At 34.3% G+C, this 115,343-nt stretch carries 98 protein-coding genes, 6 tRNA genes and 2 pseudogenes (1 of these 106 running past the window's edge); 64 read left to right on the forward strand and 42 right to left on the reverse strand.

The window, feature by feature from the left end:
• Positions 1-87 precede the first annotated feature (87 nt).
• From AC061C_RS00005 to AC061C_RS00020, 4 genes are all read right to left on the reverse strand, one after another.
• Positions 88-2,229, reverse strand: a complete 2,142-nt coding sequence (locus AC061C_RS00005; protein WP_478289515.1) for a polyribonucleotide nucleotidyltransferase — start codon at positions 2,227-2,229, stop codon at positions 88-90.
• 236 nt (positions 2,230-2,465) lie between these two features.
• Positions 2,466-2,732, reverse strand: a complete 267-nt coding sequence (gene rpsO / locus AC061C_RS00010; RefSeq protein ID WP_121924099.1) for a 30S ribosomal protein S15 — start codon at positions 2,730-2,732, stop codon at positions 2,466-2,468.
• Between the two features lie 134 nt (positions 2,733-2,866).
• Positions 2,867-3,835, reverse strand: coding sequence for an energy transducer TonB (locus AC061C_RS00015; RefSeq protein ID WP_478289516.1), 969 nt, complete (start codon positions 3,833-3,835; stop codon positions 2,867-2,869).
• A gap of 33 nt (positions 3,836-3,868) precedes the next feature.
• Positions 3,869-4,324: an XrtF-associated fRMsr-like GAF protein gene (locus AC061C_RS00020; protein ID WP_417943585.1), complete on the reverse strand. Its 456-nt coding sequence runs from the start codon at positions 4,322-4,324 to the stop codon at positions 3,869-3,871.
• Between the two features lie 76 nt (positions 4,325-4,400).
• Between AC061C_RS00020 and xrtF the strand changes: the two genes are divergently transcribed.
• The 6 genes from xrtF to AC061C_RS00050 all read left to right on the forward strand — a co-directional run bounded on the left by xrtF (position 4,401) and on the right by AC061C_RS00050 (position 9,326).
• Positions 4,401-4,949, forward strand: a complete 549-nt coding sequence (gene xrtF / locus AC061C_RS00025) for an exosortase family protein XrtF (protein ID WP_478289517.1) — start codon at positions 4,401-4,403, stop codon at positions 4,947-4,949.
• Positions 4,927-5,370: an exosortase F system-associated membrane protein gene (locus AC061C_RS00030; RefSeq protein WP_478289518.1), complete on the forward strand. Its 444-nt coding sequence runs from the start codon at positions 4,927-4,929 to the stop codon at positions 5,368-5,370. Before xrtF ends, AC061C_RS00030 begins: the two co-directional genes overlap by 23 nt.
• Positions 5,371-5,525: 155 nt before the next feature.
• Positions 5,526-5,927, forward strand: coding sequence for an HYC_CC_PP family protein (locus AC061C_RS00035; protein ID WP_478289519.1), 402 nt, complete (start codon positions 5,526-5,528; stop codon positions 5,925-5,927).
• Positions 5,928-5,999: 72 nt separating this feature from the next.
• Positions 6,000-8,012: a TonB-dependent receptor plug domain-containing protein gene (locus AC061C_RS00040; protein WP_478289520.1), complete on the forward strand. Its 2,013-nt coding sequence runs from the start codon at positions 6,000-6,002 to the stop codon at positions 8,010-8,012.
• An 18-nt stretch (positions 8,013-8,030) separates the two neighbouring features.
• Positions 8,031-8,372, forward strand: a complete 342-nt coding sequence (locus AC061C_RS00045; RefSeq protein WP_478289521.1) for a heavy-metal-associated domain-containing protein — start codon at positions 8,031-8,033, stop codon at positions 8,370-8,372.
• 273 nt (positions 8,373-8,645) lie between these two features.
• On the forward strand, positions 8,646-9,326 hold the full coding sequence (locus tag AC061C_RS00050) for a DedA family protein (protein ID WP_309759995.1): 681 nt from the start codon (positions 8,646-8,648) through the stop codon (positions 9,324-9,326).
• A 73-nt stretch (positions 9,327-9,399) separates the two neighbouring features.
• On the opposite strand, the gene groL is transcribed toward AC061C_RS00050, so the two are convergent.
• The 8 genes from groL to miaB form a co-directional block, all read right to left on the reverse strand.
• Entirely contained in the window at positions 9,400-11,028 is a 1,629-nt protein-coding gene (gene groL / locus AC061C_RS00055) for a chaperonin GroEL (RefSeq protein ID WP_478289522.1), read from the reverse strand.
• A gap of 75 nt (positions 11,029-11,103) precedes the next feature.
• The gene (locus AC061C_RS00060; RefSeq protein WP_417950478.1) at positions 11,104-11,463 is read right to left on the reverse strand and encodes a four helix bundle protein; all 360 of its coding nucleotides are present in this window, start codon (positions 11,461-11,463) and stop codon (positions 11,104-11,106) included.
• A gap of 31 nt (positions 11,464-11,494) precedes the next feature.
• Positions 11,495-11,770, reverse strand: coding sequence for a co-chaperone GroES (locus tag AC061C_RS00065; protein WP_007137725.1), 276 nt, complete (start codon positions 11,768-11,770; stop codon positions 11,495-11,497).
• A 141-nt stretch (positions 11,771-11,911) separates the two neighbouring features.
• On the reverse strand, positions 11,912-12,256 hold the full coding sequence (gene secG, locus AC061C_RS00070) for a preprotein translocase subunit SecG (RefSeq protein ID WP_417970010.1): 345 nt from the start codon (positions 12,254-12,256) through the stop codon (positions 11,912-11,914).
• A gap of 3 nt (positions 12,257-12,259) precedes the next feature.
• Entirely contained in the window at positions 12,260-13,129 is an 870-nt protein-coding gene (locus tag AC061C_RS00075) for a tetratricopeptide repeat protein (RefSeq protein ID WP_478289523.1), read from the reverse strand.
• A gap of 50 nt (positions 13,130-13,179) precedes the next feature.
• Complete coding sequence (locus AC061C_RS00080; RefSeq protein WP_309760014.1) at positions 13,180-13,683, reverse strand: LptE family protein; 504 nt, start codon at positions 13,681-13,683, stop codon at positions 13,180-13,182.
• A gap of 91 nt (positions 13,684-13,774) precedes the next feature.
• Complete coding sequence (locus tag AC061C_RS00085; RefSeq protein ID WP_478289524.1) at positions 13,775-15,034, reverse strand: sigma-54 interaction domain-containing protein; 1,260 nt, start codon at positions 15,032-15,034, stop codon at positions 13,775-13,777.
• Between the two features lie 83 nt (positions 15,035-15,117).
• Entirely contained in the window at positions 15,118-16,563 is a 1,446-nt protein-coding gene (gene miaB, locus AC061C_RS00090) for a tRNA (N6-isopentenyl adenosine(37)-C2)-methylthiotransferase MiaB (protein ID WP_478289525.1), read from the reverse strand.
• A gap of 368 nt (positions 16,564-16,931) precedes the next feature.
• Here miaB and topA point away from each other — a divergent pair, with 368 nt between their 5' ends.
• The 7 genes from topA (at position 16,932) to AC061C_RS00125 (ending at position 26,745) form a co-directional block, all read left to right on the forward strand.
• A complete protein-coding gene (gene topA, locus AC061C_RS00095; RefSeq protein ID WP_478289526.1) occupies positions 16,932-19,463 on the forward strand; it encodes a type I DNA topoisomerase in 2,532 nt (843 codons plus the stop codon).
• An 82-nt stretch (positions 19,464-19,545) separates the two neighbouring features.
• Positions 19,546-20,697, forward strand: a complete 1,152-nt coding sequence (locus AC061C_RS00100) for a formimidoylglutamase (protein WP_478289527.1) — start codon at positions 19,546-19,548, stop codon at positions 20,695-20,697.
• A gap of 260 nt (positions 20,698-20,957) precedes the next feature.
• Complete coding sequence (porK, locus tag AC061C_RS00105; RefSeq protein WP_478289528.1) at positions 20,958-22,364, forward strand: T9SS ring complex lipoprotein PorK/GldK; 1,407 nt, start codon at positions 20,958-20,960, stop codon at positions 22,362-22,364.
• A 45-nt stretch (positions 22,365-22,409) separates the two neighbouring features.
• Complete coding sequence (gene porL / locus AC061C_RS00110; protein WP_417943600.1) at positions 22,410-23,060, forward strand: type IX secretion system motor protein PorL/GldL; 651 nt, start codon at positions 22,410-22,412, stop codon at positions 23,058-23,060.
• A 54-nt stretch (positions 23,061-23,114) separates the two neighbouring features.
• Positions 23,115-24,653, forward strand: coding sequence for a type IX secretion system motor protein PorM/GldM (porM, locus tag AC061C_RS00115; protein WP_478289529.1), 1,539 nt, complete (start codon positions 23,115-23,117; stop codon positions 24,651-24,653).
• Positions 24,654-24,705: 52 nt separating this feature from the next.
• Positions 24,706-25,596: a type IX secretion system ring subunit PorN/GldN gene (gene porN, locus AC061C_RS00120; RefSeq protein WP_417970048.1), complete on the forward strand. Its 891-nt coding sequence runs from the start codon at positions 24,706-24,708 to the stop codon at positions 25,594-25,596.
• Positions 25,597-25,692: 96 nt separating this feature from the next.
• A complete protein-coding gene (locus AC061C_RS00125; protein ID WP_478289530.1) occupies positions 25,693-26,745 on the forward strand; it encodes an NAD(P)/FAD-dependent oxidoreductase in 1,053 nt (350 codons plus the stop codon).
• 2 nt (positions 26,746-26,747) lie between these two features.
• Here the strand turns inward: AC061C_RS00125 and AC061C_RS00130 are convergent, their stop codons facing one another.
• Entirely contained in the window at positions 26,748-27,125 is a 378-nt protein-coding gene (locus AC061C_RS00130) for a DUF983 domain-containing protein (RefSeq protein ID WP_417976912.1), read from the reverse strand.
• An 84-nt stretch (positions 27,126-27,209) separates the two neighbouring features.
• On the opposite strand from AC061C_RS00130, the gene AC061C_RS00135 reads away from it, so the two are divergent.
• On the forward strand, positions 27,210-29,117 hold the full coding sequence (locus tag AC061C_RS00135; RefSeq protein WP_309756159.1) for an ABC transporter ATP-binding protein: 1,908 nt from the start codon (positions 27,210-27,212) through the stop codon (positions 29,115-29,117).
• Positions 29,118-29,282: 165 nt separating this feature from the next.
• Here AC061C_RS00135 and AC061C_RS00140 read toward each other — a convergent pair whose 3' ends face one another.
• The gene (locus AC061C_RS00140) at positions 29,283-30,248 is read right to left on the reverse strand and encodes an App1 family protein phosphatidate phosphatase (protein WP_417976910.1); all 966 of its coding nucleotides are present in this window, start codon (positions 30,246-30,248) and stop codon (positions 29,283-29,285) included.
• A 64-nt stretch (positions 30,249-30,312) separates the two neighbouring features.
• Here AC061C_RS00140 and AC061C_RS00145 point away from each other — a divergent pair, with 64 nt between their 5' ends.
• Positions 30,313-31,203 (forward strand): diacylglycerol/lipid kinase family protein, encoded by an 891-nt coding sequence (locus tag AC061C_RS00145; RefSeq protein ID WP_417984936.1) that lies wholly within the window; start codon positions 30,313-30,315, stop codon positions 31,201-31,203.
• Here AC061C_RS00145 and AC061C_RS00150 read toward each other — a convergent pair.
• Positions 31,196-32,344 (reverse strand): 8-amino-7-oxononanoate synthase, encoded by a 1,149-nt coding sequence (locus tag AC061C_RS00150; RefSeq protein ID WP_478289531.1) that lies wholly within the window; start codon positions 32,342-32,344, stop codon positions 31,196-31,198. The genes AC061C_RS00145 and AC061C_RS00150 overlap by 8 nt on opposite strands.
• A gap of 97 nt (positions 32,345-32,441) precedes the next feature.
• On the opposite strand from AC061C_RS00150, the gene AC061C_RS00155 reads away from it, so the two are divergent.
• On the forward strand, positions 32,442-32,717 hold the full coding sequence (locus tag AC061C_RS00155; protein WP_417946639.1) for a 4a-hydroxytetrahydrobiopterin dehydratase: 276 nt from the start codon (positions 32,442-32,444) through the stop codon (positions 32,715-32,717).
• Between the two features lie 53 nt (positions 32,718-32,770).
• On the opposite strand, the gene AC061C_RS00160 is transcribed toward AC061C_RS00155, so the two are convergent.
• Positions 32,771-33,253, reverse strand: coding sequence for a DUF1761 domain-containing protein (locus AC061C_RS00160; protein ID WP_478289532.1), 483 nt, complete (start codon positions 33,251-33,253; stop codon positions 32,771-32,773).
• A gap of 179 nt (positions 33,254-33,432) precedes the next feature.
• On the opposite strand from AC061C_RS00160, the gene AC061C_RS00165 reads away from it, so the two are divergent.
• Complete coding sequence (locus tag AC061C_RS00165; protein ID WP_478289533.1) at positions 33,433-34,287, forward strand: leucine-rich repeat domain-containing protein; 855 nt, start codon at positions 33,433-33,435, stop codon at positions 34,285-34,287.
• Positions 34,288-34,772: 485 nt separating this feature from the next.
• Here AC061C_RS00165 and AC061C_RS00170 read toward each other — a convergent pair whose 3' ends face one another.
• The 6 genes and pseudogenes from AC061C_RS00170 to AC061C_RS00195 form a co-directional block, all read right to left on the reverse strand.
• Positions 34,773-35,342, reverse strand: a complete 570-nt coding sequence (locus tag AC061C_RS00170) for a hypothetical protein (RefSeq protein WP_478289534.1) — start codon at positions 35,340-35,342, stop codon at positions 34,773-34,775.
• Positions 35,329-35,823, reverse strand: a complete 495-nt coding sequence (locus tag AC061C_RS00175) for an RNA polymerase sigma factor (protein WP_417976898.1) — start codon at positions 35,821-35,823, stop codon at positions 35,329-35,331. The genes AC061C_RS00170 and AC061C_RS00175 overlap by 14 nt, the downstream gene beginning before the upstream one ends.
• Position 35,824: 1 nt before the next feature.
• Positions 35,825-36,661 carry an alpha/beta fold hydrolase gene (locus AC061C_RS00180; RefSeq protein WP_478289535.1) on the reverse strand — a complete coding sequence of 279 codons (837 nt, stop codon included), beginning with the start codon at positions 36,659-36,661 and terminating at the stop codon, positions 35,825-35,827.
• Positions 36,662-37,334: 673 nt separating this feature from the next.
• Positions 37,335-37,535, reverse strand: a pseudogene (locus AC061C_RS00185) (GIY-YIG nuclease family protein); the annotation flags it as partial.
• A 247-nt stretch (positions 37,536-37,782) separates the two neighbouring features.
• Positions 37,783-37,855 (reverse strand) — tRNA-Met (locus AC061C_RS00190).
• Positions 37,856-37,889: 34 nt separating this feature from the next.
• Positions 37,890-37,962: transfer RNA gene (locus AC061C_RS00195), tRNA-Met, on the reverse strand.
• A 117-nt stretch (positions 37,963-38,079) separates the two neighbouring features.
• On the opposite strand from AC061C_RS00195, the gene era reads away from it, so the two are divergent.
• Entirely contained in the window at positions 38,080-38,961 is an 882-nt protein-coding gene (era, locus tag AC061C_RS00200) for a GTPase Era (protein ID WP_417946648.1), read from the forward strand.
• A 462-nt stretch (positions 38,962-39,423) separates the two neighbouring features.
• The gene (gene der / locus AC061C_RS00205) at positions 39,424-40,734 is read left to right on the forward strand and encodes a ribosome biogenesis GTPase Der (RefSeq protein ID WP_478289536.1); all 1,311 of its coding nucleotides are present in this window, start codon (positions 39,424-39,426) and stop codon (positions 40,732-40,734) included.
• A gap of 39 nt (positions 40,735-40,773) precedes the next feature.
• On the opposite strand, the gene AC061C_RS00210 is transcribed toward der, so the two are convergent.
• The 6 genes from AC061C_RS00210 to AC061C_RS00235 all read right to left on the reverse strand — a co-directional run bounded on the left by AC061C_RS00210 (position 40,774) and on the right by AC061C_RS00235 (position 45,004).
• Positions 40,774-41,445 (reverse strand): DUF2490 domain-containing protein, encoded by a 672-nt coding sequence (locus AC061C_RS00210; RefSeq protein ID WP_478289537.1) that lies wholly within the window; start codon positions 41,443-41,445, stop codon positions 40,774-40,776.
• Between the two features lie 150 nt (positions 41,446-41,595).
• Complete coding sequence (locus AC061C_RS00215; protein ID WP_478289538.1) at positions 41,596-42,408, reverse strand: TPM domain-containing protein; 813 nt, start codon at positions 42,406-42,408, stop codon at positions 41,596-41,598.
• Positions 42,408-42,845, reverse strand: a complete 438-nt coding sequence (locus AC061C_RS00220) for a TPM domain-containing protein (RefSeq protein ID WP_309756195.1) — start codon at positions 42,843-42,845, stop codon at positions 42,408-42,410. Before AC061C_RS00220 ends, AC061C_RS00215 begins: the two co-directional genes overlap by 1 nt.
• Before the next feature lie 119 nt (positions 42,846-42,964).
• Entirely contained in the window at positions 42,965-43,552 is a 588-nt protein-coding gene (locus AC061C_RS00225; RefSeq protein ID WP_417976861.1) for a LemA family protein, read from the reverse strand.
• Positions 43,553-43,620: 68 nt separating this feature from the next.
• Entirely contained in the window at positions 43,621-43,953 is a 333-nt protein-coding gene (locus tag AC061C_RS00230; RefSeq protein ID WP_091165014.1) for a MerR family transcriptional regulator, read from the reverse strand.
• A gap of 73 nt (positions 43,954-44,026) precedes the next feature.
• Positions 44,027-45,004: a M23 family metallopeptidase gene (locus AC061C_RS00235; protein ID WP_478289539.1), complete on the reverse strand. Its 978-nt coding sequence runs from the start codon at positions 45,002-45,004 to the stop codon at positions 44,027-44,029.
• A 339-nt stretch (positions 45,005-45,343) separates the two neighbouring features.
• On the opposite strand from AC061C_RS00235, the gene alaS reads away from it, so the two are divergent.
• The 6 genes and pseudogenes from alaS to AC061C_RS00265 all read left to right on the forward strand — a co-directional run bounded on the left by alaS (position 45,344) and on the right by AC061C_RS00265 (position 52,166).
• Positions 45,344-47,992 (forward strand): alanine--tRNA ligase, encoded by a 2,649-nt coding sequence (alaS, locus tag AC061C_RS00240; RefSeq protein ID WP_478289540.1) that lies wholly within the window; start codon positions 45,344-45,346, stop codon positions 47,990-47,992.
• A 148-nt stretch (positions 47,993-48,140) separates the two neighbouring features.
• Positions 48,141-48,878: a hypothetical protein gene (locus tag AC061C_RS00245; protein WP_478289541.1), complete on the forward strand. Its 738-nt coding sequence runs from the start codon at positions 48,141-48,143 to the stop codon at positions 48,876-48,878.
• 237 nt (positions 48,879-49,115) lie between these two features.
• Positions 49,116-49,445, forward strand: a pseudogene (locus AC061C_RS00250) (DHHA1 domain-containing protein); the annotation flags it as partial.
• Positions 49,446-49,710: 265 nt separating this feature from the next.
• Complete coding sequence (locus tag AC061C_RS00255) at positions 49,711-50,466, forward strand: hypothetical protein (protein WP_478289542.1); 756 nt, start codon at positions 49,711-49,713, stop codon at positions 50,464-50,466.
• 126 nt (positions 50,467-50,592) lie between these two features.
• Positions 50,593-51,543 carry a GSCFA domain-containing protein gene (locus tag AC061C_RS00260; RefSeq protein ID WP_478289606.1) on the forward strand — a complete coding sequence of 317 codons (951 nt, stop codon included), beginning with the start codon at positions 50,593-50,595 and terminating at the stop codon, positions 51,541-51,543.
• 2 nt (positions 51,544-51,545) lie between these two features.
• On the forward strand, positions 51,546-52,166 hold the full coding sequence (locus AC061C_RS00265; RefSeq protein WP_478289543.1) for a DUF4230 domain-containing protein: 621 nt from the start codon (positions 51,546-51,548) through the stop codon (positions 52,164-52,166).
• Positions 52,167-52,236: 70 nt separating this feature from the next.
• Here AC061C_RS00265 and AC061C_RS00270 read toward each other — a convergent pair whose 3' ends face one another.
• The 6 genes from AC061C_RS00270 to AC061C_RS00295 form a co-directional block, all read right to left on the reverse strand.
• Positions 52,237-53,994, reverse strand: a complete 1,758-nt coding sequence (locus tag AC061C_RS00270; protein ID WP_478289544.1) for an aromatic amino acid hydroxylase — start codon at positions 53,992-53,994, stop codon at positions 52,237-52,239.
• 224 nt (positions 53,995-54,218) lie between these two features.
• The gene (locus AC061C_RS00275; protein ID WP_478289545.1) at positions 54,219-55,250 is read right to left on the reverse strand and encodes an esterase-like activity of phytase family protein; all 1,032 of its coding nucleotides are present in this window, start codon (positions 55,248-55,250) and stop codon (positions 54,219-54,221) included.
• Between the two features lie 153 nt (positions 55,251-55,403).
• Complete coding sequence (locus tag AC061C_RS00280; protein ID WP_478289546.1) at positions 55,404-55,805, reverse strand: group III truncated hemoglobin; 402 nt, start codon at positions 55,803-55,805, stop codon at positions 55,404-55,406.
• A gap of 59 nt (positions 55,806-55,864) precedes the next feature.
• A complete protein-coding gene (locus tag AC061C_RS00285; RefSeq protein ID WP_417976839.1) occupies positions 55,865-56,401 on the reverse strand; it encodes a DUF4136 domain-containing protein in 537 nt (178 codons plus the stop codon).
• Between the two features lie 39 nt (positions 56,402-56,440).
• A complete protein-coding gene (gene hutU / locus AC061C_RS00290) occupies positions 56,441-58,423 on the reverse strand; it encodes a urocanate hydratase (protein WP_478289547.1) in 1,983 nt (660 codons plus the stop codon).
• A gap of 76 nt (positions 58,424-58,499) precedes the next feature.
• Positions 58,500-58,676: a C1orf53 family protein gene (locus tag AC061C_RS00295; protein ID WP_309756217.1), complete on the reverse strand. Its 177-nt coding sequence runs from the start codon at positions 58,674-58,676 to the stop codon at positions 58,500-58,502.
• Between the two features lie 890 nt (positions 58,677-59,566).
• Here AC061C_RS00295 and AC061C_RS00300 point away from each other — a divergent pair.
• From AC061C_RS00300 to hemL, 4 genes are all read left to right on the forward strand, one after another.
• Entirely contained in the window at positions 59,567-61,399 is a 1,833-nt protein-coding gene (locus AC061C_RS00300) for a DUF8693 domain-containing protein (protein ID WP_478289548.1), read from the forward strand.
• 89 nt (positions 61,400-61,488) lie between these two features.
• Complete coding sequence (locus AC061C_RS00305) at positions 61,489-62,385, forward strand: 1-aminocyclopropane-1-carboxylate deaminase/D-cysteine desulfhydrase (RefSeq protein ID WP_478289549.1); 897 nt, start codon at positions 61,489-61,491, stop codon at positions 62,383-62,385.
• A complete protein-coding gene (locus AC061C_RS00310; protein ID WP_478289550.1) occupies positions 62,378-63,286 on the forward strand; it encodes a glucosaminidase domain-containing protein in 909 nt (302 codons plus the stop codon). The genes AC061C_RS00305 and AC061C_RS00310 overlap by 8 nt, the downstream gene beginning before the upstream one ends.
• A gap of 29 nt (positions 63,287-63,315) precedes the next feature.
• Positions 63,316-64,602, forward strand: coding sequence for a glutamate-1-semialdehyde 2,1-aminomutase (gene hemL / locus AC061C_RS00315; RefSeq protein ID WP_478289551.1), 1,287 nt, complete (start codon positions 63,316-63,318; stop codon positions 64,600-64,602).
• Between the two features lie 86 nt (positions 64,603-64,688).
• Here the strand turns inward: hemL and AC061C_RS00320 are convergent, their stop codons facing one another.
• Positions 64,689-65,129, reverse strand: a complete 441-nt coding sequence (locus tag AC061C_RS00320; protein ID WP_478289552.1) for a hypothetical protein — start codon at positions 65,127-65,129, stop codon at positions 64,689-64,691.
• Positions 65,130-65,397: 268 nt separating this feature from the next.
• Here AC061C_RS00320 and AC061C_RS00325 point away from each other — a divergent pair, with 268 nt between their 5' ends.
• Positions 65,398-66,921 carry a DUF4394 domain-containing protein gene (locus tag AC061C_RS00325; protein ID WP_478289553.1) on the forward strand — a complete coding sequence of 508 codons (1,524 nt, stop codon included), beginning with the start codon at positions 65,398-65,400 and terminating at the stop codon, positions 66,919-66,921.
• Positions 66,922-67,052: 131 nt separating this feature from the next.
• Here the strand turns inward: AC061C_RS00325 and lysS are convergent, their stop codons facing one another.
• Positions 67,053-68,762, reverse strand: a complete 1,710-nt coding sequence (gene lysS / locus AC061C_RS00330; protein ID WP_478289554.1) for a lysine--tRNA ligase — start codon at positions 68,760-68,762, stop codon at positions 67,053-67,055.
• Positions 68,763-69,074: 312 nt separating this feature from the next.
• Between lysS and AC061C_RS00335 the strand changes: the two genes are divergently transcribed.
• A complete protein-coding gene (locus AC061C_RS00335; RefSeq protein WP_478289555.1) occupies positions 69,075-69,800 on the forward strand; it encodes a hypothetical protein in 726 nt (241 codons plus the stop codon).
• A 117-nt stretch (positions 69,801-69,917) separates the two neighbouring features.
• Complete coding sequence (gene lipB / locus AC061C_RS00340) at positions 69,918-70,622, forward strand: lipoyl(octanoyl) transferase LipB (protein ID WP_478289556.1); 705 nt, start codon at positions 69,918-69,920, stop codon at positions 70,620-70,622.
• A 22-nt stretch (positions 70,623-70,644) separates the two neighbouring features.
• Here lipB and rnhB read toward each other — a convergent pair whose 3' ends face one another.
• On the reverse strand, positions 70,645-71,304 hold the full coding sequence (gene rnhB / locus AC061C_RS00345; protein WP_478289557.1) for a ribonuclease HII: 660 nt from the start codon (positions 71,302-71,304) through the stop codon (positions 70,645-70,647).
• A 196-nt stretch (positions 71,305-71,500) separates the two neighbouring features.
• Here rnhB and AC061C_RS00350 point away from each other — a divergent pair, with 196 nt between their 5' ends.
• The 4 genes from AC061C_RS00350 (at position 71,501) to AC061C_RS00365 (ending at position 78,901) form a co-directional block, all read left to right on the forward strand.
• A complete protein-coding gene (locus tag AC061C_RS00350) occupies positions 71,501-74,560 on the forward strand; it encodes a SusC/RagA family TonB-linked outer membrane protein (RefSeq protein ID WP_478289558.1) in 3,060 nt (1,019 codons plus the stop codon).
• 9 nt (positions 74,561-74,569) lie between these two features.
• A complete protein-coding gene (locus AC061C_RS00355; RefSeq protein WP_478289559.1) occupies positions 74,570-76,018 on the forward strand; it encodes a RagB/SusD family nutrient uptake outer membrane protein in 1,449 nt (482 codons plus the stop codon).
• Positions 76,019-76,036: 18 nt separating this feature from the next.
• Positions 76,037-76,834: a putative periplasmic lipoprotein gene (locus tag AC061C_RS00360; protein WP_478289560.1), complete on the forward strand. Its 798-nt coding sequence runs from the start codon at positions 76,037-76,039 to the stop codon at positions 76,832-76,834.
• 183 nt (positions 76,835-77,017) lie between these two features.
• Positions 77,018-78,901 (forward strand): S8 family serine peptidase, encoded by a 1,884-nt coding sequence (locus AC061C_RS00365; RefSeq protein ID WP_478289561.1) that lies wholly within the window; start codon positions 77,018-77,020, stop codon positions 78,899-78,901.
• 237 nt (positions 78,902-79,138) lie between these two features.
• Here the strand turns inward: AC061C_RS00365 and AC061C_RS00370 are convergent, their stop codons facing one another.
• Together AC061C_RS00370 and AC061C_RS00375 are read right to left on the reverse strand one after the other, a co-directional pair.
• The gene (locus tag AC061C_RS00370; protein ID WP_478289562.1) at positions 79,139-79,873 is read right to left on the reverse strand and encodes an IS3 family transposase; all 735 of its coding nucleotides are present in this window, start codon (positions 79,871-79,873) and stop codon (positions 79,139-79,141) included.
• Positions 79,874-79,887: 14 nt separating this feature from the next.
• Entirely contained in the window at positions 79,888-80,112 is a 225-nt protein-coding gene (locus AC061C_RS00375) for a hypothetical protein (protein ID WP_478289563.1), read from the reverse strand.
• A gap of 384 nt (positions 80,113-80,496) precedes the next feature.
• Here AC061C_RS00375 and AC061C_RS00380 point away from each other — a divergent pair, with 384 nt between their 5' ends.
• The 5 genes from AC061C_RS00380 to AC061C_RS00400 all read left to right on the forward strand — a co-directional run bounded on the left by AC061C_RS00380 (position 80,497) and on the right by AC061C_RS00400 (position 86,307).
• Complete coding sequence (locus AC061C_RS00380; RefSeq protein WP_478289564.1) at positions 80,497-82,449, forward strand: putative porin; 1,953 nt, start codon at positions 80,497-80,499, stop codon at positions 82,447-82,449.
• A gap of 206 nt (positions 82,450-82,655) precedes the next feature.
• Positions 82,656-84,017, forward strand: coding sequence for a pyridoxal-phosphate dependent enzyme (locus AC061C_RS00385; RefSeq protein WP_478289565.1), 1,362 nt, complete (start codon positions 82,656-82,658; stop codon positions 84,015-84,017).
• Between the two features lie 125 nt (positions 84,018-84,142).
• Positions 84,143-84,625 carry a 3'-5' exonuclease gene (locus AC061C_RS00390; protein WP_478289566.1) on the forward strand — a complete coding sequence of 161 codons (483 nt, stop codon included), beginning with the start codon at positions 84,143-84,145 and terminating at the stop codon, positions 84,623-84,625.
• Between the two features lie 117 nt (positions 84,626-84,742).
• Entirely contained in the window at positions 84,743-86,023 is a 1,281-nt protein-coding gene (locus AC061C_RS00395) for a DUF2851 family protein (protein ID WP_478289567.1), read from the forward strand.
• Positions 86,024-86,079: 56 nt separating this feature from the next.
• Positions 86,080-86,307 (forward strand): PspC domain-containing protein, encoded by a 228-nt coding sequence (locus tag AC061C_RS00400; protein ID WP_309757950.1) that lies wholly within the window; start codon positions 86,080-86,082, stop codon positions 86,305-86,307.
• A 40-nt stretch (positions 86,308-86,347) separates the two neighbouring features.
• Here AC061C_RS00400 and AC061C_RS00405 read toward each other — a convergent pair whose 3' ends face one another.
• Positions 86,348-87,811: an APC family permease gene (locus AC061C_RS00405; protein ID WP_478289568.1), complete on the reverse strand. Its 1,464-nt coding sequence runs from the start codon at positions 87,809-87,811 to the stop codon at positions 86,348-86,350.
• A 248-nt stretch (positions 87,812-88,059) separates the two neighbouring features.
• On the opposite strand from AC061C_RS00405, the gene AC061C_RS00410 reads away from it, so the two are divergent.
• Positions 88,060-88,947 carry a ComEA family DNA-binding protein gene (locus AC061C_RS00410; RefSeq protein ID WP_478289569.1) on the forward strand — a complete coding sequence of 296 codons (888 nt, stop codon included), beginning with the start codon at positions 88,060-88,062 and terminating at the stop codon, positions 88,945-88,947.
• Between the two features lie 178 nt (positions 88,948-89,125).
• Positions 89,126-90,295, forward strand: coding sequence for an acyl-CoA dehydrogenase family protein (locus tag AC061C_RS00415; protein WP_417969363.1), 1,170 nt, complete (start codon positions 89,126-89,128; stop codon positions 90,293-90,295).
• A gap of 85 nt (positions 90,296-90,380) precedes the next feature.
• Here AC061C_RS00415 and AC061C_RS00420 read toward each other — a convergent pair whose 3' ends face one another.
• On the reverse strand, positions 90,381-91,448 hold the full coding sequence (locus AC061C_RS00420) for an endonuclease/exonuclease/phosphatase family protein (RefSeq protein ID WP_478289570.1): 1,068 nt from the start codon (positions 91,446-91,448) through the stop codon (positions 90,381-90,383).
• Positions 91,449-91,550: 102 nt separating this feature from the next.
• On the opposite strand from AC061C_RS00420, the gene rpsU reads away from it, so the two are divergent.
• The 18 genes from rpsU (at position 91,551) to AC061C_RS00510 (ending at position 107,717) form a co-directional block, all read left to right on the forward strand.
• A complete protein-coding gene (gene rpsU / locus AC061C_RS00425) occupies positions 91,551-91,745 on the forward strand; it encodes a 30S ribosomal protein S21 (protein ID WP_035670421.1) in 195 nt (64 codons plus the stop codon).
• Positions 91,746-91,816: 71 nt separating this feature from the next.
• Positions 91,817-92,713, forward strand: a complete 897-nt coding sequence (locus AC061C_RS00430; RefSeq protein ID WP_478289571.1) for a tyrosine-type recombinase/integrase — start codon at positions 91,817-91,819, stop codon at positions 92,711-92,713.
• 34 nt (positions 92,714-92,747) lie between these two features.
• Entirely contained in the window at positions 92,748-93,050 is a 303-nt protein-coding gene (gene hpf, locus AC061C_RS00435; RefSeq protein WP_478289572.1) for a ribosome hibernation-promoting factor, HPF/YfiA family, read from the forward strand.
• 90 nt (positions 93,051-93,140) lie between these two features.
• Positions 93,141-93,214: transfer RNA gene (locus AC061C_RS00440), tRNA-Thr, on the forward strand.
• A gap of 32 nt (positions 93,215-93,246) precedes the next feature.
• Positions 93,247-93,327: transfer RNA gene (locus AC061C_RS00445), tRNA-Tyr, on the forward strand.
• A gap of 74 nt (positions 93,328-93,401) precedes the next feature.
• Positions 93,402-93,473: transfer RNA gene (locus tag AC061C_RS00450), tRNA-Thr, on the forward strand.
• A 54-nt stretch (positions 93,474-93,527) separates the two neighbouring features.
• Positions 93,528-94,715: an elongation factor Tu gene (gene tuf / locus AC061C_RS00455; protein WP_417985258.1), complete on the forward strand. Its 1,188-nt coding sequence runs from the start codon at positions 93,528-93,530 to the stop codon at positions 94,713-94,715.
• A 58-nt stretch (positions 94,716-94,773) separates the two neighbouring features.
• A tRNA-Trp gene (locus tag AC061C_RS00460) sits at positions 94,774-94,844 on the forward strand.
• A gap of 17 nt (positions 94,845-94,861) precedes the next feature.
• Positions 94,862-95,059 carry a preprotein translocase subunit SecE gene (gene secE, locus AC061C_RS00465; protein WP_417946898.1) on the forward strand — a complete coding sequence of 66 codons (198 nt, stop codon included), beginning with the start codon at positions 94,862-94,864 and terminating at the stop codon, positions 95,057-95,059.
• Between the two features lie 10 nt (positions 95,060-95,069).
• Entirely contained in the window at positions 95,070-95,621 is a 552-nt protein-coding gene (gene nusG / locus AC061C_RS00470) for a transcription termination/antitermination protein NusG (protein ID WP_417946899.1), read from the forward strand.
• A gap of 68 nt (positions 95,622-95,689) precedes the next feature.
• Positions 95,690-96,127: a 50S ribosomal protein L11 gene (rplK, locus tag AC061C_RS00475; RefSeq protein WP_035639405.1), complete on the forward strand. Its 438-nt coding sequence runs from the start codon at positions 95,690-95,692 to the stop codon at positions 96,125-96,127.
• A gap of 13 nt (positions 96,128-96,140) precedes the next feature.
• The gene (gene rplA / locus AC061C_RS00480; protein ID WP_039111376.1) at positions 96,141-96,830 is read left to right on the forward strand and encodes a 50S ribosomal protein L1; all 690 of its coding nucleotides are present in this window, start codon (positions 96,141-96,143) and stop codon (positions 96,828-96,830) included.
• A 22-nt stretch (positions 96,831-96,852) separates the two neighbouring features.
• Positions 96,853-97,365 (forward strand): 50S ribosomal protein L10, encoded by a 513-nt coding sequence (gene rplJ / locus AC061C_RS00485; RefSeq protein ID WP_417946902.1) that lies wholly within the window; start codon positions 96,853-96,855, stop codon positions 97,363-97,365.
• A 90-nt stretch (positions 97,366-97,455) separates the two neighbouring features.
• Positions 97,456-97,824: a 50S ribosomal protein L7/L12 gene (gene rplL, locus AC061C_RS00490; protein ID WP_035670434.1), complete on the forward strand. Its 369-nt coding sequence runs from the start codon at positions 97,456-97,458 to the stop codon at positions 97,822-97,824.
• Between the two features lie 274 nt (positions 97,825-98,098).
• Positions 98,099-101,911 carry a DNA-directed RNA polymerase subunit beta gene (gene rpoB / locus AC061C_RS00495; protein ID WP_417946904.1) on the forward strand — a complete coding sequence of 1,271 codons (3,813 nt, stop codon included), beginning with the start codon at positions 98,099-98,101 and terminating at the stop codon, positions 101,909-101,911.
• Between the two features lie 323 nt (positions 101,912-102,234).
• A complete protein-coding gene (rpoC, locus tag AC061C_RS00500) occupies positions 102,235-106,548 on the forward strand; it encodes a DNA-directed RNA polymerase subunit beta' (protein ID WP_417985259.1) in 4,314 nt (1,437 codons plus the stop codon).
• Between the two features lie 57 nt (positions 106,549-106,605).
• On the forward strand, positions 106,606-106,917 hold the full coding sequence (locus tag AC061C_RS00505; RefSeq protein ID WP_073354716.1) for a DUF3467 domain-containing protein: 312 nt from the start codon (positions 106,606-106,608) through the stop codon (positions 106,915-106,917).
• A 437-nt stretch (positions 106,918-107,354) separates the two neighbouring features.
• A complete protein-coding gene (locus AC061C_RS00510; protein WP_478289573.1) occupies positions 107,355-107,717 on the forward strand; it encodes a hypothetical protein in 363 nt (120 codons plus the stop codon).
• An 85-nt stretch (positions 107,718-107,802) separates the two neighbouring features.
• On the opposite strand, the gene AC061C_RS00515 is transcribed toward AC061C_RS00510, so the two are convergent.
• Positions 107,803-109,392, reverse strand: coding sequence for a peptide chain release factor 3 (locus AC061C_RS00515; protein ID WP_478289607.1), 1,590 nt, complete (start codon positions 109,390-109,392; stop codon positions 107,803-107,805).
• A 582-nt stretch (positions 109,393-109,974) separates the two neighbouring features.
• Between AC061C_RS00515 and AC061C_RS00520 the strand changes: the two genes are divergently transcribed.
• The 3 genes from AC061C_RS00520 to AC061C_RS00530 all read left to right on the forward strand — a co-directional run.
• Entirely contained in the window at positions 109,975-111,384 is a 1,410-nt protein-coding gene (locus AC061C_RS00520) for a peptidylprolyl isomerase (protein WP_478289574.1), read from the forward strand.
• Between the two features lie 119 nt (positions 111,385-111,503).
• Positions 111,504-112,457, forward strand: a complete 954-nt coding sequence (locus tag AC061C_RS00525) for an AAA family ATPase (protein ID WP_309759348.1) — start codon at positions 111,504-111,506, stop codon at positions 112,455-112,457.
• A 338-nt stretch (positions 112,458-112,795) separates the two neighbouring features.
• A protein-coding gene (locus AC061C_RS00530) for a bifunctional aconitate hydratase 2/2-methylisocitrate dehydratase (protein ID WP_478289575.1) crosses the window boundary here: on the forward strand, positions 112,796-115,343 show its 5' portion. Its footprint extends 224 nt past the window's final position; the window shows 2,548 of its 2,772 coding nt (coding positions 1-2,548); the start codon lies at positions 112,796-112,798; its stop codon lies off the right edge, out of view.

The following is a 115,343-nucleotide window of genomic DNA, read 5'->3' on the forward strand; positions in this document are numbered from 1 at the left end:
TTTTTTTTTTTTTTTTTTTTTTTTTTTTTTTTTTTTTTTTTTTTTTTTTATTTTCTATAAATAAACCTTTAGTAAACTAAGATCTGATTACTCTTTTCTTTCCTCACGTGGAGGTCTTGGCAAAAGTGCTTTTCTAGATACTTTCTCTTTACGAGTTTTAGGATCCATTCCTAGGTATTTAATTTGGAAAGTATCTCCCATATTAACTACATCAGCAACATTTTCTGTACGTTCCCATGCTAGTTCCGATACGTGAAGTAAAACTTCATTTCCTGGCGCATCTAGGTATTCAACTACTGCACCAAAATCTAGCATTTTGATAACTTTCACATCATATGACTCATTCATTTGAGGCTTGAAAGTGATCGATTTAATTTTAGCCAATACTGCTTCAATTCCAGCAGGATCTGTTCCTAAAATTTCGATTACTCCTTCTTCTGTAATTGGATCTTCATTGATAACAATCGTTGTTCCAGTAGCTTTTTGTAATTCTTGAATTACTTTTCCACCAGGTCCGATTAAGGCACCAATGAATGCATTTGGAATTCTTCTTGTTATGATTTTTGGAGCGTATGCTTTAACATCTTCTTTTGGAGCAGCAAGAGTTTCGATTAATTTTCCAAGGATATGCAAACGTCCATCACGAGCTTGCGCTAATGCTGCCTCCATAATCTCATACTTCAATCCGTCAATCTTGATATCCATTTGGCAAGCTGTAATTCCTACTGAAGTTCCAGTTACTTTAAAGTCCATGTCTCCTAAATGATCTTCATCACCAAGAATATCAGACAATACAGCAAAACGTTCACCATCAGTAATTAATCCCATTGCAATTCCAGAAACGGGACGAATCATTTGAATACCAGCATCCATTAAGGATAATGTTCCAGCACAAACGGTTGCCATAGAAGATGAACCATTCGATTCTAATACTTCAGATACCACACGAATTGTATAAGGACAATCAGCAGGAATCATGTTCTTTAATGCTCTTTGCGCTAAGTTTCCGTGACCTACTTCTCTTCTTGAAGTACCTCTTAAAGGACGTGCTTCACCGGTTGAGAAAGGAGGGAAGTTATAATGTAAGTAGAATTTTTCTTCACCTTGTTCTGATGGAGAGTCAATTTGGTTTGCTTCTCTAGAAGTTCCTAAAGTTGCCGTTGCCAATGCTTGAGTTTCTCCACGTGTAAACAATGCTGATCCGTGTACAGATGGTAAATAATCTACTTCACACCAGATTGGTCTGATTTCTGTAGTTTTTCTTCCGTCTAAACGTGTTCCTAAATCTAAGGTTACGTTACGAACTGCTTCTTTGTTTGTTTTCTTGAAGTATTTAGAAACTAAATCTCCGTTTTCTGCCAATTCTTCTTCAGTAAATAAAGCTTTCACCTCTTCTTTTACCTCTTCAAATGCTGCTGTACGTTCTTGTTTTGCTGAACCTTTGCTAGCAATAGCATAAATTTTATCGTAAGATGCCGCTTTTACTTTTGCATAAATAGCTTCGTCTTCTCTTTCTCCTTCGTAAGTACGAACTTCTTTTTTGCCAAAAGCAGCTTGCAAACGCAATTGAGCTGAGATTTGGTTTTTAATGTGTTCGTGTGCAAATTTAATGGCTTCAAGCATTTCTGCTTCTGAGATCTCTTTCATCTCTCCTTCTACCATCGCAATTGAATCCATAGAAGCTCCAATCATCATATCTATATCAGATAATGCTAATTGTGCACGACTTGGATTGATGATGAATTTACCATCAATTCTTCCAACTCTAGCTTCAGAAATTAAAGTTTCAAAAGGAATGTCAGATAAAGCTAATGCTGCTGATGCTGCTAAACCTGCTAATGCGTCTGGCATTACATCTTCATCATAAGACATTAATTGAATCATCACTTGAACTTCAGCATGGTAATCTGATGGGAAAAGTGGACGCAATACACGGTCTACTAAACGCATGGTTAGTACTTCGTTATCACTTGGACGCGCTTCTCTTTTGAAAAAACCACCAGGAAAACGTCCTGCCGCTGCAAATTTTTCACGATAATCTACCGTAAGCGGCAAAAAGTCGATACCTGGACTTGCTTTTCTTGAGGATACTACTGTTCCTAAAATAACAGTTTTCCCTATTCTTACTACTACAGATCCATCTGCTTGTTTGGCTAGACGACCCGTCTCGATTGTGATGTTTCTGCCATCACCTAAATCGATACTTTCTACAAATAATTGTGGAATCATAAATTTAATTTATTAGTTAAACATGGGTTCTAGTTGTGTTGTAGTTGTTGTTTTGCGTAGTTAATGCCTAAAACCCAATGAAAAACCAAACTTTTTTTATTCATCATCACAAAATCATGATGACTTTTCGGTGTAGTCTTGATTCTAATCCCTTTTGTGTCAGGACTGCAATAAAATCATTTGACTGTAAATTATAAAATAAAAAAAGAGGCACTTTCGCACCTCTTTTCTATTGATTATTTTCTGATATTCAATACTTTGATAATTTCACGGTATCTGTTGATTTCTGTTTTCTTCAAATAATCCAACAAAGATCTTCTTTTACCTACTAGCAATACTAATGAGCGCTCTGTGTTATAATCATGACGATTTTTTTTCAAGTGCTCAGTCAAATGGCTAATTCTGTAAGTGAACAAAGCAATTTGAGCTTCGGATTTTCCAGTGTTTGTTTTTTCTCCGTGTTTAGCGAAGATTTCTTCTTTAATCTCTTTAGTTAAATACATTCCAATATTTGTTTAATGATTTTTATGTATGTCTTACATCTATTATAAGACGAGTGCAAAAGTACTATTTATTTTTTAAAACTAAAATTAAACTTTTAAAAGTTTTTAAAAACTTTATATTCAGGTGTTTAATACTAAGGCACTTTAACCGTTATGGGCAATGCATAGAAAAATCGAATAGGAATTCCTCTTATTTTACCGGGAATCCAATTTTTGGCCCCCTTTATAATTCGTAGCGCTTCTGCACCGGTTCCAAATCCTATATCACGAATTATCTTAGTTTCTACTAATTTTCCTTCTAGATCTACAATAAACGTTAAATATATTTTGCCACTTAGACCTTGTATATTTGGTGTTTTAAAGTTTCTACCTACGTATTTATAAAAATCATTAATACCCGTTTTAGGAGTTGGTTTTTGTCTAACTTCAGTGTAAGTATATTGAATATTATTATCATCAGTACTGGTGCCTGTTATCAATTTACCATTTTCGTACTCCTCTTGAAATGTAATTTTTGGATGGGATGAATTTCCGGTCCAAACGCCATGTTTATATCCATTCTTGATTTCACCTTTTTCATAAACGGAATTCTTGTGTTCAATGCCTTCACTGTCATTTTCAATTAATGCATCGTACATTCCATTGCCATCTATAATTTGATGTAAGTTATTGGAATCCCAATATTGCACTAGTTTTTCAACACTTTCGTTTTTGATTTTATCAAAAGTAATGTCCTTCTCAAATTGTAAAACTCCATTGTCGTACCATTGAAATTGTTTTCCTTCTAAATGGGAATCATTATAATTCGAAATCTGTTTTTTGGTACCATTCTCGTAAAATGTCACTGCAGTACCATCCAATCGTATTCTGTCTCTATCTTTTGTGGTCCCTGTTAATGCTACTTGACCAGATTTGTAATACTCTGAAAATTGGTACTCTTTTTTTTCTACATAGTATTCCTTCACGGTTCTTATGAATTTGTAATTAACTTCTTCGCTAATATTGCCTAAGGAATCAATGTAGAATGCTGCGTCTTTATTTTCTTGGCCAAATGAAGGTGTTAAAATAAATAAAAGGAGCAAATTAATAAAGTGATATTTCATAGTTGGATGCTTGTACTAATTTTGTCAGTCAGTTTAATACAATTTTGATATTTCTGCACAAACAAACTCTAAAAATCGTTCGTCTTCAGCAGTAAAAGGATCTAAGACGTGGCTGTCAATGTCTATTTGACCAATATTTTTACCGTCTACAAATAATGGGACAACAATTTCTGATTTCACGGTAAAACTACACGCGATATAGTTGTCTTGAGCTGCAACGTCGGGAACTACAAAGTTTTCATTAGAAACTGCTACTTGTCCGCAAATTCCTTTTCCAAAAGGGATAACGGTATGATCGGTTTCAGCACCCACATAAGGCCCTAAATGCAATGTTTTGGTATCGTGATTTGCAAAATAAAATCCAACCCAATTGTAATAGTCAATAGAGTTGCTTAATAGCTCACAAATAGAGAGTAGTTTTTCGTCTCTTGAAAGTGTTGTATTTAATGTGATTTCGGTTACTTTTGGTTGTAATTCTTGAAATGTCATATTTTTAAATTTTTATTTATGCAAAAGTATTTAAAGCCAGTTTCAAAAATTACATAAATTTGTTAAAAAATAGATCTTGAAAAAATATTTTATTCTCTACAAACCCTTTTTGCTTTTTCTGGCATCCTTTTTTTTAACGTATATAGTCCTGACTGTTTGCTATCAGCAGTATCTCAATAGTTTTGAAGAGAATAAAGTTGATGGTATTACCAGATTGGTTAGTGAGAATACAGAACAACTATTGCTACTCTTCGATGAAGGTTCCTCAATAGTAGAAAGTGATTCGCACCCTTACATTAAACTATTTTTCAATCAAAAATATGTTGCGAGAATCGTAGAAGGTTGTAATGCAACTAGCGTAATTATTTTATTCATCTCATTTGTAATTGCTTTTTCTGGAAAATTAAAAACGACACTGTTTTTTATTTTTGGCGGTAGCCTTCTTATTTATGTTTTGAATGTAATGAGAATAGCAGCTCTGAGTGCGCTTATTTTTTATTTTCCAAAACAAGAGCCATTTCTGCACGGAGTTCTGTTCCCTTTGTATATTTATGGTGTAGTTTTTATTTTGTGGTTAATTTGGGTTCGTAAATTTTCAAGATATGCTTCAAAAGATACTAAATAACAAACTGAGGTTCGTGAAATTTCTTTTTTTGGTTGTATTATTAGTGCTTGTTCGCGCTTTTGAAAATCAGTTGTTCTATGATCCTTTTCTTGATTTTTTCAAAAAAGATTTTACGATGTTAAGGTTACCATATTTTGATTCAACACAATTATTTTCAGGTCTATTGTTTCGTTATACATTGAATACAACTGTTTCATTAGGAATTATTTATGTCCTTTTCAAAGATGTAACGATGGTCAAATTTGCCTTCATACTGTATTATTTTTTCTTCTTGATTTTAATAGTTACTCTTTTTTGTGTTATCAATCTAGATAGAGAAAGCAATAATTTGCTTTTATTTTATGTTCGTAGATTCTTGATTCAGCCTATTTTTGTTTTATTATTTATTCCCGGATTTTATTATCAAAAACAAAAAAATTGACTCCTTTTTTCTTTAGAATAAGCCAATTTAAATTGTTTTGGATGATACTTTTTTTTAAAATCTTAAATAGTAAAGTATTCATTCCATGCAATTTTAAGGTTGTGAATTTTCATAAAAATTATTTTTTTTAAGGTATTAATTGCTAATTTTGCAACGTGAAACAAACCAAACAGATCTGTATTTTTCTCGCTTTTTTCATATTGTTTTCCAATATGGGATTCGCATTTAATATTCGTTATTGCGGTAACGATATTACTTCGGTTACCCTGAAAACGCCTGCTCACGATCAGAATTTAGAAAAAGATTGTTGTGGAGTTGTTGAAAAAAAATCACATTGTTGCAAAGATAAAGAGGTTAAATTTCAAAAGAAAACAGATGATTTAATTCAAAAAATAGTCTCTTTTCATTTGGATTTTATATTTCTAACGAATGAATGGAATCCTTCAATGTTTTCATTTGTTTCAAATTTTAAAAAAGAACCATTTACTTCGTATTACTGCGATGCAAATGCGCCTCCTTTTTTTAAGTTATACCACCAATATATTTTCTACGCGTAGTTTCAATGTTTCTACAAAAGTTAAATCACGTTTTTTGTGATTCTATATTTTTTAAAACATTAAAAATCAATAATGAAAAAACAAATTTCAATACTTTTATTGTTCTTATTTTGTAGTTTTAATTCGTTTTCGCAAGATACTTTGCAAGAGATTAAAGTGCAGAATGACCGTAAAAGTTTAAAAAAATCATATAGCCTTACGGCAAATACGACTACTCTCACAAGCAAAGAATTGCTCAAAGCTGCTTGTTGTAATCTGGCAGAAAGTTTCGAAACCAATCCTTCAATTGATGTCAATTTTTCGGACGCATTGACGGGAACGAAACAAATAAAAATGCTAGGATTAACGAGTCCTTATCTAATGATTACGGAGGAGAATATTCCTTCGGTACGTGGTGCTTCTCAAGCCTACGGATTGTCCTTTACCCCGGGAACTTGGGTAGAAAGCATTCAAATTACCAAAGGTGCTGGAAGTGTTGTTAATGGGTACGAAAGTATTTCGGGACAAATTAATACTGAATTAATAAAGCCAATCAGTGATATTCCATTTTTTTTGAATTTCTACGGTGCGACAGATTCTCGTTTTGAATTAAATACTCATTTCAACAAAAAGATTTCTGAGAAGTGGAGTAGTAGTTTGTTCCTGCATGGAAACACAAGAGTTTCAAAAAATGATATGAACGACGATGGTTTTCTTGATAATCCGTTGGCCAAACAAATTAATGTTCTAAACCGTTGGCAATACACCAATGCCGAAAAAGGATGGGTAAGTTTCATCAATTTCCGGTATATGAATGATCAAAAACAAACGGGAGAATTAAATTTTGATCCAGATAAAGATAAGGGAACAACTAATTATTGGGGCTCCGAAATCAATACTGAACGTATGGATGTTTCCACTAAAGTAGGATATGTTTTTCCGGATATGCCCTATCAGAGTATTGGTTTTCAGAATGCTTTCAATAGTCATGATCAAAAGTCGTATTTTGGTTTAAACCAATATAATATTAAACAAAAAAGTTATTACTCGAACCTAATTTTTAATTCGATTATCAATAATACGAAGAATAAATTCTCAACGGGTTTGAACTTTACGTATGATAAATACGGGGAATTTGTCAATGTGAATGATTACAGCAGAATTGATAACTCGGTGGGTGCTTTTTTTGAATATACATATGATAATACGGATAATTTTAGCGTAGTTCTTGGCGGTAGAATAGACAATCATAATCGTTTGGGGATTTTTGCTACGCCAAGATTACATGTGCGATACAATCCTTGGGAGAAAGGAGTTTTGCGATTTTCAGCAGGAAGAGGGAAACGAAGCGCTAATGTTTTTGCCGAAAATCAACAGCTTTTAGCAAGTTCAAGAACCTTTGATTTTTTAGATACCAAAGGTAAAATATACGGTTTAAATCCTGAAATTGCATGGAATTACGGGTTGAGTTTTATGCAGGGTTTTTTACTTTTTGGCAAAAGTGCTGATGTTGGTTTTGATTTCTACAGAACCGATTTTCAAAATCAAGCGGTTGTTGATGTGCTACAAAGTCCGCAACAGGTTTTGTTTTATAACTTAAAAGGAAAGTCGTATGCGAATAGTTTGCAAGTAGAATTTAATTATGAGTTGAAAAAGCGTTTTAATTTGCGAACAGCCTATAAATTCTATGACATTCAAACTGATTATTTGTCAGGAACCTATCAAAGGCCGTTGCAGGCAAAACATCGTTTCTTTGGGAATTTAGGATATGAAACTCCTGTTTTAGATAAGGGAAAACAATGGAAGTTTGATTACACGTTGAATTGGCTAGGAAAACAGCAATTGCCTACTACTATAACCAATCCAGATGTAGACAGGTTGCCTGAATTTTCGCCGTCATTTTCTGTGATGAATATACAGGTGACTAGAACTTTTTCTTCTACTTTTGAAATGTATATTGGTGGAGAAAATATTGGAAATTACAAACAGGAAAATGTTATACTGGGTAATGAAAACCCATTTGGACCTACTTTTGATGCGTCAATAGTTTATGGTCCAGTTTTTGGACAAATGTATTACACGGGTTTGCGATTTAAAATTAAATAATCTTAAAAAAAATAAAGGATGAAAAATATTATAGTTGGAGTTTTATTGGTATTTGCCGTATTTACAAGCAGTGCACAAGAAGTAAAAAATAAGAATGCAAAGATTGAATTTCATGTGAGTGGAAACTGTGAAATGTGTAAAAAAAGGATCGAAAAAGCGGCATTGAGTGTTTCGGGAGTAAAGTCCTCAGATTGGCATATGGACTGCGGTACGCTTTATTTAATTGTAAACGAGCAGAAAACAGATGTAACAACAATTCAAAAAGCGATTGCAGCTGTAGGCCACGACACTAGAGAATTTAAAGCCTCGAAGGAGGTTTATGATGGTTTGCATTCCTGCTGTCAATATGATCGGAAATAATGTGGTAAACCAAAGTGAAAGCTTTGGTTTTTTTATGGGTGTTTTGTAGTGACTTTTTTAGCGTCGCTACCCTTAGATGAAAGTGAAAGGAACTTATATAGTTTGGAGTGCTATTAATTTTTTGTGAGCAGTAATTTTAGACTTTAAAAAATGTAGCGTTATTATAGTTCATTTAAATAGTTAATAAAACTTTAAAATAGTTTCATAAATTGTGGTTAAGATATATTATCCGTACTTTCACGAACGAATAATTGTAGCATAAAACCCCCTAGAATGAGCGATTTTGATTGGAAGAATTTGATTGACCCACTTTTTTATATTCATTTTGATATTAATGGAATTAAATTGGGAATTTATATAGTTTTATTTATTGTCTTTGCCGAAACTGGTCTTTTTGCAGGTTTCTTTTTGCCAGGTGATAGTTTGTTGTTTTTGGCAGGAATCTACAATAGAGATTTAATTGAAAATATTTTATTCATCGAAAATGATTTTATTAATGTCGCTCTTTTAGCAACATTTGTAGCATTATCAGGTATTTTAGGTAATGTTGTTGGTTATTGGTTTGGTTCAAAAAGTGGCTATTATTTGTACAACAAGCAAGATAGTTTTTGGTTCAAAAGAAAATATTTGGTTCAGTCCAAAGATTTTTTCGAAAAATATGGTGGTAAAGCCATTATTTTCGCTCGTTTTCTTCCAATATTTCGAACTTTTGCGCCTATAGTTGCTGGAATCGTTTCTATGGATAAACAGAAGTTTATGTTTTACAATATCTTAAGTTCCTTTATTTGGTCATTTACACTGATTTTCGCAGGGCATTATTTATATGGCTTTTTACTAGAAAATTATCAAATCGATTTAAAAGAACACATCGAACTTATTGTTATTGCACTTGTCGCCATAACAGTTTTACCAGTAATTTACAAGTTTAGTAAAAGATCTAAGGTTCAAGAATAGAGTAAATTCAAAGCGTAAAAAAACCGTCTCAATATTATTGAGACGGTTTTTTTAGGACTAAAAGAAAATGGAATTACATCATTCCTGGCATACCACCACCCATTGGGTGTCCACCGCCATTATCTTCTTTAATATCAATCAAAGCACATTCAGTAGTCAATATCATTCCAGCAACCGAAGCTGCGTTTTCTAATGCTACACGAGTAACTTTTTTAGGATCAATGATACCCGCTGCAAGCATATCAACATACTCGTCTGTTTTGGCATTGTATCCAAAATCACCTGAACCTTCAGCAACTTTAGCAACAACTACAGAACCTTCAAGACCTGCATTTTCAACAATAGTTCTCAATGGAGACTCTACCGCACGAGATACAATTTGAATTCCTGTTGCTTCATCAGCATTGTCAGCTTTAATACTGCTTAAAACATTTTTAGCTCTTAGTAAAGCAACACCACCTCCTGCAACAATTCCTTCTTCAACTGCAGCACGAGTAGCGTGAAGTGCATCATCAACTCTGTCTTTTTTCTCTTTCATTTCTACTTCAGAAGCAGCACCAACATAAAGTACAGCAACACCACCGGCTAATTTAGCCAAACGCTCCTGCAATTTTTCTTTGTCATAATCAGAAGTAGTCGCTTCCATTTGACCTTTAATTTGGTTCACACGATTTTTAATCATTTCCGCTTCACCAGCACCACTCACAATAGTAGTATTGTCTTTATCAATAGTTACTTTTTTAGAAGTACCTAACATTTCGATCGTGGTATTCTCTAAAGTGTACCCTCTCTCTTCTGAAATTACAGTTCCTCCAGTCAAGATAGCGATATCTTCTAACATAGCTTTTCTTCTGTCTCCAAAACCAGGTGCTTTTACAGCAGCAATTTTCAAGGCTCCACGCAATTTGTTTACCACCAATGTAGATAATGCTTCACCATCAACATCTTCAGCAATAATTAATAATGGTTTTCCAGATTGAGCTATTGGTTCAAGAACTGGTAATAACTCTTTTAAGGAAGAAACTTTTTTGTCATATAAAAGGATGTAAGGATTCTCCAATTCTACCTCCATTTTTTCTGAATTAGTCACAAAATAAGGAGAAAGATATCCTCTATCAAACTGCATTCCTTCTACAACATCAACATAAGTATCTGTTCCTTTTGCTTCTTCAACTGTAATTACACCTTCTTTTCCAACTTTTGCGAAAGCAGTAGCAATTAACTCACCAATTACTTCGTCATTGTTAGCAGAAATTGAAGCAATTTGTTTGATTTTTTCAGAATCACTTCCTACTACTTTTGCTTGTTTTGCTAAGTCAGCTACAATAGCTTCAACTGCTTTATCAATACCGCGTTTCAAATCCATTGGATTTGCCCCAGCAGCAACGTTTTTCAAACCTTCTTTTACGATAGCTTGCGCCAAAACAGTTGCAGTTGTAGTTCCGTCTCCTGCTAAGTCATTAGTTTTAGAAGCTACTTCTTTTACCATTTGAGCGCCCATGTTTTCCAATGGATCTTTCAATTCTATTTCTTTTGCAACTGTTACACCATCTTTAGTAACGTTTGGTCCACCAAAAGCTTTTCCAATAATTACATTACGACCTTTTGGTCCAAGAGTTACTTTTACTGCATTTGCTAATGCATCAACACCACGTTTTAATCCGTCACGTGCTTCAATATCAAATTTTATATCTTTTGCCATTATTTTTAGCTTTAGGCAGAAGGCTTTGGGCAATATGCTTGGCCAACCTGCAGTTATTTTTTTTATTTTTTTTGTTTAAAGCTTATCGCTTAATGCCTTTTTTAAATTGTAGATTTTACTTTTTATAATATTAACCTCTTTTTCAAGATGTTCAAATAATTCGATGTCAATATATTTTAGATCTTTTGAAAGAATCAATAAATATTCTGTTTCACAAGCCGAGCCTAAGGCAATATTAAGAAATTGATTAAACTCTTTGTCACTGTTTCTGCCACATCCTTCACTAATGTTTGTTGGTATTGATGAAGATGCTCTACGAATTTGACTAGTTAAACCATATAATTCTTCTTTAGAAAAAACAGAAGTGATTTTATAGATTTCCAATGTAAAAGCGTGACTTTGTTGCCAAACCTCATATTTTTTGAAGTCTCTCATTTGCTTAAAGCGTATTGCCTATAGCTTAAAGCTATATTATTGCTAAAATATCGTCTTCACGCATGATCAAATAATCTTTTCCTTCCAGTTTTAATTCAGTACCAGCATATTTTCCGTAAAGAACAGAATCGCCAATTTTCACAGTCATTGTGTGTTCTTTTGTTCCGTTTCCAACAGCAACGACAGTTCCTTTTTGTGGTTTTTCTTTTGCTGTATCTGGAATAAAAATCCCTGAAGCAGTTTTTGTCTCTGCAGCAACAGGTTCGATTAGAACTCTGTCTGAAAGTGGTTTAATGTTTAAAGCCATGATTTTATATTTTTTTTAGTATTTATTTTTATTACAACAATATTTATTTCAGAAATTATGCCATCCTAATCAAACTGACATAATTTCTTATAAAAAATGCCAGCTTTGACAGGCTGGCATTTTAGAATATATTGTAATAATTTATTTTGTTGGATTTGCGGCTGCAGGTGTGTTTGTAGCAGGAGTAGCAGGCGTGTTTGTAGCTGGTGCTGCACTTCCTGTGTTTTCAATGATTTTAGAATCAGTATCACTTAATGTTCCTGTAAAGCTAAAGCTAGAAAGTAAAATAAGTGCTATTAATATAGTAGCTAATGTCCAAGTACTTTTATCTAAAAAGTCTGTTGTTTTTTGTACCCCACCTAACATTTGAGATCCACCTATAGTAGAGGATAATCCACCACCTTTAGGATTTTGAACCATGATAACCACGATTAATAGAAAACAAACTATAGTTATTAAAACTAAAAAAATTGAAAATGTGCTCATTGTTTAATTGTTATTATTATTTTGTAAAATCTTAATATCCGATATGCGGTCTGCAAAGAAACTACTTTTTTCTGGATATTTCAAAATTAATATTTCATATGCTTGAATCGCTTTTTGATATTTTTTTTGTTCTAAATACACTCTTGCTAAAGTCTCTGTCATCAAGAACGAAGTGTCTGTCGCATGTGATTCAAAAGTAATAGTGGAGGCAACGCCATGCTTAATTGGTGAGATCTTTGGACTTGCTTGAATGAATTTATCGATCAGTTTTAATTTCTTTCTTTTATCTTCATCATGTAAAGGGTATTCTGAAGGAGTTTGGATCTCTTTTTCTCTTTGAATAGGTTGTTTTCTCGAGAGTTGAAGCCATTCCTGAAAAGAATGTTGTTCACTTTTAGAGAAGTCTAACGGCTGACCAATGGACAATTTCTCTTCCGTGGATTTAGTTTGCTCATCGACTTGTATTGGAGTAGCCTCTTTTATCGAGGTAAGTATTGAACGTTCTATTGCGTTGATTTTTGTTTCCTGTTTAACTTCAGTAGCAATAATCTCGCTATCGACTACTTGTATATCGAGTATTTCTAATGCTTTTTTATCATATAGTCCCTTTTGAATAGAAGTAAACGTATCAGAAGTAATGAATTCAAATAGAACACTTCTATCGGTACTATATGCAGCAGTAGTTTTTAATGCTTCGTTGTATTTGTAGCTGTTTTGGTTGTAAAGCCCTTTTAATTGTATGGCTCTGGCACTTTGAAAATAAGGAAACTCATCGAGTACTTTTTCCAAAGCCTCCGTTTGCTTTTCTTGAGTAGCATCAGGTTTATTAATCAAATAGGTATAATCAGTTACATTCATAAAAGCTAGTAGCATTTTTAGTTATTCGTTAATTTGTTATTTTATTAAACGAATCAATATTTTATTTACCATTTTGCAAGCGACTCATTAAAGATATCTTGCGTTATTCTTTCAAAAATATCTTTCAAAGCACTATTCAAAGTAGCGCCCGTCAATTGTTGTTCTGCAGGATAATCGTAGAAAAAGGTAAATGGTTTTTCAAAGTCATCTGTTTCTTTTTTCTTATTTGTAAAACGAACATTAACCCGAATAGTCAAACGATTTTGAGCTGCTTGTTGATCAGCAGTTGCTGTCATTGGACTTATTCTATAATCCACAATCTCACCTTCATATGTTAAATCTGCACCATTTTTGACTAAGTTTAAATTAGTTTGGTTTTGAATTAAATCTTGGAGTTCTAATGTAAATGTTCTGTCGATTCCGGGTTCAATTAGCTCAGCATTATTCTGAAAAAAACCAACTTGAAATGTGTCAGCGTCAATTTTGCCTGTCCCTGTAAAATTGTATACAGAACAACTGTTTATACCAAATATAATTATGGAAAAAAGAATAAATTTTATAAGCTTCATTTTCTGTTTTAATTTACTTCTCCAACGTGCTACTACTTTTGTCAAAGATATTCATTTTGTGTTTAAGCCTCTTGCTATTTTTTTGAAAAGGCTACAAATCGAATTGTTTGATTTTGCGATACAAGGTTCGTTCAGAAATACCCAATTCATCTGCGGCAGCTTTTCGTTTACCTTTGTTTTTTTCTAATGATTTTTTAATCATTTCGATTTCTTTTTGTTCTAAACGTAACGTTTCTTCTTCCTCGATGGTTTCTGCAAAAAGATAATTATCCTCATGTTCTTGATAACGCTCTTTATTATTCTGTTTTGTTGAGATTAACGATGAACCAGGTTCTTCCTCAAAATCGATCTCGCTATCGTTTTCTTTGGAACCATATATTTTTTTTATCAAATTTTGATTGGTCTCTTGCACTTTCGAGCTTCCGTTTTGAATTAATTCCAGCGTTAATTTTTTTAGATCATTCAAATCACTTTTCATGTCAAAAAGCACTTTGTATAGAATTTCTCTTTCTGTTGAGAAATCATTTTTACTTTTCTTGTCTTTAATGACTGACGGAAGGTTGCTGCCTTGCTCTGGTAAGTAAGACTGAAGTGTGGTTGTAGTTATGTCACGATTCGTTTCTAAAACAGAGATTTGCTCGGCTACATTACGCAATTGTCTAATATTTCCGCTCCAACGGAATTTTTGCAGCAGCTCAATCGCATTTTCATCCAGTTTCAATGGAGGCATTTTATATTTATGCGCAAAATCAGCAACAAATTTCCTGAATAACAAATGAATATCTTCTTTGCGATCCCGCAAAGGAGGTAAAGTAATATCCACAGTACTCAAACGATAATATAAATCCTCACGGAATTTTCCTTTTTCTATGGCATCGAATAAATTAACATTGGTTGCCGCTACAATGCGAACGTCAGTTTTTTGAACCTGTGAAGAACCTACTTTTATAAATTCGCCATTTTCAAGAACACGTAATAAGCGCACTTGTGTGGTTAATGGTAATTCGCCCACTTCATCTAGAAAAATTGTTCCGCCGTCAGCCACTTCAAAATAACCTTCACGAGTGCCTGTTGCTCCAGTAAAAGCTCCTTTTTCATGTCCGAAGAGTTCACTGTCAATCGTGCCTTCTGGAATGGCTCCACAGTTTACAGCAATGTACTTCCCATGTTTTCTATGTGAAAGGGAATGAATAATTCTGGGAATATTCTCTTTTCCAACTCCGCTTTCTCCAGCTACCAATACAGTGATATCAGTAGGAGCGACCTGAATGGCTTTTTCTATCGCACGATTAAGCTTCGGGTCATTCCCGATAATCTCAAATCGTTGTTTTATGTTTTGAACTGATTCCATTTTGTTTTGTTTAAAGTTTTCTTTGTTTCAAGTTTCAAGTTATCGAGAGAACTTAAAACCTGAAACTTGAAACAAACTTTTTCTTAATTCATCTCACTCAACCCAACGGCTTCTCCTTTTAAAGTTCCGCTGGTGCAAGAAGTGATTCTCACATTTACAAAATCCCCAATTTTATAATTCTCCTTTGGAAAAACCACCGTAATACTTTGCGAATTTCTTCCTGAAAATTCCTCAGTTGATTTTTTTGAAACTTTTTCTACCAAAACTTCTACCGTTTGTCCAATGAATTCTTCACTACGAAACCAAGCATGTTTTTGTTGTAAATCGACAATTTCCTGCAATCTTCTTGCTTTGGTTTCTTCAGGCACGTCATCATCCATTTTTCTTCCTGCCAATGTTCCAGGACGTTCTGAGTATGAATACATATAACCAAAATTATATTTCACATATTCCATTAAACTCAACGTATCTTGATGGTCTTCCTCTGTTTCTGTAGGGAAACCGGTAATCATATCTTGCGAAATAGAGCAATTTGGAATAATAGTTCTAATTTTATAAATCAAAGTCATGTACTCCTCGCGCGAATGCAAACGGTTCATTTCTTTTAGAATTCTATTACTTCCAGATTGAACTGGCAAGTGAATGTGTTTGCAAATATTAGGATGTTTCGCAATTACGTGTAAAACACTTTCGTGCATGTCTTGTGGGTTTGAAGTCGAGAATCGGATGCGCATTTTGGGGAAACCAACCGCAACCATTTCGAGTAATTGATCAAAATCTACTGCCGTTGCTTTTTGCATTTCGGACGCATTTTCAAAATCCTTCTTCAATCCGCCACCATACCACAAATAACTATCTACGTTTTGTCCCAAAAGCGTAATTTCCTTAAAACCTTTGTCCCACAAATCCTGAATTTCGGACATGATACTTTGCGGTTCGCGGCTGCGTTCACGTCCGCGTGTAAAAGGCACCACGCAAAACGTACACATATTATCACAACCACGCGTGATTGAAACCAAAGCGGTAATGCCATTACTCATCAATCGAACGGGAGAAATGTCACCATAGGTTTCGTCTTTAGACAAAATCACGTTAATCGCATCGCGACCTTCTTCGACTTCTTGCAAAAGGTTTGGTAAATCTTTGTAGGCATCGGGCCCTACAACAAGGTCTACTATTTTTTCTTCTTCTAGGAATTTGTCTTTCAAACGTTCTGCCATGCAACCCAAAACACCCACTTTCATCTTGGGATTAATACGTTTTACAGCATTGTATTTTTCTAAACGTTTGCGTATCGTTTGCTCCGCTTTATCGCGAATGGAACACGTATTTACTAAGACCAAATCGGCTTCTTCTAAAATTTGAGTGGTATTATAACCACCATTTGATAAAATGGAGGCTACAATCTCGCTATCCGAAAAGTTCATTGCGCAGCCGTAACTCTCGATAAAGAGCTTTTTAGTATTTTCAGGTTTATTCTCTAGAACAAGGCTCTCACCTTGTTTACTTTCTTCAATGATCTTTTCCATTATGTATTTTCAAAGGACAAAGATAACGCAATTCAAATAAATATGACAAGATGTCAGATTAAGAATTAACACTATTTTAAGGCATTTTTTCTAGGGAGCTATTTACTTCGTCGGTACGATTCGCTAGTGTCCCACTTTTCGTTGCAATCTTTTTATTTGCCGAAAAGGTAAATAAAAAAGGATTTTCACTGCAAATGAAATTCACTGAACTCCAACTAGAATAAATGTATTGTGAAGTAATCGGGGCTAAAAAAACTTCCCTTGACCGAATCATTTCTTTATAAATCGAAGCGTAATAGTTTTATAATTGAATTCAAAATCTCAATATTTAAAAAAAATAGATACTTTTGTCCCAGAAAAATAGAGCAATGGCAAAGAATTTAGTTATAGTTGAGTCCCCTGCAAAGGCAAAAACAATCGAGAAATTTCTAGGAAGTGATTTTCAAGTGGAGTCTAGTTACGGGCACATTGCCGACTTGCCATCCAAAGAAATTGGTGTAGATGTGGAAAATGGTTTCAAACCTAAATATGAAGTTTCAGCCGATAAAAAAGCATTGGTTACCAAATTAAAAGGTTTAGCAAAAAAAGCGGAGATGGTTTGGTTAGCAAGTGATGAGGATCGCGAGGGAGAAGCTATTTCTTGGCATTTAGCGGAAGAATTAAATTTAAATCCAGCTAAAACTAAACGAATTGTTTTTCATGAAATAACTAAAACAGCAATTTTAAAAGCGATTGATAATCCACGTGAAATTGATTATAATTTAGTCAATGCGCAACAAGCGCGACGTGTTTTAGATCGATTGGTTGGTTATGAATTATCGCCTGTACTTTGGAGAAAAATCAAAGGCGGACTTTCAGCAGGACGGGTACAATCTGTTTCCGTTCGTTTAATTGTGGAGCGTGAAAGAGAGATTCAGAACTTTAAAGCTATCGCAACATATTCTGTGGTGGCAGAGTTTACTAACGAAGCTGGAAAGTCATTCAAAGCCAAACTGCCTAAAAATTTCAATACCAAAAAAGAAGCTGAAGATTTTTTAAATAAAAATGTAGGTTCTACATATAAGGTAGCCGACCTAGAAACGAAGCCGACAAAAAAATCACCAACGGGTCCATTTACAACTTCGACTTTACAACAAGAAGCGGCGAGAAAATTGTATTTGCCTGTTGGAATTACCATGCAACTCGCACAGCGTTTGTATGAAGCCGGTCTTATTACCTATATGAGAACGGATAGTGTAAATTTATCTAAAGATGCGATGGAGGCTGCTCAGGCTGAAATTATCAAATCGTACGGAAAAGAGTTCTCTAAACCGCGAACATTTGTCAATAAAAGTAAAGGCGCACAAGAAGCACACGAGGCGATTCGTCCCACGGATATGTCCCGTCATACAGTAGATATCGACAGAGACCAAGCGCGTTTGTATGATTTGATTTGGAAAAGAACGCTTGCGTCACAAATGAGTGATGCGCAATTAGAACGTACTAACGTAAAAATTCAAGCAAATAATCACGACGAGATTTTCACGGCATCTGGAGAAGTGTTGCTTTTTGAAGGTTTCTTGAAAGTATATTTGGAAGGTCATGATGACGATGAAGAAGAGCAAGAAGGAATGTTGCCTGCAATGAAAGTCAACGAAAAATTACAAAATAATTACATTACTGCAACAGAGAGATATTCTCGTGCTGCTGCAAGATATACTGAAGCTTCTTTGGTAAAAAAATTAGAAGAATTGGGCATCGGTCGTCCTTCTACTTATGCGCCAACAATTTCTACTATTATCAACAGAAATTATGTTGAGAAAGGAAATTTAGATGGACAAGAGCGCAACTACACACAATTGATTTTGCAATCCGGAAAAGTAGGGGAGAAGTTATTGAAAGAAAATACGGGTTCTGATAAAGGAAAATTAGTTCCTACCGATATTGGAACGATTGTTACGGATTTCTTGGTAAAGAATTTCGGAAATATTTTAGACTATAATTTTACAGCAAAAGTAGAACAGGATTTTGATGAAATTGCAGAGGGGAATCTAGTTTGGTCAAAAATGATGCAGGAATTCTACGATCAATTTCACCCAAATGTAAAGGATGTCGAAGCCAATGCAGAACGAGAAAGTGGGGAGAGAATCTTGGGGACAGATCCTAAAACTGGAAAACCGGTTTCGGTACGTTTAGGGAAATTTGGCCCAATGGCACAAATCGGAGCTGCTGATGATGAGGAAAAAAAGTTTGCTAGTTTAATGAATGATCAGAACATAGGAAACATTACTTTAGAAGAAACTTTGAATCTATTTTTATTACCCAAAAATCTTGGGAATTACAAAGACGAAGAAGTTGAGGTAAGTAATGGGCGTTATGGGCCTTATATTCGCCATGGAGCTGCATTCGTTTCTTTACCAAAAGGCGAAAATCCACTAGATGTAGATTTTGATAGAGCAAAAGAATTAATTGATGAAAAAGCACTCGCTGATGCGCCGATAGCTGTTTACAAAGGCGAAGGAGTTCAGAAAGGAACTGGTCGTTTTGGTCCTTTTATTAAATGGAATGGTACTTTTATTAATGTAAGTAAAAAATATAATTTTGATAATTTGTCTCAAAGCGATATCGAAGCATTGATAGAAGATAAATTGCAAAAGAATATTGATAAGGTCTTACATAATTGGGAAGAGGAAGGGATTTTGGTTGAAAAAGCCCGTTGGGGACGTTCGGTTATAACCAAAGGAAAAATTAAAATCGAGTTAAGCAAAGATGTTGATGCTACTAAATTAACTTTGGACGAAGTTCAGGAAATGATCGCTAAGAAAACGCCTGCTAAAAAAGTAGTTGCTAAAAAAACACCTGCAAAGAAATCTGCAGCGAAGAAAGCTCCAGTAAAAAAAGCAGTGGCCAAAAAGAAATAAGAGAATCATAAATTGTAACAGCTCGACCTCCTTTTTTTAGAGATCTGAAAATTGGTAAGCGAGAGGTAAAAAAGAAGTAAAAATGGAATTTGATTTTCTAAAACCCGTAGACGATGAAATCCTTCATTATATTGATGGATTGACCTCTCAGCAATTAGGGCGTAAAATAGTATTGCATACAGAAAAGCAATTTCCAGATTTAAACAAAATTACAATTGCTTTCATTGGTGTATTAGAAAATAGAGGAGACAATAAAGCTTTGTCAGATGTTGATTTGCTGTCTTTTAGAAAAGAATTGTATAGTTTGTTTCCCGGAAATTGGGACGCATCGATTGCTGATTTAGGAGATATCCTAGCAGGTAATTCTGCTGAAGACACCTATTTTGCTGTAAAGAAAGTTGTTGCAAGTCTCATTAAGAAAAAAATTATCCCGATTGTAATTGGTGGTTCTCAAGATTTAACGTACGCTATTTATAGAGCGTACGATGATTTAGAACAAATGGTAAATTTAGTTGCTATAGATAATAAGTTTGATTTTGGTAAAGAGGAAGAGGAAGTTTCAGCATCTTCCTACTTGACAAAAATAATTGTAGAGGAGCCTAATAATCTTTTCAATTATTGCAATATTGGGTATCAAACGTATTTTAACTCGCAGGAAGAAATAGATTTGATTGAGAAATTATTTTTTGATGCCTACAGGTTGGGTGAGGTTTCCAATACAATTTCTATTTCGGAGCCTGTTTTTAGAGACGCTGATCTGGTGAGTATCGATTTAAATTCGGTTAAATCTTCGGATTCTGGTAATTTTAATTCGTTTGCACCAAATGGTTTCAATGGTAAAGAAATTTGTTCGCTTTCGCGGTATGCAGGGATAAGCGATAAAGTATCTTCGTTTGGTGTATTTAATCATAACAACTCAGTACAGGAATCTGTTCTTATTGCTCAGATCATTTGGTATTTTATAGAAGGGTTTCATTATCGTTCTAATGAGTATCCTTTTGGTAGTAAGGAAAATTACTTGAAATATATTGTTCCACTAGAGGATGAAGAGCTAATTTTTTATAAAAGTGATAAAACAGACCGTTGGTGGATAGAAATTCCATTTATTTCGAATGGTAGTAATAAATTGAAAAGAAATACGTTATTACCATGTTCCTATGAAGAATATTTATTAGCATGTAACCAAGAGTTGCCTGAAAGATGGTGGAAAGCACAACGAAAAAATACTTTGTAGGTGTTTTTTAAAATACAATTCATAAAAATTGTTAAAATACAATAAGGTTTTATAAACTAAATTGTATAAAATATATAAAAAATTAATTTTTGTGTTTTTTAGCGATTATTTTGTCATTTTGTCGAACAAATATTTCTTTTGTATTTTAATTAACATTAATTTTGAATTCAAAATAATTTCATTCCAAAAAATATTGTTTTATTAATAAATAATAAATAGGTTTACACACTTAAAAATAATGAATAGATAACCAAATTTATATGAAGAAGTTCATTGCATATACATCACTTTTAGCCGTTTTAATTGGCTGTGGTAAATCAGGCGACAAGGGAGAGTTAGTTGGTATTAACGGCGGGAAATGGCATCCTGAAAAGCCTTATGGGATGGCGTTAGTTCCAGGTGGATCCTTTATTTTGGGTAAGTCAGACAGTGATTTAGCTAATGTAGAAGATGCTCCAACAAAAACGGTTACTGTTCGTTCTTTCTACATGGATGAAACAGAAATCACCAATAGTGAGTACCGAGAATTTGTAGAATGGGTTAAAGATTCTACAATTAGAGTACGTTTGGCAATATTAGCTGATGAGAGTGGACAAACAGCCACTGATCCGAAAGCAAAAGGCAAAAATGCTGGAAGTATCGCTGATTTTGCATTCAACGATTCTGATCCTGAAAAAATGACCGCGTATGACAAATACATGTATGACAATTATTACAGTGTAGGAACTGCCGATGATCAATATGCTGGTAGAAAACTAAACAAAAAAGTAAAACTTATAAAAGATACTAAAAAATATCCTGATGCTGCTTACGCGGAAGTGATGGATTCCATGTATTTGCCTATTGAGGCATCGTACAACGGTTTAAGAACTGTTGATGTTAATAAATTAAAATTCCGTTATTCTTGGATGGATATTCAAGCTGCAGCCAAATCTAAGTCATCAAACCGTAAAGATTTCATCAGAACTGAAGAGGTTAAAGTATATCCAGATACTACTGTTTGGATCAAGGATTACGCTTATTCTTACAATGAGCCTATGCACAACGATTATTTTTGGCACAAAGCGTATGGCGATTATCCAGTGGTAGGTGTAAAGTGGACACAAGCACAAGCTTTTTGTCAATGGAGAACTTTGAAAAAAAATTCATATATTAAATCAAAAAAGAAGGGACGTGACTTTGTAAATGTTTTCAGATTACCAACCGAAGCAGAATGGGAATATTCAGCAAGAGGTGGTTTAGAATCTGCAACATATCCTTGGGGTGGTCCGTATACTAAAAACGATAGAGGGTGCTTTTTGGCTAACTTTAAACCTAACAGAGGTGATTATGCAGCTGATGATGCGTTGTATACCGTAGAAGCAAAATCTTATGAGCCAAATGGTTATAACTTGTATAATATGGCAGGGAATGTTGCTGAATGGACTAACTCATCGTATGATCCAAACGCTTATGAATACGTTTCATCAATGAATCCAAATGTACAGGATTATAAAAATCAAAGAAAAGTAGTTCGTGGCGGATCATGGAAAGATGTTGCTTATTTTTTACAAGTAAGTACACGTGATCATGAATATGCTGATTCTGCTAGGAGTTACATTGGTTTTAGAACCGTACAAGATTACATGGGATTACAAACTACTGGTAACAATAAAAAGAAAAAATAATAAACCCCTTTAATAATAAACCTACATTAAAAAAAAACTAAGATTATGGCATTACTAGGAAAAAAAGCAATGAATTTTGCATACGGTATGGGAGCAGCAATTGTTATTGTTGGAGCTCTTTTTAAAATAACACACTTCGAATTGGGTCCGTTAACAGGAACAGTTATGCTTTCTGTAGGATTGTTAACTGAAGCTTTTATTTTCGCACTTTCTGCTTTTGAACCAGTTGATGATGAATTAGATTGGACTTTAGTATATCCTGAACTTGCTAACGGTAAATCTGAAGGCACCAAGAAAGCTAAAGTTGAAACTCCTGCTGACACACAAGGTTTATTATCTCAGAAATTAGACGCAATGCTTAAGGAGGCTAAAATTGACGGCGAATTAATGTCAAGTTTAGGAAACAGTATAAAAAATTTCGAAGGAGCTGCAAAAGCAATTTCACCTACAGTAGATTCGATTTCAGCTACTAAAAAATACAGCGAAGAATTGTCTATGGCAGCTGCACAGATGGAGTCTTTGAATAGTTTATACAAAGTACAATTAGAAAGTGCTTCAAGAAATGCTGAAGCAAATAAAGAAATTGCTGAGAATGCAGGAAAATTGAAAGAACAAATGCAATCAATGACTGCAAACATCGCTTCATTGAACAATGTATATGGTGGTATGCTTTCTGCAATGGGTAACAAAGGATAATCAAATAATTAGTTTCGAACTATAAAATAATTAACAAACTAATTAGTAGAAAATATGGCAGGAGGAAAACTAACCCCTAGACAGAAGATGATTAACCTGATGTATCTGGTTTTTATCGCTATGTTGGCAATGAATGTTTCAAAAGAGGTAATATCAGGTTTTGGATTAATGAATGAAAAATTTGAAAGTTCAAATGTAAATTCAAAACAAAGCAATGATCAAATGCTTGCAGCCTTAGATACTAAAGCAGCTGAAGCTAAAGGAGAATTTGCAATAGCTGCTCAAACAGCGCATAAAGTTAAAGTAATCACTGATAATTTCTTTAATTATATAGCATCTTTAAAAGAGCAAGCAAGTAAAGGCTTTGTTGTCAATCCAGAAACTGGTAAACTTCCATACGAAGACATGGATAAAGGTGACAATATAGATGATTGGTTTACTGGAGAAGGTTACGGTAAAAAAGGAAACGAAATTATAGCAGCTATTAATCAGTACAAGGCTGATATGAAAACTGCTTTAGGAACTGATAAAAAGTATGCTTCAATTATTAGTGAAGTTGAAAGTAAATTTGACGTTTCGGATGTGAAAAATTCTGAAGGTTTAAAAGACAAGTATTTGTCTTACCACTTCAAAGGATTTCCAGCAATTGCATCGGTAGCAAAATTATCTACTTGGCAAAATGATATCAACAAAGCAGAGTCTGATGTGTACAGTATCGCTTTAGGAAAGGCGGCTGTAGCTGCTGCTTCTTACAGCAATTACCAAGCTATTGTTGTGTTAGATAAAAATGCCTATTTTCAAGGTGAAGCTGTAAAAGGTAAAGTTGTTTTGGGGCGTTATGATGAAAATACGAAACCAACTTCATTTTCAGGACCAGGGAAAATTGTTAATGGTCAAGCTGTTATAGCTTTGACTGCTGGTGGTGTAGGAGAACAAACTATAGGCGGACAATTTACTTTTGTTGAAGATGGTAAAACAGTTCCATTAAAGTTTGAAGGCAAGTATGTGGTTGTTCCAAGACCGAACTCTGCTACTATATCTGCGGATAAAATGAATGTGGTGTATAGAGGCGTTGTGAATCCAATCTCTATATCATTTGCAGGAATTGCTGATAAAGATGTTAATGCATCCGCTCCAGGTTTGACAAAAGTTGGAAATGGAAAATTTAGTATGAGTCCTCAAAGTGGAAACGAAGTAGTAATTAATGTTTCTGGTAAAATGGCTGATGGAAAGGTTGCTTCCGATAAAAAAGTGTTTAGAATCAAAGGTATTCCAGGTCCTACAGGAACTATTAGAGGTGAAACAGGAGTTGTTAAAGGTCCTAAATCAAATCTTGAAATAGCAACTATTGGTGCCAAACTGGAGGATTTTGATTTTGAAGTTGGCTTAAATGTTATCGGATTTAATCTTAAAGTTACTGGACAAGCTACAGTAGTAGTTCAAGGAAACAGATTAAATGCACAATGTAAGGCTGCATTATCTAAAGCTGGAAGAGGTGATCAAGTTACCATTTCTGAAATAAAAACTAAATTGGTAGGTGCTGGTAGTTATTTATTACCGAGAACTGCTCCAGTTATTTTTGAAATACAATAAATAAAAGTACGTTAATATTTTACCTACTTCAATAACTTATTATGATACCATGATGAATGTAAGAAATTTTTTAATCGCAATTGTCACTATTACGGGTAGTTTTGCTTCGTTTGGACAGTCTAATTTGCTTAATGCAAAAACTCCAGACCAAATTGGACTTAAGACAGCAGCCCAACTCATTTCTGACAACGATAAACCGTTAGCATATGGTTATGTTCACGATAGAGATGTTTTAATGGGTAAGACAACATGGGAAATTATTGATTTAAGTGAGAAAATTAATTTTGCTTTGTATTTCCCTATTGATACTGCTAACATTGGTTCTGACAGAAGATCGTTGTACGATGTGCTTACTAGAGCAATGAAAAATGGTAAAATTACTGAAGTGTATACTGATAGTTATTTTAACACCAAAAAGTCTACTCAAGATATTCAGACTTCATTGACTCGTATTGACACTACGGATGCAGGTAGAGAGCAAATTAATGCTGGAAACAAGATTTCTGATGAGTATATTTTAAGACAAGATTTGTCTGCTCAAGACGTAACGCAATACAAAATTAAAGGATATTGGTATTTTGATAAGCGTCAAAGTGAATTGAAGTATCGTTTATTAGGTATTTGTCCGGTTACTCCTGATGTTTACACAATGAATAGCGAAGAAAAAGATTATATTGAGTTGTTCTGGGTGTTTTTTCCAGCTGCTCGTGAAGTATTGCATGAAGCTAAAGCATTCAATGATAAGAATTCGGCGATGCCAGTTTCATTTGATCAAATTCTAAATTCTAGGCGATTCAATGCTGTTATCTATAAAGAGGAGAATGTATACGGCGATAGAACTATTGAAGAATACATGAAAGATAATGCTCAAAATCAACTTTTAGAGTCAGAAAGAGTCAAAGAAAAAATTCGTAATTTCGAACAAGATATGTGGAATTATTAATTTTAATTTTATAAAATTATTAAAACTCTCACCGTATTGGTGAGAGTTTTTTTGTTTAAAGTGTTTTCTTTGTAGCTATTTTAAAAATTATTTTTAATGATAGATTATTTAATTGTTGGTTCTGGTTTAGCAGGAATTTCCTTTGCTGAAGTTGCATTGGGTAACGGTAAGTCTATTTTTGTAGTAGACGATGATTCTCAGACTTCCTCAAAAATTGCTGGAGGTTTGTATAATCCTGTTATTTTAAAGCGATTTAGTGAGGTTTGGCAAGCGCAAGAGCAATTGTTGTTGATGAATGATTTTTATACTTTGCTAGAAGAAAAACTAAAAACTAAATTTGATTTCAAAAGTCCAATTTTGAGAAAATTTTTTTCGATTGAAGAACAAAATAATTGGTTTGCTGCTTCTGATAAAAAGGCATTAGCTCCTTTTTTGTCTTTGGACTTAATTTCCAAGCAATATCCTGGAATTGATTCTCCTTACGGTTATGGTGAAGTTTTACAAACGGGCTATGTGGATACAGCCTTACTTCTGAAAGAATATAGAGCGTATTTGAAAAATAATAATTGGTTTTTAAATGAAACCTTTGATTATGATGAATTGCAAATTAATGCTGATGGTATTCAGTATAAAGATATTCATGCAAGACACATCGTTTTTGCGGAAGGTTTTGGTTTGCATGCCAATTTTTATTTTAATCAATTGCCTTTAGATGGTACAAAAGGAGAGCTTTTTATCATAAAAGCTGCTGGGTTGATCCTTGATGTAATTGTTAATACAAGTGTATTTATCTTACCATTAGGGAATAATTGTTTTAAGGTAGGCGCAACTTATAATTGGAAAGATAAAACAGATTTGCCTACTGAGGAAGGTAAAACCGAATTAATAGATAGAATAAAAGAAATCATCACGTGTGATTTTGAAATTGTTCAGCATTTTGCGGGTGTTCGGCCTACTGTTAAAGATAGAAGACCATTGGTTGGAACCCATCAAAAATATAATTCTGTACATATTTTGAATGGCTTAGGAACTAGAGGCGTTATGCTAGGACCTGCAATGGCCAAAGCATTATATGAGAATATTGAATATCAAGTTCCGTTAAATACTGAAATTGACATTAAAAGATTTTTGCCCAAAGAAAAACTATAGAGTTATTTTGTATTTGGGTCATAGGAAACAAACATGTTGATGTAAATATTTCTAGACCAACGCAAAACAAATGGAAACAAGAGCATAAGTATGATAATTATTGTAATAAAAGCTACTTTTAGGCTGTAGCCAAAGATTATAAATGAAATGATAAAGGCTGCTATTCCAACTGCCACATTTAAACCATAACTAACATACATAGCGCCATAAAAAAAGGAAGGTTCGATTTGATACTTTAAACCACAATGACTACAATTATCATGCATTTTCAATATTTTGTTGAGATGTAACGGATTTTTATCCAAATACATACTTTCATTCTGACATTTAGGACAAGTTCCTGTTAAAATGCTATATAATTTGGATCCTTTTTTTAACATTTGCAAAAAATTTAATTTTTCCTTTTTAATAACTACACAGTAAGTTACAAAATTACAATTTCAAAAGGAATAAAATAACAATACATGCTTAATATACACAATTTATCTGTTTCGTTTGGTGGTACTTATTTATTTGAGGAAGTTACCTTTCGTTTGGGTGCTGGAGACCGCGTAGGTCTTGTTGGAAAGAACGGAGCTGGGAAATCTACTATGCTTAAAATGTTAGCTAAAGATTTCGCTCCTGACTCAGGTGTTATATCTCAAGAGAAAGATCTTCGAATGGGATTCTTGCGCCAGGATATCGATTTTGAGCAGGGTAGAACTGTTCTTGAAGAAGCCTATGAAGCTTTTACAGAGATTAAAATTGTCGAGAAAAAGCTGGAAGAAATCAATCACTTGTTAGTTACAAGAACGGACTATGAAAGTGATGAATACAGTCAAATCATTGAAGACTTATCAGATTATACTCATCGTTTTGAATTACTAGGAGGTTATAATTATGTAGGTGATACAGAGAAAATTTTATTAGGTTTAGGTTTTAAAAGAGACGTATTCGACAATCAAACCGAAACTTTTTCTGGAGGATGGAGAATGCGTATTGAATTAGCCAAATTATTATTACAAGCCAATGATGTTTTGTTACTCGATGAGCCAACGAATCACTTGGATATTGAAAGTATTATTTGGTTAGAAAGTTTCTTGCGTAATTATCCTGGTGTGGTGGTTATTGTGTCGCACGATAAAATGTTTTTGGATAATGTGACCAATAGAACGATCGAAATTTCCCTTGGTAAAGCGTATGATTTTAATAAACCGTATTCTCAATATTTAGAATTACGTCATGAAATTCGGGAGAAACAATTGGCAACACAAAAAAATCAAGCCAAAAAAATTGAAGAAACAGAAAAGTTAATTGAAAAATTTCGTGCCAAAGCTTCTAAAGCGTCTATGGCGCAGTCTTTAATTAAAAAATTAGATAAAGTAGAACGTATTGAAGTAGATGAAGATGATAATTCGGTAATGAATATTACTTTTCCAGTTTCTAAGGAGCCAGGAAGAGTGGTTATTGAAGCCGAAAACGTAACTAAAAGCTACGGGGATAAGACGATTTTGAAGGATATCAACTTATTAGTAGAGCGTGGAAGTAAAATTGCTTTTGTGGGGCAAAACGGACAAGGGAAATCGACTTTCATCAAAGCTATTGTTGATGAATTTGAATACAAGGGAAATATCAAGTTAGGCCATAACGTTCAACTAGGATATTTTGCCCAGAATCAAGCTGAATATTTAGATGGCGAAATCACTTTGTTGCAAACCATGGAGGATGCAGCTGCAGATACGAACCGAATGAAAGTGCGCGATATGCTTGGTTCATTTCTATTTCGTGGGGATGATGTGGAGAAAAAGGTAAAAGTGCTTTCTGGAGGCGAAAGAAACCGTCTGGCATTGTGTAAGTTGTTGTTGCAGCCCATTAACGTTTTATTGATGGATGAGCCTACCAATCACTTGGATATAAAATCTAAGAATGTTCTGAAAGCAGCATTACAAAAATTTGGTGGAACTTTGTTGCTGGTTTCTCACGATAGAGATTTCTTGCAAGGAATGTCAAATTTAGTATACGAATTTAAAGACCAAAAAATAAAAGAATATTTGGGCGATATTAACTATTTCTTGGAACAACGCAACATGGAGAACATGCGTGAAGTCGAGAAAAAAGATGCCGAAAAAGCAGCAGTGCCTAAAGAGAGCAACAAAGCTTCCTACGAAGATCAAAAAAAGGGGAAAGCATTACAGAATAAATTGAGCAAAGTAGAGAGCCAAATCAAGCAATTAGAAAAAGACATTCAGCAAGACGATAAAATGCTCGCTTCTAATTATGACAAGCACATCGAAGACGCTAAATTTTTTACAGCTTACAACAAGAAAAAAACCGAGTTAGACAAGCTATTGTTAGATTGGGAGGTTGTTCAAGAAGAAATTGATAATTTGTAGCCAATCCAGCTTTACGTTTCAATCTTTCTAGAAAAAATCTTTTTTTACAAGACATTGTAGGAGCTTCCTGCGGTCGCTTTACAAAATCAGTAAAAAATAGTTTTTTTCTAGAAAGGATTTTCACTTCAATCTGGGCTAAAAAACAATGGCAATACAAAAATTTTATTAAATTAATCCCATCGCTTTAGAATGGGCAATCGCTTCACTACTGTTTTTAAAATAGCATACAGATACGTTAAGAGTTTCTAAATTATTTAAAACCGAAATGACTTTTTCTTTTTTGCTAGTTCCAGTTTGTCTTATATAAACAGCTTTTACTGTAACTGGAAAAATTTTGCAAATTGCCTCGTATAAATAAGGATCGTGCTGAGAATCATCTCCCAATAATACATATTCAAGGTTAGGGTAAAACTCTAAAATGTGTTTTATTTTTTCAAATTTATGATTGTGGTTTCCTCTGCCAGTCAAGAAAAAATCAGTCAAACTTGTTTTAATATCTTTCAATAATAAAACGGCCTTGGGTAGTTTATGAATTTCAGTAAATTTTGTAATAAAACGGTACAGGTTCCATTCGCTGCTAGATACATAGAAAAAAGCATTGAATTCCTCTTTATTTTCCCTTCCGGCGGTGCTTAAAGCTTGATAATGAGTAACAACATCTTCGTATATTTTTCTTTTATTGATGTTTTTAAACAATAAAACATATAATTTTTTTAGAGGATTCAATGTGTGCGAAACTAAGAAAGTATCATCAATATCCGATATGATTCCTAAATTTCCTTTGTGCGGCCTAATGTAGCTGTCTCGGGTTGTTATACTCTCATTATTGTACGTAATACTCACTTCGTAATCAATCCAACCGTAAGTTGTGTATTGATCTAATGGAACGCAGAATTTAAAATAACCATCGTTGAGTGTTTTAGTGTGAATTTTAACATTATTGTGATCCAAATATACATCGGCATTTGCCTGTGTTTTTATTTGAAACATTTTAATTACTGAGGTCGCATTTTTGAGATTCTTTTTCTGAAAATTATATTCTTCAATTGTAGTGGGTTTAAACACATGCCCCATAACAATTAATTCTTGTTCATTAGCATAACCGCGATATAATTTTAAAATTGGTTTCATTTATTGTAGTACTTTTGAATAGATATGAAAGTAATTGTTTTTAACCAATAAATGAAGTAAAATTTTGAAAAAGAATATCATATTGGTGGTAAATCCAATTTCTGGAGATGTGGATAAATCAGAGTTAATAGAGGCAGTAACACTTTTTGCGGCTAATGTAAATTTAAATCTTATTATTTTCAATACTTCCGGAGCTTCAGATTTGGAGAACATACAAGTACTCTATGAAACCTATCATCCGGAAAGAATTATTGTGGCTGGTGGTGATGGAACTATAAAAATGGTTGCTGAGGCCATGGAAAATTACGATGTAATAATTGGTATTTTACCAGCAGGTTCGGCTAATGGTTTAGCTGTAGACTTAAATTTACCAACTACAATAGAAGAAAATTTAGAAATCGTTTTTCATAATGATTACATGGAAATCGACATGATTGCAATCAACGGAAAAAAAAGCATTCATTTAAGTGATTTAGGAGTCAATGCAGAAATGATTAAAAACTATGAAAATAGCACTATTCGGGGTAAACTGGGTTATGCAATACAAACATTTACTACTTTGATAGATTTAGACGATCCTTTTACTGCAACAATAACAGGCGATTTTAAAACTATCGAATGTACTGCCAGAATGATTGTTATAGCAAATTCTCAAAAGTATGGAACTGGTGTTACCATAAATCCAAATGGCGCTATGGATGACGGAAAGTTTGAACTGGTGATATTGAAAAATTTAGATCTGGTTGTACTTGGAAAAATTATTTCAGGAAATATGCCATTAGATTCGGTAGATGTCGAGATTATTTCTACAGATAAAGCAACAGTTTCAACAAATGTTCCTGTTAGTTTTCAAATCGATGGGGAATATTGCGGCAGTGAAACCAATTTAAATATTGAGATTTTGCCCAAACAATTAAAGGTTGCTATTTCAAATACAAACAGTGGTGTTATTTAAATGGATTGCGCTCTTGCCATGGCGTTTCAGGCTCTAGATAACGAAATATTTTCGGCATAAAAACATTAACTACTGGATTGGTATGTCCTATATACCCATACATTTGAATTGGTCTTGCACCAACAGAACTTTTGATTTCCAATGCTGTTCTAGCAAATATAATTTCCTTAAACCCTTTATTGATAGAATAAGCGATCATGTCATAAAGCATATTTAAATACAACATTTTTTCGCGTTGAATACTATCATCATAACCCAGAAAATAAGTGTCCATGACGGACCCATTTTTTATTAAAGTGTTGAAGCCAATTAATTTCTCGTCAACAAAATAACCATAAAAAAGAAATTTGTCTTTAAAAATTTCTTTGAAAGTTCTAAAGTGGTTTTTAGGCAAGAAAAAAGTATTAAAAGGAGCGTTTTTAGCAACATGAAGATACAAATCATAAATAGTATCCTCTAAAGCTATTATTTCTTGCAAATGCAATTTTCTTTTTTCAATACCAGCAGCTTTTTTTCGAGTTCTTTTGTACTGATCTCGGTATTTTTTTGAAAGGGAATCGATGTAATCTTGTTCTGATTTCCAGTTTTCATTAATTGCAAAAACCATATTAGGTTGTGTCGAAAACTGATACTCATTTTTGAATTCGGGGATGTTAAAATTTTTGATTTCCTCTTTACAAAAATCTTTGTAAGTAGTGATATGCACTTTTTTTCCTTCGGATTGAAACTTTTTTTTCAATGCTTTCGTTGCATTGACTAAAGTTTGCATTACTTCTTTTTTATTGACAGATTCAGCTATTGCAAAAGAATTTTGACCGGTCAACATATTATTACCAATGACAAGAACACGAGAACCAAATTTTTTAAAAACCAAATTCCGAATTGTAGTTTTAATACACTGATCACGATTACCAAAAGATTCCATTTTATTTAAATCTAAAAATTGCGATAGTGCTACACCAACTAAAGTTTCATGATTGAACAATCCTATAAAATGGCAGATCATATTGTCTGGTGCTGACTTCTCTAGAATCTCCAAATATTTTTTGGATAAAAAAATAGTAGAAACTGTTAAATCATTCCAATTTGAAGGAAGTTGTGCAGTAGAATTATAAATTTTAAAAGAATAATCAGTGTTCAAATCGAAGAATAATTTTTTTCAAAATTAGTTAATAAAGTTAAAGTATTCGGCAATAGTATAAAATTAACTAACTTTAAACCAATTAAAAAAGTAAATCATGAAAACCTATTCAGAAGAGACGATTCAACCCGAGTTAAAAGGATTAAAAGGTTGGGAATTTACCGCGAATGGAATTGAGAAAAAGTTTGTTTTCTCAGATTTTACGCAAGCATTAGGTTTTATAGTGCAAGTAGGCGTCATGGCAGAAAAAAGAAACCACCACCCAGAATTATTTAATGTGTACAATAAAGTAACCATTACGTTGACAACGCATGATGCAAAAGGAGTTACCGATAAGGATTTGGATTTAGCTAAAGCTATCGAAGAAATTTAATAAAAAAAGTTCGTCTCGCTAAAGTACAAGACGAACTTTTTTATATGGGTTGTTTATTGCCAAGCGCAAATTATTCCTCCCATAATTGTACAACATACGATCCAAAAACCACCTGTTACCAGAGTATATTTAAACCTTCTTTTTTCGAATAACGCATTAGTACCAATAATGGGAAGTACTAAAAATAATCCGCTCAAAAAACCATGCAAGGCGCCATGCTTGAAAGTTCTAAATTCGGTGCCATAATCGGCCATGAAAGCAACATAAGAAGGCTTTGCAATGCTTGGATCGCCACCAATCATACCTAATGCGCCAAATTGATGTACCGTAAGTATTTGAATAATAAAACTTATGAAAAAGGCATACACAAATGATACTCCAAGTACAACGAGCATATTTCGTCCTAGCATTTTTTCATTGGTCATACCAGATTCGTTCATCCAAATGGTGCCAAAAACTTTTGGATTATACCATACAAAACCGACTACAAGAGTAGAAAAAGCAGCTGTTAAAAGTGCTAAAAAATTGATTTCCATAGAATTGGTAATTAAGGTTAGTAAATCAAACTTACAAATTAATTTCTTAAACGTAAAAGCGTAAATTTGTAAGGTATAACTTTATAAAAATATAAATACAATGTATTTCATCGATTTTATTTGTTGATTAGCCTTAAAGTTAGTACTTTTAAGTGTTCTTAATAATTAAATTAAGTGTTATGAAAAAGATAGCTGCTCTATTTTTAACTTTATTGTTTTCATTTTCAATGTATGCTGTTGTATCACAAAATGAAAAAGATGCATTAATAAAATTGTATCATGCTACCAATGGTAGTCAGTGGAAAGTAAAATGGGATTTAGCAGCGCCGATCGCAACTTGGCACGGTGTTTCCCTTCAAGACGACAAAGTAATCGCTATTGTATTAAAAAATAACAATCTAATTGGTGAACTTCCTCAAGAAATATTAAAACTTGTACACTTACAAGAATTAGATTTACATAAAAATCAATTAACTGGTACAATTCCTTCTTCTATCGGAAAGTTAAAAGAACTAAAAGTTTTAAATCTTTCTTTCAATAGATTAACTGGAACAATTCCGTCCTCAATTTGTGATATTAGTAAATTGAAAGATTTACAATTGTATATGAATGCTATTACTGGTGAATTGCCAATGCATATAGGGGATTTAAAGCTATTAGAAACACTTTCGTTATACAATAATGAGTTAGTTGGACAAATTCCAGTTTCTTTGTATGATATTAAAACATTAAAAACACTACTATTAAATAGCAATAAACTTTCTGGAGTATTGAGCACTGAAGTAGAGAATATGGCTTCACTCGAAAATCTTAGTTTATTTGATAACAAGATGAATGGTCAAGTACCTCTAGAGCTTGAAAAGTTAGATAACTTGAAAGAAATGAATATATCTTATAATATGTTTAATGGTTTAATATCTAGAAATTTAGCGATTTTAGATACCTTAAACATGACGATGTTAAATGATAAAGGAGTAGCGGTTTTATTAGAGGTTAGTACTAGTAAAAACACAGCTATAGCTTCAGAGGATTAGTTTAGTTGATACAAAGAGTTTGCACTACTCTTTAATTTTGCATATTTAGTTGTTTAATAAATTAGTTTTCTAAACCTGTGATCTATTCACGGGTTTTTTATTATAAAAAAAACGAGTATTTAATAGTTGTTGATTAGTTGTTATTTTTAAAGTAACTGATAGCGAATCCAGTAAATGTGGATTGATACAGCTTAATGATTTTGGATTTTTAAAGATATAGTGAAAGTGTTTAGTTTAAAATAGAAATGAGAAGCTTTTTAACGCATAATTTATTTCATACGAATTCACGGAACGAATTTATAGCAATACAGTTAACTCCCCTCACCTCGAAGATTATCTTATCAAAAGCTGCGAATGTCTCCGACTTCGCACCCTCATTCTGAATCAAGCTTTATTAAATATCAGATAAACGAAAAAAGCTCCAGATTTCTCTGAAGCTTGTCTAGTAGTGGTAAACGGTACAATAGCTACCAATTGACTTTTTTTTACGAAATGTTTTTCAGGAAGTGTAAAAGTTTTATTTCCTTTTGAATGAATCGTATCATAAAAAATGCAAATAGAAATAAAAAAATATATCCACTTAATAGAATGTAAAGATAAAATCCTCTTGAGAAAATGGATTTAAAAACAGGTAAAAGCAATGTAAACCCAGCAGTATACGTGAGGTAAATGATAGGAGTAAGGATGTAATGTATTTTTTTTCTCCAAGTATAAAACTGATGTGCTAGTTTACTATATTCTATTAATGTGAGATCAGTATTTAAATTGGCTAGCTTTTTTACACTGATCCATTCTAAGGCTACGCGACTCACAAGCATTACAATCATAATGCACAATCCAATACTAAACTGTGTATTTTTATAAGCACCTGACCAGATATAATAGAAGATTAATATTATAGAAGTCAAGCTTAAAATTACTTTGGTCCACAAATGACTGCGTTTAATTTTTTTAGTATGTGACTCCGCTTTTTTTATGATTTCAGCAGCAGTTGGTTGTGATTCAGATGCTGTCTGCTGATCCCAGATATTTTGTAATTCTTCAAATGTTTTCATTTTGTACACATTGAGTTAAACTTTTTTTGATTCTATGAATTCTAACACGAAGGGTTTCTTCGGTTATCCCTATTACTTCGGATATTTCCTGATATTCTAAACCGTCTAAAGTCATCAGGATGATCATCTTATTCGTTTCTTCTAGTTTTTGTATGCATTGATACATTTGTCTAAGTTGCTCATCTTTTTCGCTCGAATAGGTTTCTGCAATAACCTGAGGCAGAATATCGGTCCTGATTTCTTTCTTTGTAGATGATTTTCTTAAATAGAGAAGGCAAGTATTTACTGCAATTCTGTAAATCCAAGTGCTGATACTTGATTCATTTCTAAAAGTATCTAATTTCTCCCAGACTTTGATGAAGATTTCCTGAGTTGCATCAGAGGCCAATGCGGTATCGCCACAAAAATAACCTTTGCACAATCGAAATACTTTATTGTAATGCTGGTAATAGATCTGGTCGAATTGTTCTTTTTTAGCCACCTTATTTTAATTCAAGTTTTACTTTACCCATAAACCATTCTGGTTGATCGTACATGACAAAATGAGCTGAGTTTGCTGCATACTCAATTTTAACAGAAGGTAGGTTTTCATACTGGGCTTTATAGGTGTTTTGTACTGTATTAAGATCTGGATTTGAAGCAGCTAAAATTACAACAGGAATTTTAATTTTAGAAATTTCTTTTCGCAGGTCTAAATTTAGCATGTCGATATAACCGTGAACGTAAGTTTTTCGATCTACAAGACGCATCCATTCATTGATTGTTTTTTGTTTTTCTTTGTTCAAGCACATAAAAGAAGTTGACTGCGAATTCATTCCATCAAAAGCTTTTTGGTCCATGTTAAGCATCATTTTACTTTGCGGATTATCATAAGGAATAATTTCTCCTTTGTATTTAGGTATCATTAAAGCGGCAGTTGCAGGTAAAGCGTCAACGATTATTAATTTTTTGAACAAATTGGTTTCCTGAGAAGCTAACCACAAACTTAAAGTACCTCCTAAACTATGACCAATTAATGTAGCATTCTTAATTTTTTTAGTTTTTACATAGGTTATGATCTGATCTTTGATGGTAGCCAACCAAGGAGTCTCAATTGGAGGGACATTCCCAAATCCAGCAAAAGTAAAAATATGACATTCGTGATTTTTAGAAAGCTCAGCTACTGATTCATTCCAAACTTCACCGGTACAGCCAAAACCAGGAAACAACAATATAGGAGTTCCTTTTCCTATTACCTCTACTTTGAAGGCAGTTTGAGCAAAAACAGATTTTGAGATCAAAAGGATAAATACAATGATTAAGATAGATTTCGTTTTCATAAGATTTAATTTTTTAAAGTATACCTTTTGATACAGTACTAGATTAATTGTTACCTCAAAAAAGCATTTTTTTTTCGAAAATCAAATTTCGGGTTTAAAGTTCAGTAAATCAGAGTGATTGTGAATTTTTTAAAATCGAAAAACACAAGTTTTTTCAAGTGGTGTTTTATTAGTCGTCCATGCTCTCACAGAAAAGTGTCTTATCAAACGCTGTGCATGGTTCTTAACTACGAATGTCTAAAGTTCACCTCTGCTTTCCTTTGAATAAATTTAGTCATTTTTTATCTAATGCAAAGTAAAGTCGAATGTCTCTGACTTCGCGCCCGTAATCTAAACAAGCTTTAATGAATCTAAAATAACCGCAGATTCGCAGATTAAATAATACCATAATCTGCGAATCTCCGATGCAACACAATATAAAATTACGCGAAGTCAAAGACATTCGCGCAGCAGCCCGCAGCCTTTAAGTACGTTTTTTTTGAATACTTCGAGCAGCTGGGGTCTTGTCAAAAGCTATGCGAATGTCCCCAACTTCGCACCCGTAAACTGAATCAAGCTTTATTAAATCTAAGATAAATAAAAAAAGCTTCAGATTTCTCTGAAGCTTTTCTAGTAGTCCGCCGTGGCGGTGACTCGAACCTGTGTCCGCTGCAGCGGATAAGAGCCTGACGAGTTATAATGTGAGATTTATATTTTGAATAAACTCTCTTCCAATTCCCGACTTTAGATATTTTTCTCTTTTCATGGCTTCGGCTTTAAAAGAGAAAAATTCAAAATGAATTACAGTCCACGGTCTAAATTTCAAAGTGTGTCCTTTGGTACCAAAAACGTTATGTGATTTGAAACGTTCTATGAGGTTAGATGTAAACCCAGTGTGGTTTTTATTGAATTTTTCAGAATATTAAATGTAAACCACAAATTCATCCATAATAGAAAGTTTTTAAAAGCAAAAAACACCCGCTTTCTCTGAAGCTTTTCTAGTAGTCCGCCGTGGCGGAGACTCGAACCTTTGTCCGCCGCGGCGGATAAGGGCCCTCCTAATTCGTGTCTACAATCTGAATAAAGCTTCATAAAAGCTAAGATAAACAAAAAAGCTCCAGATTTCTCTGAAGCTTTTCTAGTAGCGGGAACAGGACTCGAACCTGTGACCTTCGGGTTATGAGCCCGACGAGCTGCCTACTGCTCTATCCCGCGATGTGCGTTTTGTAATCTCAATAAGGCTACTTAGTAGCGGGAACAGGACTCGAACCTGTGACCTTCGGGTTATGAGCCCGACGAGCTGCCTACTGCTCTATCCCGCGTTGTTTCGGGTGCAAATGTACGACGAATTTCTGTATTTCCAATTAAATTTTTAAAAAATGTTTTATTTCATCTATTAACTTGATATGACTACCTTTGTGCCATAAATTATAGTAGAAATGTCACATAAAGCAGGTTTTGTAAACATCATCGGGAATCCAAATGTTGGGAAATCAACATTAATGAATGCCTTTGTTGGAGAAAGATTATCAATTATTACTTCAAAAGCACAAACAACACGTCATAGAATTCTAGGAATTGTAAACGGTGAAGATTTTCAAATGATCTTATCGGATACGCCAGGAATCATCAAGCCGGCATATGAAATGCAGGAATCCATGATGAATTTTGTTAAGTCTGCTTTTGAGGATGCTGATGTGCTGATTTACATGGTCGAAATAGGGGAACAAGAGTTGAAAGACGAAGCGTTCTTCAATAAAATTATTCATGCTAAAATTCCTGTTTTATTGCTGTTGAATAAAATTGACAATTCAAATCAGGCGCAACTAGAAGAACAAGTGGCTTTTTGGACAGCCAAAGTGCCTAATGCCGAAATTTTTCCAATATCTGCCTTGCAAAACTTTAATGTGCCAGAAGTTTTTGGTAGAATTATTGAGTTATTGCCAGAATCGCCAGCGTATTATCCAAAAGATCAATTGACAGACAAGCCAGAACGTTTCTTTGTTAATGAAACGATTCGTGAAAAAATATTATTGAATTACAGCAAAGAGATCCCGTACGCTGTAGAGATTGTAACCGAAGAATTTTTTGAAGATGAAAACATTATCCGTATTCGTTCTTTGATTATGGTGGAGCGTGAAACTCAAAAAGGAATCGTTATTGGTCATAAAGGTGCTGCTTTGAAAAAAGTAGGAGTAGATGCTCGTCTTGATTTAGAGAAATTCTTTGGGAAACAAATTCATATTGAATTGGTGGTGAAAGTGAATAAAAACTGGAGAAGCAATACAAATATGTTAAGACGATTTGGATATAATCAATAGTGAATAGTTGAGAGTGAGAGGTGAATAGTGAATTGATTGTAATCTTTTATTTTTCACTTGACTACAATATTTAAAATCAGTACTAGAGTTAGTCTCTTGTACTGATTTTTTTTTTTAGCCCAGATCGAAATGAAAACCCCGCAGTGAAAAAGGGATGTTGTTCCTGTGGTGGCAGAACGACCAGAGGAAGTTCCTGCAAGCACATTGGAACTACTCCTTTTTGAGCGAGGAGTTGTAATGTAGTGCTGGATTGGCTTCTAAAAATTTCTATGTCCTAATTGAAGTGTGTTCTTGGGTAAAAGTTAGTGTCGAATTAGCGATTGATTATTAAATAGTTAAGTAATTTGAACGTCAATAAATCAGGTGGTTTAAAAATCTAATAATTCATTTTTTAACACTACCTTTGCAACCCGAAACTGCAGAGCGGTTGGACGGACGAAGTAAATATTTGAATAAATTATTATGAATAACATTGTTGCGATAGTAGGAAGACCTAATGTAGGGAAATCGACCCTTTTTAATAGGCTGATACAAAGAAGAGAAGCTATTGTAGATTCAGTATCTGGGGTGACCCGCGATAGGAACTATGGTAAAAGCGAGTGGAACGGAAAAGAGTTTTCTGTAATAGATACGGGCGGTTATGTGCGCGGATCGGATGATGTTTTTGAAGGAGAGATTCGCAAGCAGGTAGAACTTGCAATAGACGAAGCCGATGTTATCATATTTGTTGTTGATGTTGAAGAGGGAATTACCCCAATGGATGATATTGTTGCCCGCTTGTTGCGTAAAGTGACTAAGCCGGTTTTATTGGCTGTTAACAAGGTAGATAACGCGATGCGTGAGAAAGATGCTATAGAGTTTTACAACCTTGGTTTAGGTGAATACTATACCTTTGCCAGTATTTCTGGAAGTGGAACAGGAGATTTGTTGGATGCATTAATTGATGCGTTTCCGGTAAAACCAGAACCAGTTCAAGAAGAAGTTGTTTTGCCTCGTTTTGCAGTAGTTGGACGTCCTAATGCTGGGAAATCTAGTTTTATCAATGCTTTGATTGGTAAGGAACGTTTCATGGTTACAGACATTGCTGGAACAACTCGTGATGCTATAGACACTAAGTTTGACCGTTTTGGTTTCGAATTTAACTTGGTCGATACTGCGGGAATCCGCCGTAAAGCTAAAGTAAAAGAGGATTTAGAATTTTACTCTGTAATGCGTTCTGTGCGTGCTATTGAGCATGCTGACATTTGTATTTTGATTATTGACGCCACACGTGGATTTGAAGGTCAGGATCAAAGTATTTTTTGGTTAGCAGAAAAGAATAGAAAAGGAGTTGTGATTCTGGTTAATAAATGGGATTTGGTGGAAAAAGAAACCATGTCAACCCGTGATTACGAAGAGAAAATCAAGCAAGAATTAATGCCGTTTACAGATGTGCCTATTCTTTTTGTATCGGCTTTGACCAAACAGCGTTTGTTGAAAGCGCTTGAGGCTACGGTAAAAGTGTACGAAAACAGACAAAAGCGTATTGCGACTTCTAAATTTAACGAATTCATGCTTAAGGTAATTGAGGCGTATCCGCCGCCGGCAACAAAGGGGAAATATGTAAAAATTAAATATTGCATGCAATTGCCTACGCAGACACCACAGTTTGTATTTTTTGCTAATATGCCACAATATGTTAAAGAACCTTACAAGCGTTATTTAGAGAATAAAATTAGAGAAAACTGGGACTTCTCGGGAGTTCCAATTGATATTTATATTAGAGAAAAATAAACATAAAAAGTCCCGAAGAAATTCGGGATTTTTTTTGGATTAGACTTTTTTGTTTAGCTTAATCTTATGAAAAACACTCAATCGGATTATATCACGATTAAAGAAATCAATTCCGCTGGCTCGTCTCTGAAAACTATTGAGATATCCTAGTTCAAACGCTATATTAGAATTTAAACCATAGTGCAATGCAGTATAAATTCGGTTTTGATCGAAGGTGTTTTTTATTTTATTGCTACTAACATTAAACATAATTTCATCAGACAGTACAGCTTTTAATAGCTGTTTGTTTTTTTGCCAAAAAGTATAATCAGCTTGCAGTCGGTACCTGAAACGCCATGAAAAAACGGTTCCCGGTAGTAGCATTTCTTTGTTAGCATTGTGAATAAATCGTTCTTCTACCTGAAGTCGTTGATTAATTCCAAATTTCCCAACAGTTTTTTTCCAAGTAAAATCTTGCTGTCCTCGGTATTCAGGAATATTAAAATTTGGATTTACCTCTGGTATTTGGGTGTCTACAGAGAAATAGGCAAAACCCACTCCAGCTTCTAAATGCTCATTTATTTTGTATCGCCCTTGTATCCGGGCAACAAATACATTTTCTTGTATGGGTTTCAAAAATACTCTATTGTCAATTTCAGTATGCAACGCCCATTTTTCATTAAAGAATAATTGATTGTAGTATCGAGTCCAAAGTATGTTTTGGTGGTCCACGTTTTTACTAGTTTGGGCCTGTGTGGGTAGCGTTTTAAAAATAAGGAGCAGAAAGAGATAATAAAACTTCATTTGTTTTTATTTGTATCAAATATAAAAAAAATACCCTATCATTTTGATAGGGTATTAATATTTTATAAAATCAAGTTATTACCAGCCACCGCTAGATCCGCCACCAGAGAAACCTCCACCGCCAAATCCTCCGCCAAAACCGCCTCCGCCAAATCCACCACCAGAGGAACCTCCTCCGAAACCACCTCCGCCGCTGTTTCTGCCAAGGCTGCTTAAAATAATGACATCCAGTAAACTTGAGCCTATGCCACCACCTCTGTTTCCAGAATTTCCACCACCACCTTTATTTCTCGATATCAGTGCAATTATGATGATTACAATCACAACTAAAGGTAAGATAGGGAATCCTTTGTTTTTTGATTTTTTAACACGCTCGCCTTTATATTTTCCTTTAAAAACATCAAACAAAGCATCTGTACCTTTGTCTAAACCGTTGTAATAACTTCCAGCTTTAAATTCAGGGATAATAATATTCCGGATTATTTCTCCACCAATTCCAGCGGTTAGTCGGTCTTCTAATCCATAACCAGGATTAATAGCTATTTTTTTTTCGGCTTTTGCCAATAAAATAATAACACCATTATCGTCTTTCTGAGTGCCTCCAATGCCCCATGTTTGGCCCCATTTTGTCGCAAGTTGACTGACATCTTCGTTCTGAAGACTTTCAATGGTAATGACAACAATTTGAGTAGTGGTCGAATCAGAATATTTGATCAGTTTTTCTTCTAATTGTGCTTTTTCTGCTGCGCTAAACACATTTGCATAATCATAAACAGAAGTCTGTAAAGTTGGTTTTTCAGGAATGGTAAATTGCGCAAAGCCAATTTGTGTGACAAAAAAACAAACAAATAGCTTTAGGGAAATTAGGGTACTCTTTTTTTGTAATAGCATTATCCTCTAGATATTTCGTTTGATAATTCATTTGTGTCGCCTTCTTGCCAAGGGAAATAGTGCTGCAATTGTTCTCCGGCTCTGGTAATTCCATCAATAAGTCCTTGTTTGAAATCTCCTTTTTTGAACTCTGCTACCATGACATCGCGCGTACAATTCCAAAAATCATTTGGTACAACATCATTAATTCCTTGGTCTCCGCAAATGACAAAATTACGGTCTTCTACCGCTAAGTATATTAAAACACCATTTTTAAGCTCAGTTTCATCCATTTTTAATTCATGAAAAACTTCCATGGCACGATCATACGCATCCAAGGAAGTTGTTTTTTCTATATGAACTCTAATCTCGCCAGAAGTGTTTTTTTCAGCCATACGAATAGCTTCAACAATTTCTTGCTCATCTTCTTTGGTTAAAAAATCTTCTACTTTTGACATCTTTCTGTTTTTTGAACACTGATTTAACAAATCCCCACAGATTAAAATTTGTGAGAATTTGTTTTAAATTTATTTTTAATTCCTTTTTCACCCCCTCCTTCTGAGGGATTTGGGAGGATTTAGAATTTTACTTCAACTGGTTTGTCTGCACCTTCAACAGCGTTGAAATATGCTTTTTCTTTGAATCCAAATAATCCCGCAAATAAGCTGTTTGGAAACGTTTTGATGTGAGAGTTATAGGGTTTTACCGCTTCGTTGAAACGGGTTCTCGCCGTTAGAATTTGATTTTCAGTGCTTGCCAATTCATCTTGTAATTTCAAGAAATTCTGGTTGGCTTTCAATTCTGGATACGCTTCAACAGTTACTAATAATCTCGATAATGAACTGCTTACGCCACTTTGCGCTTTATTAAATTCAGCTAATTGCTCTGGAGTTATGTTTGCCGGATCAATTTTTACAGCCGTAGCTTTAGAACGCGCCTCAATAACTGCTGTAAGCGTGCTTTTTTCAAATTCAGCTGCGCCTTTTACCGTATTTACTAAATTACCAATAAGATCATTTCTTCTTTGATACGCTGTTTGCACATCTCCCCAAGACTGTTCTACATCTTGGCTTAAAGTTACCGCAGTATTATTAATTCCTTTAACCCAGCTGTATATTACAAAAATTACAACTGCACCGATAATCCAAGGCAAAAATCTTCTCATGTTTACTTAATTTAATGTTTATTATTTAGTTTTTATTTATTGTTTTTGAGCGGGTTGTATTAAACAATTTAAAGCTCGTTTTTAATATTTGTTAATTGTGTGCGTATGGTTTCTAATTTTCGAATAATTTCAAACTTATCTAAGGTTTTCTTTTGTCCTTCTTTCAAATGGGTTTTGGCACCTTCCAAAGTAAATCCTCTTTCTTTTACTAGGTGATAAATCAATTGTAAGTTAGTAATGTCCTCCGGAGTAAACATTCGATTGCCTTTTGCATTCTTTTTGGGTTTTAAAATATCAAATTCATTATCCCAAAAACGAATCAATGACGCATTTACATCAAATGCTTTAGCTACTTCGCCAATGCTGTAATACCTTTTATCTTTAGAAAGTTCAATGTGCATGTTTCTTTATTTGACTTTTAATGCTGCTACCTGTAAACTTTTTACTTCTGCACTTGATCACCATTTTATAGTATTAATCAAGCGATTGGTTCTCTTGATTGGCTAATTGTGCAATAACCACATATTCTACTGCTGAAATATTCCCGTAATAAAAATTAAGCGGATTCACCACTTTTTTATCCTTCAACACCTCGTAATGCAAGTGAGGTGCTTCAGAGCGCCCCGTACTTCCTACATATCCAATAACGTCTCCTCGTTTTACTCTTTGTCCAGCACGAGCTTTATATTTACTCAAATGTGCGTATAATGTTTCGTATCCAAATCCGTGCCGAATCACTATATGATTTCCATATCCAGAGGCGGTATTATCTGCTTTTGCTACAACTCCGTCACCCGTTGCATAAATAGGAGTACCCGTTTTGGCCGTAAAATCCATTCCTTCGTGCATTTTTCTGGCTTTGGTAAAAGGATCGGTTCGGTATCCAAAACCTGAAGCCATTTGTTTTAAATTTTCATTTCGAACGGGCTGTATAGCGGGAATAGCTGATAAAAAATCATTTTTTGCCTCTGCCAATTTCAAAATAACATCTAACGATTTGGATTGTATGGCTAATTCCTTACTCAAAACGTCTATCCTTTTTGTGGTATTAATGACCAACTGCGAATTATTATATCCTTCTAGTACCTTATACCTGTTTTTTTCCTGAAATCCTGCCTCCCGAAGTGAATCTGGAATAGCAGCTTTATTGAAATAGACTCGATACAAATTATTGTCTCGATCTTCAATTGCCTCAATAACACCGCTAATCTGATCCATTTTTTTGTTCAGTAACGCATAATTCAATCTCAAATTTTCAATTTCGCGTGCTTGCAATCGATCTTTTGGCGTTTCAAAATAAGGAGTATTCAATAAAATTATAAAACTCAAAAAACCAAACAATACTGCTGCCAATAAAAAAAGAATAATAACACCCAATTTTCTTCTTTTTCGTGTTTTTATTTTTCTGTACGCTAGATTTTCAGAATCGTAATAATATTTTACTTTCGACATATTTTAAAATACCCTATTTTTGCACACTGTAAGAGGTTAGACGAACAAATTTAAGAAATGTTTCATTCGCTCCACCTTTTTTTTAGGAATAAATAAATTAATGTGCCTATTCCAGCTATTCGTTGCAAGTTCTCGTCTTGAAATCTTTTTTTCTATTGAGTCTGCAGGAGCTTCCTGCGGTCGCTCTGCCTACTCAAGAAAAAATAGATTTCAAAACTTCAAAGCTTTCCACTTTTATCTGGGGCAAAAAAATAAAAGATTTGAGGATTAAAAGATTGAAAAATTTCAATCCTAAACAATCTTTAAATTTTGGAATCTTTAAATATTTAAATTAAACCAATGACATCACAAGACGTACGCAAGCAATTTCTGGAATTTTTCGCATCAAAAGGACACGTAATCGTTCCTTCGGCTCCTATTGTTCTAAAAGATGATCCAACCTTAATGTTCAACAATTCAGGAATGGCTCAGTTCAAAGAATATTTTTTGGGAAACGGAACGCCAAAAAGCAACAGAATTGCCGATACGCAAAAATGTCTTCGTGTGTCAGGAAAACATAACGACCTGGAAGATGTAGGTTTTGATACTTATCACCACACGATGTTCGAAATGTTAGGCAACTGGTCTTTTGGTGATTACTTCAAAAAAGAAGCCATCAACTGGGCTTGGGAACTTTTGACAGAAGTCTACAAAATTCCAAAAGAAAACCTGTACGTTTCTGTATTCGAAGGGAATCCCGCCGAGAACGTACCATTCGATCAGGAAGCTTGGGATATTTGGAAGGAATTAATTGACGAAGACCGAATTATTCTTGGAAACAAGAAAGACAACTTCTGGGAAATGGGCGATCAAGGACCTTGTGGACCTTGTTCAGAAATTCACGTTGACATTCGTTCAGCAGAGGAGAAAGCTTTAGTTTCAGGAAAGAGTTTAGTAAACAATGACCATCCTCAAGTAGTAGAGATTTGGAACAATGTATTTATGGAATTCAATCGTAAAGCCGACGGTTCTCTCGAAAAATTACCTGCAAAACACGTTGATACCGGAATGGGATTTGAACGTTTGTGTATGGCATTACAAGGAAAAACATCTAATTATGACACCGATGTTTTTACACCACTTATTGAAAAAGTAGAACAAATTACGGGATTAAAATACACTACCAATGATGTCATTCTGAACGCTAGTGAAGAATCTGAAGAGCAAAACAAAACTAATATCGCTATTCGTGTGGTGGTCGATCACGTTCGTGCCGTAGCTTTTGCTATTGCTGATGGGCAATTGCCATCAAACACAGGCGCAGGTTATGTAATTCGTAGAATTTTACGTCGTGCCATTCGTTACGGATTTACGTTTTTGAACACCAAAGAACCTTTCGTTAATCAATTAGTTGGCGTTTTGGCGAATCAAATGGGAGAATTTTTCCCAGAAATTAAATCGCAACAACAATTAGTTACAAATGTAATTCGTGAAGAGGAAGCATCTTTCTTGAGGACTTTAGATCAAGGATTGCAATTGCTGGATAAAGTTATTGAAGATGAAAAAGGAACAACAGTAGCAGGAGCAAAAGCATTTGAATTGTATGATACTTTCGGTTTTCCAATTGACTTGACTGCATTAATTCTTCGAGAAAAAGGGTTGGAACTGGACGAAGCTGGTTTTACCATTGCAATGCAAGAACAAAAAAATCGTTCTCGTGCCGCATCTGAAGTTTCTACTGAAGACTGGTCTGTGTTGATTCCAGGAAATGTAGAAACATTTGTAGGTTACGATCAAACAGAAAGTGACGTGAAAATCACTCGTATTCGAAAAGTGGATAGTAAAAAAGATGGAGTTTTGTACCAAATCGTTTTAGATAACACCCCATTTTATCCAGAAGGTGGAGGACAGGTTGGTGATAAAGGAACGTTGGTTTCTGCCAATGAAACGATCGAAATCATTGATACGAAAAAAGAAAATAACCTGATTTTGCATTTTGCAAAACAATTGCCGGAGAATATAAACGCTGGTTTTGTTGCTAAAGTAAATCAGGATCTGAGAGGCTTGTCTTCTAGAAATCACTCGGCTACGCACTTGATGCACCAAGCCTTGAGAAGTATTTTGGGAACTCACGTAGAACAAAAAGGATCTTTAGTAAATCCAAACTATTTACGTTTTGACTTTTCGCATTTTGCTAAAATGACGGAAACCGAATTGCAACAAGTAGAAGATTTTGTAAATGCAAGAATCCAGGAGCAATTACCACTTATAGAAAGAAGAAGTATTCCTATTCAGCAAGCATTAGAGGAGGGCGCAATGGCGTTGTTTGGAGAGAAATATGGAGATACGGTGCGTGCGATTAAATTTGGCGAAAGCATGGAACTTTGTGGTGGAATCCATGTAAAAAACACGGCTGAAATCTGGCATTTCAAAATCGTTTCTGAAGGAGCGGTTGCTGCAGGAATTCGTCGTATAGAAGCCATTACAAGTGATGCCGTAAAAGCACATTTTGCTTCGTACGAAAACACATTAAATGAAGTAAAAACAGCGTTGAAAAATCCTCAGGATATTTTGAAAGCCGTTCATTCGATGCAAGAAGAAAATGCCAAATTATCAAAACAAATAGAAGCCTTAGTAAAAGATAAAGTCAAAAATTTGAAAGCGAGTTTAATTGCTGAAATTCAGGTAATAAACGGCATACAATTTTTAGCAAAACAAGTCGATTTGAATCCGGAAGGAGCCAAAGATTTGGCGTATGAATTAGGTAATTTAGGGAATAACTTATTTCTGGTTTTGGCAACAGCCGAAGAGGAAAAACCAATGTTAACGTGTTATGTTTCTAAAGAATTAGTGGCAGAGAAAAACCTAAACGCCGGTCAAGTAGTACGTGAATTAGGTAAATTTATACAAGGTGGTGGCGGTGGACAACCGTTTTTTGCAACAGCAGGAGGGAAGAATATTTCGGGTATTCCTCAAGCCTTAGAAAATGCAAGTCAATTTGTGAAGTAGAGTCTAGATTAAATTTATTTTCATAAGTTTGGATAGTAAAAACCCAAAAAAGTGTCTTAACTTTTTTGGGTTTTATTTTAAAATGAGTTAGGTTTTTTATTTAAATAGCATTTAATTTGTAAGAAATTTTTAATTAAAACCTTTTCAAATGAAAAAAATTTTATCCTTATTTGGTGCTTTTATAGTAGTACTTACGTCCTGTACGAATGATGATTCTGAAGAAAAATCGCTTTTACCTAAAACACAGATATACACGAATGCCTCTCAACCATTGGAGAATAATTCAATAACATATTCTTATGATGCAAACAAAATTGTTGATTATACGTATGATGACGGCAGTAAAGTAGTGTTTACTTATACGGGAGAACTTATAACAAAAGCAATTTATACTGAAATAGATGGAGCTAACGTATTTTCAACAACTACAACTTTTACGTATGAAAATAATAAATTGAAGTCTTTTTTGGAGGTCCCAGAAAACGCAAAAAGAAGAAAGAAAACTTATACTTATAATGTTAACGGTACAATCTCAACAATTACAGTTTTAATTGATCCAATTACATTGCAAGAGACAAAAGATGAATCTAGCCTATTAACTTTAGATGCTAATGGTAATGTAATTAAAGCGGAGTTTGATGATTTAGTAAATTTAGTTGATTATGACACTAATAACAGCCCTTTTAAAAGTATAACAGGTTACACTTTGTTGTTAGATTCATCTATTTTTGATCAGGAAACTAACTCAGTTAATAATATCTCAAAAGTTACAGAAACAAAGATGGGATTTTCTGCGAATACTTTTAATTATGTAAACACATATAATTCTTATAACTATCTAATTAAAGCTGTACAGGGTGATGAAACTTACGAGTACACGTATTAATAAAAAAAGTGTTGTAAAAGCCAAAGCCCTTTCATGCAGATGAAAGAGCTTTGGTATAGTTTAAGAAATTCCTAAATTGTACCCGATTGTATTTTAAAACTATTTTCTCTCACCAATCTGCTTTCGCCAGATGGCATAGTACAATTTTTTTTCTTTCAATAGTGTCTCGTTTTTATATTGTGTAATAATTTAGCCTTATTAATACTAAGATTTTATCATCATGCATACTAGTTAAAAAACGGCATACAATTCTTAGCGAAACAAGTCGATTTGAGTCCGGAAGGAGCAAAAGATTTGGCGTATGAATTAGGAAATTTAGGGAATAACTTATTTTTGGTTTTGGCTACAGTGAATCCCGAAGCTTCGGGGGAAAAACCAATGTTAACTTGTTATGTTTCTAAAGAATTAGTTGCAGAGAAAAACCTAAACGCCGGTCAAGTAGTACGTGAATTGGGTAAATTTATACAAGGTGGTGGCGGTGGACAACCGTTTTTTGCAACAGCTGGAGGAAAAAATGCAGCAGGAATTCAACAAGCTTTAGAGAAAGCAATTGATTTTGTAAAGTAGGACTTATATTTTTTATCATTGAAACCCTTTTAGAACTTAAATTCTAAAAGGGTTTTTTATTACAGGTAATTACAGGGTTGATTGTATGTAGTTGTTCTGCAAGTGTTTATCGATAGTAGTTCAACGATAAAATTGGGCTTGTGCCGATAATTATTGCGGTATTTACTTTAAATCTATAATTTTAAATTCGTTGCTGGATGTGATGGTGTGCTAACACCATGACTTTATTTTATGTAAGATGAAAAAATCAAAAAATATATTTTGGATGCTATCACTTTTTATAATAGCATTCTATTCATGTTCTAATGAAAATGTTAGTAGTCAAAAATTGCTACAGAAGATGGTGGAAACTACAGAAGATGGTCTTTCAGAAACAACTTTGTTTGCGTACGATGGAAACAAAATAACTTCAATTAACAGTCCTAATAGCCGTACAGATTTTACATATACTGACGGTCTCATCTCCAAGATTGTATTGCTGAATAAGAAAAATAAGATTAAAGAGATAATTGAATATTCATACGATCTAGGTAATTTAGTTCAAGTTGAATCTGAGGGGAAGTATATTATCAAATACATTCATAATCCAGATAAAACGATTGCTTATGAACGATTTTCAAGTACTACAAACAATCAAATACGTAAAGAATATCATGGTATTTTATCGGTTGAAAATGGTAATTTAATGTATGACAAACGAATTTTTGACAATGTTAAAGAAGGATTAATTGTTAAAAACAATAGGACTTTTAAATATGATCAAAAAATCAATCCAATGTTGGATATTTTTGGTTTTGAAAAGCTTTTAACCTGCGATGATTTAATGTCTGTCAATAATAGTCTAATGAGTATTGTAGAGGATAGCACTATTTATCCGAATGATCAAATTACTTCTTCTGCTAAAATGCACATTACTTTTTTTAAATATGATGTTGCAGGATATCCTTTAGAAAAAATTTCAGAAACAGCTGTGTTATCAAATGGGAAAACGGGATATCTAAAAACAGAATATTTCTATTAAAAAAAATGTTATCAAAACCCTTTCATTGGTGCCAAACGATGAAAGGGTTTTTTATACTTATGAAAAAAGATTTAAATTCAATTTTATTGTTCAAAATAATTGAAATTTGCATTAAATAAAACGGCGATGCATTTTAGAACCCAAATTCCAATTCCTAAAAGTAGTTCCACTTTGGACTATAATTCCAAAATAGTTTCATTAGGCTCCTGTTTTGCTGAAAATATGGGAGATAAATTCCACTATTATAAATTCCAAAATTTCATAAATCCGTTCGGAATCATTTTCAATCCAGTTTCTATTGAAAAAATTATCCACAAAGCCGTAAATGGAACATTATTCACCGAGGAGGATGTTTTCTTCTTTAATGAACACTGGCATTGTTTTGATGTGCATTCTGATTTGAGTAATTCAAGTAAAGAGGGATTATTAAAATCATTAAACTCCATACTCGAATCAACAAATCAGCAATTAACAGAATCAACACATAGTATCATCACGTATGGAACTTCATGGGTATATCGGAATTTAGAAAGGGATTCTATTGTTGCAAATTGCCACAAATTGCCACAAAAACAATTTAAGAAGGAATTACTTTCTGTTGAAGAAATAGAAAAGAGTATTACAAATACAGTAAAATTAATTCATTCTGTAAACCCTGATTGCACTATTATTTTTACGGTTTCACCGGTGCGCCACATCAAAGATGGTTTTGTCGAAAACCAATGGAGCAAGGCCAATATAATTAGTGCGCTTCATGGGACATTTTACTTTCGACTTTCGAAAATAAATTACTTTCCCAGCTACGAAATCATGATGGATGAATTGCGAGATTACCGCTTTTATGCCGAAGATATGTTGCATCCCAATCAAGTGGCAATCGATTATATCTGGAAACGTTTCGTAGAAACTACTATTTCTGAAACTGCTTTTGCCGTGATGGAAGAAGTAGAAAGTATCCAAAAAAGCCTGTCACACAAGCCTTTTAACCCAAATTCTGAAAGTCATTTAAAGTTTGAGTCCAAAGTCAGAGAAAAAATCACTACATTGGAGAATCAATATTCATTCATGAAATTTTAGTTATGCTTAAAAGAATACTTATTGCGGTAGGAGTTATAGTTGGAATATTTTTATTGTTTAAATATTGCGATTTTAAAAAAAATGAGGATCAAGACATCACCTATAATACGAATTTAATTCAGCAACAAATTCTCAACGTAGGGAAATTGGTTGTAACAGAAGGGCATTTTTCTGAGGTTATTACCTATAAAAATCAGCAAAAATACTTGATGGATATGCTTTCTTTTGAGAAAAAAGCGTTGGTAATTGTCAATGCGGATGTAACCGTTGCGTATGATTTGCACAAAATGAAATACGATATTGATGAGGTCAACAAGACTATTACGATTGTAAGCATTCCTAAAGAAGAAATTAAAATCAGCCCGGATATTCAGTTTTATGATGTAGAGCAAAGCAAGTTAAATCCATTTACGGGAGACGATTACAATAAAATTAATAAATCAGTAAAAGCAAATCTGGCTAAGAAAATTGAAAAATCGTCCTTAAAAACGAATGCTCAAAATAGATTGATTAGCGAATTGTCTAAAATATTGATTCTGACCAATACAATGGGTTGGAAACTGCAATACGAAGGGAAAGTAATCGAAAGCGAGAAGGATTTTGGAAAGCAAATAAAATTATAAATAAAACAGGAACCGCAAATTCGCAAATTATTAGAGTTGTCTATAATTTGTGAATTTGCGGTTCCTTTTTTTAAGCTTTCTCTTTATCAAAAATCAAGTCTAAACCACCTGAAATTAAATGTGCCACTTCGGGTCTTTTTTGTTTTAATTGATCCAGATAAACCATTATTTCCTGAAGTAATTGAGGTTCGTTTCGGTTTTTCAAAAGCTCAGTAATCTCAACTGCTAACAACCAATCGTTTGGATGATTGGCAACTAGTTTTTCAAAAATTGGAGCTAATGACGTTTGCGTATCATTGGTTACTCTTATGTTTCGAACCGTTTGGTATAAAATTTCAAGATCATCACGTTCCGCAGAATGTTTGGCTTTAATCGTTTTGCTAGACGGAAGATGAGAAATCAAGTCAAAGCTATTTACATCGGCTGGACCTGAGAAAGCAGAAGTCACTTTCTTTCCTACAGCCATATCATAAACGCCCCATTCTGGTTGAAATAAAACGGTTTTGCCGTGAGTCACAGTACAATTTTTAAAGCGAATCAGCGTGATTTCTCCTTGTAAGTTTCTGGAACCTGTAACAATCTCACCTTCAACAATAATACCGCCTTCAAACTCCAGCTTCACTGTTTTAGATTCTAAGATATCGTACGCATTTAGATCTTTTGGACTCATGTCTTCAATAGCAAGATTGATTCCTTCTAATTTTCCTATCGGGCTTCCAAAACCTTCTGGGTGTGTTGAAGTTCCATGTCCTACTAATTCTTTTTCTCGGTAAGCCAACGCTGTTTTTCCAGTTGTTTGTATGTAAATTGGTTTGCCTTCATGCTCAATAACCGAGCTGAAAATCCCCGAAATTTGTAAACCAGTACTCAATTCAATTGTTCCTAGAGCATTCGAGTCAATCAATTTATTAATTCCGGATAAACCACCGGTGCGCAACGCCATTTTATTCGCAAATTCCTCTAAAACCAAATTCAAATACGCAAATGTAGGCGTAACATACAACTGCGGTTGGAGCTTAGTAATATCAAAATTTTGTGTAGCAGCCGAAATATCATAAGGAATTTTAGTAACCTCAGGAGTCATGCAGTGCGCACTTTCGCCAATAGATGACAGCAATCCAGCACCATAAATCTTTGGATTTTCCACCGTTCCAATCAATCCGTATTCCACCGTCCACCAGTGAAGGTTGCGTATTTGGGCCATCTCAGACAGTTCTCCCATGTTGTTTTGTAAATCCTCGACTGCTTTTTCAGCAGCATCAATCGTAGCTTGTGGCGTATCCTCGGCCTCTTTCACAATCGAAAGCAATCGAATGGCCTCATACATTTCGTAGTCTTTGTGCGAAGAGATTGCTTTGCAGCCTATCTCTCCAAAACGGCGTAAGTATTCTGCATATTCAGGATTCGCAATAATGGGTGCATGTCCAGCACCTTCGTGAATAATATCTGGCGCAGGTGTGTATTCTATATGTTCCAGTTGGCGGATATCCGATGCAATAACAAGCACATTATACGCTTGAAACTCCATAAACGCATTAGGCGGAATAAAACCGTCTACAGCAACGGCAGCCCAACCAATTTCGGTTAAAATCCGATTCATGCCGTACATACTCGGAATGTTATCTACTTCAATTCCTGTTTTCTTCAAACCTTCCAAGTAGGAACTATGCGCCACTTTCGATAAATAATCTACATTTTTGCGCATCACATAACGCCATACTGCTTGGTTTATAGGCGTGTAATCGCTATAATCCTGAGGTTTAATAAATTGTCGTAAGTGTTGAGGCAATCGATCTAATAAAAGATTGCTTTCTATTGTTGAGTTCATATCGAAAACGTTGTAGTTCAGATGCAAAAGTACGAATTTCAGGAGCTATTTCCCGCTTTTCATTGCAAGTTTTTGCAAACCCGTTAGTTTTTCCAAAGTTCATAAAAGAGCTTCCTCCGGTCGCTTTTTATAAACAAGAAAAACAACAACGGCTTTCGCAAAAAGCTTTTCATTTCACTCGGGGCTAGGGGAGTTGAGGTTTGAATGTTATATTTTTTAATTTACTAATCCACTACCTCAAACACTAAAACCTGCGTTTTTTGTTTGTCAGAAAAATTATTATCGGTTATTAAAACCAGAGATTGATTGCCATTAGCCAGTTTTGGACCAAAAGTAATTCCCTCAACATTATCAATAAAAATTCCCAAATCATCCATATTCAGAATTAGTTTTTTTGAAGCTAATTTGAATTTTTGATTCTGTAAGGAAGGATAATCCGAAATATTGGTTGCATTATTCAAATCGCATAAAAATACTTTTACCGTGCAAGCTTGTGTCCCGGTCGAGTAGGAACGTTCTACTACCAGTAACTGATTTTTACCATAATACTGAATCGCCGAAACACCATTGACAGCAAAGCTACCTTTAGGATTGGGTTCAAGAGCAATAGGTTCTAACTGATAACCAAATTGTGTTATGTTCTTTTTAGTTTTGACATCAAATTGATACAATCTGATTAAACCTCCTTTGCTGGTAGTAGCTTGATCACCATCTTCAAATAAAGGTTCTTCAGTATGCGAGTATATCGTTTTGAATTTCGAATCAAATGCAATTCCTTCTAAAGTTCCATTATTTCTTGGCCCTTTTTCTACTTGTTGTATTTTTAAATTTTCTGGTAAGGTGAAAGCGTTTAGAAAATTTCCTTTTAAATCCATAAAATTCAACGAAGGGTTTTGCAAGATCTGCTTTTCAGCAGTAACAACTCGAGCGCCTTCGCTACTCCAAATCAAAGTATTTGTTTTTGGGTTGAATCGAATGTCTTCGGGATCTGCTGAGGTACTAGGAGTTGAATTCCAATTGCCAAAAGCAGTTCTACTTTCATTTTTTAAAGTAGTAACACTTTGAAAATTGACACTTTGTATTTTATTTTCAAATAGCGGAATTTTAGCGGTGTAAAACCTGGAATCGTTAAACATCGATCTGTCATCACATATCAGGTAATACAAATCATTTTTTTTATCATAATCTATACCTGACAAACCGCCTACTTTTGTATTTTGAAAAGTTTTATCGAAGGGGATTTCGATAACATTCATTAGTTTTAAACTGGGAATCGATCCGTTTTTAGTACTATTTTTTAAATTTGAACACGAAAAAATAAAAGAAGAAAAAATTAAAAGAAACGTTAATTTACGCATAGAAATAGTTGTTACAATTAAAAAAAATCAGATTGATACTTCAGATAAAATTTAGGAATGATTCTTTTGATTTTTCTCTTCGTTTCGGAAATATTCAATTTTGTAATTAAACATTTCTGCCATGTTCTTTGCACGAAATTTAGCTTCATCAGCTAGCGCACCAGTAAATAAACTATTGGTAGTTTGAGTAAACAGTTCCATCCAGCGATCAAAATGTTCTTTGGCAACGGGTAATTGTTTGTGAGGCGGAAAAGGACTTCCAGAATACGTATGTACTTCTAGCAAGATGGTTTGCCAAAAGCGATACATTTTTTCAAGATGTTCTGGCCATCGATTGCCTATTTTTTCATTAAAAATAGGACCAATGAAATCGTCTTTTTGAACTTGAGAGTAAAAAGTATTTACTAATAATTTGATGTCTTCGAGTGAAGCAATGTCGTTTTTTGCAGTCATAATTGGGTGTAAAAAAACCTACGCAAAGGTAGGTTTTTCTGTTTGAATCTTAAGAGAAACTATTTTACTTGCGGTGGATATTGTTTTAAAATCGCTGCAACAAATTCATTGATTCGTTTTTCTTTATCTCCCCGATTTTGGTTAAGATAACCGATACCTTCGCCTTGCCAAACCAGTTCTTTTTTCTTGGCATCTATTAAATCGATAAACAAGGTGCCTTCAGTAGAGGAAGTAGCAAAAGTATTTTGTCCACCCCACAAGAAAGGATTCCAACCCCAGCCCCAGCCGTATCCCCAACCCATATTGAATTGATTGACATCTATTTTTTCTCGTTCTTTAGTGAAAATATTGATCAATAAGTCAGGATTTTCGCTTTTGGTCATGCCTTTATTACTTAATTCACGATCAATTGCGTTCAATATTCTTTTTTTGTCTAATTGTGATATTTCGGCTTTGTCAATTCCGTTTTTGTGAAAAGCGTAGGTTTTATAAGGTGTAAAATCTACTTTGTTGTCAAAATCAGAATATACCCGAACAGAAGCGCAGGAGGCGAATACAAGTAGTAATACTGCGGTGAGGAGTTTGATGGTTTTCATAATGTATAGTATTAAGTATTTAACTGTGTTTTTTCAGTTTTAGAATTCTAATAAATCATCTGCAACTATATTAGGGATGGTTACTTTTAATAAAGGTTGCGTTTCCATTGCTCTTTTTATTGCAAAAATGGCACCTTCATTTCTTGCCCAGCTTCGTCTTGAAATCCCATTGTTTACATCCCAGAAAAGCATTGATGCTAAGCGTTTTGAAGCCTCATTTGAACCATCAAGAACCATACCAAAACCACCGTTAATTACCTCGCCCCAACCTACACCTCCACCGTTGTGAATAGATACCCAAGTGGCGCCGCGAAAACTATCTCCTATTACGTTTTGAATGGCCATATCAGCGGTAAAATGGGAGCCATCATAAATATTTGACGTTTCTCTATACGGCGAATCAGTCCCAGAAACATCATGATGATCTCTTCCTAAAATGACAGTACCTATTTCACCTTTGGCAATAGCCTGATTAAATGCTTCGGCAATTTTTACGCGTCCTTCCGCATCCGCATAAAGGATTCGGGCTTGTGAACCTACCACTAATTTATTTTCCTGTGCACCCTTGATCCATTGAATATTATCCTGCATTTGTTGTTGAATTTCTTCTGGAGCAGTTTTTGCCATTTCTTCGAGAACTTGGCAAGCAATTACATCTGTTTTGGCTAAATCTTCTGGTTTTCCCGAAGCACATACCCATCGAAAAGGGCCAAAACCGTAATCAAAACACATTGGTCCCATAATGTCCTGAACATAACTTGGATACCTGAAATCGATGTGATTTTCAGCCATAACATCAGCACCTGATCGAGAAGCTTCTAGCAAGAACGCATTTCCGTAATCGAAGAAATACGTTCCTTTGGCGGTATGTTTATTAATTGCTGTAGTATGACGGCGTAATGTTTCTTGAACTTTTATTTTGAATAATTCAGGTTTTTCAGCCATCATACTATTCGCTTCTTCAAAGGAAATATCAGCAGGATAATAACCGCCCGCCCAAGGATTGTGTAGCGAAGTCTGATCAGAGCCTAAATCGATGTGGATATTTTCTTGATCAAATTTTTCCCAAACGTCAACTACATTTCCTAGATATCCTATAGAAACAATTTCATTATTGGCTTGCGCCAAAGCAACTCTTTTTACTAATTCATCCACATTTTCTATCACTTCGTTGATCCAGCCTTGACTGTGACGAATGTGTGTAATTTTTGGATTTACCTCAGCACAAACCGTGATGCAGCCTGCAATATTTCCCGCTTTTGGTTGTGCTCCAGACATTCCTCCTAACCCAGAGGTAACGAATAAGCCTCCCTTTGGACTGCGTTTTATTTTACGAAAACCATTTAAAACGGTTATGGTAGTTCCGTGCACAATTCCTTGCGGTCCTATGTACATGTAACTTCCTGCCGTCATTTGTCCGTATTGAGAAACGCCTAACGCATTCATTTTCTCCCAATCATCTGGTTTAGAGTAATTCGGGATTACCATTCCGTTAGTGACTACCACTCGTGGCGCTTCTTTATGGGAAGGAAAAAGTCCCATCGGGTGACCAGAATACATGGTCAAAGTTTGTTCCTCGGTCATTTCAGATAGGTATTGCATGGTCAATAGATACTGTGCCCAGTTTTGGAACACAGCGCCATTGCCTCCGTATGTTATCAATTCATGCGGATGTTGTGCCACGGCGTAATCCAAGTTGTTTTGAATCATGAGTATAATGGCTTTTGCCTGTTCAGATTTTCCGGGATATTCATTAATGGGACGCGCACGCATTTCATAATCAGGACGCAAACGGTACATGTAAATACGTCCGTAGGTTTCTAGTTCTTCTGAAAACTCTTGAATTAATTCGGCGTGATGTTGCGGTTCAAAATACCGTAAGGCATTGCGTAGTGCCAGTTTTTTTTCTTCAGACGAAAGAATTTCTTTGCGTTTTGGTGCGTGATTGATATCTGTTTCGTAGGGTTTTTGTTTTGGTAAAACCGAAGGAATTCCTTGTTGTATTTGCTCTTGAAAAGTCATTTTTAAAAGTGTATTGTGTTGTTGTAAATCTGCATTTATCCAATTAATGATGCTGAAAAAGAATACTGAACAATGCTTACTTTTTATTAGTTCCTGTTTTTTTATCAAAACCATACGGACAATGGCGACAGCCGCTTTTGCAGCAATGACCTCGTTTTAAATGGTATTTTGCAGTAAAGCATTTATATCCTTCGGGTGTAAAATAGAAATCTTCGCCCTCAGTCATTTTATTTTCATTACTTTGGTGCATCATATACGGTGGTGTTGCTGTGTTAGAGATTGCCTTTGGTCAAGAAAATAAGGCAGTCAAACTATTGCGTTTATTTCTAAATAGAATCAAAATAGTATCACAAATTTATAATTTTAATGCGAATGTTTCTGATTGTTGCTAAATATTTAATACCGAAAGGATTCCGTGGGGTAACAATTTACCCATTTGTTCTGGTAAAATATCGGGAAGATTTGAATGATAGTATTTTTATCAATCATGAAAAAATTCACATACGGCAGCAAGTTGAACTTTTAATTATTCCTTTTTTTATCTGGTACTTATCAGAATATTTTGTTCGGTTGCTTCAATATAGGAATGCAAATCTGGCCTATAGAAACATTAGTTTTGAAAGAGAGGCCTATTCAGAGGAATCAAATTTGTTATATCTAAATAACAGACCTTTTTATCGTTTTTGTAAATTTTTTTAATAACTGCAGTATTAGCAGCGCTAAGTATTCTTTTGACTCGGAAATACATTTAAAAACACGCTTTTAAAAATGTTTTTTTAGTTATTTTTTGAATTTTTCTACTTCTATCTTAGTCTTAACTTTTAATTTTTTCAATTATAAGCCTTCCATAAAGGTATCTTTTTTATTTATATTTAATTGTAAGAAATTATATTCTTAAAATTAAAATATATGTATTTCATCGACTATTTACACTTTTTAACGGTGTTTTATCAATTTTGTATGTTCTTTTTTTTGTAATTTTATTAAAACAATTTGAATTAGGTCTTATTTGGAAAATCCATTTGCTAATTAGCTGTTTCAAAACTCATTAGAGGTTTAGTGGATTTTTAAACATTAATACTATTTCAATTGGAGAATTAGAATATTATTTATTTCTAGGTAATTAATTTTAAATACAAGTTTATGTACCCAAAATTACTCAAAAGAATGTTGTTTATAAGTAGTGTATTATTCTTGCAGCAAACTGCTAATGCGCAAATGTACGTAAGCCCTAACAGTTATGTTTTTGCAAGCAATGAGGTTGTTTTTGTCAAGCAACAATTAGAGCTAAATGCTGCGAATAGTAATTTCTATTTAAGGAATGATGCTCAGCTATTGCAAGGCGCTACAACTGCTAGTACAAATAGTGGAGTAGGTAATCTATCGGTTTTTCAAGAAGGTTCTACCAACAATTTTCAATATAATTACTGGTGTTCCCCTGTAGGAGGTAATGTTGCCACAGCAGGAAATTCTCCTTTTGGGATAACTCAACTCAAAAATATAGTGGATTTAACAATAAGTAATGATCCGACCATTTTGGCAATGAACAACTATAATGGGACAGCAAGTCCTTTTGCAATTGCCCCTTTTTGGATTAATAAACTAGTGGCGTCATCAGGTTATACCAATTGGGCACAAGTTGGATCATCCTCAGCTATAAATGCAGGTGAAGGATTTACGATGAAAGGAACTTCAGGAGTAAATACAACTACTGTAAATGGGGTTCAAAATAATCCAGGGAGTAAACAGCGCTATGATTTTAGAGGAAAACCTAATGATGGGACCATTCCAATTACTGTTTTAAATCTGCAATTTACCTTGACAGGAAACCCTTATCCATCTGCAATCGATTTATCAGCTTTTTTAATTGAACAAACCAACTGTACTGGAATTGCCTATTTCTGGGAACAAGACAAATCAGTAAATTCACATTTTATTGCGGATTATAAAGGCGGTTATGGTACTTTTTCACCTGGAACAATTAATAGTAGTGGTATTTATGTTCCAGCAACATTTTATTCCTATGATGGTTCTGGTAATGAAGTTTCGACGACCGGCGCAGGAAACCCTTTTGAAAGACGTTTTTCTCCGGTAGGACAGGGTTTTATAATTGATGGATTAGTAAACGGTACTGTACAAATGAAAAATAGTTACAGAGTTTTTGTAAAAGAAGGAATAGCAAACAATTCTCAATTTGAAAGAACCTCCAATTCCAGTAAACCAAAAACAACTGAGACTTACCTTTCTAGCATTAAATCAGTATCTGGATTTGATTATAAAACGGTTAGTACAGCACCTACGCCACAAATACGATTTAATACTTTGTTGAATAATCAGGGGGTTCGCCAAATGGTCTTGGCATTTATTCCTGAAGCTACAGATGGTGTAGATCGAGCCATGGATGCCTTATCCTCGAGTGATGAAATGCCAGCTGATGTGTATTTTGTAATCAACGACGATGAGTATCTTATCAATGCAGTAAATTTTGATATGGACAAAAAAATTCCAATCGGATTTAAAAATACGGATACAGCAAATTTTAAGATTACGGTCAAAGGAATAGTAAATTTTACAGGTACAAATGCGGTTTATTTACACGATAAAACAACAGATTTGTACCATGATATTAAAAATAGTTTTTACGATTTAACATTGCCTGGGGGAGTAAACAATACCCGTTTCGAAATAACTTTTAAAAAAAATGTAACGCTAGGTGTAGACGAAACTACGCGTGAGAGCTTTGTAGTTTATCAAGATAATAAGGCAAAGAATTTAATTATTAGTAATCCATTATTAACAGATTTAGCAGCATGTAACTTGTATGATGTGGCAGGAAAATTGATTTTTAGTAAAAAAGATTTAGGAACCAATGCCACTTACAGTTTTCCTACCTCGGGACTTAGCACGGGTATTTACATTGTTAAAATAGCAAATAAAGATAAAATTGAAGTGGGTCAAAAAATAATTATCGAATAGAAAGAAAGACACTAATTAAACGAAATGCAATCTCTTTAGGTTGCATTTTTGGTATATATAATTTTACCTTTGTGCCAAAATTATTTATCTTGAATCAGCAACTAATATCTTCGTTTCTAAACTCCATTTCAGTAGCCATTAAACGGGAAGATTTGATTCACCCTTTTGTGTCCGGAAATAAATTTAGAAAGCTGAAGTATAATTTGCTCGATGCTAAAAAGGAAAAACACGAAACGGTGCTTACTTTTGGAGGCGCTTTTTCAAATCATATTGCAGCAGTAGCCTATGCTGGCAAAGAAAATGGATTTAAAACAATTGGTATCATTCGTGGCGAAGAGCTCCAAGATAAAATAACTGAAAATCCAACCTTGTTATTTGCTCAAAACTGTGGCATGCAATTTGAATTTATTTCAAGAGAAGAATATCGATCAAAAAACGAAACGTCTTTTTTAGAAAACTTAAAACAGCAATTTGGTGCTTTTTATCTAATACCTGAAGGCGGGACAAATGCGCTAGCGATAAAGGGTTGCCAGGAAATTCTAACTCCGGAAGATGCTGAATTTGATTATATTTGTTGCTCCATAGGAACAGGAGGAACGATTTCAGGAATTATCAATAGTGTTTTACCGCACCAAAAAGTTTTAGGATTTCCGGCTTTAAAAGGTGATTTTTTGAAAGATGAAATTCGTAATTTTGTCCACAATGACAATTGGGAGTTGATGAACGAGTATCATTTTGGAGGGTACGCGAAAGTTAACCCAATATTAATACAGTTTATTAATCATTTTTATGCTGAAAATAAAATTCCTTTGGACCCCATATATACTGGTAAGATGGTTTTTGGCGTTTTAGATTTGATTCAGAAAAATTATTTCCGTGATGGTTCAAAAATTTTACTAATTCACACTGGTGGACTTCAAGGGATTCAAGGAATGAATATGAAATTAAAAAACAAACATTTACCAACAATCAATAATAATGGTTAAAAAAATCCTACTAATCCTTGTACTACTTACTTTGATAGCTTGCAATGCTACAAAGCCAGTTATAGTTACAAAGAAGCCTCCTTTAAAACCTAAATCTGAGGTAGCTCGCGCAATAAAAAAACCTGCAGAGCCAAGTATTACTAAAGAAATTACAACTGTTGTAAAACCCGTGAAAAAGGACGCCAATACTAGAGAAACAGAAGTAATTGTATCCACTTCTAAAACGGTAGTTACGAATGATGTGATTGTTTTTTATATTTCCAAATTTAAAGAAATTGCAATGGCTAACATGAGAAATTATGGAATTCCGGCCAGTATTATTTTGGCTCAAGGGATTTTAGAATCTGGTGCTGGAAGAGGAGATCTAGCTGTAAGTGCAAACAATCACTTTGGAATCAAATGTCATGAAAGTTGGAAAGGAGAAAGCGTTAAACACGATGATGACTCTGATCAAGAGTGTTTTAGAAAATACAACAATCCATCAGAATCATTTAAAGATCACGCCCTGTTTTTGACTGGACGCCCTAGATATTCTAAATTGTTTGATTTTTCAAAAGGCGATTATAAGGCTTGGGCCAAAGGGCTTCGAACTGCAGGTTATGCTACTGATCCTAGATATCCAGACAAACTGATTTCTTACATAGAACGTTACAAATTAAATCATTATGACAAGCAGGTTTTGGATGATAATTATGTGGCAAAAGAAAAAGAAATGGTAGAAGATTTAACAGTCGAATCAAGAGAGATAGCAGCAACCGATTTGTTGTCCTATGTGGTTCAAAAAGGAGATACCCTTTATTCTATTTCAAAAAAATTCGATTTAAAAGTTGAGGTTTTAAAACAAAAAAATAATCTACCTGATAATACCCTTTCCATCGGACAAAAATTAGTCGTGAATTAAGTAAATAACACAAAAATATATTTCGTTACATGTTATATCAAAGAAGTAGTCAGCTTTTTGCTGAAGCAGAAAAAGTAATACCTGGAGGCGTCAACTCTCCTGTTCGAGCTTTTAGAGCAGTAGGAGGAACCCCAATTTTCGTAAAAAGTGCGAAAGGCGCTTATTTATATGATGAAGATGGAAACCGTTTGATTGATTATATCAATTCTTGGGGACCAATGATTTTAGGACACGCGTATGAACCGGTTGTACAAGCCGTGATAGAGAAAGCGAAGTTAGGAACCTCGTTTGGAATGCCAACAGAATTAGAAACGCAAATTGCAGCTTTAGCGGTTGCCATGGTTCCAGGAATCGATAAAATTCGATTTGTAAACTCGGGTACTGAGGCTTGTATGAGCGCCATAAGACTAGCTCGTGGATATACAAAAAGAGATAAAATAATAAAATTTGCTGGCTGTTATCATGGTCATTCCGACTCTTTTTTAATTCAAGCGGGAAGTGGAGCGATTACATTTGGTTCACCAAATAGTCCCGGAGTTACAGCTGGAACTGCAAAGGATACGTTATTGGCGCGTTACAATGATCTAGAAAGTGTAGCAACATTGATTCAAGCCAATAAAGATGAAATAGCAGCTATTATTGTAGAACCTGTAGCAGGGAATATGGGCTGTATTCCGCCAAATAATGGATTTTTAGAAGGCTTACGCCAAATGTGTACTGATAATGGCATATTGTTGATTTTTGATGAGGTAATGACTGGATTCAGACTATCAGCGGGTGGTGTTCAGGAATTGCTTAATGTAACCTCAGATATTGTTTGCTTTGGAAAAGTAATAGGCGGAGGGTTACCTGTTGGTGCTTTTGCTGCACGTTCAGAAATAATGGATTATTTAGCTCCACTAGGTCCTGTTTACCAAGCAGGAACTTTGTCGGGAAATCCTTTGGCCATGGCCGCAGGATTAGCCATGTTGCAAGCGTTAAATGCAAACCGAGAAATTTTTACCCGCTTAGCAGAGAAAACAGCATATTTGGCTGCAGGAATCGATAAAGTACTTACAGCAAACGGTGTGGCTTTTACCATAAATACTATTGGATCTATGATTTCAATACATTTTGATGCTGCTCCAGTGGTTGATTTTCAAACCGCAGCAAAGGGTGATAACGAAACATTCAAGAAATTTTTCCATGGCTTGTTGCATGAAGGGATTTATATTGCTCCCTCAGCTTATGAAACGTGGTTTATTACCGATGCATTAACCTACGAAGACCTTGATTTTACGATTCAGGCTATTAATAAAGTTTCAAAAACATTTTAAAATTAAAAAAGACCCGAAAGGGTCTTTTTTATAATATGTAATGAAATAAGTCTAGAGAATGAACTACTTTTTTCCATGAATTGTAGTTAGTTTTTGGTTTTATGGTGGGCCATTCTTTTGTTCATACGTTGATTTCTTTGGTCTTTTATATCTTCCCATCTTTTAAATTGATCAACAGAAAGTACTTTTTTCATTCTTTCTTTCATCACGATTTGCTCGTCTAGCATTCGACTTTTTTTAGCAAACTTTTCATCAGCAGTGAATTGTATTTTAGTTGTATCCTTGTTAGCCTTGCGTTCATTCATTCGGGCTTCTTTTTTAGTGCCTTGCTCGGCAATAATTTTGCTCATCTCTTTTTGTTGAGTGGCTGTTAAGTCCAAATCTAAAGTCATCTTTTTTAAGTGTAACTCATTTCTTTGTTCAGAGGTCATCTGTTCCATTTGGGTTCTTTCAGATCTTACTTTTTTTTCTTGTGCCAAGCTTGTCATTCCAACAAGTAAAACTAAGGCGATAAGTACTTTTTTCATTTGTATTTTTTTAGGTTTATAGAGATAAGATGATGATGCCCTTAAAAAGTTTAATCGTTAACAAAAGTTTATCGTTTAGTTGTCTTGCTTACATAATCTATAAATCAAATTTTTAGGAACTTAAAGCTTCATTTGTAGCAAAGTTTTGAGCAATTTGAAAACGTATTAGCAGCGAAGGAAGTAACGTAATTTGATACTTATTACAACTTTTAAAACCAAAAATAGGTTTATATCGTATCTAATTCAATAAACTAAAAATCACACAACAATGAAAAACAAAACCCTCAATTTAGGAATTGCCTCCATTATGGGATTGGCCTTGTTATCTCTTACTGCAATTTCTTGTAATAATGATGATACAAGCGATATGATGTCTACGGCTACGGCACCAGATGTAAATTTTACAGCATTAGCAAGTAATAACACGATTCTTACGTACAATGCTAAAAATTTAGCTACATCAACTTCAAGCACTGCAATTGTTGGTTTACCAGCATCAGAAAATATTGTAAGTATTGATTATAGACCTGCTACAGGGCAATTATACGGACTAGGTTCTTCAAGCAGACTTTATCTAATTAATGAAAAAAGTGGAGTAGCAACAGCATTAGGATCTGCCTCTTTCTCTCCTACAATTGCAACTACCAATGCATCTGTAGATTTTAATCCTACAGTAGACAGAATACGATTAGTAACTGATTCAGGACAGAACTTAAGATTACACCCTGAGCTTGGTATCGTTGTAGCTACTGATGGAGTTATAAATGGTGGAGCTAATGCTAAAATTGGTGCAATAGCTTATACCAATAGTATGGCTGGTGCTTCAACGACTGTGTTGTATGATATTGATTTTGATCAAGATAAACTATATATGCAAAATCCGCCTAATGATGGAGCGTTACAGCTAGTAGGTAATTTAGGAGTAAATTTTGAAGGAGTAGGCGATATGGATATTATGCCTGACAATACTATAGCTCTTGCGGTAACTAATAGTAATTCAATTTCTAGTTTGTTCAGTATAGATTTAATGACTGGTAAAGCGGTTAACGTTGGTAAATTTACTGCGTCAGTAATCAGTATTGCATTCAAAACCAATCCTATTGCTTATGCTACAACTGCAACAAACATGTTGGTACGTTTTAACCCAACCAATGGAACGAATAATTCGGTAGCTTTAACAGGTTTAGCTACAAACGAAACAATAGTTGGTATCGATTTTAGACCAGCAAACGGAAGTTTGTATGCAGTTTCTAACCAAAGTAGATTGTTTACTGTAAATACAGCTAGCGGAGCATTAACTGCTATTGGAACAGGTTTGACGCCAGCATTATCAGGTACATCTTTTGGATTTGATTTTAATCCAACGGTTGATAGAATTAGATTGGTGAGTAACACAGGCCAAAACTTACGATTACATCCAGACTTAGGGACGGTTGTCTCAGTTGATGGTAACTTGAATCCCGGTACTCCATTCGTAACAGGAGCAGCATACACTAATAATTTTGCTGGAGCAACAACAACTGCTTTGTTTGTAATAGATTCTCAGATGGATGCTTTATTTCGTCAAGATCCCCCAAATAACGGTACATTAGTTTCTATTGGAAATTTAGGAGTAAATGTTGATGCAGATAGCGGATTTGATATTGGAGGAACAAGTACTACTGCTTTTGCATTATTAAAAGTAAACAATGTTACTGGTATCTATACTATTAACACGGTAACTGGAGCTGCAACCAAAGTGGGAGATTTAAATATTCAAGCTACTGCAATGGCTGTTGGTTTAGGTTTTTAATACAAAGAAATAGTTTTGATTTAGTAATTAAACCGACTCTTTATTTTAGAGTCGGTTTTTTTATAGCGTAATGAAAACAAAAAAGGAACTCCATTACGAAGTTCCTTTTTGATATTCTGATATAAAATAAATTACTCTTTCAATCGACAACTCTTTAAATCTCCTTCAACAACTACTTCGGTCAATCCCAAAGAAGATAGGTTTTTCATAGCTTTGTCCCATTTTTTACCGCTCAATCCAGAGGCCATTTTTAGTGCGCCAAACTCCATTTGGTTGTTGTTGTTTTGTAATAACACAACAATCAATTTCTCATCTTCTTCTAATTCAATTTTAACCTGTTTTTTCTCCGGTCGCATTTGAGGGAATAATAACACTTCTTGAATAGATGAGTTGTTGGTCAAATACATCATCAAACGATCCATTCCTATTCCTAATCCAGAGGTTGGTGGCATTCCGTACTCTAATGCTCTCAAGAAATCTTCATCAATAATTCCGTTTGCTTCAACATCTCCTTTTTCAGACAAACGCATTTGCTCTTCAAATCGTTCTCTTTGGTCAATAGGATCATTCAATTCAGAGTACGCATTGGCTACTTCTTTTCCACAAACCATTAATTCAAAACGTTCTGTAAGTTCCGGATTATCTCGGTGTTGCTTGCAAAGTGGTGACATCTCTTTTGGATAATCCGTGATAAAAGTGGGTTGAATATAATTTCCTTCGCATTTGGCGCCAAAGATTTCATCAATCAATTTTCCTTTCCCCATGGTTTTATCCACGTCAATTCCCATTCCTCTTGCTGCTTCAAACAATTCGGTTTCATCTTTTCCAGAAATATCAAAGCCTGTAAAATGCTTAATAGAATCTGTCATCGTTACGCGGGCATAAGGGGCTTTAAAGTCTACTTTATGTTCGCCAAAAGTAGCTTCACTTGTTCCATTTACACTAACAGCGCAATGTTCGAGTAAGTTCTCCGTGAATTTCATCATCCAGTTGTAGTCTTTGTAGGCTACATATATTTCCATGGCAGTAAATTCAGGATTGTGCGTACGATCCATTCCTTCATTACGGAAGTTTTTCGAAAATTCATACACGCCATCAAATCCGCCAACAATCAATCTTTTTAAATACAACTCATTTGCAATACGCATGTACAAAGGCATATCAAGTGAATTGTGATGTGTAATAAAAGGGCGCGCCGCTGCACCACCAGGAATAGGCTGTAAAACAGGTGTTTCTACCTCTAGATATCCCGCATCATTAAAGAAACTACGCATCGCATTGAACAATTTTGTTCTTTTGATAAACGTTTCTTTTACGTGATCGTTTACTGTCAAATCCACATAACGACGGCGGTATCTTTGTTCTGGATCAGCAAAAGCATCGTACGTTTTTCCATCTGCATCCGTTTTTACTACCGGAAGCGGTTTCAAGGCTTTTGCCAAAACCGTCAATCCATAAACATGAACCGAGATTTCTCCCACTTGCGTTTTAAAAACCGTTCCGCGAACCCCAATAAAATCCCCAATATCCAATAGTTTTTTGAAAACCACATTGTACATTGTTTTTTCCTCATCAGTCGAAATATCATCTCTCGAAACATACACCTGAATACGCCCTTCAGCATCTTTTAATTCCGCAAACGAAGCTTTTCCCATGATGCGCTTTCCCATCAAACGGCCTGCTAAAACGACTTCTTTTCCTTCATACTTTTCAAAATCGGCTAGGATTTCGCTAGAATAAGCGGTTGTAATAAATTCGGCTGCGGGATAAGGCTCAATGCCTAAATTGCGTAATTCGGTAAGTGCTTCTCTTCGTAATATTTCTTGTTCGGATAATGCCATTTTATGCTGATTTTAAGAGCGCAAAGATACTATATAAGTTTTTAAATTTAAAGTTTAAAATGTATCGTTTTTTGAAGCACAATATTTCGTTTTTTCAAGACGATTTGTCCCGCTATTCGCTCTATCTTTTTTTCTTGTTCAAAAAAAACAAGAAAAAAAGGATGCCGCTGCGAACGAAGTTCACTGAACTCCGATTAAAATAAATGTATAGTGAAGTAATCGGGGCTATGCTACAATTTTTGTTTTCAAAAGAACATGAAAAATAGTACAAATCATGTATATTTGAAACCAAATCATTTTACAAACATTCCAATGAAAAAATATATTGCGATATTTTTATTCGTATTTCTAGCCAGTTGCCAAGTAACAGAAACCATCCATTTGAACCAAGACGGAACTGGAAAAATTGAAATTAGCAGACTTCGTGAAGAACAAAGTTACATGCAGCTTATGGGTGAAGAATATTCTAAAGAAGAAATTTTTAAGGATACCACCTACGTTTTTCAGGATTTGATAGCAAAGCATTCCGAAACGTTTTCCAGATTGCCAGCATTTGAAAAAGCCATTTTTCAAAAATTCAACACGGTAAAAGTACACAATAAGAAAAGCTCATTAGACAAAGAATTTCGCACAACCATAACTCAAAATTTCACTACAATATCCGAAGTAGCTGATTTATACAAAACCGAGGAATACGCGGATGACATCGAGAATAATTACGCATTGGTTGCCGAAGAACATTATTATAGTGTCAGTTTTACTTTTGATGGCACTACATTTAAAAGAATTGTCAAAATTACAGATGCAGAAGAATTAAAAAAGCAACAAGAAGAAATGGAATCACTCAAGAAGCGCTTTTCAACATTCAAAGGAACGCAGCAATATATTTTGAAGTATTATTTTCCTAGAAAAATAAAATCAGTGAACAATCCTAAAGTGATAGTTAGCGCAGACGGAAAATCATTGCAAGCCACTTTTTTTATAACAGATTGTTTAGCGAATCCTGAAATTACAGCTCTGGAAGTTGTTTTAGAGTAAGGACTTGTTTTGCTAGTTGCAGGTGCAACTTTTCTTCAGAACTTTGTACCTTTGTCACTGCTAATAGTAATGCGAGTCTAATTTCTGGCTTATTTTACATTATTACTCGATTGACAAATGAATAAAACCATCCAACTTCAAGATTTAGGAACAAAAGATTACAAGGAAACTTGGGAATATCAAGAAGAACTCTTTAAAGGCATTGTCGATTTAAAAATTAGAAATCGCAGAGAAGATCTTGAATTACCAACTCCGAATTATTTTCTTTTTGTGGAGCATCCACACGTATATACCTTAGGAAAAAGTGGCGATTTAAGTAATTTGCTTTTATCTGAAAAACAATTGGAAGCAAAAGGCGCTACTTTCTACAAAATCAATCGTGGTGGTGATATTACCTATCACGGGCCCGGACAAATTGTGGGTTATCCTATTCTAGACTTAGAAAATTTTTTTACGGATATTCACAAATACTTGCGCTTTCTGGAAGAAGCTATTATTCTTACGTTGCATGAATACGGAATCATTTGCGGGAGGAGCGAGGGCGAAACTGGAGTTTGGTTAGGAGCAGGTACACCATTTGCCAGAAAAATTTGTGCGATGGGCGTTCGTGCTTCCCGCTGGGTAACCATGCACGGATTTGCATTAAATGTAAATGCCGATTTAGGTTACTTCGATAATATCATTCCGTGTGGCATTCGAGGAAAAGCAGTAACTTCATTGAATGTGGAACTTGGAGTCGAAAAAGTAGATGAAGAAGAAGTGAAAGATAAAATCCTGAAACATCTCACTCATTTGTTCGAAGCTACATTCGAGAAATCTTAAATCAAAAATCGTAAATCGGCAATCAAAAATCAAAAGAATATTGTTCTGGCAATAATCGAAAAGTCATTCGGTGGTATTTTGTTACTCCATATTTTCTAATGGCCTCACGATGTTCGTTAGTAGGGTAGCCTTTATTCTGTTTCCAATTGTACATTGGGAATTCTTCATGAATTGTATTCATGTATTCATCGCGATAGGTCTTGGCTAATACAGAAGCAGCAGCAATACTCATGAATTTTGAATCTCCTTTTATAATACTAGCATTTGGTATTGAATTTAAAATTTCTATTTCAGCAGCTGTAAAAATTCGACCACCACGATTTTTTATGCCACCTTTTGCTATAAAAGGACTATTTCCGTCTATAATAATTGAGACGGGTCTGGGATCTAATTTTAATATACATTCTTGCATCGCTTTTATAGAGGCGTTCAAAATATTTATTTCATCAATAATAAAAGGCTCAAGATGGGTAACAGTAAATGAAATGCATTGTTGTTCTATAATAGGTCTTAGTTTTTCACGTGCCTTTTCAGATAATTGTTTGCTGTCGTTTAGTGTGCTGTTTAGAAAATAGTCAGGAAGTATCACCGCTGCTGCAGTAACAGGTCCAGCAAGACAACCTCGTCCCGCTTCATCGGTTCCGGCTTCTAAATTTGGTGTTAAATAAAAGGATGTTAACATTAAATTAATTTTGACAAAAATATGATTATATATTTAAATACTTACATTAATAGGTGTGGTAAGAATAAAGTATTGAAGTATATGTTTTTTTTATGTAAATCTGTTATTGATTATATTTTGTTAAATTATCTTAATGACTTGTTTGTTTAAGATATAATTATGATTTTTGTGAAATAACTAATTCAAATTAATACATATGAAATCAAAGTTTACATGGATTTTAACGCTATCCTTAGCGTTCTTTATTCAGTTTTCGTTTGCACAAGAAAAAACAGTGCAGGGTGTTGTCTCTGATAATGGACTTCCATTACCTGGTGTTTCAATATTTGTAAAGGGAACTAAGAGAGGTGTTCAAACCGATTATGACGGAAAATATTCTATTAAGGCTACTGCTGGCGAAACGCTGCAGCTTTCTTTCGTAGGGTATAAATCTAAAAGTGTTATTGTTGGTGCTTCCAGCACTATTAATGTTCAGATGGAAGATGATGTTCTACAATTGGAAGGTGTTGTGGTTACCGGTTATCAAACACTGAAAAAAGAGCGAGCAACCTCCGCAATCGCATCTGTAAATGTTGAGGAACTTGAAGAAAGAGCGCAGGCATCTATTGTTCAAAACCTGCAAGGGATGGTTGCTGGACTTAATATTGCTACAGGTTCAGGGCAGCCTGGATCAGATAGTACTATATTATTAAGAGGTGTTGGTTCTTTGAATGGTAATATTGAACCGCTTATTATTGTGGATGGTATGCCTGTTGACGAGGATGGTTTTAGATCTATCTCTCAAACAGATATTGTATCTACTTCCGTGTTGAAAGATGCTGCAGCTACTTCTATTTACGGAAATAGAGGTGCTAACGGTGTAATAATCATCGAGACTAGAAGAGGAAAATTTGATCAAGATCTTGATGTTAAATACCAAACTCAATATGGTATTTCTAATTTACAAGATTTTAGAATAGATGTTATGAATACTTCTCAACTCCTAAACTTTCAAAGAGCTAATAAGGTAGGATTTGGAGGAACAGGTAATCCTACTCAAGCAGGACAACCTTTAACAGATGCGCAAATTGCAGCTCAGTTCAATACCAATTGGAGAGATCAGTTTTTCAGAACTGGTACAACACAGCAGCACGATCTATCTTTTTCTTCCGGATCTAAAAATACTAAAAATTATACGTCTATTGGTTTCTTAGATCAACAAGGTATTTTTATTGCTTCTACTTTTAAGCGTTTTAATTTTAGAAATAATTTTACTGGGAAAAGTAGTAATGGTAAATTTAATTACTCTTCAGGATTAAGTGCAAACTTTACAAGAAGTAACAACGTTGCTGGTGCTGGTGGGAATAATACCTTTTTCCAACCGTTTACTGCTGCAATTAGAGGTTTACCTTACTTAGATCCGTCTACCGCGTTAACTTTAACAGGAGCTCCGATTGTTGATAATGCTCCATTGATTCTTTTAAATTCACTTGCTTTTAATGACAATTTTGATGATGAGCTTAAGATATTAGCAAATTTCACTGCTGATTATAAAATTACAAAGAATCTTACTGCTGGAATTAACTTAGGTGTTGATTATTCATCATTCACTACTCTTAATGTTACTGATCCAAGAAGTTTCCTTGGTCCATACCAAACAAACATTAATGCACAGTATGGTGGTATCTTTGGAGAGTCATATACACGTGACTTTAGATTTAACAGTAATACTTACCTTAAATATAGCAAAACTTTTGCTGATAAACACACTTTTGATGCGGGTCTATATTTAGAATATTACAAAGCTCATTTTAACGGATTTAACTATCAAAAACGTGGTTTAGATCCAAGAGCGTTAGGTACAGGTGCAGCTTTTATTACTCCTGTTATTGAGCCTATTGTTGATCCGATTGCATTCCAGTATGTTCCTACTATTGGTTCTTTTAAAGTTCAGGAAGGTTTATTTTCTTATTTTGGCGCAATCAATTACGACTACGATAGTACTTATGGTTTAAGTTTAACTGTAAGAAGAGATGCTTCTTTTAGATTCGTTGATGATAATAAGTGGGGTACTTTTTGGTCAGTTGGAGGTCGTTGGAATTTATCCAAAGAGGAGTTTTTAGAGGATTCTAAAGTTTTTAGCGCCTTAAAATTACGTGCTTCTTATGGTACTTCTGGTAATCAGCGTGTAAATAATGCGCAGTATAGTGCACTTTTATTACCATATACAACTTATGCAGTAGGAACAGGTTATAACGGTACAGCTTCAACAGTATTATCGCAAATCGCTAATCCTGACGTAAAATGGGAAGAGATTTCTCAGGCTAACATTGGTCTTGATTTTGCATTATTTAATTCTAAAGTTAGCGGAAGTCTAGATGTGTACAGAAAACTTACTGAAGATCTATACCAAGGTAATCCAGTTTCTCCTGTTCAAGGTACATCATCAATTGATGCTAACGTAGGGTCTCTAGAAAACAGAGGAGTCGAATTAGCTCTTAACTACGATGTATACAGTAAAGATTCTTGGAAAATTGGTGTAGGAGGTAATGTGTCTTACAACAAAAACAAAATTCTTGAGTTGCCAGAATCTGCTAATGGACTAATTTTTGCTGGTGGTTCTACAGCAATCGCAGAGGGCCAGCCAGTTGGTGCATTTTATGTGAATGAATATGCAGGGGTAAATCCTGCAAACGGTAATCCTTTATTCAAAACAAAAAATGGTGGATTAACTGAAATTTTAGCCGATGCAAATAGAGTTTTCACTGGTGAGCAACTTTATCCTATTTGGCAAGGTGGTTTTACTTCTAGTGTCTCTTACAAAGGATTTAACCTTTATACACAATGGAGTTTCGTTGCAGATCTTTCTAGAAATAACTTAGATTTAGCAACATTAGAGAGTGTTACAAATATCGCAGATGGTGGTAACCGTGCTGTTTCTATTCAAAACGCATGGACTACTCCAGGTCAAATTACATCAATGCCAAGAATTGGTAACGGTTTAAACGAGATCAGTTATATCAACAGTACTGATAGATATTTAGACGATGCATCTTATTTAAGATTGAGAAACGTAAGTTTTTCTTATGCTTTTGATAAGAAAACGTTGGCAGATATTTCATTTCTAAAAGGATTGAAATTTTATGTGCAAGCAGAAAATTTAGTAACCTTTTCAAAATGGAGAGGTTGGGATCCTGAAGCTGGATTTAGAGGAACAGATAGAGGGAATTATCCAACGCCTAGAATTGTAACTTTTGGTACAGTAATTAATTTTTAATACACAATTATGAAAAAAATAAGTAAAATAGTTTATTTACTATTACTCGCTACAGTATTTTCTTGTAATGATGCTACTGATATACTTCAGGAGGGAATCATATTTGAAGAAGATGCATACATCACGTTAAAAGATTTAAATACGGGTCTTAATGGAGCTTATGCTGCGTACAGCCCTGATGCAGGAAATGGCTCAATTTTATTCAACGATCTTTTCACTGACAACATGAGACGTGGAGCTAGTAACACTGGTGGTGGTACAGAAACGTACCAGTGGCTTTTACAGCCAAATTCAGCTTCTCCTACTCAGATTTGGGGTAACAGATATGCTGCTATAAATAGAATTAACCGTACTCTTGCGGCATATGATCGTATTTTTCCAACTCTTTCTACAGTTGCAGACAAAAGTGCCGCAGCCCATACTAAAGCTAATTTGTTAGCTTTGAGAGCTTTGTGTCATTTTGATCTCTTTCAGTACTTTACTCCAAATTATAAAAACCCATCTGGATTATCTGTAATTAAAATGGATTTTGTTCCTGCAGATTATAAGTTGGTTTATCCACGTAATACTGTTAGTGAGATTTTAGATTTTGTATCTGCGGATTTGAATCAAGCTTTGACTTTATTTAATCCAACTTCAACGACTTATACGGGTAAGTTTTATTTAGGGGTTAATGCAGTTAATTTCATTAAATTGAAAATTGCTTTACTAAAAGGAGATTATCCTAATGCACAAACGCTTGCGCAGACACTTATCACTGCACCTGGCGTACCTGCTTTGACTATAAAAACTGCGTATCCAAATATGTTTTTAGATACTGCTGACGGTGAATCTTTTTTCACGCTTTCACGATTGGCAGGAAACAATACGATAGGTTCGTTGTATTACTTTAACGTAGGACCTACAACGCCAATATACGATGGTTCTAGTGAATTGTATAATTTGTACGATCCAGCAGACGTTCGACGTTCTGTTATCTTTAGAGCTGTCGATGTAAACGCGGGTAGTTTTCAGCTTAATAAATATAAAGGAAAAGGTACTAGTACTAACCTTCTTAATGATATTAAAGTTTTTAGAACTTCTGAAATTAAGTTAATTTTAGCGGAGTGTAAGGCTCGAAATGGTAATTTAACTGGTGCTGCAACGGATGTTAGGGATTTGAGAGCTTTGAGAATTGCACCTACTGTTCCATTACCGGTTTATGCTGATTTAAATGCCGCATTAACTGATATATTATTAGAAAGAAGAAAAGAGTTTGCCTTTGAAGGGCATAGATACCTTGATATCAAGAGAATTGGTGTTGAGATAAATGTTGGAATTAACAGAAATGCGAATGACGCAGCAACTTTTTCTGCTCAATTAGCGTTAAGTCCAACTGACTATAGATTTACATTCCCAATACCACAAACTGAAATTTTTGCTAATCCTACAATCGTGCAAAATCCAGGATATAATTAATATTTAAATTTAAAACAAATGAAAAAACTTATTTTAATTCTCGGTGTTTTTGCAGCCCTCGTTGGCTGTAGTGCCGATGAGCAAGCTACATATCAAGACAGCCAAGCTTTTGTTGGTTTCATTAGTAGCTCTGTTGATTTGAAGGTTCCCATAAACGCTTCAAGTAGCGTAGACTTAGTATTGCGTGCTAGTAATAAATCTAGTGTAGCGCGTACGTACAATGTTTCAGTGATTGCAACGGAAACTGATGCTAATATTGCGACTTATTCTTTTCCTGCAACATTTACAATTCCTGCAGATAGTTACACGGGAACTTTAACAATTACAGGAACTGACAACAATCTTATAGATTCTAGAATCAGAAAGCTTACTCTTCAAATTTCTGGATTTGGAGCTAACGAAAGTTTTGATAATAACAAAGTTGTGGTCAATATTGTTGAGTTTTGTGCTGTTAATCCCGTTGCGTTCTCTGGTAATTTTTCATCAAATACATGGTGGGCTGGTCAAAAGGTTAACCAGGTTGTAGCAGGTTCTGCGGCAAATACGTTATCTATCAAAGGCTTTTTTAGTGATAACGCTACTAATCCTGATTTCATTATTACATACAATCCAAACAATAATAATAGGGTTACTTTCACTGAAGTGTTCACTGGTTCTACAGCTGCACAAGGTCCAATCTTTGCTCGTATGTCAACTAACGCTGCGAACGTTTCGTCAGTTGATGCTTGTACTGGCAGAGTGAATTTATGGGTAAATTACTTTATTCCTAATGTTGGAAGTTATGGTGATAAAAACGAGATATTTATTAAACAATAAATAACTTCTAATTTAAATCAAGCCGTTTCTTAATTGAAACGGCTTTTTTATTGATTTAAGAAATTATAGTTTTCTTTGTTACTTTGATTTTTAAATTTTTATTTGAATAATTAACATTTTTTTTTATTTGTTTCATTTCATTTTCCAATATTTCATCTAGATTTGTGCATAAACAATTAAATTATGAATAAATACTTTTACTTATTTATTTTTTCATCGTTTTTTTCATACTCTCAGTCAATAGAGCAGAGAAAAGCTGTAATTGAAAAATCTGATATCCCTACATTAAAGCAATTGTCTGAGCAATTTCACATTTCATATTTAGCGCGGCAAGAAAGAGTAGATAGATTTTTACTTAAAAATCCTGAAGTTGTAGCTAGAAATAGTAGTGATGGCGTTCTTGAAGAGATTTATGATATTTCTCCAAACGGGGAAATTAAATACTACAAGACCTATAATGAAGGTGCTGCTACAACCGCTAGAGCAACGGCATTGTATTCCGATGGTAGTTTAGGTTTGAATGTGCAAGGTCAAGGAATGGTAGCTTACGTTTGGGATGGTGGTTCCGCTAGGACTACGCACAAAGAGTTTCCAAATGGGAAAATAATTAATGCTGACGGTTCACCTCAAGAGGAGCACGCTGGTCATGTCATGGGTACGATTGTTGCTCAGGGAATTGACGCTAGATTACGGGGTATTGCGTTTAATGCTAGTGGCGTTTCTTATAAATGGGATGATGACTTAAATGAAATGGCTACTGAAGCTGCTAATGGTATGCTAGTGTCTAATCATTCTTATGGTCCTGGAGAGAATCCTAGATATCTTCTAGGTGCCTATAATTCAACTGCTAGATCGTTTGATAATATAGCTTCTGCAGCTCCTTATTACCTTGCTGTTGCTGCAGCTGGTAATGATAGGAACGATTTTTTTGATGCGGATCTTAGGTCGTATTTAGAAGAAAAAGGTGGTTATAACTTAATAAAGGGAATGGCAAATGCTAAGAACATTTTAACTGTAGGTGCAGTTAGTCAAGTTTCAAATTACAGTTCTGCGGGCAATGTTATTATGACTGCGTTTAGTAGTTACGGTCCTACGGATGATGGTAGGATTAAACCTGATTTAGTAACTAAAGGACAAAATGTAAGATCCACAACAGTTCAGACCGATGAATCTAATGCATCTTTATCAGGAACATCCATGGCATCACCTGGTATTGCAGGAGTGGCACTTTTATTACAGCAATATTATTATTCATTAAATAATGAATTTATGAGGGCTGCTACTCTAAAAGGATTGATGCTTCACACTACTGATGAGGCAGGAGATTTTGAGGGTCCAGATTATGCTTTTGGATGGGGTTTAGTAAATGCAGAAAGAGCAGCTTCTTTAATACAGTCGGATAAAGAAGCAGTAGCTGTGATTGAAGAGTTAGAATTGGTAGAAGGAGAAACTTATACAAAAACAATTGCTGCCTCAGGCTCAAGCCCACTCTTGATATCAATTTCATGGACTGATAGGTTTGGGAGTGCTAATAATTCTATTGTAGATCCGACAAAATTGGATTTAGTTAACGATTTAGATGTTAGAGTTACTAAAGGGGAAGAAATTTTTTATCCATGGACATTAAACCCTATTGTTCCTGCCGATCCAGCCGTTCGTAGTTCTGATAACTTTCGTGATAATTACGAAAAAGTCCAAATAGATAATCCGAATGGGACCTGCAAGATTACCGTGAGTCATAAAGGTGTCCTAGCAGGCGGAGGTAAACAGAAGTACTCATTAATTGTGTCTGGACCACCCGTAACACTTTCTGCTCAAGACTTTGCAGCTGATAAAGATGCAAGTAGCATTTTTCCTAACCCTACGGATTCTAAATTAAATATTGATAATAGTAATTTTAATGAAATTACAAGTGTTGAAATTTTGGACATTAGCGGAAAGGTAATTGATAAAATTTCAGATTTAAATCAAAAATCGATTGATGTCTCTAAATTAAATAGTGGACTTTATTTTGTTAGATTTTCTACAAGCGATGGAATTATCGTCAAAAAGTTTATTAAGAAATAAATCTGTTGTTTAGTAAAAAGCGGTTATCGAAGTTATTCGATAACCGCTTTTTTTTCTATTATTGATATGTCTGGTCCTGAAAAAGTGATACAGAATTAATAAAAAATAAAAGTACAATTTTTAAACAGTAATAAGCTCTGGTTTATTACTGTTTTTTGTTTTATATGTTCTCATTTTAATTTTATTTTGTTCGTGCATTTCATTAGGCGTAAGCATATAATTGGAATAATGTGGTCGTTATGTATTAAAAATAGTAATTGATTCTTTTACAATTTGTTTCATAAGTTTTAAATCCAAGTTGTATTTATCAATCATAAATTCTTGTTTTATGATACCATTTATTCTTTCAGCCACTGCATTCTCATATGGATCAGAGTTTTGCGTCATACTAGGAAGTATTCCGTTTTTTTTCAGAATACTTTGATAGTTATTTGCACAGTATTGTAAACAACTATCTGAGTGATGTATTAAAGATATTGCCTTGTTTTGCCTTTGACTAATTGCCATTTTAAGTGCAACGACACTACTCTGTACATTCATATTATCAGTAACATTATACCCCATAACCTTTTTGGAATAAGCATCTGTAACAATACTTAAATAGCAAGGTTTCTCTTTCTTGCCAATGTAAGTTATATCGGAGACCCAGACTTGCTCAGGTCTGTTAATCTGTAATTTGAGAATATGGTTTTGGTGTTTTCTAAATCGATGATGAGAATTAGTAGTTATGTGATAAGACCGTTTTGGCTGAATCAATAAATGATTAGCTCTGAGAATGTCGAATAACTTATCCCTTCCAATATTCATTAATTGAAGTTCTTCCAATAAAATATGATAGGTCTTTTTAGTTCCAAGCCTAGGCATTGATTTTCTGACTTCAAGAACCATTGAAACTACTTCGGTAGCTTTAGTTTGTTTTATTGCTTTTGTTTTAATTTTTCGATAATAAACCTGTCTGTCTACCCAGAACAAATAAAAGGCAAATATTAATGTTTGTTGTTCTTTTTGTCTAAAATGGTCGATTGTTCGGGTGAGGAGTTTTTTCGTATATCGATTTGATATTCTTTTTCAGCAATATCAATCATCATATCGAAAATGATCGCCTTCTTATCGGAAACGAAAGCATGTTGTTCCAAAAATGACTTCTGTTTCTCTAGAAGTTTTACTTTGGCTTCAAGCTCCATTATCTTTTGTTCTGGTGACTTTGGCATAGTTGAAGGGGTTTGGTTTTCCCAATCAAAGTTACCAAATTTTCTTAACCAATTTAGAATAGTTGCTTGACTTTGAATACCGTACTGTTTTCTGACTTGAGTAACGGTTGTAAAACTTTTTTCGATTTCACTAACAATTTGAAGCTTTAGCGACAAACTATAATCTCGCTGACTTCGTTTTACATAATTTGTTTTTCTTCATAACGATTGTTTTTGTGTATCGTTATTTCAGGACGGGACATTATTTACATCTCTTCATCATCACAAATTTTTTTTCAAATTCAAAAAATGTATTATTAGTTTTCAATTTTATTATTTTAAAATATAACTCAGGTTTTGGTTGATAAAATTTATCTTTGTCTCATAATAATTAGTATTTATCAAATGAAAAATTTTATTTTATTTTTTTTTATAGTGTGTCCATTATTTTTTTTTGCTCAAGTAAATAATGAAACTAGTGTACAGAAACGTAAATCAATTAGAATTGTTGATACACTTAAAAATAAAAAAATCGCATCTATCGATCTTTATAAAGTAATTTCTATAGAAAACGATACTACGTATATTGATACTTCACTAACTATTCAGAAAGAGTACAGTCATAATTATTTACGAAAAGATATTTTTGGATTGCTACCGTTTGCCAATGATGGACAAACCTACAATACATTGCAATACAGTCTAACTGATGTATCGCCTTATCCTGAATTTGGTTTTAAAGCCAAGCATTTTAATTTTTTAGAAGCCAATCAAATAAGGTATTATTCCGTTGCTACTCCAGTTACAGAATTATATTTTAAAACAACAATCAGTAAAGGACAATCTGTAGATGCGTTTATTACCTTGAACACGTCTGAAAATTTAAATTTTTCAATTGCGTACAAAGGTTTACGATCTGAAGGTGAATACCTCAATCAATTGTCAAGTACTGGTAATTTTAGGTTTACGACCAGTTACAATACCAAAAACAAACGCTATTTCGCAAAAGCACATTATACGTTTCAAGATATCTTAAATGAAGAAAATGGCGGTATAACTACAACAAATGATTTTGAAAGTGAAGATCCTAATTTTGACAATAGGCAACGATTTGAAGTTTATTTTACTGATGCTAAATCTTTTTTAAAAGGGAGACGAATTTTTCTAGATCATAACTTTAGAATAAATCCAAAAAAAGGAAGCAACAATTTATATCTCACACATCAATTTAATTATGAAAATAAATTTTTTGAGTACAATCAGGCTACGGTACCTTCTTCGGTAGGTAGTACAATTGTATTCAGATTTGGTGAGTCTTTTAAAAATAGTGATATCAATGATCAAACTCGTTATAATAAAATGTACAACAGAGCTGGTCTTGTTTATGAGAATGTTACTTTAGGTAGGTTTCAATTTTTTGCGGATGATTTTAGGTCTAATTATTACTATAACCAAATTTTAATTTTCGATAATCAAAATGTTATTCCAAGTGCGTTCAGTCAAAATATTAATAGTGTAGGAGGTCAATATGAGGTTCAAAAAAAGGACTGGAACGGTAGTTTTCTATATTTGAGATCAGTCACTGACCAATCATTGTCTAATCTTGATGCAAAATTAGGGTATGATTTTAATGATGATATTCAATTTACGTTTAGGTATCAAAATGTGAATAAATTGCCCAACAGTAATTTTAATCTGCATCAAAGTAGCTATGTACAATACAATTGGTCAAATGAATTCAAGAATGAAAAGATAAATTCTATAAGTGCAAATGCAATTACTCCCTGGCTAGATCTACAAGTACACTATTCAATTTTAAAGGATCATTTGTATTTCAATGATGTTTCTAGTGATGCACAAGCGCTGGCTCAAACTCAAATTGTTGCTCCTTCTCAATACGATGGAACGCTCAATTACTTTTCTGCTAAAATTAGTAGAGAATTTATTTTTGGAAAATTTGCTTTAGACAACACCTTATTGTATCAAAAAGTGAATCAGCAAAATGCAGTTTTAAATGTGCCTGAAATTGTATCACGAAATTCGTTTTATTATTCTAGCTATTTGTTTAAAAATGCATTGTATTTACAAACAGGAATTGTATTAAATTATTTCTCAAACTATTACGCAAATGAATACAATCCAGTAATTGGAGAGTTTTTTGTGCAAAATGAAAAACAAATTGGGAATCATCCTAATTTTGATTTTTTTATAAATGCAAAGGTTCAAAGGACCCGAATTTATTTTAAAGCGGAGCATTTTAACTCTTCATTCACGGGGAATAATTTCTATGCATCACCCAATAATCCATCGAGGGATTTCACAATTCGTTTTGGCCTAATTTGGAACTTTTTTAACTAAAAACTTTTCAGATTTTAAATTTTAAAATGCTTTTTTAGGGCGTTTTACCGTGCTATCCGCTCTATCTTTCCTTGCTTAAAGAAAGCAAGCAAAGGATGCCGCTTTTATCACGAACGCAAAATCCTGCAAGAAAGAATATTTTGTAACAAAATGCTATCTTTGCAACATTATATACAACAAATCATAATTTAAAAATATAAACTACAATGCGCTACGCAGAAAATATATTAGGCACCATTGGAAATACGCCATTAGTAAAATTGAATAAAGTAACTGCAGATGTTGATGCTTTGGTACTTGCTAAAGTTGAAACTTTCAATCCGGGAAATTCTGTAAAGGATAGAATGGCTGTAAAAATGATAGAGGATGCCGAAGCAGATGGTCGCTTACAACCTGGAGGAACAATAATTGAGGGAACGTCAGGGAATACCGGAATGGGATTGGCCTTAGTTGCTATTATCAAAGGGTACAAACTAATTTGTGTAATTTCAGACAAACAATCTAAGGAGAAAATGGATATTCTTCGTGCCGTTGGCGCAAAAGTAGTGGTTTGTCCTACGGATGTAGAACCTACGGATCCAAGATCTTACTACTCAGTTTCAAAAAGATTAGCCGATGAAACTCCAAATTCTTGGTATGTAAACCAATACGATAATCCGTCAAATGCAATAGCGCACTACGAGCAAACGGGTCCTGAAATTTGGGAACAAACGGAAGGTAAGATTACTCACTTTGTTGTAGGAGTTGGAACTGGAGGTACAATTTCTGGTGTTGCTAAATACTTAAAGGAGAGAAATCCAAATATCAAAATTTGGGGAATTGACACCTATGGTTCTGTATTTAAAAAATACCACGAAACAGGAATTTTTGACGAGAATGAAATTTATTCCTATATAACAGAAGGAATTGGAGAAGATATTCTTCCAAAAAATGTCGATTTCTCCCTAATAGATGGTTTTACAAAAGTAACTGATAAAGATGCTGCGGTGTATACTCGTAAAATTGCACTTGAAGAAGGAATTTTTGTAGGAAATTCAGCTGGAGCAGCAATAAAGGGATTGTTGCAACTAAAGGATCATTTTAAACCTGAAGATGTTGTGGTTGTTTTGTTTCATGATTCTGGCAGTCGTTACGTAGGTAAAATGTTCAACGATGATTGGATGCGCGAACGTGGTTTTCTAGAAGAAGAAATTACAAAAGCGGAGGATGTTATAAAAGATCATATCGATAAACCATTAATCGTGGTTCGTACGGAAGAGTTAGTTTCGCATGCAATAGAAAGAATGCGTAAATACAAAATCTCTCAAATTCCGGTTATTGATATCAATGGTTTTGTGGGTTCTGTTGACGAAAGTGACTTGTTTCAAAGTTACGTTGCTGATAAAGATGTAGCCGATAAACCGATTAAAGAAGTAATGGGTAAACCGTTTCCAATCGTAAAACACGGAACAACTATTGAAGAAGTGTCTAAATTATTCACTAAAGAAAACGAGGCTGTTTTGGTAGAATTAGAAAATGGAAAGCACCATATAATAACCAAATATGATATTATTGGGTCGATAAAATAATTTTTTTTGCCACAAATCAAGTACACTTCCATAGTCTGGATCCGTTTATTTGGTTTGTGGCTTTTAATTTGAAGAATTTATTTTCTTTTGTGTAAAGCTTTACTCGTTTATCGAAATTCTAAAATATGACCTTCACTGCAATAGATTTTGAAACTGCAACTGCATTCCATCCATGTTCCGTTGGTATTGTTACCGTAGAAAACGGGATAATTACAGATGAGTTTGTTAGTTTAATTAAGCCACCAAATAATTTATATTCTCCTTTTACAATTCAAGTTCATGGGATATATCCTCGAGATACGGTGAATGCAAAATCATTTGCACAAGTATTTCCTGAAATTCAAAAACGCCTGAAAAACAGAGTGGTTGTGGCTCATAATGAGAGTTTTGATAGAAATGTACTTGCTAAATCAATGGCGCTTTATGGTTTTGATTATGCTGATTTGAATATTTCATCCCGTTGGGAATGTACCGTGAAAATTTACAAAGCCAAAGGATTAAAGCCAACTAAATTAAGTGATTGTTGCCGAGAAATGAATATCGCCTTAAATCATCACGAAGCATTATCTGATGCTCGAGCTTGTGCCAAGTTATATTTGTTGAGATAAAAACGTCTATATCTTTTAATTATCATATTTTTTTTAGTGAAATTTCTGAAATTTTTAATTTAGATAATTTGCTATTTCTTTTTTTACTACATTAGTCTTCAATCTAATATGTTCAATATGAAAGAAGATTTCCTTCATTATCTGTGGAAATTTAAGAAGTTTGATGTCTTAAATTTGAAAACTTTCAATGGTGAGGAAATCACAATAATCAATGTTGGTCAATATTTAGAGCTTGCAGGTCCTGATTTTTTCAATGCTCAAATAACCATTGGTAATCAAAAATGGGCTGGAAATGTCGAAATTCATCTTAAATCTTCAGATTGGTATGTGCATCATCACGAAAGAGACGAAGCCTACGAAAACGTAATTCTTCATGTGGTATGGGAACACGACTCGGAAATTTTTAGAAAAAATAACACAGAGATTCCAGTTTTAGAACTTAAAAAATATGTAGATACTGCAACAATATCCAATTATCAATCATTAATTTCCCCTAAATCGTGGATTTTCTGTGAGAAGCAAATTCAAGAAATTGATGAATTTGCATTCAAAAATTGGCAGGAACGTTTATTTTTTGAACGTTTGGAAAGAAAATCAAAACCAATATTTGATTTATTAGAACAAACCAATCACGATTGGGAAGCAGTGTTGTTTTGTCTTTTGGCGAAGAATTTTGGACTAAATACGAATGGTGAAATCTTTTTAGAAATAGCGCAAAATATTCCTTTTTCAATTGTTAGAAAAGAAAGTTTTGAGGTCGAAAATCTGGAAGCTTTAGTTCTTGGAACCGCAGGATTATTGGATTCGGAAAAAGAAGATAATTATTTTAAAGATTTAAAATTCAGGTATTTCTATTTATTGCATAAATATCAACTAGAAAAAAATAGCATTGAGCCAGTTCAATTTTTCAAGCATCGTCCCGATAATTTCCCAACGATTCGACTGTCTCAGTTGGCCAATTTATATCATAATCAGCAGAATTTATTCTCGAAAATCAACACGCTAAATTCTTTAAAAAGTATCTATGATTTGTTTCAGATTTCAGTTTCTGATTACTGGCTGAATCATTATCAATTTGATAAAGAAAGTCTAAAGAAAAAGAAATCACTTTCTAAATCCTTTGTCGATTTAATTGTTATAAACACGATAATTCCGTTACAATTCGCTTATGCAAAAAGTCAGGGAAAAGAAATTTCGGAGGATTTAATTCAACTCTTAAAGGAAATATCACCAGAAAAAAATGCTATTATTGATAAGTTTAATTCTTTCGGAATTGATTCAAAAAGTGCCTTTGATTCGCAATCATTGATTCAACTCAAAAATGAATATTGTAACAAAAGTAAATGTTTAGAATGCCGTGTAGGAATAGAACTGCTTAAAAAACAAGTAGTGGTTTAGTAAAGGCATCAACTGGATAATTTTGTATTTTTGTACAGAACTAATAATTCTTTAAGATGTCTGCAATTATAAAACTCAAGTTTTTTTTTGAAAAACACGGTTTTCATGTTTCCTCGCGTTTGGCTGATACTTTAGGTATGAGGGCCAGTAGCGTCCGATTATTTTTTATTTATTTATCATTCGTTACCGCAGGATTATGGTTTGCAGTTTATTTAACGCTTGCTTTTTGGATGCGTTTAAAAGACCTAATACGTGCCAAGCGTACCTCAGTTTTCGATTTATAATATAAAAAAAGCTCCTTCAATCTGAAGGAGCTTTTTGTTTTTACTCTTGTGTTTTATTAAGCTTCGAATTTCTTTTTCCATAAATGAAGTAAATCAAAATCCCAATTACTAGCCATCCTAATGAGAACAACTGTGCGTCTATGCTTAAATTGATCATCAAGTATGTATTGATTGCTATTCCACATACTGCAATTACGGGTAGTGCGGGAACTTTGAAACTGCGTTCTAAGCCTGGTTGCTTAACGCGTAAAATCCAAACGGCGACGCAAACCATGGTAAACGCAAATAAGGTTCCAAAACTACACATTTCTGCTAGTTTACTAATCGGTGTAAAGGCAGCAACTGTAGCAATAAATCCACCTAAAATCATCAAGTTTGTTTTTGGTGTACCAGAAATAGGATTTACTTTAGAAAAAACTGGAGGAATTAAACCATCTTTTGACATTCCTAAGAAGATACGAGATTGTCCCATGATCATTACCATTAATACTGATATCAAACCTACAGTAGCAGCTATTGTAATAATATAGCCAGCCCATGCTTGTCCTGCAATATCAAATGCGTAAGCTACTGGAGCTTTTATAGCCTCAGGGTATTTTCCTAGTGGGTTAAAATCTTGGTAGCTTATCATTCCTGTTAATACTAACGATACTAATATGTAAAGAATAGTACAAACTAATAATGATACAATAATTGCAAATGGCACATCTTTTTTAGGATTGATCGCTTCACCTGCTTGAGTAGAAACAGCATCAAAACCTACATAAGCAAAGAAAATTGCTGCAGCCCCAGAAACAATTCCGCCTATACCATAAGCCTGATGGGGTTTGTCATCTACAATGATTGTTTGAACATCAGGGATGAATGGTGTCCAATTGTCTACGTTAATAAAGAATAAGCCTGTTATGATAACAAATATAACGGCTGCAACTTTTAAAATTACAATGAAATTATTTGCGCTAGCAGCTTTTTCAGTTCCTTTTATTAACAATGAAATTACCAAAAGTACAATTAAAAATGCTGGAAGGTTCATAGAAAAACCCTCTCCTGTGTAGCTTGCTGGATCTGCAGTTAGCCATTCGGGGAGCTTAATACCAAACATTTTAAGCATTTTATTAAAATAACCAGACCAGGATACTGCGACGGTCATTGATCCCATAGCGTACTCTAAAATTAATCCCCAACCAATGATCCAAGCGAATATTTCCCCAATGGTACCATAGGCATAAGCATATGCCGATCCTTCAACAGGTAATATTGAAGCAAATTCAGAATAACATAAAGCTGCAAATACACAGGCTATTCCTGCTATAACAAATGAAAGAGCCAAAGCTGGACCAGCGTGATTGTATGCTCCTGTACCTGTCAGTACAAAAATACCTCCACCAATAATTGCTCCAATACCAATAGCTGTTAGGCTCCACTTGCCTAAAACTCGTTTTAATTCACTTTTTTTCATATCGGCTTCAAAAGCAGATACTGGTTTAACTCTCCAAATTGACATGGTTGTTTAATGTTTTAAGTTATTAAGCTTCAAATGTATTCTTTTTTGTAAAAAATAAAAATTATTATTTAAGTTTAAGTACTAAAAAATGTGTGAACAACTTATTTTTATCAATTTATCAGTGTTTACGTAAATAAAATATATTTGATTAAGCTCATATTAAAAATGTTTTGTTGTGAGCATTTAGACGTTTCATATTTATTCTTTACTTTTATAATTATTATGTATTAAGCTCGCAAACGTAACCAATGAGTTCAAAAGTTATTCAGTCTTATTTTAATTTTACTCGCGAACAGCGAAGCGGTATTTTTATATTGTTCGGAATTATTATTGTGTTGCAAATTATTTATTTTTTTGCACCCTTTTATTCTGAGCCAAAAGATAATCCTGAGAAACAGAAATGGCTTTCCCTTCAATCTCAGGTTGATGCTTTAAAAAAAGATGCAAATGGGGAAACTAATAAGATGTATCTCTATAACCCTAATTTTATAACCGATTATAAAGGGTATAAGTTAGGAATGTCGATATCAGAGATTGATCGGCTTTTTGCGTTTCGAAAAGAAAACAAGTATGTGAATTCAGCAAAAGAATTTCAAAACGTGACAAAGGTGTCAGATTCTTTATTAAATGTAATGGCTCCTTATTTCAAATTTCCAGATTGGGTAAACCAAAATAATGCGCCAAGACAGTATAAAAAGTATTCAAATCCGGCTTTCGCCAAAAAGGAAATTATTGTTCTAATTGATATAAATCAGGCTACGAAAGAGGATTTAGTAAAAATCTATGGAATTGGCGATGCTATTTCTCTTCGGATTTTAAAACAAAAAGAACTTTTGGGAGGGTTTGTTTCCATGGAGCAAATGAATGATTTGTGGGGATTATCTCCAGAAGTAATAGAAAATTTGAATACCCATTTTAAAGTTTCTGTACTTCCTGACTTTAAGAAAATAGATATTAACAACGCATCTTTAAAAGAGCTTACTCAGTTTTATTATTTCAGATACGCTTTGGCAAAACAAATAGTTACTTACAGAAGTATGAAAGGAAAAATCAACAATATTGAGGATTTAACAAAAATCAAGGGATTTCCTGTTGATAAAGCAAATTTAATTGGCTTATATTTGGACTTTAATTAAAATTCGGTAACTTGCGGCTTTAAATTCAATTGATTTTTTTAAAAAAATGACTGTTTTATTATGAACTATTTTTTAAATTATCATTTTATTATCTAGCGATCAAAATTCTAACCTCGAAACAAAAATCTATTTGTTTTGTTTCAACGCATTCAATATGTTAAAAAAAAGTATTAGTTATATGAATTCAATTTATTTTACAGAAGAACACCAATCATTTAGAGAAAGTTTAAAAGATTTTTTACAAAAAGAAGTTGTGCCACATATTGAGAAATGGGAAAAAACCGGCACTATTGAACGCTTTATTTGGAAGAAATTTGGTGAAATGGGCTATTTTGGTATTGCTTATCCTGAGGCATACGGAGGATTAAACTTAGACTTGTTTTACACCGTTATTTTTCTTGAAGAGCTTCAAAAAATTAAATCATCTGGTTTTGCAGCTGCGATGTGGGCACATTCCTATTTAGCAATGACCCATTTGAATGCCGAAGGCGATGAACGAATTAAACAAGATTATTTAGCGCCAAGTATAGCTGGTGAAAAAATAGGTGCTTTGTGTATATCAGAACCTTTTGGTGGTAGTGATGTAGCGGGTATGCGAACTAATGCGGTGTTAAAAGGCGATAAGTACGTAATAAATGGCTCAAAAACTTTTATTACAAATGGGGTGTATGCAGATTACTACATTGTGGCTGCAAAAACAAGTCCTGAACTTGGGAATAAGGGAATTAGCATCTTTTTGATGGATAGCAACTTGAAAGGTATTACTGCTAATAAATTGGATAAATTAGGTTGGAGAGCTTCAGATACTGCAGAGTTAGCATTTGATGATGTAGAAATTCCAGTAGAAAATTTGATGGGTGAAGCGGGTAAAGGGTTTCCTTATATTATGCAGCATTTTGCTTTAGAGCGTTTAATTATGGCTATTAATGCTCATGCACGAGCAGAGTACGCAATTGATTATACTATCGAATACATGTCGCAACGAGAGGCTTTTGGAAAAAAAATCAGCAAGTTTCAGGCATTGAGACATACTATGGTCGAGCATGCCACAGAAGTAGAACATTGCAAAGTGTTTAATTATGCGGCCGTGGCAAGATTAGACAAAGGCGAGTACGTAGTTAAGGAGGCTACAATGGCTAAATTAAAATCTACTAAAGTTTCTGATGATACTATATACAGTTGTTTACAAATGCTGGGAGGTTATGGTTACATGGAAGAATATCCTTTAGCGCGTTTGTCAAGAGACAGTCGTTTAGGGCCTATTGGCGGAGGAACATCAGAAATCCTCAAAGAGATATTAGGAAAAATGATCATTGATCAACAAAATTACGAGCCAGCAGTTAAATAACATCTCAAATACAGGGTAACAAGCATGAAATATTTCGCGACTTTTTAGTGAATTATTTTATAGACAAGCTTAAAAAAAGCGATAATCAATTTCGATTATCGCTTTTTTCATTTATTCCGTCTGCTATTATTTCTTGAACAATCTCATGTTCTCCTTCGCCAAGCTTTTCTTTTAGATGCTCTTGTTTTGAAGTATTCTTGTTGATGAAAAACTTTGCATATATTGGAAAATGATCAGATCCGAAATGTTCTAAACTTCTTAATTCATCAATAAATACATCTGGTGTGTGAAACATTAAATCAATTGGAAATCTTAAAAACCAATATTTGGTGTGAAAACTTGAAATGAATCCTCGACCAATTCTTCCGTCAATTGTCTCGCTGGTTTTTCTAAAAAGTATAGAGGATTTTGCCCAAGCTACATTATTGAAATCTCCAACTACGACACAGGTATCGGAGTTTTGTTTTATTTTTTTTGCGATACTCAAAAGTTCTCCATCACGCTCTTTAGAATTTTCTTCTTCAGTAGGACTTGGTGGTGGCGGATGAACGGCAAAAAAAGTGAATTTAAAATTGTCAGCAGTTGTTATTTTTGCCTCAATACTGGGCAGATCACTCGCCACAAAATAATGAATACTGTGTTTTGTTATTTTTAATTTAGAATATAAATGCATCCCGTAGGTGTTATCTAAGGCTACTTTAATATTGTATTTGTATTTTTGATCCAAAACTGAGAGTGCTTTTTCCCAATTTTCATCAGATTCCATGGTTAAAACAATATCTGGATTGTATTTGTGAACTAAAGCTGTAAATTTTGCGTATTCTAAATTTTCTTGAAATACGTTGGCTGAAAGTACTGTGATTATTTCTGAAGAAACATCACAAGGTTCTCTTTGTACTGACTTGTGAAAAGAAGTATACTTGTAAAGGGCTGCAAGATGACTTATAATACTTAATAAAGTCAAAAACTGAAGAATCTGTATCCAAACATCTGATTCATTTATTAAGATAAAGCTAAAGGCTAAAGCAGTAATCTGTAAAATAAGTATCTGAATTTTTCCAAACTCAAAAAATCTATAGAACCAATGTGTAAGTGGCATATAGGGTAAAAAACTTGCAATAAGTAATAGAGTAGAAATTATGATAAACCACATAAAATTTATTTTGTTGGTAAAATTAAATAAAATTATGTAAATACTTGTTAGTTCACTTTATTATCCTACTTTTGCAAACTAAAGAAAGGGGGTGTCTATATTATGTTAATTATACCAATTAAAGACGGAGAAAATATCGATAGAGCGTTAAAACGTTACAAAAGAAAATTTGATAAAACAGGAACTGTTCGTCAATTAAGAGCTCGTACAGCTTTTATTAAACCTTCAGTAACGAATAGAATCAAAATTCAAAAAGCGGCTTATATCCAAAATATGAGAGATAACTTAGAGAGTTAGTCAATATCTATTCAAAATAAAATACCGTTAGTCATCAGAAGTTTTATAACTTTGATGCTAACGGTTTTTTTATGACTACAAATATAGATGCATTTCGAAATTACCTGCAATTGGAGAAGAAATATTCTCCACATACCATAATAGCGTATTGCAATGACATTTCTTCTTTCGAATCCTACAATACAATACATTTTGACCAAAAAAATATAGATCAGGCCAATTACAATCAAATAAGGACTTGGATTGTATTTCTTGTCAATGCTGGTTTGTCCAATACTTCCGTCAATAGAAAAATGGCTTCCTTGAAAGCATTTTATAAGTTTTTATTAAAAACTAAGCAGTTAGAGGTAAGTCCGCTACTTAAACACAAAGCCTTAAAGTCACAAAAAATCCTTCAGATTCCCTTTTCTGAAAAAGAAGTTGTCGATGTTTTAGATGTAATGAATAACACTTCAGGTTTTGAGGGTATTCGAAATAAGCTTATCATAGATTTGTTTTATACTACCGGGATGCGTAGGGCAGAGTTGATCGGTTTGAAAATAGTCAATTTAGATCTGGCTAGTGGTACTGTAAAAGTATTGGGAAAGCGCAATAAGGAACGTATTTTGCCCATTTTACCTATTATAAAAGAGCAGTTTTTTCTGTTTCTAGAAGAGCGAGACCGCTTGATTTCTATTGTTGATTGTGATTATTTATTTCTAACAAAAAAAGGGTTAAAATTAAATGAATCCTTTGTGTATCGATTAATAAATTCTTACTTTAGTGGAGTCTCTGAAAAAGTAAAAAAGAGTCCCCATATCTTGAGACATACTTTTGCAACGCATTTGTTAAATAATGGAGCAGATTTAAATTCACTCAAAGAATTATTAGGTCATTCTAGTTTGGCGTCAACGCAAATATACACGCACAATAGTTTGTCAGAACTTAAAAGTGTATACGAAGGAGCGCATCCTAGAATGCGAAAGTAATTTGGAGAAATGTTTAACTATTAAAAAAAAAATTATGAAGGTAAGTGTTCATGCGGTTAACTTTACTGTTGACAAAAAACTGGTAGATTTTGTTCAGGATAGAATGGACAAGTTGGAAAAGTACTATGATAAAGTGGTATCAGCAGATGTTTTTTTGAAGGTTGAAAAAACAAGTGATAAGGAAAACAAAATTGCCGAAGTAAAAATCAATGTTCCTGGCGATGATTTTTTAGTTAAAAAACAATGTAAAACTTTTGAAGAAGCTGTTGAGCTCTCGGCAGAATCCTTAGAGAGAGTGTTAATAAAAAGAAAAGAAAAAATAAGTTCACACATTTAAAATTATTTTTTTTTAAAAAATGTTTTGAATGAGAGATAAAATCTCTACATTTGCAGTCCGTTAGAAATAGCGGACTTTTTTTATTGATTCGCCAGCGTAGCTCAGTTGGCTAGAGCAGCTGATTTGTAATCAGCAGGTCGTGGGTTCGAGTCCCTCCGCCGGCTCAAAAATGTAAAGGTTAATAATAAAAAAAGTAGGGGAGATACTCAAGCGGCCAACGAGGGCAGACTGTAAATCTGCTGTGTAAACTTCGCAGGTTCGAATCCTGCTCTCCCCACTAGGAAAATTAAATTGTGGTAATTGAATTGAAAAAATCAAAACTGTGATTTAAACTCTTTGATAAGAGGTTCTGCCGACTTAGCTCAGAGGTAGAGTGCTTCCTTGGTAAGGAAGAGGTCACGGGTTCAATTCCCGTAGTTGGCTCAATTAAGTAGGAAATTGAAATAAATATATAAACTAGATTAAAAATTAAGTAAAATGGCAAAAGAAACCTTTAACCGTAACAAGCCCCACTTAAACATTGGTACAATTGGGCACGTAGATCACGGAAAAACTACATTAACTGCAGCAATAACTAAAGTGTTATCTGATGCTGGTTACTGTCAAGCAAAATCATTTGATCAAATTGATAATGCTCCTGAAGAAAAAGAAAGAGGTATTACAATTAATACATCTCACGTTGAGTATGAAACTGCTAATCGTCATTACGCTCACGTTGACTGTCCAGGTCACGCGGATTACGTAAAGAACATGGTTACTGGAGCTGCGCAAATGGATGGTGCTATTCTTGTAGTAGCTGCAACTGATGGTCCAATGCCACAAACACGTGAGCACATTCTTTTAGGTCGTCAGGTTGGTATTCCTAGAATGGTTGTATTCATGAACAAAGTGGATATGGTTGATGACGAGGAATTATTAGAACTTGTTGAAATGGAAATTAGAGACTTATTGTCTTTTTATGAATATGATGGAGATAATTGTCCAGTTATTCAAGGGTCAGCTCTTGGTGGATTAAACAATGATCCAGTTTGGACTCCAAAAATTCTTGAACTAATGGAAGCAGTAGATTCTTGGATTGAAGAGCCAATTAGAGATACTGAAAAGCCTTTCTTGATGCCAGTTGAAGATGTATTTACTATTACTGGTCGTGGAACTGTAGCTACAGGTCGTATCGAAACTGGTATTGCTAATACAGGTGATGCTGTTGAAATCATTGGTATGGGAGCTGAAAAATTAACTTCTACAATTACAGGAGTTGAGATGTTCCGTAAAATCCTTGATAGAGGTGAAGCTGGAGATAACGTAGGTTTATTGTTAAGAGGTGTTGATAAAGAATCTATCAAAAGAGGAATGGTTATCATTAAGCCAGGATCAGTAAAACCACACGCTACTTTCAAAGCTGAGGTTTATATCTTGAAAAAAGAAGAAGGTGGACGTCATACTCCATTCCATAATAACTACCGTCCACAGTTTTACGTACGTACAACTGACGTAACAGGAGTTATTACTTTACCAGAAGGTGTAGAGATGGTAATGCCAGGAGACAACTTAACGATCAATGTATCTTTGTTAAGCCCAATCGCAATGAGCGTTGGTTTACGTTTCGCTATCCGTGAAGGTGGTAGAACTGTAGGTGCTGGACAAGTTACTGAGATAGTAGGTTAATCCATTAAATATATTCAAAAAAGTAGTGTCGTTTAACGATGACACTACTTTTTATTCTACGGGCGTAGTTCAAGGGTAGAATAGCGGTCTCCAAAACCGTTGATGGGGGTTCGAATCCCTCCGCCCGTGCAAAAAAATAAATCATAATGACAAAAGTTGTTAATTACATATCAGAAGCATTTGAAGAATTAAAGTCAAATGTAACTTGGCCTGCTTGGTCTGAGGTGCAACGTCTTACGATTGTTGTTGCTGTTTTTTCAGTTTTATTCGCTTTGGCAACTTGGGGAGTAGATGAAATTTTTGCGAAAGCTTTGGCTGGATTTTTTAACTGGATTAAAGCGTAATTCTCTTGTTATGGCAGATAATAATATTAAGAAGTGGTATGTCGTTAGAGCGGTCAGTGGTCAAGAGAATAAGGTAAAAGCTTATATTGAGACTGAAATAGCTAGACTTGGAATGGAAGATTATGTTTCTCAAGTTTTAGTTCCTACTGAAAAAGTAGTTACAGTAAAAGAGGGAAAAAAAATAGTCAAAGACAAAGTTTATTTTCCGGGTTATGTTATGATAGAAGCTAATCTTGTTGGTGAAATACCTCATATTATCAAGTCTATAACAAGTGTTATTGGTTTTTTAGGAGAAATCAAAGGTGGAGAACCTGTTCCGTTAAGAATGTCTGAAGTCAATAGAATGTTGGGTAAAGTAGATGAGTTAGCTGTAAATACAGATACTCGTTCTATTCCCTTTAATATTGGAGAAACAATTAAGGTTGTTGATGGCCCTTTTAATGGTTTCAATGGAACTGTTGAAAAAATCAATGAAGAAAAGCGTAAACTAGAAGTAATGGTTAAAATTTTCGGAAGAAAAACACCATTAGAACTTAGTTTTATGCAAGTTGAAAAAGTATAATTTTTTGTTACATCTATAATATCCATTATAATCGCTTCCATTGATTGTAATGTTAAATTTTTTAAAAAATGGCTAAAGAAATTAGTAAGGTAGTTAAACTACAAGTTAAGGGAGGTGCTGCGAACCCGTCGCCACCGGTTGGACCTGCTTTAGGAGCTGCTGGGGTAAACATCATGGAATTCTGTAAGCAGTTTAATGCTAGAACTCAAGATAAACCCGGCAAAATATGCCCAGTACAAATTACTGTGTATAAAGACAAATCATTTGATTTTGTTGTAAAAACTCCTCCAGCGGCTGTCCAGTTATTGGAAGCTGCAAAGCTAAAGTCAGGATCTGGTGAACCAAATCGTAAAAAAGTAGCAAGCGTTACTTGGGATGTTATCAAAGCAATTGCTGAAGATAAAATGGTAGATTTAAATGCATTCACAATCGAATCTGCTATGAGCATGATTGCTGGAACAGCTAGATCTATGGGTATAACTGTATCAGGAGATTCTCCTTTTTAATTAAGAGAAAGACATGGCAAAATTGACAAAAAAGCAAAAAGAGGCTGCTTCAAAAATTGAAAAGAACAAATTATACTCTTTAAAAGATGCTGCTGCATTGATAAAGGTTATTGCTTCTGCAAAATTTGATGAGTCTGTTGATATCGCTGTTCGATTGGGTGTAGATCCAAGAAAAGCGAATCAAATGGTAAGAGGTGTAGTAACATTACCTCATGGAACTGGTAAAGATGTAAAAGTATTAGCATTAGTTACTCCAGATAAAGAAGCGGAAGCTTTGGCTGCTGGTGCTGACTATGTAGGTCTTGACGATTACCTTCAAAAAATTAAAGACGGTTGGACAGATGTTGATGTTATCATCACTATGCCTGCTGTTATGGGTAAATTAGGCCCATTAGGTCGTATTTTAGGACCTAGAGGTTTAATGCCAAACCCTAAAACAGGTACAGTAACTATGGATGTTGCTAAGGCTGTTCAAGAGGTAAAAGCTGGTAAAATTGACTTTAAAGTTGACAAAACTGGTATCGTACATGCAGGAATTGGTAAAGTTTCTTTTGGAGCTGAGCAAATTTATGACAATGCACACGAAATTATTCAAACATTAATCAAACTTAAGCCAACTGCTGCTAAAGGTACCTACATTAAAGGTATTCACCTTACAAGCACTATGAGTCCTGCAATTGCATTGGATCCAAAAGCAGTATAATTGGTAGTTAATAATTTTTAGTATGACTAGAGAAGAAAAATCAATCGCGATTGAAGAATTAACTGCACAGTTAGCTGGTACAAATATCATATACATATCTGATATTTCAGGACTTAATGCAGAGACTACTTCAAGCTTGAGAAGAGCTTGTTTTAAAGCAGGTATAAAATTAGAGGTTGTAAAAAACACTTTGCTTGCAAAAGCAATGGAAGCTTCTGATAATGATTATGGTGACTTACCATCTGTATTGACTGGTAATAGTGCTATATTTATTTCAGATGTTGCAAATGCACCTGGAAAAATAATTAAAGATTTCAGAAAAAAATCAGCTAAACCTGTATTAAAGGGAGCTTATATAAACGCTGAAATTTATATTGGAGACGATCAATTAGATGCATTAGCAACTATTAAATCTAAAGAAGAGCTTATCGGCGAAATCATTGGATTGCTTCAATCACCAGCTCAAAGAGTTATTTCTGCTCTTCAAAACCAATTCGCGAAAAGCGAAGAGGCTACAGAAGAAGTGGAAGCATAATAAAACCGACTTTATAGTCTAAGTTTTATTTTAAAAAGCGCACAATAAATAAATTATATTTTTACAAATCATTTTAAAACGATAGAAAAAATGGCAGATTTGAAACAATTCGCAGAACAATTAGTTAACCTAACGGTAAAAGAAGTTAACGAATTAGCAACAATATTAAAAGATGAGTACGGAATCGAACCAGCTGCTGCAGCTGTAGTAGTTTCAGGTGGTGGTGAAGCTGCTGCTGAAGAGGTTCAAACAGAATTTACAGTTGTATTGAAAGAAGCTGGTGCTTCTAAATTAGCAGTTGTAAAATTAGTTAAAGAACTTACAGGTTTAGGTTTGAAAGAAGCTAAAGATGTAGTTGATAGCGCACCAAGTAATGTAAAAGAAGGTGTTTCTAAAGAAGAGGCTGAAGGTCTTAAAAAATCTTTAGAAGAAGCTGGAGCTGTTGTTGAGCTTAAATAGTTAAACTCAGTTTAAAGAATAAGGTTTAGGTCTTGGGTTTAGTCACCCAATGACCTAAACCATTTTTCGTATAACAAAAGTCTAGCTTGTATTATTACAATTTATACTTTTTAATACAATAATTTTATCCATTACGAGAAAATAAATCAATAGATAATAAGAAAGTAGTTATCTTAAATTGATTTTTTAAAGATGTAATGGTTGTAAAATTTAAACGTAAATAAATTTTTATTTACACCAAAAATTACTTTTTTAATCAAAATTTTGTCCATTGATGCTAACAAATCAGACTGAAAGATTGAATTTTGCCTCCACAAAAAATATTCCTGACTATCCAGATTTTCTAGATGTTCAGGTTAAATCGTTTAAAGATTTTTTTCAATTAGAAACTAAATCTGACGAAAGAGGTGACGAAGGGCTTTACAACACCTTCATGGAAAACTTCCCAATTACTGATACAAGAAATAACTTTGTATTAGAATTCCTTGATTATTTTGTAGACCCACCACGTTATACAATTCAAGAATGTATAGAAAGAGGTCTTACTTATAGTGTGCCTTTAAAAGCAAGGTTAAAACTATATTGTACAGATCCAGAACACGAAGATTTTGAAACTATTGTTCAAGATGTTTATCTTGGTACAATTCCTTACATGACACCGAGTGGTACCTTTGTTATTAATGGTGCCGAGCGTGTAGTTGTTTCTCAATTACACAGATCTCCGGGTGTTTTCTTTGGTCAATCATTCCATGCAAATGGAACAAAATTGTATTCTGCCAGAGTAATTCCTTTTAAAGGTTCTTGGATAGAATTTTCTACAGATATTAATAGTGTAATGTACGCTTATATCGACAGAAAGAAAAAGTTACCTGTTACTACCTTATTCCGTGCTATTGGATTCGAAAGAGATAAAGATATTCTTGAGATTTTTGATCTTGCAGAGGAAATTAAAGTTTCAAAAACAGGACTTAAAAAATACATCGGTAGAAAATTAGCTGCACGTGTATTGAATACATGGCATGAAGATTTCGTTGATGAAGATACTGGTGAGGTAGTTTCTATCGAACGTAACGAAATAATCCTTGATAGAGATACAATTATCGACAAAGATAATGTTGAGGAAATCATTGATTCTAACGTTAAATCTATTTTGTTACACAAAGAAGATGCTAATCAAGGTGATTATGCTATCATTCATAATACATTGCAAAAAGATCCAACAAACTCTGAAAAAGAGGCTGTTGAACATATTTATAGACAATTACGTAATGCTGAACCGCCTGATGAAGAAACGGCTCGTGGTATTATAGATAAATTGTTCTTCTCTGACCAACGTTACAACTTAGGTGAGGTAGGTCGTTATAGAATAAATAAAAAATTAGGTTTAGATACTCCAATGGAAAAGCAAGTCTTGACCAAAGAAGATATCATAACTATTGTAAAATATTTGATCGAATTGATTAACTCTAAAGCAGAGATTGATGATATTGATCACTTATCAAACCGTCGTGTTAGAACAGTTGGAGAACAATTGTCTCAACAATTCGGTGTTGGTTTAGCGCGTATGGCTAGAACCATTCGTGAGAGAATGAACGTTAGAGATAACGAGGTGTTTACACCAATAGATTTGATTAATGCAAAAACATTATCTTCTGTTATCAACTCTTTCTTTGGAACAAACCAGTTGTCTCAGTTTATGGATCAAACTAATCCGCTTGCCGAGATTACGCATAAGAGAAGACTATCTGCACTAGGACCAGGTGGACTTTCGAGAGAAAGAGCCGGATTTGAAGTACGTGACGTTCACTATACGCATTATGGACGTTTATGTCCAATTGAAACTCCTGAGGGACCAAACATTGGTTTGATTTCATCTCTTGGGGTTTATGCTAAAGTAAACGGAATGGGTTTCATTGAAACACCATACCGTAAAGTAACCAATGGAACGGTAGATTTAGTGTCTACTCCAGTGTACTTAAGCGCAGAAGAAGAAGAGGGAATGATGATTGCTCAGGCAAACATTCAAATGGATGCCACTGGAAAAATTACTGCCGAAGACGTAATTGCACGTCAAGAAGGTGATTTCCCTGTAATTGAACCAACAAGAGTAGATTACACCGATGTTGCGCCAAACCAGATTGCTTCTATCTCAGCGTCTTTGATTCCTTTCTTGGAACATGATGATGCGAATAGAGCCTTGATGGGATCTAATATGATGCGTCAGGCCGTACCATTAATTCGTCCTGAAGCTCCTATTGTTGGAACTGGTTTAGAGCGTCAAGTAGCTTCTGATTCTAGAGTATTGATTAATGCTGAAGGAGATGGAGTTATAGAATATGTAGATGCAAATATCATCACTATCAAATACGATCGTTCTGAGGAAGAAAGAATGGTGAGTTTTGAGCCAGATGAGAAAACATACAATCTAATTAAATTTAGAAAAACCAATCAAGGTACAAGTATCAACCTTAAACCTATCGTAAGAAAAGGGGATAGAGTGGTTCCTGGACAAGTATTATCAGAAGGGTATGCGACTCAAAATGGTGAATTGGCTTTAGGTAGAAACCTAAAAGTTGCATTTATGCCATGGAAAGGGTACAACTTTGAGGATGCGATTGTAATTTCTGAAAAAGTAGTTCGTGACGATATTTTTACTTCTATTCACGTGGATGATTATTCACTTGAAGTTAGAGATACTAAATTAGGTAACGAAGAATTAACGAACGATATACCGAACGTTTCTGAAGAAGCTACTAAAGATTTAGATGAAAATGGTATGATTAGAATTGGAGCAGAGGTTAAACCTGGTGACATTCTGATCGGAAAAATTACTCCAAAAGGAGAATCAGATCCTACTCCGGAAGAGAAATTGCTTCGCGCAATCTTCGGGGATAAAGCAGGTGATGTAAAAGATGCTTCATTAAAAGCGTCTCCTTCTTTACATGGTGTTGTTTTAGACAAAAAATTGTTCGCAAGAGCAGTGAAAGATAAACGTAAACGTACTCAAGACAAGGATGCTTTAGGAGCACTTGAAATGGAGTTTGAAGTTAAATTTGTTGAATTAAAAGACAAATTAGTTGAAAAACTTTTCTTGATCGTAAACGGAAAAACATCTCAAGGTGTAATGAATGATTTGGGTGAAGAAGTTTTACCAAAAGGTAAAAAATACACTCAAAAAATGCTTTATGCTGTTGAAGATTTTGCTCACTTAAGTAAAGGTCAATGGGTTGCTGATGATGCAACTAATAAAATGGTGAATGATTTAATTCATAACTATAAAATTAAATTGAACGATTTACAAGGTGCATTACGTAGAGAGAAATTCACTATTACTGTTGGAGATGAATTGCCAGCAGGAATCTTGAAATTAGCTAAGGTATATATTGCCAAAAAACGTAAACTGAAAGTTGGGGATAAAATGGCGGGACGTCACGGTAACAAAGGTATTGTTGCTCGTATCGTTCGTCATGAAGATATGCCTTTCCTTGAAGATGGAACGCCAGTTGATATCGTGTTGAACCCACTTGGGGTACCTTCACGTATGAACATTGGTCAAATTTATGAAACGGTACTTGGTTGGGCTGGAATGAACTTGGGTAGAAAATTTGCTACACCAATTTTTGACGGAGCAACTTTGGATCAAATTAATGAATTGACTGACGAAGCTGGAATACCACGTTTTGGACATACACATTTATATGATGGTGGTACAGGAGAACGTTTCCATCAAGCGGCAACAGTAGGAGTTATCTACATGTTGAAACTTGGACACATGGTTGACGATAAAATGCACGCACGTTCTATAGGTCCATACTCGTTGATTACACAACAACCACTTGGAGGTAAAGCTCAATTTGGAGGTCAACGTTTTGGAGAGATGGAGGTTTGGGCACTTGAAGCTTATGGAGCATCAAGTACTCTTAGAGAAATCTTGACTGTGAAATCTGATGATGTTATTGGTAGAGCAAAAACTTACGAAGCAATCGTAAAAGGTGAATCTATGCCGGAACCAGGATTACCAGAATCATTCAATGTATTGATGCATGAATTGAAAGGTCTTGGACTAGACATTCGTTTAGAAGAATAAAAGGTTAGTATTCAGTGTTCAGTATTTAGTAATCAGTGATAAACTGAACGCTAAATCCTGAGTACTGAGCACTTTTTTATAAGAGTTTTTAGGATTTAGACCCGTAACCCGTTCCGATTTTTTATAAGATCTCAAAAGATTTTATAACTAGCACTTCAAAAATTTGTTGAAGTTTAGAGAAGTAATCCGAGGTAATCTTTTAGTCGCAAGTCAAATGTCATAAAGTTTTTAAAGTCTCGTATGACTTTCGACCTTAGACTTTCAAACTTTCGACTTAGATGAGAATCAATTTTTTAATTGCAAATAAATCAATAGTAAAAACTATGATGAATAATAGAAATAATAACAATAAAGATAAAAACCCTGTAAAAAGGTTTAATAAAATCTCAATCGGACTTGCTTCTCCTGAATCTATCTTGAAAGAATCAAGAGGTGAAGTGTTAAAGCCGGAAACTATCAACTACAGAACGCACAAACCAGAGCGTGATGGTCTTTTCTGCGAACGTATTTTCGGACCAGTAAAAGATTTTGAATGTGCTTGTGGAAAATATAAAAGAATACGTTACAAAGGAATCATTTGTGACCGTTGTGGTGTTGAAGTTACAGAGAAAAAAGTACGTAGAGACAGAGTAGGTCACATCAATCTTGTTGTGCCAATTGCTCATATCTGGTATTTCCGTTCTCTTCCAAACAAAATTGGTTATATCCTTGGTCTTCCATCTAAGAAATTAGATATGATTATCTACTACGAAAGATACGTAGTAATCCAAGCTGGTATTGCTAAAAATGCGGAAGGTGAATCTTTACAAAGATTAGACTTTTTGACAGAAGAAGAATATTTAAATATTTTAGACACTCTTCCTGCTGACAACCAGTATCTTGATGATTTTGATCCTAATAAATTTGTTGCCAAAATGGGAGCAGAATGTATTATGGATTTATTAGCAAGAATTGATCTTGATGCATTGTCTTACCAATTAAGACACAACGCTAACAATGAAACGTCTAAACAACGTAAAACTGAAGCGTTAAAAAGATTACAAGTTGTTGAATCTTTCCGTGAGTCTAACTTGAACCGTGAGAATCGTCCAGAATGGATGATTATGAAAGTGGTACCAGTTATTCCACCAGAATTACGTCCGCTTGTGCCACTTGATGGAGGTCGTTTTGCAACTTCAGATTTAAATGATTTATATCGTCGTGTAATTATACGTAACAACCGTTTGAAAAGATTAATGGAGATTAAAGCTCCAGAAGTTATCTTAAGAAATGAAAAACGTATGTTGCAGGAATCTGTAGATTCACTTTTCGATAATACGCGTAAAGCATCGGCAGTAAAAACAGAATCAAACAGACCATTAAAATCACTTTCTGACTCGTTGAAAGGTAAGCAAGGTCGTTTCCGTCAAAACTTACTTGGAAAACGTGTGGATTATTCTGCTCGTTCGGTAATTGTTGTTGGACCTGAATTGAAATTGTCTGAATGTGGTATCCCAAAAGATATGGCAGCAGAATTATACAAACCTTTCGTTATCCGTAAATTGATTGAAAGAGGAATTGTAAAAACGGTTAAATCAGCTAAGAAAATAATAGATAAGAAAGAGCCTGTAGTTTGGGATATCCTTGAAAATGTAATTAAAGGACACCCAATATTACTGAATCGTGCTCCTACTTTGCACAGACTAGGTATTCAAGCATTCCAACCAAAATTAATTGAAGGAAAAGCAATCCAATTGCATCCTTTAGTTTGTACTGCATTTAATGCGGATTTTGATGGGGATCAAATGGCAGTTCACTTACCGTTAGGACCAGAAGCAATTTTGGAAGCACAACTATTAATGTTGGGTTCTCACAATATCTTGAATCCTGCAAATGGAGCTCCAATCACGGTACCTTCTCAGGATATGGTTTTGGGTCTATATTATATGACCAAAGAACGTTTATCAACTCCAGAGCTTAAAATTTTAGGAGAAGGAATCACTTTTTATTCTGCTGAAGAAGTAAATATTGCTTTGAATGAAGGTAGATTAGAATTGAATGCTTCTGTGAAAATTAGAGCAAAAGATTTTAATGAAGCAGGTGAGTTGGTTTACCAAATCATTAAAACTACTGCGGGTCGTGTATTATTTAATGAAGTAGTACCAGAAGCAGCTGGATATATCAATGATGTATTGACTAAGAAAAACCTTAGAGATATTATCGGTCACGTTTTAAGTTCAACTGATGTACCTACAACAGCGGCTTTCTTGGATAACATGAAAGACATGGGGTACAAATTTGCCTTCAAAGGTGGTTTGTCATTCTCTCTTGGGGATATTAGAATTCCAGATCAGAAACCTAAATTAATTGCCGACGCAAGAGAGCAAGTAGGAGGTATTTCTGCAAATTATAACATGGGTCTTATTACCAATAACGAGCGTTACAACCAAGTTATTGATGTATGGACTTCAGCAAATGCTCAATTGACAGAGTTAGCAATGAAAAACATTAGAGAAGACCAACAAGGTTTCAACTCAGTGTATATGATGCTTGATTCTGGAGCAAGGGGTTCCAAAGAACAAATTCGTCAGTTAACTGGTATGCGTGGTTTGATGGCTAAGCCAAAAAAATCTACTGCTGGTGGTGGTGAAATTATTGAAAACCCGATTCTTTCTAACTTTAAAGAAGGTCTTTCTATCCTTGAGTATTTTATTTCTACTCACGGTGCGCGTAAAGGACTTGCGGATACGGCATTGAAAACTGCCGATGCAGGATATTTAACAAGAAGATTGCATGATGTATCTCAAGATGTTATTGTTAACATCGAAGATTGTGGTACACTAAGAGGTGTTGAAGTATCAGCATTGAAGAAAAATGAGGAAATTGTTGAATCATTAGGAGAAAGAATCTTAGGACGTGTTGTATTACAGGACGTTGTAAATCCTTTGAATAATGAAGTCTTAATTCAATCTGGACAGCAAATCACTGAAGTTATAATGAAAGCAATTGACGCTTCTCCAATCGAGAAAGTGGAAGTGCGTTCACCATTAACTTGTGAAGCGTTAAAAGGTATTTGTGCAAAATGTTACGGTAGAAATTTAGCTACTGGTAAAATGACACAAAGAGGAGAAGCAGTTGGTGTTATCGCAGCACAATCTATTGGAGAACCAGGTACACAGTTAACACTACGTACATTCCACGTTGGTGGGGTTGCGGGTGGTATTTCTGAGGAATCAAGTATTATTACCAAATTTGCAGGTAAGCTTGAAATCGAAGATTTGAAAACTGTAAAAGGTGAAGATAGCGAAGGCAATTCGGTTGATATTGTTGTATCTCGTTCTACGGAATTGAAATTAATTGATGAAAGAACAGGTATCTTATTAAGTACAAATAATATTCCTTACGGTTCTAGTATTTTCGTTAAAGACGGTCAATCTGTTGCTAAAGGAGATGTAATTTGTAAATGGGATCCATATAATGGAGTTATCGTTTCTGAGTTTACTGGTAAAATTGCTTACGAAGATTTAGAGCAAGGTCAATCATTCATGGTTGAAATTGATGAGCAAACTGGTTTCCAAGAAAAAGTAATTTCTGAATCTAGAGCTAAAAAATTAATTCCTACTTTATTGGTTTACGGTAAAGAAGGCGAACTAATTCGTTCGTATAACTTACCAGTTGGAGCCCACTTGATGGTTGAAAACGGTGAGAAAATTAAAGCAGGTAAAGTATTGGTAAAAATTCCACGTCGTTCTTCTAAATCAGGAGATATTACTGGAGGTTTACCTAGAATTACAGAGTTGTTAGAAGCTCGTAATCCTTCAAACCCAGCTGTTGTTTCTGAAATCGATGGTGTTGTTTCTTTTGGAAAAATCAAAAGAGGTAACCGTGAGATTGTTATCGAATCTAAATTTGGTGACGTTAGAAAATACTTGGTTAAATTATCAAGCCAAATTCTAGTTCAAGAAAATGACTTTGTAAGAGCAGGGGTACCTTTATCTGATGGTGCAATTACTCCAGATGATATTTTAAGAATTCAAGGACCAGCAGCTGTTCAACAGTATTTGGTAAATGAAATTCAAGAAGTATACCGTTTGCAAGGGGTAAAAATCAACGACAAACACTTTGAAGTAGTAATACGTCAAATGATGCGTAAAGTAAGAGTTCAGGATCCAGGTGATACTTTATTCTTAGAAGATCAATTAATTCACACTAAAGATTTTATCGTTCAAAATGATAAATTATACGGTATGAAAGTAGTTGAAGATGCTGGAGATTCTAGTGCATTAAAAGAAGGACAAATTATTACGCCTCGTGAGTTGCGTGATGAAAACTCTTTATTGAAACGTACAGATAAAAATCTTGTTGTAGCTCGTGATGTTGTTACTGCAACAGCAACGCCAGTTTTACAAGGTATTACAAGAGCATCGCTTCAAACTAAATCGTTTATTTCTGCTGCATCTTTCCAAGAAACCACTAAAGTATTGAACGAAGCTGCTGTTGCAGGTAAAATTGATTACTTAGAAGGATTGAAAGAAAATGTAATTGTAGGACATAGAATCCCTGCCGGAACAGGTATGAGAGAATATGACAACACAATTGTAGGTTCGAAAGAAGATTATAATGATATGATGGCTAACAAAGAAGAATATATTTACTAGCCCCACCCCAGCCCTCCCCAAAGGAGAGGGAGGAAATAGGAAAAAAAATTAATATTTATGAGTAATTCTAATCAACAACAAGAGCAAATTAATATTGAGCTAGATGAAAAAATTGCTGAAGGAATTTATTCCAATTTGGCAATAATAAATCACTCTTCATCAGAGTTTGTTTTAGATTTTGTAAGCATTATGCCAGGTATTCCTAAAGCTAAGGTGAAATCAAGAATTGTCTTGACACCGCAACATGCTAAAAGGCTGTTAAAAGCAATAGGAGAAAATATTCATCGTTTTGAAGTCGCTCATGGCGAAATAAAAGACACTGAACAGGCACCAATACCGCTTAATTTTGGTCCGGCAGGACAAGCATAATATTTTTAAAAGGCTCCAGAAATGGAGCCTTTTTTATTTATAGGCTATTTTTGGATGGGAAGAGTAGCTAATTGATTTCACCTTTTGAAATTTTACATAGCCATGATTGGAATGCTTTTATGGTTTTACAAATAAAATCGGAGTTTAAAATACACTTCAGTTTTACCAGTTCAGTCCAAGGATTAACTGTGCTGTTTTTTTAGTTTATGCTTTGTAACTATTTTGAGCTTTACCATTTTTAACTACTTTAAGTTAAAGTGTTTATTAAATACGCCAACATTAACTCATTATTAAATTTTGGTCGTTTATAACAAATTTGTGCTTTAAACGAGTATAATTGTTCTTAATCGAAAATATTTTTTGCTCGTTTATAAATGGTATACTTTCGCTCTTGAAACAGATAAACGTATTCTGGGTTTTATAAAAAACGAATTGTTATGAAATATTTTACTTTAAAAGCTAACACTAAAGGGATTTCAAATCTCTTGATACTGTTCGTTTTTATATTACTGTCAAACATATCTGTATTTGGTCAATCTGCACAAAAGTTAGTGGATGATAGTACGATTGAAGTTAACAGTAATGCAAAAAAAGAAAATGTCTCAGCAGTTTCCACTCAATCAAACAGTATGAATTTTGTTTTATGGTTTATGGGTACTAAACAAGATCCAAACGGTACAATATCTAAAGAAAGTTCAAGTGCAAAAATACAGGTTATAACATCTGGTTCTGCTCCAAACCGTTTGTTAATCAAAGCTTTTTTAAAGAAAGCGGTAGATACAGGCAGTATGGTTTCTTAAGTAGAAATTTATTTTAAAAGGGATATAAAAAAAACGCTAATTGAAAAATTAGCGTTTTTTTGTAACTATTTCAAAAGAATGTGATTTACTCAAATTCTGAAGTAAAAAATAATTTCACATTCGGATATTTATTTTGTGTCATCTGGATTGTAAAGTCAGAATCAGCTAGAAATACTAATTGTCCGTACTTATCATGAGCTAAGAATTTTTGTTTTATTCGTCTAAATTCTTTAAATTCCTCACTTTTGATATCATTAGGCTTTACCCAACACGCTTTGTGTACCGGAAAGTTTTCATACGTACATTTTGCGCCATATTCATGCTCTAAACGGTACTGAATTACCTCATATTGAAGTGCGCCAACCGTTCCAATGACTTTTCTGTTGTTCATTTCCAAAGTAAATAACTGAGCAACACCTTCATCCATCAACTGATCGACTCCTTTATCCAATTGCTTGGCTTTCATTGGATCGGCATTATTGATGTATCGGAAATGTTCTGGAGAAAAACTTGGAATTCCTTTGAAACTCATGATTTCTCCCTCGGTCAACGTATCCCCAATTTTGAAATTTCCAGTGTCATGTAAGCCAACAATATCACCAGGATACGATATATCTACAATTTCTTTCTTTTCAGCAAAAAAAGCATTTGGACTAGAAAATTTTAAGTTTTTCTTTTGACGCACGTGATAATACGGTTTGTTTCTTTCAAAAGTTCCAGAGACAATTTTTATAAAAGCTAAACGGTCTCGATGTTTTGGATCCATATTGGCGTGGATTTTAAAAACAAATCCAGACATTTTCTCCTCTTTCGGATCTACTAATCGTGTTTCTGAATCTTTGGGTCTTGGTGACGGAGCAATTTGAACAAAACAATCCAATAATTCTCTAACTCCAAAATTGTTCAATGCAGAACCAAAAAATACAGGTTGTAGTTTTCCGTCTAAATAATCTTGACGATCAAATTTTGGGTATACTTCGTCTATTAATTCTAATTCTTCACGCAATCTATCGGCTGGTTTTTGACCAATTATTTTCTCTAATTCAGGATTTTGAACATCGGAGAAAGCAATCGTTTCTTCAATGTTTTTACGGCTGTCGCCACTAAATAAGTTTATGTTTTGTTCCCAAAGGTTGTAAATTCCTTGAAAGTCATACCCCATTCCTATTGGGAAACTCAATGGAGTAACCGTTAAACCCAGTTTTTGTTCCACTTCGTCCATCAAGTCAAAAGCGTCTTTTCCTTCTCGGTCTAATTTGTTGATAAATACAATAATTGGGATTTTTCGCATTCTACAAACCGCAACTAATTTCTCTGTTTGTTCCTCGACACCTTTTGCCACATCAATTACAACAATAACGCTATCGACAGCAGTTAAGGTTCTAAAAGTATCCTCTGCAAAATCTTTGTGTCCCGGCGTATCGAGAATATTTATTTTTTTGTCTTTATAATTGAATGCTAAAACCGAAGTGGAAACCGAAATACCTCTCTGGCGTTCAATTTCCATAAAGTCACTGGTAGCACCTTTTTTAATTTTATTATTTTTTACAGCACCTGCTTCTTGAATCGCACCACCAAAAAGGAGGAGTTTCTCTGTAAGTGTTGTTTTTCCGGCATCAGGATGTGAGATAATCCCGAAAGTTCTTCTGCGTTGTATTTCTTCTAAAAAGCCCATATTTGTATAAATAGTTTGCAAAAGTACTATTTATATATGCCAATTAAAAAAATTGTAACCGCTAATTGGAGTAGTTGGATTTTGAAGTTGCAATTCATAGGATTGTAATTCAATATTAGAAATGTGATGATTTAATAAATGATAAAAAAGAAGGCCATCTTTTCACACAGCCTCGATGATCTTTACTTGTTACATATTGATTGACCAAATAGACTATCAATTGTACACACTTTTAAATAAGAAATGAAAGTAACCGTTAGTATTTGAGATTTTAATTTTTTTTCCAATATTCATTTTGTTTATACTTTAACAATCGAATATTCGAATAAACAAATGCGTTTATAATTTTTTGTTAATAGTAAGATGGAAACTTGTATTATGTAATTGAATTGCTATTTTTGTTCGTTTTAAATTTAAAGAATACTTAAGAATTGTATTGTAAAATTTCAATTCAGTTGTTGATTCTTAAAGTGTATATTTGCCAAAATTAATCAGGCAGCTATCAAAAGGTTTAAGAACAATAGAATAAGTACCTTTTTACGACAAATAGAAATTAGAATAATGCCAATAAATAAAACAGAAATGAAATCCATTAATAATAGAATTGTATTTACTTTTTTTCTTTTACTTTTTACATGTGTTACAATAAGTGCGCAAGAAATTATTAAGGACTCTGTGATTGTTCCAATCAAGAAAATACAATCAACTGGTAAACAAAAAATAGATGGTGTCATTGCTACTGTTGGAGATTACATCATATTAGATTCAGATATTGACAAATCGTATCTTGAAATTTCAGCGGGAGGCGGATCTGTAAAAGATATTACAAGATGCCAAATGTTAGGGAAGTTATTAGAAGACAAATTGTACGCACATCAAGCCATTCAGGACAGTATTGTAGTTACTGATGCAGAAGTGAAGGGTATGATGGAAGACCGATTGAGTTATATGGTAGAGCAAATTGGTTCTTTAGATAAAGTTGTGAAGTATTACAAGAAGGATTCTGAAGAGGAATTTAGAACGTACTTCTCAGATATTTTGAAAGAAGGTAAGTTGAGTTCAGAAATGCAAAAGAAAATTGTAGATGGTGTAGAAATCACTCCAGAAGAAGTTCGAAATTATTTCAAAAAAATACCAGCAGCAGATTTACCCTTTTTTGGTGTTGAATTAGAAGTAGCTCAAATTGTTGTTACTCCAAAAGTTTCCGATGCCGACAAGCAAAAAGTAATTGATAAACTAAATGGTTTCAAAAAGGAAATTGAGGAAGGTTCTAGCTTTTCTACAAAAGCAGTTTTGTATACCCAGGATCCTGCCTCAAGGTCAAATGGAGGTTTCTACAAGATGAATCGCAAGACACCTTTTGTAAAGGAATTTAAAGATGTCGCTTTCAGTCTTGCAGAAGGAGAAATTTCGGCGCCATTTGAAACAATTTTTGGTTATCATATCATTTTAGTTGAAAAAATCAAAGGGCAAGAAATAGAATTACGTCATATATTGTTGAGTCCAACAGTAACGGACGCGGCACTAACTGAGGCCAAAGAAAAAATTACGTTGATTAAAAAAAGAATTGAAGATAAGGAAATCACTTTTGCGGAAGCAGCAAGAACCTTATCGGATGAAAAAGAAACAAGAGCAAATGGTGGAGCATTAATCAATCCACAAACCCAAGACACGCGTTTTGAATTGACCAAAATGGATCCTACTTTTTACAGCCAAGTTTCCAATTTGAAAGAGGGTGAAGTTTCGGCTCCAATATTGGATCAAGGTGAAGAAGGTAAGAAGAAATTTAAAATAGTTACTGTAACTAATCGAATTGATGAACATGCAGCGGACTATGCGAAGGATTACATCAAAATCAAAGAATTAGCGCTAACCCAAAAGAAGATTTCGACTATTGGAAAATGGTTTGACGAAAAAATTAAAGAAACATACATCAAAATCATCGGAGAATATAGAGATTGTGCTTTTACTAACAATTGGTTAAAAAAATAGATTCGCAAATTGTTTTAGAGCTTAGAATTAAGAATAAAATATTTTCGATAAACAAATAAAAGAGTTAGTTTTATGTTTTCATAAAGCTAACTCTTTTTAATTTTAAACATACTCATTACATGTCAGACGTAGCAGCAATTCATAACTTAGTTCAAAAACGAAACGAATTAAAGACAGAAATAGCCAAAATCATTGTGGGTCAAGATGCGGTTGTAGACCAGATTTTGCTTTGCATCTTTTCTGGAGGTCACGCATTATTAGTTGGAGTTCCAGGATTGGCCAAAACACTATTGGTAAATACACTTTCGCAGGCGTTAGGACTTAATTTCAAGCGAATTCAATTTACGCCAGATTTGATGCCGTCGGATATTCTTGGAAGTGAAATATTGGATGAAAATCGTCATTTTAAATTTATAAAAGGGCCTATTTTTTCGAATATTATTCTTGCAGATGAGATCAATAGAACACCACCAAAAACACAAGCCGCACTACTGGAAGCGATGCAGGAACGTTCGGTAACGATTGCGGGTGAAAACCACAAACTAGACTTGCCGTATTTTGTGCTAGCTACTCAAAATCCTATTGAGCAAGAAGGAACGTATCCTTTGCCAGAAGCACAATTAGATCGATTTATGTTTGCTATTAAACTAGGATATCCTTCGTTTTTAGAAGAAGTTCAAGTGGTAAAGCAAACCACTTCGGATATAAAAAATACGATAAACCCATTGTTTACCGCTCAGGAAATAATTGATTTTCAACAGTTGATTCGTAGAATCCCAGTTGCAGATAATGTAATTGAATACGCGGTAACACTGGTTAGCAAAACCCGTCCGGATAATCCGTTGTCTAATGAGTTTGTAAAAAATTATTTAGATTGGGGAGCGGGACCTCGAGCTTCTCAAAATTTAATTTTAGCTGCCAAAGCCAATGCTGCTTTTAAAGGTAAATTTTCACCAGATATCGAAGATGTGAAAGCAGTAGCCATTGGAATATTGCGTCATAGAATCATAAAAAACTACAAAGCAGATGCTGAAGGCATTACTGAAGAAATGATTATTGAAAAATTGTTTTAAAAATTGTTTTAAAAATTTCGACTTGCTTTACAAGTTTTTTGTCCCAACTATAACGATTTCTTAGTCGTCGTTCTTTTTGTTTTTCAAAAATGAAGCTGTTGTAAATAATTTAGTATGGATTAAGCAGTATTGTGTTAATTTTTTAAAATTTTATCAATTATACGCATCAAAAATCAGTATTAGGTAATAATATGTTTTCAAATCACTGCATCCCCTAAATTTTTTTAAATATCATTTGAAATAACTAAATTTGCGAGATAAATAAAAATTGAGCTATTTTGGCTTTTATTTTTGTGTGAATCAAAGCAATTAGCCACTAACATTGAAAAAAATCTATTATGAGCATGTATAGCGATTATTTAAGAGAAATCGAAGAAAGAAAAGGGCAGGGATTACATCCAAAACCTATTGATGGTGCTGAATTACTAAGCGAAATCATTACACAGATAAAAGATATTGAAAACGCCGATCGTGCCGAATCATTACATTTTTTCATTTACAATACCGTGCCGGGTACTACACCTGCAGCTGGTGCTAAAGCAGTTTTTTTAAAGGAAATTATTCAAGGAATAGCAGTAGTTAATGAAATTACTCCCGCTTTTGCATTTGAATTATTATCACACATGAAAGGGGGACCTTCTATTAAAGTTTTATTAGATTTAGCTTTAGGAGACCATATCGAAATTGCCAAGCAGGCTGCTGAGGTGCTGAAAACACAGTTTTTTCTATATGAAGCAGATACGAATCGCTTAGAAGAAGCCTATAAAAATGGAAATACAATTGCTACAACTATTTTAGAAAGTTATGCTAAAGCGGAGTTTTTTACAAAGCTTCCAGAAGTAGTTGAAGAAATAAAAGTAGTAACATATATTGCTGGCGAAGGAGATATTTCAACAGATTTATTGTCGCCTGGTAACCAAGCGCACTCTCGGTCAGATCGTGAACTTCATGGAAAATGCTTGATTTCTCCAGCTGCACAAGACGAAATCCAAGCCCTGCAAGCGCAACATCCTGATAAAAGTGTGATGCTTATTGCTGAAAAAGGAACTATGGGCGTAGGTTCATCAAGAATGTCAGGTGTGAATAATGTGGCGCTTTGGACCGGTAAAAAAGCAAGTCCGTACGTTCCGTTTATAAATATTGCGCCTATTGTAGCAGGAACAAACGGAATTTCACCAATATTCCTTACTACTGTTGATGTAACGGGCGGTATTGGTCTAGATCTTAAAAACTGGGTAAAAAAGTTAGATCAAAATGGGGATCCAATTCGTAACGAAAGTGGCGATGTTGTGCTGGAAGAAGCCTATTCGGTTGCTACTGGAACGGTATTAACCATCAATACCAAAACAAAAAAATTATACAATGGCGATACAGAATTAATCGATATTGCTAAAGCATTTACTCCTCAAAAAATGGAGTTCATTAAAGCTGGAGGATCGTATGCGATTGTTTTTGGAAAAAAATTACAAACTTTTGCTTCTAGAACATTAGGAATCGCAATTGTTCCCGTTTTTGCTACATCAAAAGAAGTTTCTGTTGAAGGACAAGGATTGACGGCAGTTGAAAAAATATTTAATAAAAACGCAGTTGGGAATACGCCAGGAAAAGTGCTTCATGCAGGTTCTGACGTTCGTGTTACCGTAAACATCGTAGGGTCTCAAGACACGACTGGTTTAATGACTTCTCAAGAATTAGAGTCGATGGCAGCAACTGTGATTTCACCTATTGTTGATGGTGCTTACCAGTCCGGTTGTCATACTGCATCAGTTTGGGACAATAAATCGAAAGCGAATATTCCAAGATTGATGAAGTTTATGAATGATTTTGGTTTAATTACGGCTCGGGATCCAAAAGGGGAATATCACGCCATGACCGATGTTATTCACAAAGTTTTAAATGATATTACTGTAGATGAGTGGGCTATCATTATTGGTGGTGACTCGCATACTAGAATGTCAAAAGGAGTTGCATTTGGTGCAGATTCCGGTACCGTTGCGCTAGCACTTGCTACTGGAGAAGCGTCTATGCCAATTCCAGAATCAGTAAAAGTGACGTTTAAAGGCGACATGAAAAATTACATGGATTTCCGTGATGTTGTTCATGCTACGCAATCTCAAATGTTGAAACAATTTGGCGGAGAAAATGTATTTCAGGGTCGAATTATCGAAGTGCACTTAGGAACACTTACTGCAGATCAAGCCTTTACCTTTACGGACTGGACAGCTGAGATGAAAGCGAAAGCTTCGATTTGTATTTCTGAAGACGATACTTTAATCAAATCGTTAGAAATTGCGCAAGGAAGAATCCAGATCATGATCGATAAAGGTATGGATAACGAAAAGCAAGTTCTAAAAGGATTGATTGCGATTGCCAATAATAGAATTGAAGAAATTAAGTCAGGTACTAAACCAGCTTTGACTCCTGATGCCAATGCAAAATATTTTGCCGAAGTAGTTATTGATTTAGATATCGTTGCTGAACCTATGATTGCAGATCCAGACGTAAACAATGCAGATGTTTCTAAGCGTTACACGCACGATACGATTCGTCCGCTTTCTTTTTACGGCGGTGTGAAAAAAGTAGATCTTGGTTTTGTAGGATCTTGTATGGTACACAAAGGCGATTTGAAGATTTTATCTCAAATGCTAAAAAATATAGACGAACAATACGGTAAAGTAGAGTTTAAAGCACCGCTAGTGGTAGCACCGCCAACCTACAACATCGTAGACGAATTGAAAGCAGAGGGAGATTGGGAAGTGTTACAAAAATACTCTGGATTCGAATTTGATGATAATGCTCCAAAAGGCGTTGCACGTACTGGATATGAAAATATTCTGTATCTAGAGCGTCCTGGTTGTAATTTATGTATGGGTAACCAAGAAAAAG

The sequence above is a fragment of the Flavobacterium sp. GNP010 genome, assembly GCF_056428945.1.

Excerpts from the sequence above, each read along its gene's own strand:
- AC061C_RS00005 (WP_478289515.1), bottom strand. The coding sequence starts at position 2,229 with ATGATTCCACAATTATTTGTAGAAAGTATCGATTTAGGTGATGGCAGA.
- rpsO (WP_121924099.1), bottom strand. The coding sequence starts at position 2,732 with ATGTATTTAACTAAAGAGATTAAAGAAGAAATCTTCGCTAAACACGGA.
- AC061C_RS00015 (WP_478289516.1), bottom strand. The coding sequence starts at position 3,835 with ATGAAATATCACTTTATTAATTTGCTCCTTTTATTTATTTTAACACCT.
- AC061C_RS00020 (WP_417943585.1), bottom strand. The coding sequence starts at position 4,324 with ATGACATTTCAAGAATTACAACCAAAAGTAACCGAAATCACATTAAAT.
- AC061C_RS00030 (WP_478289518.1), top strand. The coding sequence starts at position 4,927 with ATGCTTCAAAAGATACTAAATAACAAACTGAGGTTCGTGAAATTTCTT.
- AC061C_RS00040 (WP_478289520.1), top strand. The coding sequence starts at position 6,000 with ATGAAAAAACAAATTTCAATACTTTTATTGTTCTTATTTTGTAGTTTT.
- AC061C_RS00045 (WP_478289521.1), top strand. The coding sequence starts at position 8,031 with ATGAAAAATATTATAGTTGGAGTTTTATTGGTATTTGCCGTATTTACA.
- AC061C_RS00050 (WP_309759995.1), top strand. The coding sequence starts at position 8,646 with ATGAGCGATTTTGATTGGAAGAATTTGATTGACCCACTTTTTTATATT.
- groL (WP_478289522.1), bottom strand. The coding sequence starts at position 11,028 with ATGGCAAAAGATATAAAATTTGATATTGAAGCACGTGACGGATTAAAA.
- AC061C_RS00060 (WP_417950478.1), bottom strand. The coding sequence starts at position 11,463 with ATGAGAGACTTCAAAAAATATGAGGTTTGGCAACAAAGTCACGCTTTT.
- AC061C_RS00065 (WP_007137725.1), bottom strand. The coding sequence starts at position 11,770 with ATGGCTTTAAACATTAAACCACTTTCAGACAGAGTTCTAATCGAACCT.
- secG (WP_417970010.1), bottom strand. The coding sequence starts at position 12,256 with ATGAGCACATTTTCAATTTTTTTAGTTTTAATAACTATAGTTTGTTTT.
- AC061C_RS00075 (WP_478289523.1), bottom strand. The coding sequence starts at position 13,129 with ATGCTACTAGCTTTTATGAATGTAACTGATTATACCTATTTGATTAAT.
- AC061C_RS00080 (WP_309760014.1), bottom strand. The coding sequence starts at position 13,683 with ATGAAGCTTATAAAATTTATTCTTTTTTCCATAATTATATTTGGTATA.
- AC061C_RS00085 (WP_478289524.1), bottom strand. The coding sequence starts at position 15,034 with ATGGAATCAGTTCAAAACATAAAACAACGATTTGAGATTATCGGGAAT.
- miaB (WP_478289525.1), bottom strand. The coding sequence starts at position 16,563 with ATGGAAAAGATCATTGAAGAAAGTAAACAAGGTGAGAGCCTTGTTCTA.
- topA (WP_478289526.1), top strand. The coding sequence starts at position 16,932 with ATGGCAAAGAATTTAGTTATAGTTGAGTCCCCTGCAAAGGCAAAAACA.
- AC061C_RS00100 (WP_478289527.1), top strand. The coding sequence starts at position 19,546 with ATGGAATTTGATTTTCTAAAACCCGTAGACGATGAAATCCTTCATTAT.
- porK (WP_478289528.1), top strand. The coding sequence starts at position 20,958 with ATGAAGAAGTTCATTGCATATACATCACTTTTAGCCGTTTTAATTGGC.
- porL (WP_417943600.1), top strand. The coding sequence starts at position 22,410 with ATGGCATTACTAGGAAAAAAAGCAATGAATTTTGCATACGGTATGGGA.
- porM (WP_478289529.1), top strand. The coding sequence starts at position 23,115 with ATGGCAGGAGGAAAACTAACCCCTAGACAGAAGATGATTAACCTGATG.
- porN (WP_417970048.1), top strand. The coding sequence starts at position 24,706 with ATGAATGTAAGAAATTTTTTAATCGCAATTGTCACTATTACGGGTAGT.
- AC061C_RS00125 (WP_478289530.1), top strand. The coding sequence starts at position 25,693 with ATGATAGATTATTTAATTGTTGGTTCTGGTTTAGCAGGAATTTCCTTT.
- AC061C_RS00130 (WP_417976912.1), bottom strand. The coding sequence starts at position 27,125 with ATGTTAAAAAAAGGATCCAAATTATATAGCATTTTAACAGGAACTTGT.
- AC061C_RS00135 (WP_309756159.1), top strand. The coding sequence starts at position 27,210 with ATGCTTAATATACACAATTTATCTGTTTCGTTTGGTGGTACTTATTTA.
- AC061C_RS00140 (WP_417976910.1), bottom strand. The coding sequence starts at position 30,248 with ATGAAACCAATTTTAAAATTATATCGCGGTTATGCTAATGAACAAGAA.
- AC061C_RS00155 (WP_417946639.1), top strand. The coding sequence starts at position 32,442 with ATGAAAACCTATTCAGAAGAGACGATTCAACCCGAGTTAAAAGGATTA.
- AC061C_RS00160 (WP_478289532.1), bottom strand. The coding sequence starts at position 33,253 with ATGGAAATCAATTTTTTAGCACTTTTAACAGCTGCTTTTTCTACTCTT.
- AC061C_RS00165 (WP_478289533.1), top strand. The coding sequence starts at position 33,433 with ATGAAAAAGATAGCTGCTCTATTTTTAACTTTATTGTTTTCATTTTCA.
- AC061C_RS00170 (WP_478289534.1), bottom strand. The coding sequence starts at position 35,342 with ATGAAAACATTTGAAGAATTACAAAATATCTGGGATCAGCAGACAGCA.
- AC061C_RS00180 (WP_478289535.1), bottom strand. The coding sequence starts at position 36,661 with ATGAAAACGAAATCTATCTTAATCATTGTATTTATCCTTTTGATCTCA.
- era (WP_417946648.1), top strand. The coding sequence starts at position 38,080 with ATGTCACATAAAGCAGGTTTTGTAAACATCATCGGGAATCCAAATGTT.
- der (WP_478289536.1), top strand. The coding sequence starts at position 39,424 with ATGAATAACATTGTTGCGATAGTAGGAAGACCTAATGTAGGGAAATCG.
- AC061C_RS00215 (WP_478289538.1), bottom strand. The coding sequence starts at position 42,408 with ATGCTATTACAAAAAAAGAGTACCCTAATTTCCCTAAAGCTATTTGTT.
- AC061C_RS00220 (WP_309756195.1), bottom strand. The coding sequence starts at position 42,845 with ATGTCAAAAGTAGAAGATTTTTTAACCAAAGAAGATGAGCAAGAAATT.
- AC061C_RS00225 (WP_417976861.1), bottom strand. The coding sequence starts at position 43,552 with ATGAGAAGATTTTTGCCTTGGATTATCGGTGCAGTTGTAATTTTTGTA.
- AC061C_RS00230 (WP_091165014.1), bottom strand. The coding sequence starts at position 43,953 with ATGCACATTGAACTTTCTAAAGATAAAAGGTATTACAGCATTGGCGAA.
- AC061C_RS00235 (WP_478289539.1), bottom strand. The coding sequence starts at position 45,004 with ATGTCGAAAGTAAAATATTATTACGATTCTGAAAATCTAGCGTACAGA.
- alaS (WP_478289540.1), top strand. The coding sequence starts at position 45,344 with ATGACATCACAAGACGTACGCAAGCAATTTCTGGAATTTTTCGCATCA.
- AC061C_RS00245 (WP_478289541.1), top strand. The coding sequence starts at position 48,141 with ATGAAAAAAATTTTATCCTTATTTGGTGCTTTTATAGTAGTACTTACG.
- AC061C_RS00255 (WP_478289542.1), top strand. The coding sequence starts at position 49,711 with ATGCTATCACTTTTTATAATAGCATTCTATTCATGTTCTAATGAAAAT.
- AC061C_RS00260 (WP_478289606.1), top strand. The coding sequence starts at position 50,593 with ATGCATTTTAGAACCCAAATTCCAATTCCTAAAAGTAGTTCCACTTTG.
- AC061C_RS00265 (WP_478289543.1), top strand. The coding sequence starts at position 51,546 with ATGCTTAAAAGAATACTTATTGCGGTAGGAGTTATAGTTGGAATATTT.
- AC061C_RS00270 (WP_478289544.1), bottom strand. The coding sequence starts at position 53,994 with ATGAACTCAACAATAGAAAGCAATCTTTTATTAGATCGATTGCCTCAA.
- AC061C_RS00275 (WP_478289545.1), bottom strand. The coding sequence starts at position 55,250 with ATGAATGTTATCGAAATCCCCTTCGATAAAACTTTTCAAAATACAAAA.
- AC061C_RS00280 (WP_478289546.1), bottom strand. The coding sequence starts at position 55,805 with ATGACTGCAAAAAACGACATTGCTTCACTCGAAGACATCAAATTATTA.
- AC061C_RS00285 (WP_417976839.1), bottom strand. The coding sequence starts at position 56,401 with ATGAAAACCATCAAACTCCTCACCGCAGTATTACTACTTGTATTCGCC.
- hutU (WP_478289547.1), bottom strand. The coding sequence starts at position 58,423 with ATGACTTTTCAAGAGCAAATACAACAAGGAATTCCTTCGGTTTTACCA.
- AC061C_RS00295 (WP_309756217.1), bottom strand. The coding sequence starts at position 58,676 with ATGATGCACCAAAGTAATGAAAATAAAATGACTGAGGGCGAAGATTTC.
- AC061C_RS00300 (WP_478289548.1), top strand. The coding sequence starts at position 59,567 with ATGTACCCAAAATTACTCAAAAGAATGTTGTTTATAAGTAGTGTATTA.
- AC061C_RS00310 (WP_478289550.1), top strand. The coding sequence starts at position 62,378 with ATGGTTAAAAAAATCCTACTAATCCTTGTACTACTTACTTTGATAGCT.
- hemL (WP_478289551.1), top strand. The coding sequence starts at position 63,316 with ATGTTATATCAAAGAAGTAGTCAGCTTTTTGCTGAAGCAGAAAAAGTA.
- AC061C_RS00320 (WP_478289552.1), bottom strand. The coding sequence starts at position 65,129 with ATGAAAAAAGTACTTATCGCCTTAGTTTTACTTGTTGGAATGACAAGC.
- AC061C_RS00325 (WP_478289553.1), top strand. The coding sequence starts at position 65,398 with ATGAAAAACAAAACCCTCAATTTAGGAATTGCCTCCATTATGGGATTG.
- lysS (WP_478289554.1), bottom strand. The coding sequence starts at position 68,762 with ATGGCATTATCCGAACAAGAAATATTACGAAGAGAAGCACTTACCGAA.
- AC061C_RS00335 (WP_478289555.1), top strand. The coding sequence starts at position 69,075 with ATGAAAAAATATATTGCGATATTTTTATTCGTATTTCTAGCCAGTTGC.
- lipB (WP_478289556.1), top strand. The coding sequence starts at position 69,918 with ATGAATAAAACCATCCAACTTCAAGATTTAGGAACAAAAGATTACAAG.
- rnhB (WP_478289557.1), bottom strand. The coding sequence starts at position 71,304 with ATGTTAACATCCTTTTATTTAACACCAAATTTAGAAGCCGGAACCGAT.
- AC061C_RS00350 (WP_478289558.1), top strand. The coding sequence starts at position 71,501 with ATGAAATCAAAGTTTACATGGATTTTAACGCTATCCTTAGCGTTCTTT.
- AC061C_RS00355 (WP_478289559.1), top strand. The coding sequence starts at position 74,570 with ATGAAAAAAATAAGTAAAATAGTTTATTTACTATTACTCGCTACAGTA.
- AC061C_RS00360 (WP_478289560.1), top strand. The coding sequence starts at position 76,037 with ATGAAAAAACTTATTTTAATTCTCGGTGTTTTTGCAGCCCTCGTTGGC.
- AC061C_RS00365 (WP_478289561.1), top strand. The coding sequence starts at position 77,018 with ATGAATAAATACTTTTACTTATTTATTTTTTCATCGTTTTTTTCATAC.
- AC061C_RS00375 (WP_478289563.1), bottom strand. The coding sequence starts at position 80,112 with ATGCCAAAGTCACCAGAACAAAAGATAATGGAGCTTGAAGCCAAAGTA.
- AC061C_RS00380 (WP_478289564.1), top strand. The coding sequence starts at position 80,497 with ATGAAAAATTTTATTTTATTTTTTTTTATAGTGTGTCCATTATTTTTT.
- AC061C_RS00385 (WP_478289565.1), top strand. The coding sequence starts at position 82,656 with ATGCGCTACGCAGAAAATATATTAGGCACCATTGGAAATACGCCATTA.
- AC061C_RS00390 (WP_478289566.1), top strand. The coding sequence starts at position 84,143 with ATGACCTTCACTGCAATAGATTTTGAAACTGCAACTGCATTCCATCCA.
- AC061C_RS00395 (WP_478289567.1), top strand. The coding sequence starts at position 84,743 with ATGAAAGAAGATTTCCTTCATTATCTGTGGAAATTTAAGAAGTTTGAT.
- AC061C_RS00400 (WP_309757950.1), top strand. The coding sequence starts at position 86,080 with ATGTCTGCAATTATAAAACTCAAGTTTTTTTTTGAAAAACACGGTTTT.
- AC061C_RS00405 (WP_478289568.1), bottom strand. The coding sequence starts at position 87,811 with ATGTCAATTTGGAGAGTTAAACCAGTATCTGCTTTTGAAGCCGATATG.
- AC061C_RS00410 (WP_478289569.1), top strand. The coding sequence starts at position 88,060 with ATGAGTTCAAAAGTTATTCAGTCTTATTTTAATTTTACTCGCGAACAG.
- AC061C_RS00415 (WP_417969363.1), top strand. The coding sequence starts at position 89,126 with ATGAATTCAATTTATTTTACAGAAGAACACCAATCATTTAGAGAAAGT.
- AC061C_RS00420 (WP_478289570.1), bottom strand. The coding sequence starts at position 91,448 with ATGTGGTTTATCATAATTTCTACTCTATTACTTATTGCAAGTTTTTTA.
- rpsU (WP_035670421.1), top strand. The coding sequence starts at position 91,551 with ATGTTAATTATACCAATTAAAGACGGAGAAAATATCGATAGAGCGTTA.
- AC061C_RS00430 (WP_478289571.1), top strand. The coding sequence starts at position 91,817 with ATGACTACAAATATAGATGCATTTCGAAATTACCTGCAATTGGAGAAG.
- hpf (WP_478289572.1), top strand. The coding sequence starts at position 92,748 with ATGAAGGTAAGTGTTCATGCGGTTAACTTTACTGTTGACAAAAAACTG.
- tuf (WP_417985258.1), top strand. The coding sequence starts at position 93,528 with ATGGCAAAAGAAACCTTTAACCGTAACAAGCCCCACTTAAACATTGGT.
- secE (WP_417946898.1), top strand. The coding sequence starts at position 94,862 with ATGACAAAAGTTGTTAATTACATATCAGAAGCATTTGAAGAATTAAAG.
- nusG (WP_417946899.1), top strand. The coding sequence starts at position 95,070 with ATGGCAGATAATAATATTAAGAAGTGGTATGTCGTTAGAGCGGTCAGT.
- rplK (WP_035639405.1), top strand. The coding sequence starts at position 95,690 with ATGGCTAAAGAAATTAGTAAGGTAGTTAAACTACAAGTTAAGGGAGGT.
- rplA (WP_039111376.1), top strand. The coding sequence starts at position 96,141 with ATGGCAAAATTGACAAAAAAGCAAAAAGAGGCTGCTTCAAAAATTGAA.
- rplJ (WP_417946902.1), top strand. The coding sequence starts at position 96,853 with ATGACTAGAGAAGAAAAATCAATCGCGATTGAAGAATTAACTGCACAG.
- rplL (WP_035670434.1), top strand. The coding sequence starts at position 97,456 with ATGGCAGATTTGAAACAATTCGCAGAACAATTAGTTAACCTAACGGTA.
- rpoB (WP_417946904.1), top strand. The coding sequence starts at position 98,099 with ATGCTAACAAATCAGACTGAAAGATTGAATTTTGCCTCCACAAAAAAT.
- rpoC (WP_417985259.1), top strand. The coding sequence starts at position 102,235 with ATGATGAATAATAGAAATAATAACAATAAAGATAAAAACCCTGTAAAA.
- AC061C_RS00505 (WP_073354716.1), top strand. The coding sequence starts at position 106,606 with ATGAGTAATTCTAATCAACAACAAGAGCAAATTAATATTGAGCTAGAT.
- AC061C_RS00510 (WP_478289573.1), top strand. The coding sequence starts at position 107,355 with ATGAAATATTTTACTTTAAAAGCTAACACTAAAGGGATTTCAAATCTC.
- AC061C_RS00515 (WP_478289607.1), bottom strand. The coding sequence starts at position 109,392 with ATGGGCTTTTTAGAAGAAATACAACGCAGAAGAACTTTCGGGATTATC.
- AC061C_RS00520 (WP_478289574.1), top strand. The coding sequence starts at position 109,975 with ATGAAATCCATTAATAATAGAATTGTATTTACTTTTTTTCTTTTACTT.
- AC061C_RS00525 (WP_309759348.1), top strand. The coding sequence starts at position 111,504 with ATGTCAGACGTAGCAGCAATTCATAACTTAGTTCAAAAACGAAACGAA.